Consider the following 115343-nt stretch of genomic DNA (forward strand, 5'->3'; position numbering starts at 1 on the left):
TTCAACTTTTGGTAAAATGAGGTTCAGGCGCATTCCAGGTGTGCCTCTCTGTTCGTCGGATGTGGGGTGGCTTGCTAACTACCCCACATCCATTTAACCACCTTTTTACCAGCTTTGGAACGATCACGAATGGGTTTCGCTTGCATGGTATAATCCTTGAAATTTGTATTTCTCAAGGAAATCCGTATGCCTAAAGTCCAGATGAGTTGTCCACGCTGCCACCAACCTCTCATTGCTGAAGTGGAGCAGGTTTTTGACCTCGGGGTAGACCCGCAGGCAAAACAGCGACTCCTTTCCGGCCAGGTAAACATTGCCAACTGCCAGAATTGTGGTTATCAGGGACCACTTGCAACCCCCATCGTTTACCACGACCCCGGCAAAGAGCTTCTGCTCACTTATTTTCCTCCTGAACTGGGGCTTTCGGTCAACGAGCAGGAACGGGTCATTGGCCCTTACCTGACCCAAATTACCAACCGTCTCCCTCCTGAGAAACGAAAGGCTTACCTGCTTCGGCCACAATCCATGTTCACTTACCAGACGATGATCGACCGTATCTTGGAAGCAGACGGTATCACCCGTGAAATGATCGAAGCCTCCCAGAAGCGCCTCAACCTGATCCAAAGGCTGCTCATGACCACCCCCTCCTCTCGCAGTGAAATCATTCACCAGGAAGAGGAGTTGATGGATGAATCTTTCTTTCAGATGCTCAACCGGCTGATTGAGGCTTCACTGGCCGGTGGTGACCAGCAAACCGCACAGGCTCTTGCCCAACTCCAGCAGGAAATCCTTCCACAAACGGCAGTCGGTCAGCGGCTGATGAACGAGTCTGCCGAGATGCAAAATGCCATGCGGATGCTCCAGGAAGCCAGCCAGAAAGGCCTCACCCGTGAGGGCCTCCTGGATATCTTCCTGCAGCAAAAAAGTGAACCTGCCCTGGCCACTCTGGTGAGCCTGACACGCTCTGGCCTCGATTACGAATTCTTCGCCATCCTTTCTAAACGCCTCGAAAGTGCCAGTGGAGAAGAAAAACAAAAACTTGCCGACCTGCGCCAGAAATTACTCGACCTCACCGCCGAGATTGATCGCCGAATGAAGGAACGCCTGGAGACCTCCCGGTTGCTCCTCTCAGAACTGCTGGACGCTCCGAATATCGACGAAGCTTTCCAGCAGCATATCGGTGAAATAGATGAGTTTTTTACTGAGGTACTCCAGCAGGAACTTCAGGACGCCCGTCAAAAAGGCGACCTCAACCGCAGTGCTCGCATTCAAAGAATTGTAGAACTCATTCAGCAGGCTTCAGCTCCCCCGGCTGAATTCGCCTTCATCGAGGAACTGCTGAGTGCCCAGAGTGAGGCTGATCGCCGTCGCCTCATGGAAACCAATCAGGAAAAAATTACCCCTGATTTTCTCCAGATGCTTAACGGGCTGGTTGCCCAGCTAGAGGCAGAAAACCAGAACGAAATGGCCACCCAGCTGCAAAGTATCTACCGGCAGGCGCTTCGGTATTCCATGGAAATGAATCTTAACCAGTAAGTCAAAAGCCGATTACGGCGTATTTTCTAACCGGAGGCCGTGGCCGCGAACCGTGACAATATAGGCATGATCAGGGTCGGCATCAGCCAGACGATCGCGTAAGCGCCGAACCAGAGCATCGAAAGCCTGCTCGGTCACCCCCGCGGCCTCCTTTTCTCCCCAAACTTCCTCAATCAATTCCTGACGCGAAACCACCTGCCCCCTTCGCCGCTCCAGCGCCTGTAATAGCCGAAACTGCTGTGCAGAGAGCGGGGGATGGATTTCTTTTCCGTGAACCCATACCCGCCGGGAGCGGACATCCAGCCTCAAACCTTCAGAGGGCTTTTCCCCGGGGAGAAAGCCACTTTCCAGAGGCATGGTGGCATCAGAATTGAGAAACGCGAAGTGCTGGATCATGGCGATCAGAATCACGTCACCATCCTGCAGGACCACCGGATCCGAGACGCGTTCACCATTCCAGTACGTCCCGTTCTTGCTCCCCAGGTCTTCCAGCAAGACCCCCTGCCCGGTTTTTTGTAACCGCGCATGATACCGAGACACCTGGCGGTCGTTGATGATCAGGTCACAGGCCGGGTCGCGTCCAATGGTCAATGTTTCTTCCACCAGCCAACGTTGTCCCTCCAGCGGGCCTTTTTGCGCCACGAGGATCGGTAATTCCCCCCCACCAGATTGATTCATGTTTCCCTCCGAATTTTCTTGCAGCGGGCTATCTCGATGATTCCCGGATTGGGGGTGGCGATTCTGATTCCATAGCACCATACGGTATAATATAGCAGAGAATCGGACTTTTGTTAACCTTGGGATATGTGGCTGCAATGCCATCAGCGGTAAATCGCCGACTTCCAACCGCTCCATCGCCAGGGAGATCACAAGGACAGGAATTGGATTGAGCCGGGAGTAGAACCCGGCCATGGGAGACGTATGCCATTACCCATTAAAACCGGCGAGGTACTCCGCGGGCGCTACAAGATTCGCCGCGTCATCGGTCAGGGAGGCATGGGGTGCATCTACCTGGCAGATGATTTACGCCTCGAAGGTCGTAATTGCGCATTGAAAGAAGTGGAATACGATCGCAGTTTACCCGCCGATCTTTTACGGGAGGCACGCGATCAATTTCTGCGCGAGGCCACAGTTCTGGCCCGCTTAGATCACCCAAACCTGCCCAAAGTATCCGACTTCTTCTCCATCAGCAGCCGCGACTACCTGGTCATGGATTATGTGCCCGGAAAGGACCTCCGTACCCTGATTCTCGAAAATCGCCAGGCGGGCACTTTCCTGGATGAGGAGGAGGTGCTTTTCTGGGCCAGTCAGCTCTGCGACGCCCTCGAATATCTCCATGGACAAAACCCGCCCATCCTCCACCGCGATATCAAGCCCAGCAACCTTAAGCTCACCCCAAGCGGTTTGATTAAACTGGTAGACTTTGGGCTGGTAAAATTGGCCGCCCCCGGCGAAGTGACCATTACCGTTTTACAGGGACAGGGAACCGCTTTGTATACCCCCCTGGAGCAATACGGGGGCGACAGCGGCCACACCGATGTTCGTTCCGATATCTATGCCTTTGGCGCCACACTCTACCACCTGCTGACCAATCACCCACCCGTTGACGCCCGTGAAAGATTCCTCAACCCTGCCAGCCTGATCTCTCCCAGGCAGGTCAACCCCTCACTGTCTCCCCGAATTGAACGGGCGATCCTCTGGGCCATGGCTCTCCACCCCGATGAACGCCCGGCCGACATCCGCCAGTTCCGTTCAGCCCTGCTGGGAGATGTTGAACCCATCTCCCGCCCGGTGCCACGTATTGTCCGATCCAGTACCCGATTCTGGAAACGTCAACCAGAACAGGCCCTTCTCATTGCCTCTGCCGGACTGCTCTTCTTGAGTTTCCTGGCCACACTAGCCCGATAAGCCCCTTCAACGGGCCGGGTGAGCACTCCGCTCAGCCAGCCACTGCCAGAACCACCCTACCGCTCCTCCCAGCAAGGCTCCACAAAGCGTAAACAAAACGGCCATCGATTGCGTTCCCTGAGAGAAAACCCTCTCACTGCCGGGTAAATGAAGCGCCAGATAGTTGTAAGCCAGCAGGCTGCCGATCAACACGCACAGACTCCAACGAATACCCCAGCGAATTCCTCCCAGGAGCGTTCCCAGCCAGTAACCCAGAGCAGCCCCCCCGAGAGAAATGGCCATCGCTACCACCCAATCACCCAGGGTTGGGTGAGGGGGCAGTGGGGGCATGGGAGTAGGAGTCGCCGTTGGCACAGGAGTTTCGGTAGGAGTGGGGGTGACGGTTTCTGTGGGAACAGCGGTAGGCACAATGGCCGTAATGGCGGCTGCCTCTGCGCCCGATATATTGATCTGCAATTTGTCTGATCGCAACGCCGGATCACTGTTAACACTGATCTCAAGCAAACCGCTCCGCTCAATCCGATAGCTTGCCCGGGCCACCCCCCCGACTGTGACTGTGTCTACGGTTTGCGCCAACCCCGATTCCCCCCCCGTGGCGAAAAGAAAACGAACCGGGGTGCCATCAGGAACCGGATGCCGGTTATGGTCAAAAATGACCCCGGTTTTCAAGGATATGGTATCTCCTACTTTGAAGGTCGGCACAGGTGTTGGCTCTGATGTTTCTTCGGGAGAAGGTGGAGGAGCTTCAGGCAGATCAACCATTAACGGAATCACCTGATCAGGATTGGGGCTGGTTGCCCGAATCAAATCATACCCAACCCCTGGAATGGACACCGGAGATGCTCCCCCTGGGGTAATTTCCTGGAAGAGAATCTGAGCCGCCACCAGGATAAAAGCCGGAGCCTTGGAATACAGCGCATAATACGCCGTAATTTTAGAAAGATCCGTCGCGTCCAGATAATACGGCGCGTTGAATGCAAAAACAATGACCCGTTTGTTTCTTAACAAATCGGAACGTTCAGAAAGCAACTTTTTCAGCGCCTGAGATTCAGGACGATCTGGTGAATGGTCAAGCGCACCGACCACAATCCAATCTGCCAGTTTCAGGTCATTTTCAATCGGCGAAGCCTCTTCCAGCTGATTCAAATAACGCCAGAGATCCGTAAACGAGTACGAAGTCAGATAATTTCTTGAAACCTGCCCCCCCGAAAGAGGCCCATACAACCTCACCACCGCCGATTGTAAAGCATCTACAGCAATCATCGGGCGGTCAGTACAGGCAGCGCACTGCCGGGCAACCACACTATCTGTGATGAAAACGATCCTTTCATTAAGCTGGGGAGGGCGCGGAAGAACATTCGGGAGTTCCTCACTGTCAGGGCTGATCAGGGTCACTGCCTGGCTGGCCACTTCGTACGTCAGCTGTTGCGATTGTCCAATCGAAGACAGTGCGCCGTCCGATGGCACCACCTGCTGGAAATCGAACTCGGGATACAACTTATATTTCAGCGTGAGGATACGCTCCACCGAAGCATCTACCCGCTGGGCAAAGGAAGGATCTTCCCGGTACTTTTGGGCAAAGAATTCCAGGGTGCGTTTGAGCGTGGTGGTCATGTCTTCGTCACCGCTGGAGATAAAATCGTCCACGTAAAGCAAATCATTCCCCGCCAGAAAAGCATCGCGAGCCACCAGACGTGCATCAAAACGGTTGCCGGTTGGGTCAAAGAACTTGCGGATGGCCGGGCTACCCAGGTTATCACTCACCAACACCCCGCCCCGTTGACGCCACGGCACAAGCTCCGTAAGTGAAAGAATTTCATTGAGCGCTGATCGATCAAAACTCACCGGCAGTGTGGATTGACGAATGTTTCGTTGCAAACCCTGATACCGAATGTGCGAGAGGAGCAGCCCATCCGCGATGGCCAGTGGATCATTCTGGACATTGGTCACCGCAAAAAAGGGCGCGAGATCGATCAGCTTCAACTGCTCAAAGGTCTTTCGAATGGTGGCAATCTCAGCCTCCGGGGGACGGTCAGACCCACCCTGGCCAGGGAAATGCTTGGCGATGACAGCCATGTGGTTTTGTGATCCCTCGTGCAAACCGGCCAGGTACGCCTTTCCCATTTCACTGACCCAGTATGGGTCTCCGCCAAAAGTTCGCACCCCAAGATTTTCTCCCCCGGCAATATACATCACATCCAGCACATCCAGAGAAGGCCCCAGGTAAAAGTTGAAACCGAGCGCCGATAGTTCGCTCCCCATCACACTTCCTACCCGGCGAGCAAGATCCTTATTCCAGGTAGCCCCGATGGACATCAGGTCCGGCAGAGGAGTGAGGCCGCTTAAAATTTGATCGTTCGGGTAAAGATCACCTTCCTGAGAAATTCCAATAAACAATGGAATGTATACCGGAGCTGTTGGGTCAGCATCCGGGGCATCCCGGCTGGTTTCGTACTTCACCTGCTGGAGGGTCGAAATTAACTGATGCGTACCCTGAAGAATATCTTCCTGATCGGAAAAATTGTTGTTCTTGCGCAGCAAAACAACCCCACCGACGTGATAGCGGCTGATTAATTCATAAACCGGAGTGGTCTCGCCAACTTTCGAACCCGTAAATGTGATCAGGAACAGCTGCCCCACCCGTTCTTCCGGGGTCATATTCGCAAGTAAAGCCTGAGCTTTTTGCTGGGGGTTGGCACTGGCAGGCAGAACCGAACCCTGGCTGGCATGCATCGGGATCATACCCAGCATCAACAGCATGGTTAACACAGTATAAATTCGTATCAGGCGACTTCGCTTCATGAAACCAGCCAACCAGGCCCTCAACAGGGATAACCCATTCTACCATGCCTCCCTTTCCCACCAACAGGGAGTTTCCCCCTCTGCCTGACGATGAAAAGATCAGGCAGTTGCAAGTGCCTGCCGGGCTGTGGGTGGATCATCCGTGATCAGTCCATCCACACCGTCTTTGACCAGACGGAGCATATCTTCCAGTTCGTTCACTGTCCACACATTCACCCTTCGGTTATAGGTGTGCTGGCGAGCCACGTACCTGGCGGTAGTATCGGTAAAGTACGGATGAACAAACCAGGGAGAGACCTGGCGCATCCACCCGGCACGCGCCCACCACCCGGCTCGCCCGGGCAACGCCAGGATCGCCGTGGGTACTTGCGGAAGCAGGCGCCGTGCCCGAATTAAATTCAACGGATGGAAAGAGGAAAAAAGAACGCGTTCTTCTAAATTGTATTTTTTTACCAGAGCGGCCACTTTCTCTACCAGAGCGTCTCCCGGAGAAGTGTAGTTGGTCAATTCCACATTGATCAACACGTGCTCCCCCACTGCCTCAAAAACCTCGGCCAGTGTCGGGATGGACTCTCCCTTAAATTGAGTTGAGAAAAAGCTCCCGGCATCGAGAGACTTCAACTGCCCGAGCGAGAGCTGGCGCACCTCACCCCGAAAGCCGGTCGTTCGATCAGTGGTGGGGTCATGAATCACCACCACTTCACCATCAGCACTCAGTTTGGCATCCAGTTCTACAGCATCAGCGCCCTGCTCAGCAGCCAGGCGAAATGCCGCCAGTGTGTTTTCCGGAGCATATCGAGAAGCGCCTCGATGGGCAATCACCAGTGGACGTTGTGATAACAGGAATCCGTTCATAGATCCACAAAGAAGGAACGCGCTGCCCGGTCGATTAACTCGCGGCTCATGGCCGGTTCGACATTCAAATACTGGGCAATATCCAGAATCTGATCACATAAATCACGGGGATGAGATGCGCGTAATTTACGATCTGGCTTGATATACCATTCCTGCAACAGGTAAGCCAACCCCTGGTCACTGTAGGTTACCCCTTTGGCCGCCGCCACCCGCCGGAAAATTTCCCGATACTCCTCATAGGTTGGATCCACAATCTCAATCTTGTGGCGTAAACGGCGAAGAAAGGCTTCATCCACCAGGTCTTTCGGCGGCAGATTGGTAGAAAAGACCACCAGCACGTCAAAAGGAATCTCAATCTTCCGCCCTGTGTGCAGGGTCAGGTAGTCGATACGATTTTCGAGAGGCACAATCCAACGGTTGAGCAAATCTCGAGGGCGAACCATTTGGCGGCCAAAATCGTCGATGAGCAAAATTCCGCCATTCGCCTTCACCTGGAATGGCGCTTCATAATATTTCAAGGTGTCATCAAAGACCAGGTCAAGCCCTGCCAGGGTTAACTCGCCGCCAGTTACAATAAACGGGCGGCGGATGCGCACCCAACGCGTATCCCGACGTGACCCTGCTCGCAGAGAACTGGTTCCCCCGTGTGTACCTTCATCCTCTTCTGCCAGGGTGTGGTTCACAGAGTCATATAATTTAATCACCTGCCCATCCACATAAATGGCATAGGGAATGAAAATGGACTGGGTTTGAATCATACTGCCGATCGCCCGCGCCACACTGGTCTTCCCGTTGCCGGGCGGGCCATAGAGGAAAATCGAGGTGCCAGAATTAACCGCCGGGCCAAGGTTTTGAAAAGTGGTCTCCGAAAGCACCAGGTTCGAGAGCACCTGACGCATCATCCGATTCGTGACTGTCATGCGCGTCCGGGCCTGTTTACGGATGGAATCGACATAAACATTCAAAGGCACCGGGGCGGGCCCGGCATACTGACTGCGTTCCAGGGCTTCACGTGCCCGGGCGATCCCTGCCCCGGTAATCGCGTACAGGTAAGCCCCCTCCCCAAGCCCCATCTGTGAGGAGCGAACTTCAATCAATTTCTCACGTTTCAGAGCTTCAAGAATCTGGTCAACTACCCCGGAAAACGGTAAAGCCACTTCCTCGGCAATTTTGTAGCCAGTCAGATAGCCCTGAAAGTACATTACCTTTAAAACCAGGTCCTGCAACCACAACGGTGAAAGCCCCGTATCCTCCAGGTTCATTAATGGCGGCGGTGTAAAAGGAACAGACGCGGATGGAGCGGGTGCAATCGCACCTGTAGCAGGTTTTCCGGTTGTACGAGCCGGAGCATTGGTCATGACTCACCTCCATCTCTGGTCATGAAATAAACAATAAAGGACAGCCACTTTGGTCGCAAAATATTGGATTAGATCGTTTCACAAATTGGATAGCCCAGAAAGAATTATAGCACGCAGCGACCCTTGGCCAACGGATACAGGCATTTCAAATCTGCAAAGTGGCATTTCTTTCTCGATTTAGGAAAAATTTTTAGGGCAACTACCCTCCGAAAAAAGTTTATCCTGTATAATTCCCCCCATGGAACTCACCGTGATCATCCCTGTATACAACGAAATTAAAACCATCGCCGAGATCATCCGAAGGGTTGAGGCAACCGGAGTCGTACGGGAGATCGTCATCGTGGATGATGGCTCCACAGACGGTACCCGGGAATTCCTCGCCACCCTGCATGACCGCCCCCACATTCGAGTCATCTATCACGAACGCAACCAGGGGAAGGGTGCGGCTGTCCGAACGGGTATTCAGGCGGCAAAGGGAGAATGGCTCATCATTCAAGACGCCGATCTGGAATACGACCCGCGCGATTTTCCAGCCCTCATGCAACCGGCGGAAGAGGGAATTGCCGACGTGGTCTTCGGATCCCGTTTCCTCGGCGCCGGGCGCCGCCCCATCCTCTTCTGGAATATGGTAGCCAACAAGATCCTCACCTTTTTAACCAATGTGTTGTACAACAATATCCTGACGGATATGGAAACCGGCTACAAGCTCTTCCGTCGCGACATTGCCCTCAACATGCCTCTGCATGCACGCGGCTTTGAGTTTGAGCCTGAGTTCACTGCAAAATTACTCAAGCGGCATGTCAGAATCTACGAAGTACCCATCCGATTTAACCCCCGGGAATACTCGGAAGGGAAAAAAATAAAGATGAAAGACGCCTTCATTGCCGTCTGGGCACTTTTAAAATATCGCTTCGTTGACTGACCAAAATTTGTCAAAAAAGGGGGGATCCCCCCTTTTTTGATTAGCCTTCCGCAGGGCGCAGATCGCGAATATGCAATTGGAGGGAAGTGCGCCCATTATATTCGTTCCGCTGGTATTGATATAGGATATCCACCCGTTCAGGCATCTGTTCAGCCCAGAAACCCATCCCAAATCCAATAGCATCATAAGTGATCCAGCCATCGGTAAGCGTCATTTTCAAATGACTCTGGTCACTCCCGATGCGTCTTGCTGAAGCCACCTTCAATCCCCGGGTAACAAAAGCCACACCAGGGTTCCCCTGACCGGTGGGTTCCAGCTGATCCAGCAGTGGTAACAAATCAGGACGCAAATCGCGTAAAGGAATTTCTACATCGAATCGTAAAACAGGGACGAGTTCCTGACCGGCCAATCTTTCCCGGGCAACCTCCGTCAGGCGCTCTCTGAGGGCGGGAATATTTTCATTGCGCACAGTAAAACCTGCTGCCAGAGAGTGCCCCCCGTGCCGTACCAATAAATCGCGGCAGGCATCCAGCGCCTGCGTGATATGAAACTCCGGAATGGATCGGCAGGAAGCGCGCGTGACTTCTGCTTCCACCTGCCCAACCACTGCAGGGCGATAGAAAGCCTCCACCAGTTTGGAAGCCGTCAGGCCAACCACCCCGGCGTTGAAGTCTGGAGAGAAAGCAAAAAGAAGCGTGTCTTGCTCTTCGGTTTCTGCTATGCGCACCGCCTCTTCCTGCATACGGCGTGTCAATTCCTGCCGTTCACGATTCTGTCGGTCGAGTTTCTGTGCCAGGCGGCCAGCTTCTTCCACCTCCCGTGTCATCAAGAGGCGAAGCGCATCCAGAGCCGATTCCAAACGGCCAGACGCATTCAACCGCGGTCCAAGTTTAAAGCCCACATCGCCAACGTTAAGCTGGCTTAAGTTAATCCCCGCTACTCCCGCCAGAGAAACAATTCCCTGCCGGGCTCGTTGCCTCAATTGCTCCATTCCGCGGTGTACCAGCACGCGGTTCTCGCCCCTCAGCGGCACAATATCTGCAATGGTTCCAAGGGCTACCAGTTCCAGCCAGTCATCTGCCCGGTGATCAGCATGTGGGCGCGCTTCAAACAATCCCTGGGCAATCTTGTAAGCCAACCCCACACCCGAAAGATCATCTTCCGGGTAGGGATCATCCTCTCGCTTGGGGCAAATTACTGCCAGGGCTTCGGGAAGTTCCCTGGCCGGGTGGTGATGGTCACTGATGATCAGGTCCATCCCCAGAGTGTGAGCAAATTCTGCCTCTCGTGGTGAGCGGATTCCACAATCCACGGTCACCACCACGCTCACTCCTTCTACCGCCAGCTTTGCCAGTGCATCCTGGTTCAAGCCATACCCTTCATCGAAGCGATTGGGGATATACGGGCGTGCATCTGCCCCAAAACAACGGAGCACCTCAACCAGGAGAGCTGTGGCTGTCACCCCATCCACATCATAATCGCCGTAAACTGCAATGGCCTCTTTTCTGTCAATCGCCCTGAGCAGGCGTTCCACGGCCTGTTGGAGATCCCGAAGCTGGAATGGATCACCCAATTCACCTGAAACCATCAGATACCGGCTGGCAGAACCCGCATCCAGAATCCCGCGGTTATAGAGAATCTGTTGAACAACCGGCGGATACATCGCCAGGGCCTCTTTCACCTCATCCGGCACCGCCGAATATCCCTTCCACCGCTTCTGTTGGGCAGGCAGGATCATCGATACACCCTCGGAACACGTGCTCCCAGCCCGCAAACCACTTCGTAACCAATCGTCCCCCATTGCCGGGCAATTTCTTCTGCGCTGATCATTTCCTCCCCTTCACGGCCGATTAAAATGACTTCATCCCCGATTCTGGCGTCTTGCACCTCGTCAAGCTGTACCAGGCATTGATCCATGCATACTGCTCCGACTACCGGAACTCGTTTCCCGCGCACCAGAACCTGGTTTCCCGCCACCCGCCTGAAACCATCCGCATAACCCACGGTTACCACGCCAATACGTTCTTCGCGGGTGGTGAAATACTGGTAGTTATAGCTCAAACCGTGTCCAGGCGGAAACATTTTGACCGATGCCAGGCGGGCCTTCCAGCACAGGGCAGGACGAAAACCCGACGGCAGGGGAGCAGTGGGAGAGGGTTGTAACCCGTATACGGCAATACCCGGGCGCACCAGATTATAACGCGCCTGCGGAAACAGGATGGTGGCCGCAGAATTCGCTGCATGCACCAGTGGTGGGCGTAACCCGGCCGCGTTGAGCCCCTGCAAAAGCTCGTCAAACACTGCCAGCTGTTTCAATGTGGTGGGTTTTTGAGGTTCGTCAGCTTCTGCAAAATGGGTAAAGACCCCTTCTACTTGAACATGAGGTAAACCTTTTAACCAGTGGATGAATTCCACACCGTCTTTCGGCGAATGCCCTAACCGGCCCATGCCTGTATCGAACTTGGCATGAACATATAAAGGGCTCCCTGCATTCTTCGCCCCAGCAGCATAAGCCTCAGCGACCATACGATCGTATACCGCCAGCCGCACTCCCTGATTTGCCGCTTCGCACGCCCTTTCCGGTTCGGTATACCCTAAAACAACAGGAGTGGCTGGAATCCCCGCCTGCACAAGGGTCAAAGCCTCATCGATCCTTGCCACCCCCAGCCAGGTAGCTCCTCCTTCAACCGCCGCACGACTGGCCTCAACCAGTCCGTGCCCATACGCATTGGCCTTGACTACCGCCATCACCTGAACACCGGTGATCTGAAGCAACCGCCTCACATTTTGCCGGATGGCCTCAAGGTCCACTTCTATCCAGTTGGTTTGTCCATTGGAAGGCATGGGCAAAATTATACTTTGATTTAGCCAGTGGGCGGTTACAAAAAAGCAGTTATAATTCCAGCCAATGCCTGCATTTAACTTTGATTTACTTACCACCAGTGGAAAGGCCCGCGCTGGCGTCTTCCATACCCCTCATGGTGACCTACCGACACCCATTTTCGCCCCGGTAGGCACCCAGGCTACGGTCAAAGCCCTCACTCCGGCTCAACTCGAAGAAGTGGGAGCGGTGCTGGTTCTTTCCAATACCTATCACCTCTACTTACGCCCCGGAGCCGAACTGGTTGAGGCCATGGGGGGGCTCCACCAGTTCATGCAATGGCCACATCCCATCCTGACCGATTCCGGGGGGTTTCAGGTCTTCTCGCTGGCACAAATGCGCCAGATTGATGAAGACGGCGTCACTTTTAAAAGCCATATCGACGGCTCCATGCATCGCTTTACCCCTGAAGTTTCGATTCAAGTGCAGGAAAAACTCGGCGCCGACATCATCATGGCTTTTGACGAATGTGCCCCACCTTATGATCGGGCTTACAACGAACAGGCGGTTGCCCGCACCCATGCCTGGGCAGAACGTTGTCTACGGGCTAAAACCCGCAGTGATCAGGCACTCTTTGGTATTGTACAGGGTGGGGTGTTTCCAGACCTCCGAGAACACTCGGCGGAGTACCTTTCCAGCCTGGGTTTTCCTGGCTATGCCATCGGCGGACTTTCAGTTGGAGAAACCAAAGCTGAAATGCACGCCATGCTCGAGCTTGTCAATGACATTCTTCCGGCAGATAAACCACGTTACCTCATGGGAGTTGGCTCACCCGAAGATCTGATCCACGCCATTGCCCGCGGGGTAGATATTTTCGATTGTGTCTTACCCACCCGCCTGGCCCGTCATGCCGCTGCTATAACCTTCCGGGGAAGGCTGAACCTCATCAATGCTGTCTTCGCGCGCGATCCTGCTCCCATCGATGAGCAATGCACCTGCTACACCTGCCGCCACTTTTCTCGCGCCTACCTGAGGCACTTATTTGTGGCCAGAGAAATGCTCGCCTCCACCCTGCTTTCGATTCATAACATTCACTCCCTGCTCGAGCTGGTGCGGCAGGCACGCCAGGCCATCCTCGAACAACGTTATGCCGACTTCGCCGATCAATTCCTCGCCAGCTACCAACCTCGAGTCACCCGGAATCCATCTCCACAACTACGGAAACAACCATGAGCCTTCTACAAGCCATCCTGCTCGGTATCATTCAGGGCCTGACGGAATTTCTGCCCATCTCCAGCTCGGCACACCTGGTGATTGCTCCATTTCTTTTGAACTGGCAACTCGACCCGCAGATCACCTTCACCTTTGATGTTCTGGTACAGAATGGCACTCTGGTGGCAGTGGTAATTTACTTCTGGAAAGATCTCTGGGCCATCCTCCGCGCCTTTGTTCTGGGATTGATTCACAGGCAGCCTTTTACCGACCCTGACTCGCGGCTGGGCTGGTTCATTCTGCTGGCAAGCCTTCCAGCAGGCATTCTGGGAATATCCATAAAACCGCTGGTTGAGGCCGCTTTCAATTCAATTCTGGCAACGGGTTTGTTCCTGGGCGTTACGGCCGTCCTCTTGCTCGTGGCCGAGTGGCTGGGCAGGCGGAATCGCCCGCTGGAATCCATCCGCTGGCTCGATGCACTGGTGATGGGCTTCTTCCAGGCACTGGCCATCTTTCCCGGGATTTCTCGCTCCGGAGCTACCATCAGCGGCGGGATGCTGTGCAATCTCAATCGCCGGGCTGCAGCGCGGTTTTCTTTTCTCATGTCCGTTCCCATCATGCTCGCGGCTGGCGGACTGGAAACGCTCGACGCTCTGAAGGTTCCCGGTAGTACCCACTTTCTCTTGCCCATTCTTGCCGGTTTCATTGCAGCAGCTATTACAGGATATCTGGCCATTCACTGGCTGCTGGGATATCTCCAAAAACACCCTTTGAGATGGTTTGCCATCTATTGCCTGGTAGCGGGCGGGCTAACCATCGCAGTATACTTCCTGCGTGGATAAATTCCTTCCTTTACGATTGAGGGTGCTTCATTTTGTCCTTCGAGAAGTTCCTGCTCTTCTTGGGGCCCTCGGAATAGCCGCCTGTGGGTCGCTCCCGACTCCGCTTCCCCCTCCGCCCACCGAATGGATTCGGCTACAGATCAGCCCGACGCTGGCCAATCAAACAGAGCTCTTCTCCACCTGCACTCCCCCGGGCTTTGGGCTGGCAGTACAACAGGCCGGGGGTGTTTCCTTCACCGCAGGGCAAACCGATCTCATCTTACAATGGGGCGCTCCTGAACCTGTCTCCGGCTTCGCCAGCATCCTCGGCACAGATTCCCTCACAGTGGTTGTTCACCCGGATAACCCCGCGACCAGTCTCTCCCTGGACGCCCTGTTGACCACTTACGCCGGGAAGCTCCCTGCCTGGGATTGGGATTACCTCGGCCAAAACCCTGCCCCCCTGACGGCCTATGCCTATTCACCAACCCTGGACATCCAGCGAATCTTTAACTCAGCCTGGCCAACAGCACCCTCCTCCCTTAACCGCGAGGTAGTGCTGGTGCCAGGCCCTGCCGAAATGCGCACCACCATTGCCACGGATCGAAGCGCCCTGGGGTTCCTCCCCAGCACCTGGGTTGATTCTTCCGTAAAGCCCATCCGCATTGATCCCACCCCACCTTCCTGGCAAAAGCAACCCATTCTTGCCATCAGCGCATTGGAACCCCAGGATGCCTCACGTGCATTTCTCCTCTGTGTGCAGCAAGGGATGGAACCCTGACATGGGCGTCGTAGTGGTCCTCCGGGGCGAAGAACACCTTCTTCCAGCCCCCATCACCCTCGGGGAGGCGTTGCATCTGCTTAACCTTCCCCCGGAGCTTTATCTGGCTGTGCGAAATGGAGAAATGATCGGCGAAGACACGCTCCTGGAACACGGCGACCGCGTGCAACTGGTGAGTGTCATCTCTGGCGGTTAGTTACCGCAGCAGGCGAGCATTGATCTCCCGGACGTCTTCGGTGTAGCGCTGTAATTCACTTGCAAGCGTGGCTGGATCAGCATAATGCAAACGTCGCGCCAGAAAGGCAAATTCCTCACTGTTAACCGGGGGTACCGTAACATCCCGCGCATTTCCTCTCACTACCCGCAATGAATCAATTAACCAGCGTAAAAAGGTATGCGCTTTACGCAACCGCCTGTAATCCTCCTGCGAAAGGATGCCCGCTCTGGCAAGGCGTGCCATGGCCTCTCGCGTGTTCGTGTGACGCACTTCAGGCAAGCGCGCTCCGTAGGTAATTTGCAATCCCTGCACCAGATATTCCACATCCACCAGGCCCCCCAGACTGTACTTAAGGTTAAACAACCCGCCCTGCACCAGGTGACGCAACTGGCGTTCGCGCATGGCGCGCATAGCAGTGACATCGAATGGTTCGCCGGTGTATATAAACTCATCCCGCAACTTTTCAATCTGGTGACCCAATGCTTCATTACCCGCCACTGCCCGTAATTTAACCAATGCTTGGCGTTCATAAGCCCAGGCTGGCCCCTGCGGAGCGAAATATCGCTTAAAGGAGTCTAATGAAACCGCCAGGGAGCCTGCTTTACCATAGGGACGAAGCTGCAAATCGACTTCAAAGATCCCCTCCCGCCGGGCACGCATGGCTCCCACAAAAGCCACCACAAGGTTTTCATAAAACTCAGCCGTGCTGATCTTTTTCGGCCCGTCGGTTTCGCCATTTTCCTCATAAATGAACATCAATTCCACGTCTGAGGCAAAACCCATCTCCTGCCCGCCAAACTTGCCCAGTGCCACCACGCTCATCTCACAGATTCCACCATCTGCACGATGGGGTGTCCCATAAACCAGGCGGAGATCTTCGTGACAGAGGTGATACGTGACATTGGTCACCACTTCTGCCAGGTCAGTCAGTTCCGCAGCGAAGTCCCAGAATTCACGTGTATGCCCCAGGATATGCCGCATATCGATGCGGAACATCTCACGGTCACGCCAGGCGGTTAATAAATCTATCCAGGGAGCATTTTCACTGGGAGTTTGTGGCCCGGCATGAACATGCCTCAGCGCACGGGCCAACTCGGCTTCCAGTTGCTTTCTGGATTTGGCCGTCTGCAGGGCATCCATATCGGTAACCACAGGGAAGAGATTGGTGTACTGCATGCGCAGGAAATCGTCCCAGAGGAAATCGCTCACTCCCAGCACACGCGCCAGCGCATGGAGCACCTCCGGTCGCTGCAAGGAAATAAGCTCATCGGGCCAATCTGGCTGGCGGAAGAGCGTCTCGGTGAAATCTCGGAAATGTACCAGTGCCGATTCGGGATTAGGAGAATAGGGTAAAAGGTGGGTGAAGTGCTTAATGAGCACCACCGCTGCCCGAAGCTCCCGCTGTTTGTCCGGGCGTTCAATTTTCTGGCCGTTTCGATCGGTGACAAACAAGACGTCCTTCACCCGGTTGCCTACCGTCTCGATGGTCATGCGGTGAATATAAATGCCGCTTACTGCCAGAGCGTTGGTCAACTCATACAGAAAACCCACCGTATCCTGTCCGTCGATACGTAGAACGGTGTGGGTGTCGTTGGCCTCATTATCAATTTCGATTTCAACCGGGTACAGAGTCGGCACAACACCTGCAACCGCCCCACGCTTCTCGCGCTGACGCAACGTGGTAGCTACCCTGCGGGTAAGCTCACCCTGCATCTCACTGCGTCGGCCACTTCGCACCATGCGCTGGCACAGGGTCAAATCGGCGGCATATTGAGTCCATGTTTCAGGCTGCAGGGTCACCCCTTCCACCGGCTCTACCGTAAATACATCCACAATTTTTTGCCGGTTCACCTGCTCAGCCTGCCCGGGAAGCGGCTCATAGGTAAACACCTCACCTTCCAGAATGTTCAGACCATGTACCACCATCAACCCGGAAATGACCGATAGCTCACCCGGGAAGTCATACGCCACTACTGTTACCCGCCAGGTTGCTCCCTGAGCTGGCTGGGCATGGATCACCACAGGTGTATCCTCGTTGAGCCGTGCCGCCAGGCTGGCATGAACAGCAATCTCCTCAGTCGAATACAACTCAGAATAGGAAGGCGACATTCGGTCGATGTGGCGGTGAAGCTGGAACGGATCGTTGCCTTTTGAATCGGGGTTTTGCGAACCATCAGGCATCTGGGTCATTTCCACACCTCCCACGTAGCGCAAATAAATTGCCCGGATGGCATTGATATGCTGGGTATACCGTTCCAGGAATTTCTCACCGGGTTTTTCACCAGAAAAACGAAGCCTGCGCGCCAGGGCAATGAGAGCCGATGAATCCTCAGGCAGGCTATGAGTTTGCCGGTAATCCATCATCTGCAAGTAGTGTTCAATCGTACGGAGAAAAAGATACCCTTCCGTAAGAATACGATATTCTTCTACCCGGATCAATTCAGCCGCTGCCAGGCGCACCAGAGCATCCAGCGTGTTGGCCGAAAGGATTTCAGGATGAGTCACGCCATAAGCGAGCTGTAAAAATTGAACGGTGAATTCTATATCTCGAATAGAACCTTCACCCAGCTTCACCTCACCCCAGATCCGCCCGCTCTGCCGAAGCTGGATTTCGGTGCGATGTTTCATGTTAAAAACGGCTTGTTGCAACTCAGGAAGGGTGCTCCCAAAAAGATGGGGGCGCACAGATTCCAGGAGAGACCTTCCCAGCTCATGATTGCCCGCGATCACACGCGCCTTGAGTAAGGCCTGCTTCTCCCATAGTCTCGCATTCTGAGTGAGGTAGGTGAGAAACCCCTTTACAGATGATACCAGCGGTCCAACCCGTCCCCAAGGACGCAGACGCATGTCTACCCGGTAGAGAAAGCCTTCTCCTGTAGCCCGCGCCAGGGCATCGATCAGCCGTTCCCCTATCCGTTGCCCAAGTTCAATATTCTCATCCCTTGAAATGAACAGCAGATCAATGTCTGAGCTGTAATTTAATTCCCGGCCGCCGAGCTTACCCATACCCAGCACAGTTAGCTGGTGAGGATCACCGCCTGCCTGCACTGCCGCAAGCTTGAGGCACATACGAATCATCGCATCGGCCAAATTTGAAAGCTGCCGCGTCACTGCGGGTAGATCATATAAATCCAGGAGATCACATGTACCAATGCGCAACATTTCCCAGCTCTGAAAACGCCGCAGGGCATCCAGCTGGTCGTTAAAGTTTTCTACCCCGCCAAGGGCAAGCTGGGCTTCATTGTAGAGCTGTTCCACGCTTTTGGGCCGCGACAACTGGCGATACGCCACCAGCCGCTCGAAAGCATCCGGGTTGCGAAGGAGAATTTCTGTGAGGAACTGACTGCCAGCAAAGAGGACAACCAGGATTTCTACCGCCCGTGGATTGCCTGCCAGTACCCACAGTACGGGCAGAGGGTCAGTAAAGCGGCCCAGAAACCGCTCAAAGCTCACCAGCACACGTTCCGGGTCTGCCGCTTCAGACAAAGCCGCCAGAAAATGCGGAAGGAACTGTTTAAAGGCGGCCACCCTTTCAGGTTCTCCGGCCAACATGCGGGTAAAAGTCCCCCGCAACCGATCCAGGCCAGTGAAGCCTGCCGCCGAGAGATATTCATCGCTGAGGATGGTCTCCGATAAAGAATCTGCTCTGATGTCTGCACTCATCCTGATAAATACTTTCCATTACCCATCGGGGTAATCTCCTGGGGACATTATAGAGAATCCAGCCTGAAGATGTCAATTCAACAGGTAAAAAATGACCCGCGTTTTGCTCCGTGTGGGTACTAGATTCCGCGATACCCTCTCCATACAATGACGGAGACCTGATCAATGAATCCTTTCGTATTGGAGAGAACCTTTCATGCCCACCACTTTGAGTTTACTTCTTCCTCTGGCTGGCATTCTGGCTGGTGCACGGGGCGCCGCTCTCCTCAGCCGACGCCTGGGCTTCCCGGCCGTGTTTGGTGAATTAATCCTTGGCTTCCTGGTCGGCCCGGCATTGCTCAACCTCCTCCAACCCTCCGAGCTCATTCATTTTCTTGCCGATATCGGCGTTATCCTGCTCATGTTTCTGGCCGGTCTGGAAACAGACCTTCACACGGTGCGTTCTGTGGGCAGAGCTGCGGCCCTCGCTGCACTTGGAGGAGTGATTCTTCCCCTTGCGGGAGGCTTTGCCCTGGGAATCGGTTCAGGCATACCCGCCAGGAATGCTCTCTTCCTCGGTGCAGTATTGACTGCCACCAGTGTCAGCGTTTCAGTGCAAACACTCCGCGATCTTGGAAAATTGAACTCCCCCCAGGGTGCAGCTATCCTCAGCGCGGCGATCATCGACGATCTTCTCGGAGTGATTGTTTTTGCCATTGTAATGAGCCTGGAAAGCGGCAGTCCTCTGTTAACCACCCTCCTTCGTATGAGCCTCTTTCTCCCTGCCGCCTGGATTGCAGGAAACTGGCTGCTTCCCAGACTCCTCCAATGGGAAAAACGCTCTGGCCACCGGGAAGCTTCTCTGGGAATAGTGGTGGCTCTGGTACTTCTTTACGCCTGGGCTGCTGAAGCGCTGGGGAGTGTCGCCACAATCACCGGGGCTTACATCCTGGGGACAATTGTTGGCCGTCACATCGATGAAAGCCATCCGATTCATCAGGGAATTTCCGCTCTCAGTTTTGGCTTCTTTGTCCCGGTCTTCTTTGTCAATATCGGATTACAGGCCCGTTTGGATGGATTCCTGGCTTCGCCAGTGCTCACCCTTGGGCTCACAGGTATCGCCACGATCAGCAAGATCATCGGCAGCGGGCTGGGCGCCCGGCTGGGTGGAATGTCTGCCGGACAGGCGCTTCAGGTAGGTTGTGGAATGGTATCTCGAGGTGAGGTAGCCCTGGTCATTGCAGGGGCAGGGATGGCAGGGGGCCTCCTCGACTCCACCATTTTCTCCATCCTTATCCTCGTCACACTGACCACCACCCTGATCACCCCGCCACTACTGCGCCTTGCTGCCAACCTTTCCTCGTTGCGTTCCCTGCGCTTCCCGTCGCTGCCTGTGGCCAACTGGCGCGACTACTGCGTAGATGAACAACCACCATCTTTCATTCCATCTCTGGAGGAGACATCATGATCCGTACACTTCGTAAAGCTCTTGTGTTATCCACTTTTCTTATCGCAGCCATCGCTGCACCGGTACTGGCCGGTGGTCCCGACCCAACCGGCACAACCACCGCTGAAGCCAACCCCTCAGCCCCACTAAACTTTGCCTGGACGTTAATCGCGGGTTTCCTGGTATTTTTCATGCAGGCGGGGTTTGCCATGGTTGAGGTAGGGTTCAGCCGTAAGAAAAACGCTGTTGCCGTACTCACGAAAAATTACATGGATGCATTGATCGGTGGCCTGGCCTTCTGGGCTTTCGGGTTTGCCTTCATGTTTGGTGGGTCAGCCCTCGCACCGGGCCTTGAGCAGGGCAATTCCCTGATCGGCCTTTCAGGGTTCCTGCTGGCAGGTAACGCTTACGATGTTACTACTATGGAACTCTGGTTCTTCCAGATGGTCTTCGCCGCCACCGCCGCGACCATTGTCTCCGGTGCAGTTGCCGAACGCACCAAAGTCACGGCCTATCTTGCCTACAGTTTCCTCATCTCAGCCATTGTTTACCCCATTTACGGTCACTGGGTGTGGGGCGGCGGCTGGCTGGCCAATCTTCCTTTTGGCGCGGGTGCGCGTGACTTTGCCGGTTCAGGAGTTGTGCACGCTGTGGGTGGCTTCGTTGCCCTGGCAGGAGCAGCGATGGTTGGCCCGCGCCTTGGAAAATACAAACCGGATGGTACCCCCAATACGATCCCCGGCCACAACCTGACATTCGCTGCACTGGGAACCTTCATCCTGTTCTTTGGCTGGTTTGGCTTCAACCCGGGGTCAACGCTCGCCGCTACCGATCTGCGCATCTCGGTCATTGCCGTTAACACTTTTCTGGCCGGTGCGGCGGCTTCTGTGGCAGGTGTGTATTACAGCCTGCTTAAAAATGGGCTGATCGACCTGCCCCTCACCCTCAATGCCGGCCTGGCCGGGCTGGTGGGCATCACCGCCGGGTGTGCTTACGTGCCTTCCTGGGCGGCAGTGATCATAGGTATAGTATCTGCGCTGGTTATGATCTGGGCTCTGGGCTTCGTCGAACGCACCCTCAAGGTAGATGACGTGGTGGGGGCGGTTTCAGTGCACGGGTTTGGTGGTCTGTGGGGATTGCTTGCGGTAGGAATTTTTGCCGACGGAACCTACGGAGGTGTCAGCGGCCTGATCGTCGGAGAGACCGGACAGATCATTGCCCAGTTGATCAACATTGTCACAGTCGTGGTTTGGAGTCTGGGTATGGGCTTCCTGGTCTTCTGGGTACTGAAGAAAACCATGGGCATTCGCGCCTCGCGCACGGAAGAAATTAAAGGCCTGGACCTGACGGAACATGGGATGGAAGCCTACCCGGCCTCTGCGGAGCAGGCCGAAGCCGCCTGAAGATCGTAAACCGGTGCATCTTCTCTCTAATCTTTGTCCAAAACCAAACTACAGGAGGTTCAACATGTCTGTAACTCTGGAAGTCATTCTTGGAATTGCTGCCTTCGTTCTCTTTTTCATCCTCTGGGTGATCGTCCCCACCCGGATTCACAAAAAACACCCGGAGGAAGAAGAATTGTAAACTCCATACATGGGGGAAACAGACACATTTCAACCGGGGCTGATTTTTCGATCAGCCCCGGCCATAATCAGGAAGGGCTAAAAAAGTACCCGAATGGGTCATATCTCGCCAGTACACTTTCTGTATAATCTTGGCAACTTACCCTGAGACACGTAAAAACCCTGTCATCTTCAGTCAGAAAAGCATTTTGCCAGAACCGGAGGAACTTTACTCATGGCAACAACAGTCGCTGATATTATGAAAATGAAAAAAGATATTCAGATGGTCGACCTGCGGTTTACCGACATGCCCGGTACTTGGCAGCATTTCACCATCACCGCCCGCGAACTGACCGAGAGCCTTTTTGAAGAAGGAATTGGCTTTGACGGCTCTTCCATCCGTGGCTTCAAAGAAATTCACGAATCCGATATGCTTCTGATGCTCGACCCATCCACCGCCTTCATCGACCCGGTGCTTGAGGTGCCTACCCTCGCCATCACCTGCGACATTTACGACCCGGTCACCCGCCAGCCCTACAGCCGAGACCCGCGGTACGTGGCCCGCAAGGCCGAAGCCTACCTCAAACAAACTGGAATTGCCACCACCAGCTTCTGGGGTCCTGAACCGGAGTTCTTCCTGTTCAATGATGTGCGATACGGCGGCGGCACCAATTCTTCGTTTTATTTTATTGACTCCAACGAAGGCTGGTGGAAGAGCGGTGAAGATCTGCGCCCTAACCTGGGAGCCCAGATTCAGCCCAAACGCGGGTACTTCCCGGTTCCTCCTGCCGATACCCTGCAGGACGTCCGCAGTCGTATCGTCCTGGCCCTCGAAAAAGTGGGGGTAGAAGTCGAAGTTCACCACCACGAAGTAGCCACCGCCGGGCAGGCCGAAATTGACATGCGCTTCAACACCCTGGTGCGAATGGCCGATAACGTCATGGTGTACAAATACATCGTCAAGAATGTAGCCCGCCAGAATGGTCTGACCGCCACCTTTATGCCCAAACCCATTTTCGGGGACAACGGCTCCGGAATGCATGTGCATCAATCACTCTGGAATGACTCAGTCAATCTCTTTTATGATCCAGCCGGGTATGCGTCGCTGTCAGATATGGCGAAATATTATATCGGTGGCTTACTCAAACATGCCCCGGCCCTTCTGGCTATCGTTGCCCCCACCACCAACTCCTACCGCAGGCTCGTTCCGGGGTATGAAGCCCCTGTGAACCTGGCATACTCTCAACGCAATCGCTCGGCCATCTGCCGTATTCCGGTTTACTCCAAGAGCCCCAAGGCCAAACGCGTTGAGTTCCGCGCTCCCGACCCTTCGGCCAACCCTTACCTCACTTTTGCCGCTCTGCTCATGGCTGGCCTGGATGGCATCCAGAACCGAATCGACCCCGGTGAACCTGCCGATAAAGACCTCTACGAGCTCCCTCCAGACGAAGCCAAACAGATCAAGCAGGTTCCTGGTTCTCTTTCCGATGTACTCAAAGCGTTGGAGCAAGATCATGAATTTCTCCTCAAAGGTGATGTCTTCACCACGGATCTGCTCGAAGCTTATATTGCCTATAAGTACGATAACGAGGTCGATCCAATTCGAATGCGTCCGCATCCTTATGAGTTCACCCTGTATTACGATGTGTAGGCGGTGCCATCGTTACAGTCATTATCGGTGAACGGGAGGCCGGGTTTTCACCCCGGCCTCCTCTGTTGAAAACAATTTCATCGATGATCATCCGGTAACACTGTACACTGTTTATGTTATGATCGTTTTATGAGCATAGAGAAAAAACGCCTTTACGTAGTTGCCACCCCTATCGGCAATCCCCGTGACATTACCCTGCGTGCCCTGGATGTACTTCAGCAAGTGGATGCCGTTATTTGCGAAGAGCAGCGGCAGGGAAGTACTCTTTTAAAAAAACTGGGAATCACCACCCCCATCATCCTGCTCAACGAACACAACGAAGCCGAACAGGCCAGTCTGATCGCTCAACGCATTCATCGCGGTGAGGCCATGGCGCTCATTTCTGACTGCGGCACTCCCGTCTTTGCCGACCCTGGCGCCACGCTCATTGCCCGCCTGGTAGAAATGGGAGTTCCAGTGACTCCGGTGCCCGGACCCTCATCACTTATGGCCGCCCTCTCGATCCTGGATGTCTCCCTCGACCGTTTTCTTTACGCCGGATTCCTCCCGCGTGAGAAAAACGAACGCCGAAACGCGCTGAAATATTTACGCGGGTTGCGTATTCCCCTCGTGATTATGGACGCCCCCTACCGGCTGGTGCAGGTGCTGGATGATGTCGAGCAGGTTTTTGGCGGAAGCCGGCGCATCTCCCTTTGCCTCGATCTCACCCTGCCCACGGAGAAAGTTCTCCGCGGCCCGCTCCACGAAGTGCGCACCCAGGTTGGAGAACGAAAAAGCGAATTTGTGCTGATCATCCACTGAACGTGAAACCGGAGAAGACCAACCATGTCCAGAACCGCTCGCTTTACATTCTTCGGTCTGATCTATTTCGCCGAAGGCGCTATTCTCAGCTACTTTACCGCCCTTAACGCCATTTATCTGCTCTCTTTCAAGGTCAGTCTGAGTCAGATCGGCCTGATGGGTTCCATCGCATTAATCCCCTTTGTCCTGAAAATCTTTCTCGGGGTGCTCAGCGACCGGGTTAATCTCTTCCGATCAGGCCACCGAAAACCATACATCATTCTGGGCCTACTCCTTCAGGCCTTCTGCCTGTTGATCGTACCACTCATCGACCCCGGAAAACAATTTGGCTGGTTTGCCCTTCTCGGATTCGTGCTTATGTCGGGACAGGCACTTTACGATACCTGCACCGACGGGTATGCTCTGGATACCACACCTCCCGAAGAAGAAGGCACCATCCAGGGAATCATGGTTGGCGGACGCGCTCTGGGAGTAGTGCTCATATCTGCTACGATTGGGTTAATTGCCCAGCATGCTTCATGGCCGGCGGCTTTTTACACACTGGCAGCGCTCACTTTGCTCCCCCTCCCTCTGGCGCTCGGCATTCGTGAAATTCAACGCACCCCTGATCGTCGTTTCGATTGGAAGGCCTTCTCGGCTTTTGGCCGCCGGGAAGTAATTGCCCTCGCGGGCCTCGGAGCCTTATACTCTTTGATTATTAATGCAACCAATCAGCTGGTTAACCCATTCATGCAGGACGAATTTGGGATCGGCATTTCCACGGCGGGCTTTCTCACCACCGTCTGGGGGATCGGTGTCGTATTCGGGGGAGTAATCGGGGGGCGGCTGGCCGACCGATTGGGCCAACGTCGGGCGGTGCTTATGGCCCTCCTGCTGGCTCTCCTTGCAATCTTCGGCCTTACCCTGGTTTTCCACCCCTGGGCAGCCTGGCCGATGATCGCCCTGTTCGGGCTGGCGTTTGGTTTTTATGAAACTGTCTTTTTCGCCATTTCCATGCGCGTCACTGATCCCCGCATTGCGGCCTCCATGTTCGCTATTCTTATGGCTGTTGCCAACCTTGGAACCGGCATCGGGTTAGGGATCAGTGGTGCCATGGCCGAGGCTCTGGGTTTCCGCACCGCCTTTGTCATCTTCGCCGCCTTAAACCTGGCCGTTCTGCCCCTTCTGCCTATCGTTTTTTCGCGAAACGTCTCTCAAAAAGCACTCACCTGATTAACCTCATCCTACAAAAATGAAAAGAGATCATCATGAAACCTAAAACTTCTTCCTCACGTCCCCTGGGGATTGCCTTACTCATCATTGGGTTAATCGCCTGTGCGGGTATCTCTGCTTTCGGACTTCTCATTCAACTGGTGCCCTACGGACGCAATCACACCAACCCGCCTGTCCTCTCAGAACCCAACTGGGATAGCCCCCAGACTCGCGAACTGGCGCGCCGGGCCTGTTTTGACTGCCACAGCAACCAGACAGTATGGCCATGGTACAGTAATATTGCCCCCATGAGCTGGCTGGTTCAGAAAGATGTGGATGAAGGCCGCGAGAAACTGAATTTTTCAGAGTGGGGAAAAGGCGGAGGTGAGCGGGAACGAGAAACAGACGAAATTGGAGAGGTTATCCGGGAAGGAAGGATGCCCCCCTCCAGTTACCTGCTCTTGCACCCCGACGCGCGGCTTTCACAGGCCGAAAAGGACGCTCTCATCCAGGGGTTGGAATCTTCTCTCCGATGACTCTTCCTTGATGAAGCTGAAGCTCATTGAGCTGGCAAATTGAAGTAGTTATACACCGCTTCTGAAAGCTTACTCACCATCAGGTTCGCCGGATCCCAGAGTAACTGCCTGGGATCGTGCATGTAAATACAAATAACGTAGTTTCCACCCGGCGAATACACAATCCCGGCATCAGAGATGGTGTGCATCAGGTTGTCCGACTCAATAATCCACCCGTGTTTATGAGCTATCTGAACTGATTCGGGTAAACCGGCCTCAATCAACACCCCATTTCGATTCTTCGAGAGAAAAGCGATCATTTGCCGACATTCATCCTGGCTCATCTGACCAGGGAAAACCGCCGCAAAAGTTCCCCCACCATTCTGAGCACAATAATAGATATCCTCCAACAGCATTCCCATATCGGCAGGGGTCGTCTGATTATACACATCTGGATCGGTGTTGACATCGGTACGCTGATTGGCGGGTGTCTGAAAACGTTTTAAGAGCGGGGCACCGGGGTAAAAATATCCTCCTAAAAAGGTATTTTCCAACCCCAAGGTCTGCATATCCTCCGTCACCTGCAACGGGCCAAGGTTTCGGTCGAGTACGGTCTCCATTAACTTATCAGCCGGGCCATTCTCTGAATATTCGATCATCAGAGCAATGAGATCGCTTATTTCTTGAGGAAGTGGCTCAGGCTGACGCAAAAACACAGAAGTCATGATTGGAATTTTCATCGTGCTGGCCGCCGTGAAGGCAATTCCTGGCGGAACCAGCTGCCCCTGATCATAAGCAAAATGAATCTCTTGCCCGGTCTGCAGGTCATTAATATACATTTCGATGGTTCCAGTATAGCTGGCACCCTCAACGATCTGTTCCAGAAGCAATTTAAGATTCTCGATCGACGGGCGCGGGGGTTTCACCCTGCTGAACGAGAGGTTGACCTGCCGGGCTGAGGGAGAACGCAGTGCATCGCTAATTAATACCACCGCCCGGTCAATATCCAGCACAGTGCCCGCCTGCCCGGGCTGGAAAGTGGTACTTCCCGGTATGGGTAATGAGGGCGAGGGGGGCTGGTCGTAGCGAGCCGCTATTTCATCCTTTAAGAAAGCACGCAAGCGCTCCTCTGAAAAAGTGGCTATCAAAGGCACAGGCTGCGGAACAGGCAGGCGATTCCAGAGATAATCCCAGAAACCAATCCAGAACGGCTGACTGACACGCTCCAGATCAGCAGCGGCAATCATCGACTCAAGATCGAGTTTAAACCCCACTGCCGACGGTTTAATCTGGATCACGGCATCACGGTAGCGTAATTCCACCGGAACGCCGGTATAAGCCTGAAGAAGACGCTCCGCCGCTTGCTGAGAATTTAACCCCCCTACCGGGATTCCGGCAATCACCATTCCCGGTGGAAAATTGGCCCGAATGCGACTGTAACGTACCAGTTGAATGGCGGTCAGAGCCACAGCTAAAAATACAAATAAAATGGAAACCCATCTTAATGGAAATACCGGACTACGGTTTCGCATGGCAGGAATTCTACCAGAGTTTTAGGCAGTGAGGAGAACCTGCCTTTTTCAGCACATGTTGAAAGAAGAGGTGTTCGCCGTCGATCCAGGATCGATCCACAAGCCCCCCCCTCAGCTTTCTTTCAGGAAACGAAACAACGCCTCTACGTACCAATCATTGACTGGGTTACCCGGCCAATGAAACCCTGTCATTTTCGCTTCTCCCTTGCCATCTTGCCTGAAAGCACATTTTCAAGTATAGTGTCAGGTATTACAGCATCCGCACTGAAGGAGCAGCAGTTTACGCCATGTCTGTGGAATCCCCTACCCCCTCCTGGCTGGATCGCCCCCTTTTCAAGGAAAATTCGGGTTTAAAAATTGAAACCATTCTGATCACGCTCATCATTCTCCTGGCAGTGATCAGCCGCTTTGCCATGCTGGGAGAGCGTGTCATGAGCCATGACGAGGTGAATCACGTCTGGCCCTCGTATGATTTCTTCAAGGGGAAAGGCTATGCGCACAACCCCGTTACTCACGGGCCTTTTCAGTTCCACATCATCGCCCTCAGTTATTTCCTCTTCGGAGATAGCGACTTCACCTCGCGCGTGCCCGCTGCACTCTTCAGCACTGCTGCGGTCGTTTTCGTCCTCTTTGCCTACCGCCGTTACCTCGGTCGTGCAGGTGCCCTGATCGCCGGGTTTCTTTTCCTGATCTCTCCTTATCTGCTTTTCTACGGACGTTACGCCCGCAATGAGGGGTTTATCGAGCTTTACCTGGTGGTGATGCTATTCGCCGTGCTGCGGCACTTAGAAAAGGGAGATCATCTCTCCCTGTACCTCCTGACGGGTACCATTGTCATGCACTTCATCACCAAAGAAACCTCCTATATCTACGTCGCTCAACTGTTAATTTTCCTGACCCTGCTCTTCCTTAAAGAAGTTCAGCGCGCCGAGCGCTTGCACCCCGCGCGTTACACCCGGTTTGTCTTACTGGTGGGAGTAGCCATCTTGCTTATTCTTGCCGCTGTAGGTTTGGGCGCAGCAAATGCCAGACCGGCCAATCAGGCCACACCTGCCGGGAATATCGCTCCCGGGGCTGAAACAACAGCCACAACTTCCTCCTCCAACCTTTTTGGAAAGATCAATCTGGCCATCGAATTGGTCCTTGTGCTTGGCGCACTGGGAGCAGCCGGTGTGGGGTTTTTCTTCCTCATCAAAGAGCTTGGCTGGAAGCAGTTACGCGCTTTGCGCTCTTTTAACATGCTCGTACTCACCGGAACTCTCGTCTTGCCTCAGTTAGCCGCCTTCCCGGTCAAAATGCTTGGATATGATCCCCTGGATTATTCTTCATCGGCTGGCTTACTGCGCACCGGTTCTGTACTTTTCCTTTTCCTTCTCCTTTCAGCAGTCATTGGCTGGTTATGGAACCCGCGTCTATGGTTTAAGCACGCGGCTCTCTTTTATGCCGTGTACATCTTCTTCTACACCTCGATGTTCACCAACGGGAGCGGTTTCTTCAGTGGAATCATCGGCTCACTGGGATACTGGTTAAACCAGCAGGGTGAGCACCGGGGTGGGCAGCCCTGGTATTACTTTGCGTTTTTACAGATCCCGATCTACGAATATTTAGCCCTCCTTGGAGCCTTCCTGGCCCTTTATCTTGGCCTCCGGCATGACCGGTTTTCACACCTGCCCGGGCAAGACCTCAGCGCCCCTCAACCCGGTGATTCAGAAGAAGCCATCAAAGACCAGGCCCAGGCCGCCCCCCCAGAAGAGCCACCCTTCTCCCTGGAAGAATTCTACAATACGCCTCAGCGTCTCCCTGTGCTGGGGTTATTCCTCTTCTGGTCTGTCACCAGCCTGATTGCCTTCAGCCTGGCTGGCGAGAAAATGCCCTGGCTCACCGTGCACATTGCCCTTGGGCTGCTGCTTGCGGCGGCATGGGGGCTTGGGTATCTGGTCGAAACCACTGCATGGAAAAAGATTCTCAACCGTGAGGGAATCCTGGCGCTGGCCCTCCTGCCGGTCTTTTTTACCAGCGTCAGTGCCACGGCAGGCATTCTCCTCGGAAGTAACCCACCCTTCGCTGGTAATACCCTCGAACAGTTACAGGTTACGGGCCTGTTCTTCTTTTCAGTCCTGGCAAGCATCGGGAGCGGAATCGGAATTTTATACCTTATGCGTGGCTGGCAGACCGGTCAAATCATCCGGTTGGCCACCCTTACCGTGTTTGCCATGCTCGCCATCCTCACCGCTCGCACAGCTTACCTTGCCTCTTTTGTGAATTATGACCACCCCACGGAATTTCTCGTTTACGCTCATGCCGCCCGTGGCCCCAAAGACATCCTTGCCCAGATCGAAGAAATTTCACGGCGCACCACACGCGGAAAAGACATTGTGGTGGCTTACTCCGGTGATGCTCAGTACCCTTACCTCTGGTATTTGCGTGATTATCCGAACATTCGCTGGTTTGGAGACAAACCCACCCGCGACCTCCGTGATGCCCCCATTATTCTGGCCGGCGAGGATGTATTCACCAAAATGGACGCCGTGGTGGCTGACCAGTACGTCATGTTCGAGTACATGCGCCTCTGGTGGCCCATGCAGGATTACTGGAATCTCAATTGGAAACGCATCAGCTACGCCTTGAGTGACCCCAATTACCGCCAGGCCCTCTGGGAAATCTGGCTTAACCGCGATTACACCCGCTACGCGAAACTCACCAACAACCCCAACCTCACCCTGGAAAACTGGCAACCCAGTGCACGCATTCGCATGTACATTCGCAAAGATATTGTGGCCCAGATGTGGGATTACGGAGCTCAGCCCGTGGTGGTCAGTGAAACCCAGAGCGATCCCTATGCCGGGAAGATGATGGAATTGCTGGCCGATTTCACCTTTGGGCAACCGGGCAGCGCTCTGGGTGAACTTCAGGCACCGCGCGGGTTGGCCCTTGCCCCCGATGGCAGCCTCTACGTGGCCGATTCACGGAATCATCGCATCCAGCATTTCGCACCTGATGGCTCTTTCATCCAGGCCTGGGGGAGTTTTGCCGATATAGCCGCTGGTGAGGCGCCCGGGGGTACCTTCTATGAGCCCTGGGACGTGGCCGTAGCCGCGGATGGAAGCGTGTTTGTTTCCGATACCTGGAACCACCGCATTCAAAAATTTACTGCCGATGGCCGCTTCTTGCAAATGTGGGGGTATTTTGGCCAGGGTGAAACCCCCGAAGCCTTCTGGGGACCCCGCGGGTTGGCCATTGATGCTCGCGGTCGCCTCTATGTGGCCGATACGGGCAATAAGCGCATTGTCATCTTTGAACCCGATGGCACGTATGTAGCCCAATTTGGAACCGCAGGGCTGGAGGCGGGTCAATTCGACGAGCCTACCGGGATTGCCATTGCCCCCGATGGCCTGATTTATGTCGCCGATACCTGGAATCAGCGAGTGCAGGTGTTCTCATCTGATGCTGAAGGGAAAACCTTCACTCCGGTGCGTCAGTGGGATATTCGCGGCTGGTACGGACAATCGCTGGATAATAAACCCTATCTGAAAGTTTCTCCCACGAGCGGAAATGTGCTGGTGGCTGACCCCGAAGGTAATCGCATTCTGGAATTCACCCCGGATGGCACTTTCGTTCGCGGCTGGGAGGCTTACCAGAGCCAGGGAGATTCCGTCGGGCTGGCGGCAGGGCTGGCTGTGGACGCCAAAGGCGGTGTTTGGGTCAGCGACGCGGCAAATCACCGCATCCTGCACTTCACTTTACCCTGATTGTAACCACGGGGCTTTCCACAAAAAATTGAGCCGGTCTTCGTTAATGAAGACCGGCTCAATCACGCGCTATATTTCGTAAATTTCTGCCGGACCGGCACAAATGCCTGCCAGGCTTCCTCCGGTGTGCGCTCCCAGAATGGGCCCCACCACTGCCGTCGGCAACCAGACACACTCAAACAGTTTTGAAACCATATCCCGCAACATGGCTACCGCATCGGGATTTTTACCGTGCAAGAGTTGCACCCGCAGGCGGCTTCCTTCAGGGTAGAATTTTAACAGTGCGCTGGCCATCGCTTGCAGGGCTTTCTTTGGAGTGCGCTCTTGCCCCAGCATATAATACTTTCCTTCATCCTTGCTGACCCCAATCACCGGACGAATGTGAAGCAACGACGCCAGCAGTCCCTTAAGATGACTGATCCGTCCACCGTGAATCAGATACTTTAACGTATCCAGAGTGAACATCCCCTCCGTGGCGGCTCGAATGCGCTCTAACCGTTCTAAAACCTGCTGGAGCGGCCACCCAACCTGAAGTGCCCGCGCGGCGAATTCCACCTGCCAGGCCTGCGGGCAGGAGAGCGTTTTACTATCCCAGAAGGTCACTCTGGCTTCCGGGGTCATCTCAGCACCAGAACGGGCCGAATCCAGCGTTCCGCTCAACCCAGAAGATATATGGATAGAAAGAATCTCTGGATCGGTTTGCGCGAGCCTCCGATAAAGCGCGGCAAAGTCACCCGCCGATGCCTGGGATGTGGTAGGGTAAGCTTCTGTTTTCTCGAGCAATTCATAAAAGGCCGCGGGGGTAAGGTCTTCACCACTCGAATAGGTACGCCCATCCAGGCTCAAGCGCATCGGAACAAATTGGACATTCAATCCTTCCAGTTGCTCCGCGGAGAAATCCGCCCCGCGATCGGTCACAACCCACATCGTCATCCCTCCCAGGTAAAAAAATTATCTTGCTCCACGTCTTCCGAACTGCCGCTCGAGCACATCCACCGGCAAATGGATCATCGTCGGGCGGCCATGCGGACAAGTACGTGGCGACTGACAACGCTCAAGGTCGCGCAATAATGCCCGTTGTTCCTCAACAGAAAGAATTTGCCCGGCCTTAACCGCACTGCGTTTACAAATACGTGCCACCAGGCGTGCTTCTACTTCCGATTGCAACGGAGATTCATCTTCTTCAAAGTCCTCCACCACCACTCTCACCACTGAAGCCGGATCAGCGCCAGCAAAGATTGCTGGAATGGCCCGGATACGAAAAGTATTCGGGCCAAAAACTTCTACTTCAAAGCCCAGCTTTCCCATCACCTTCAATTGCCCCTCCAGCAACACTGCCTGAGCAGGAGGCAGGGTGAGTAAAACCGGCTCGAGTAACGCCTGAGATGCAGGAGATTTTCCTCCCAGCTCCAAAAATCGCTCGAAGAGCACACGTTCATGCGCCGCATGTTGGTCAATTAAATACAGGCCATCCGGGCCTTCTGCCACCAGATAGGATGCTCCCACCTGCCCTACCAGGCGCAGGAGTGGAATGGCTCCGGCTGGAAAACGAGATTGCTCCATAACCTCCGGAGAGTTCTCATCTTCGCGCACAGCACCTTCCCCGCCAGGCTCTCCCACCGTACCAGGCTCATCCGCCTGAGCGGCCATTTCCCAGGCCGGGTCAATCAGGCGATTCTCTGATGGAGCAGTGGAGTTGTCAACCGTACCGACCTTCCTCCACCCACCCTGCCAGACGGGGGGCGAAACCAGAGAAGGAGCAGGAGAATAGGCCAGTAGTGCTCGGCGCGCCGCCCGCGAAACAGCGCTAAAAACCTCATCCTGATCTCTGAAGCGCACCTCAGCCTTTGCCGGATGCACGTTTACATCGACCGCATCAGGTGGCAGGTTGATAAAGAGCGCCGCAATTGGAAAACGCCCCACCATCAAGAGCGTGTGATAAGCCTGTAAAAGAGCCGCTGAAAGGGAAGCATCCTGCACCCAGCGCCCGTTGACAAAGAAAGTCAACTCCCGCCGGTTCGAACGGGTCAACGCTACCGGGCTGATAAAGCCAGTCACACTGAGACGCCCGTCCTGATAATCCACTTCGAGCATTTGCCGGGCCACGTCAACCCCGTACAGGCTGGCCAGAACCTCACGGCGGTCACCCTTTCCACTTGTCTGAAGGGTGGGGCGCCCCTCATGAAACAGGTGGAATCGCACGTGCGGATATGCCAGGGCATAGCGAGTCACCAGGCCATCGATCTGCTGCCGTTCGGTAAGGTCACGCTTAAGGAATTTCAGACGTGCCGGTACATTATAGAAAAGATCCTCCACGCGCACCAGCGTTCCTGGTGGGCCGCCTGCCGCTTCCAGGGGAGCCAGCTTTCCCCCTTCCACCTGGATACGCCCTCCCACCGCAGAATCGGTAGTGCGTGAAGTAAGCGTGAGGCGCGACACCGACGCAATGGAGGCCAGCGCTTCACCCCGAAACCCCAGGGTGGTGATGTGAAAGAGATCGGCTGCACTTTGTAACTTACTGGTAGCATGGCGAGCCACCGCCAGTGAGAGTTCCTCAGGTGAAATGCCACACCCATCGTCAGTTACTTCGATAAGCCGACGCCCCGCCTCCACAATCCGGATTTCCACCTGCCTTGCCCCGGCATCCAGCGCATTTTCCATCAATTCTTTGACCACCGAAGCGGGCCGCTCGATGACCTCACCGGCGGCAATTTGCGAAGCTACAGCATCATCCAGAATATGAATGGGCATTTCAGCCAAAAATTATACCCCATCTGGCATCCTCCCTTGCGATATAATCACAACGTATGTCTATTTCTACCATTTTCTTTGATCTGGATGATACCCTTTACCCGCCATCCAGCGGGGTTTGGGAGGCGATTGGAGAGCGCATTAACCTGTATATGTGCCAGCGGGTTGGCATCTCTCCTGACGAGGTCACCGCATTGCGTGAGCATCTTTATCATACTTATGGCACAACTCTTCGTGGTCTCACCCTTACCCGCGGCATCGACCCGCGAGATTACCTGGCTTTTGTCCACGATATCCCCTTGCAGGACTATCTTACCCCCGACCCTTCATTGCCTTCCTTGCTGAAAAGCATTACACTTCGTAAAGTAATATTTACCAACGCTGATCGCGCCCACGCTCACCGGGTGCTTTCTATTCTCGGAGTAGAGGATTGTTTCGATCAAATCATTGATGTACTCGATGTGGCACCTTACTGCAAACCCATGACGGAAGCTTTCTTACGTGCCATGGAACTGGCCGGTGTGAACAGTCCCGCTGAAGCCATTTTCATCGATGATGCTACCCACAATCTTCGCGCGGCGCGGGCACTGGGTTTTTACACCATTCGTATGGGCAATGCCTCCGCTGATGGTTGTTGCCACGCTGTTATCCAATCCCTCCATGATCTCCCGGCATTGCTCGTTTCACTCCAATCACCAAAATCGGAGGAACCATGAACCCTGGTTCTCTCTCCCTCCTGGCCTGGTGTGGAATCGGATTCATTATCCTGGTAGTGGTTTCCATTAACGTATGGCTCCTCTCTCTTCTCCGCCACCGGGGAACCGCACCATCCGAATCCATCTGGAAGCGCACCACAGAAGCGTTGCGCAATCCCTTTGCCAGAGAGGATCAGGCCTTAAATGAGTTATCCAGAAGGGTTGCTTCTTTACGGAATTCTTCGCCAGAGGACCGACCGCCCACATCCTGACCGGGGATCTGGAAAACTCTCAACAGGCCTCATCTCAGATTAAGTAAATCGTGATAAGCTTGATTTAAGACGAAAATGATTGCTTTAGGATAGGAGACCGTAATTGTATGAACAAAAGTGTCCGGATATTTCTGGGGGTGATGATTGTTTTATTGTTACTCGCGGGCGCTTTTTCTGGAGGGTTGGTGGTAGGGTGGTTGCTGCCTGACCGGGCTCAGGCGGCCTTCCCGCTCATCGGCACGAACTCCACAGGCGCACAATCCGATACCGCCACCGACCCTGGCAGCAGCGCCGGTACCCCCACCCAGTACAAGGAATTATTTAAACCCTTCTGGGAAGCCTGGCAGATCGTCAAAGACCAGTACGTCGACCAGCCAGTCGATGAGCAAAAAATGATGCAAGGCGCCATTCGAGGGATGCTGGAATCTCTGGGAGATCCTCACACATCCTATATGGACCCCGACGAATACCGCCAGGCCAACCTGCCCATGAATGGCGAGTATGAGGGGATCGGGGCCTGGGTCGATACCACTGGAGATTACGTCAAAATTGTCAGCCCTATGCCTGGCTCTCCTGCTGAGAAGGCCGGATTGAAGGCCAATGACATCATCATCAAGGTGGATGGCGAGGACATGACCGGCATCGACGGAAATCTGGTGTTACGCCGTATTCTTGGCCCGGCTGGTACCAGTGTGACCCTCACCATCCAACGTGAAGGGCTGGATGCACCTTTCGATGTGACCATTACACGCGCCAAAATTATCATTCCTTCGGTTGAAGGAAAAATGCTGGACGGGAACATCGCCTACATTCAACTCTTCACCTTTGGTGAAAAGACTACCGGAGAATTAAAGACCAAACTTCGTGAGCTGATGGCCCAGAACCCCAAAGGGCTGATCCTTGACCTGCGCAACAACGGCGGGGGCTACCTCAATACTGCCATTGAGGTCGTCTCGCAATTTATCGACAAGGGTGTGGTGATGTATGAAGAATACGGGAACGGTCAGCGAAAAACCTTCCAGGCACTACCGGGCGGGCTGGCCACGAAAATTCCCCTCGTCGTCCTCGTCAACGAGGGCACTGCTTCAGCATCCGAAATTACCGCCGGTGCCATTCAGGACTACGGACGTGGAATCCTGGTAGGGGTAACCACGTACGGGAAAGGTTCCGTGCAGAACTGGATCCCTCTGGAAAACAATCAGGGGGCCGTCAGGGTAACCATCGCACGCTGGCTGACCCCCAAAGAGCGCCAGATCTCCAAAATCGGGTTGAAACCCGATGTTGAGGTACCGCTCACTGAAGAGGATATCAAAAACGGGAAAGACCCTCAGCTCGATAAAGCCATCGAGATTATCAACCAGGGCGGGGTAAACCCCTGACACTCGATGGGCTGGCATTTTACCAGCCCATTTTTTATTTTATAATCATCTCGTGCGGAAATTCATCATCGCCCTCATCCTGCTTCTGGGGGTCCTGTTTCTCATCACACGCTTCACCGAGATGCAGGATGTGGTTGCAATCTTTCAACGCGGCAATTTTTATCTGGTCTCTCTGGCATTGGTCTTCCAGCTTCTCTGGCTTTTCAATTTAGGGCTCACCTATCAATCCATCTTCTCTCTTCTCCATGAGAAAGTAGGGGCAATGTATATGGCGCGGGTGGCTACGGCCTCCATGTTTATCGGGGTTGTTGCTCCTTCCGGAGGGTTGAGCGGTGGTGCCTATTTGCTGGCCAATGCCCGGAGCCAGGGGCGCTCTATCGGGCGTGCCGCGGTTGCGGGCGTACTATTTGTCCTTCTGGAATACACTGCAACCCTTTTAACCCTCATCTTTGGCCTGGCAGAACTGGCCCGGCGTAATAAACTCCACTGGTCCGAAATCACAGCCTCGCTTATTTTGCTCCTGGGTGCTCTGGGACTGGCTCTGCTCCTCTATCTGGGAATGAAATCCGCGTCCTTGCTTGCTCGCCTGCTTGCCTGGGGAGCGCGCATGATCAATCGCCTGTTCCATCCATTTCTTCACCATAATTACCTCTCCGAAGCACGGGCGCATTCGTTTGCCTTTGAGGCCGCAGAGGGCATTGCTGCTCTGCGCTCCAATCCCCGCCAGGTGCTGCGCCCGGTCTTTCACGCCATCCTGAACAAAGGGATTCTCATTGGCATCCTGGCCCTCGTCTTTATGGCGTTTAAAATAGAAGTCCCTTTTACTACGGTACTGGCTTGTTTCAGCATTGCCTACCTTTTCTTAATCGTATCACCCACCCCCGCCGGGATCGGTGTGGTCGAAGGAGTGATGACAGTAGCCTTTGGTTCTCTTCAGGTGCCATTAGAAGCTTCTGCAGTGGTAACCATGGCCTATCGCGGGTTGACTTTCTGGGTGCCCGTTCTCCTCGGCCTCTTCGCCTTTCGCAGTCTGCATCTGGAGACCAGTGCACCTCTTGAGGGAAAATGATTCCATTACAGGGGAGAAATTCATCAATATTGCTTGTCCTCGCTCCACAATTATGCTAGACTTTTCACAAGGGACTCTCAAGGTGGTGTTCCAAGGGGACGAAAATGGCAGAGAAAATTTTGATCGTTGATGACGACGTACAAACCCTGCGTCTGGTGGGGCTCATGCTCGAAAGACAGGGATACAAAATTCTAGCCGCCAGCAACGGAGCACAGGCCATCGGAATGGCACGGACAGAGCAACCCGACCTGATCCTTCTGGATATCATGATGCCCGATGTCGATGGCCTTTCGGTGGCCCGAACTCTACGTAAAGAACCAGAAACGGCCAATATCCCCATCCTCATGTTCACTGCTCGTGCCCAGGTAGAGGACAAGATCGCCGGTTATGAAGCCGGTGCGGATGATTACCTCACCAAACCTATTCATCCGGCTGAACTTACTGCTCACCTGCGTGCCATCCTTTCCAGGAGTAAATCTCGCGAGGGGGTTCCGCTGGAACGCGGTTACACAGTTGGAGTCATGGCCGCCAAAGGGGGCCTGGGGGTTTCTACCCTGGTGCTTAACCTTGCCATTAATTACTTCCAGAACACCCGACAGGAAGTCATCGCGGCAGAAATGCGCCCCGGGCAGGGTAGTTGGAGCACAGAACTCGGCTTACCCAATCACGAAGGGCTCAATAACCTGTTAAGGCTTCATCCCAATGATATCAACACCACCACCATCGAAAACGAACTGGTGCGTGTCCCTTATGGGGTGCGGTTACTCCTCGCCTCGCCCTATACCCGAGATGCTTCATTGATCAAAAACGCCGCCAATTTTGAGGCAATTGTCGATCATCTTTCCCTCATGGCCCGGCTTATCCTTCTGGATATCGGTTTAAATACCCATCTCGCCTGCGATGAAATCCTCAACCAGTGTAAAGAGGTCATCGTGGTGACCGAGCCATTCCCTGGAACCATCAACCGCACCCGTCTCCTGCTCGAGGATCTGAAACAGCATGGTTTCGGGGGGAACAAACTCATCACTCTGGTTCTGGTCAATCGCATCCGGGCAGATGTGCAACTTTCAGTTACCCAGGTGCAAGAGGCTCTGGGGGTTCCTGTTGCCCAGGTCATCCCACCTGCGCCAGAGGTATCCTTCCAGGCCGCGACCCGCAACCTGCCCATGATCCAGGTGCAAATCGGCGGGATGCTCAGCCTGCAATTTAGTCGTCTGGCTGAAGCCGTTGCTGAACGTGTAGCGGCATGATCTCTCCCGAAATCCAGCAACGCATCGATTACGCCCGGCAAATCATCCGCCAGGCGCGGCATCTGGTGGTATTTACCGGCGCGGGCATCTCGACCCCCTCTGGAATCCCCGATTTCCGCTCTAAAGGGAGCGGTTTATGGGAACAATACGATCCCATGGAAGTGGCCTCACTGACCACCTTTCGCAATTACCCGGAACGTTTCTGGGAATGGAAGCGCCCCCTCATGTTAAAAATTTGGGATGCTCACCCCAACCCGGCCCACCAGGCACTGGCCCGGTTAGAAACTCAAGGCAAAGTGCGCGCCGTAATCACCCAGAACATTGACGGACTTCACCAGCGAGCCGGATCTCAAAACGTGCTCGAGCTCCACGGGAGCATAGAGACGATGAACTGCCCGGGCTGTGCCAGAAGATATCCCTCCTTACAATTTCGTCCGCTCCTGGAGCAAGGTCAAGACCTTCCCCGTTGCCCGGTATGTCAGCGAATCTTGAAACCCGATGTTGTTCTTTTTGAAGAAATGCTCCCTCATGATACCTGGCAAGCCGCAGAGGAACACTGTGCCCGGGCTGACGCCATCCTGGTGGCAGGCTCTTCTCTTGAAGTCTGGCCGGCGGCGCAACTCCCCGAAATGGCGGTATCTCACGGGGCAACCCTGATCCTGGTCAATCTCTCCCCCACCCACCTTGATACCCGCGCCGAAGTTCTTTTACCCCTGGATGTTTCAGAAGCCATCCCTCAGCTGGCCCAGCTGTGACCCGCGAACTAAAACGTGACGTTCATTCTATTGACAAATGGCTTAAACCTGCGTATCATCAGGCAATATTAATCTTATTATCATTGTTCACGTTTCCATCGCTACACGCTTCAGGCAATTAAAATAATTTTCTTTCGTGAGCCCACGGGTCTCAGGGCCAGCGATAGCCCAATCTACCCGTTTTCTACGACGATCAGTTTCCCGTGAAAGGAGGTGACGCCGGATAGCAGAGAATATCTTCCCTGTTATCACACCTGGAGAACGTTCCCATCGCAGAGAAGTCACTTTAATCGATTTACGTTCAATCAATCCAAAGGAGGAATCTCTATTATGAAGACGCGTGTCGCTATTTTTGTGCTCTTGATCGTCGCCCTGCTGGTGACGGCCTGCCAGCCAGGAGCAGCAGGTGGCGGAACGATTAAAATCGCCATTCTGGCTCCCCTGAGCGGTCCAGTGCCTACCTTCGGCGTTTCTACCCGCGATGGTGCTCTGCTCGCCATCGAAGAAGCCAATGCCAAAGGTGGCGTTCTCGGGAAAAAGATCGAGGCCATCGTCGCCGATAGCCAGTGCACCCCCGACCCGGCGGTCAACGCTATGAACAAGGTCATCGAGCAGGATAAGGTGCACTATGTCGTGGGTGAGGTTTGCTCCAAGGCTTCCATCCCCATTTCGGAAATCGCCGAGAAAAACAAGGTCGTGATGATCAGCCCCACCTCGACCAACCCCACAGTTACCCTCAATGCCGATGGCTCAACCAAGAAATACGTCTTCCGCGCCTGCTTCATTGACCCCTTCCAGGGAACCGTGATGGCCAAATTTGCCCTCTCCAAAGGTTACAAGACGGCCTTCATCCTCTTCGATCAGGGCAATGACTACGTTCGCGGCCTCGCCGAGTTCTTTGAGAAAGCCTTTACCGAAAATGGTGGTCAGATTGTAGGCAAAGAAACCTACACCGCTCAGGACACCGACTTCTCCGCCATTTTGACCAAGGTTGCCGAATCCAAGGCTGAAGTGCTCTTTGTCCCCGATTACTATAACATCGTCAACCTGGTCGGTGCTCAGGCGAAAGAAAAGGGCGTTACCGCTGTGATGATGGGTGGTGATGGCTGGGATTCTGCTGACCTCGACAAGAATGCAGCCAATGGCGGCTTCTTCTCCAATCACTATTCACCAGAAGATACCCGCCCCATCGTGCAACAGTGGGTAGCCAATTACCAGAAGAAATACAATTCCGTGCCCGATGCGCTGGCGACCCTTGGGTATGACGCCACCAATCTGCTCATCGCCGCCATCGAAAAAGCTGGCGTGGATGATCCCACCAAAGTCGCAGAGGCCATGGAAAAACTGGAATACGAGGCTGTCTCAGGCAAAGTAACCTTCGACGCTCAACACAACCCCATCAAGAGCGCCGTTGTGCTCGCAGTCAAAGATGGCAAAGTATCATTTGCCGCTTCCGTTGCTCCATAATCGACTGGAACCTTATCAAGAGAGGCGGGGTAATCCCGCCTCTCTGCCTGAGGTTTCATCCGGGCTGGGCAACGAGAGCCCGGTTCTCTCTGGGAGTTTTCCTGGCTCCCACTGGCCTCGCTCGAACAGCTTTATGGTTTTTCTCTTACCGTGAAGCAGGCTTGAGAAAAACCATAAAGCCGTTCCTCCACCAATGATCTTTCCCGGGGTTTTGTATGAATTCATCAAAAGCGGTTCCTTCAACCCCTTCTTTTCTCGATTTTCTCGTCCGTCGTAAAATTCTGGGTCTTCTTTTGCTGATTCTGATCCTTCTTCTGGTTCTCTGGAAGCTGGGATCAGAACTGGTGACCAACCCCACCCTTTTCTTGCAACAGGTCATTAATGGCCTGCAACTGGGATTTGTGTACGCCCTGATTGCGCTGGGATACACCATGGTGTATGGCATCGTTCGGCTGATCAACTTCGCTCATGGCGATGTCTTCATGGTGGGGGCATTTATGAGCTATTACGCCATTGCTCGCGTCCAGCTCCACACCTGGCCAGCCAAAGTTTTCCCCAATCTGTCGCCCGGACTTTCGATAGGAATTGGCTCGATTACCGTGATCCTTCTCTCCATGGCCATTTGTGCCCTGGTTGCTATTACAATTGAACGGGTAGCCTACAAACCCCTGCGCAATGCCCCTCGCATTTCAGCACTCATCACCGCCATTGGTGTTTCTTTCTTCCTGGAATATTTTGGGGCTTTAAATTTTGTGTTTTCTCCCAATTTCATCACCTATAAACGGCCATTCGATGTAACCACCTGGATGGTCAGCGCCCAGGGAGTTCAGGCATTACAGAAAGGGCAAGCCATCCCGGAAAAAACCGTCATTTTCTCCAACATCTCCATCATCATCGTTGTGGTTTCCATTCTCCTGCTGGTTGTTCTCCAGTACATCGTGGGTAAAACCAAAATCGGCAAGGCCATGCGCGCCGTGGCTTATGATAAACAGACCGCGCGGCTCATGGGCATCAACGTAGATAGCGTAATCTCGGTCACGTTTGCCATCGGGGCGGCTCTGGCAGGGGCGGCAGGCATGCTCTACGCCATTGCCTTTCCCCAGGTATTCTTCTGGATGGGCATCATTCCCGGCCTGAAGGCATTTGTAGCTGCTGTGCTGGGTGGGATTGGAAGCATCCCCGGGGCACTGGTCGGCGCTTTGATCATGGGGCAGGCAGAGGTGCTCAGTGCGGCGTATATCTCAACTCCCATGCGAGACGCCATCGCTTTCACCATTCTGATCATCGTGTTACTGGTCAGGCCAACCGGGATTTTTGGCGAAGCACAACGGGAGAAAGCGTAACCTATGTTCAAGAAAATTGACCGCAGCTCTTTGCTCTTCCTCGGCGGTGCGCTGGCTTTCTTCATAGTCGTGCAGGCGCTGATCAGCCTGAATGTCCTCACCGCCTTCTGGAATACTATTTTGCGCATCGGTGGTGTCATGGCCATTGTAAGCATTGGCCTCAACCTGATCTATGGCTTTAACGGGCAATTCTCATTGGGCCAGTGGGGTTTCTACGCGATCGGGGCCTATTCCGCTGCCGACATCACTTATCGCTGGACCAATAATGCCAGCACCGATGGTTTGATCGTCCTGCTCCTGATTGTGCTCCTGGTCGGCACGTCCATTCTTCTGCTATATCGCCTGCTGAGCCGCATCCGTGGTTTGGATGCACTCTCAGCCTTCACGGTCTATCTTCTGGCCGCCATTGGCCTTTCTGTGGCTTCGGTTCAATTGGGCCGTGTGATTGCCCCGCCGGTAAATGGGCTCCTTCAGGCCCTGCCGCCGGATGTTGCTACCACCATCGTTTTCATTCTGGCCGTGCTCATCGGCGGGTTACTGGCTGCAGAAGTTAGCTTCCTCTTCGGGTTACCCGTGCTCACACTGGGTTCCGATTACTTCGGCATCGCCACCCTCGGCTTTACTATCATCGTCAAGGTACTGCTGGACAACTCGGACACCCTGCTTGGATTCACAGAAATGAAGGGCGCTCGTGGAATGATTGGCATTCCCAAGGTCACCAGCTGGTTCTGGGTTATGTTCTTCCTGGTGCTTGTCCTGGTCATCACCCGCAACCTGATCCACTCCAGTACCGGGCGCGCCATCATCTCGGTGCGAGAGGATGAAATCGCCGCCAAAGCCATGGGGATCGATGTGGGCTACTTCAAAACCCTCACCTTTGTCCTCGGCTCATTATTCGCCGGTCTGGCTGGTGGGTTGTATGCCCATGTCAATGGCTTTTTACACCCCGACACCTTCAACTTCATCAAATCCTTCGACCCGATGATCATTGTGGTCTTTGGGGGATTGGGGAGCATCACCGGCACGGTGTTTGCCTCATTTGCCTGGGCGCTCGTCCTGGAAGGCTTCTTACGGCTCTTACTCCCTTCAGGTTTTGAGACCTGGAGATTTGTGGTCTACCCGTTGCTTCTGCTCATCATGATGTTGCTCAAACCCAACGGCCTGTTCGGTAATTTCGAGATGCCCTACCTGCGGCAGATCCTTCCCCCCTTACGTAAAAAGACCTCCCAACCCCAATCCGAGGGCATTACCGTCAAGGAGGCCAATGTATGAGCGATTTTCAGTTTACACCTTCTCCCGATGGACGGGAAGAAATTTTGAGGATCGAAGGCCTCACTAAATTATTCGGGGGGTTGCGCGCGGTCAATAACTTTTCCCTCCAGCTCCACCGCGGCGATTTGAATGGCCTGATCGGGCCGAACGGCGCAGGGAAAACCACCGTTTTTAACATGATCACCGGCGTCTATACCCCCACCACCGGAAGTATCCAATTTCGGGGGCAAGAAATTACCGGCCTGGAGCCCTTTCAGATCAACCAGATGGGCATCGCACGTACATTCCAGAATATTCGCCTGTTCCCCAACCTCACGGTGCTGGATAATGTACGCATTGCGTACCATCCTCACGCCGGTTATAACCTGCTCGATGGCATCTTCCGAAATGAACGTTTTCAGGTTAAAGAGAAGGAATTAACCGAGAGGGCCCAGGAATTTCTCTCGGTGTTTGGCCTGGAAGACCGTCAGGGTGAGATTGCCAAAAATCTGCCCTACGGCGAGCAACGCCGCCTTGAAATCGCCCGGGCTCTGGCAGCCGAACCAAAGCTGCTTCTTCTAGACGAACCCGCCGCCGGGATGAATCCGGCCGAAACCGTCGCCCTGATGGATCTGATCCACTTCATCCGGGAACGGTTTAACCTCACCATTTTGCTGATCGAACATCAAATGCGCGTGGTGATGGGAATTTGCGAATACATCACCGTGATGGATTTTGGAGAAGTGATCGCCCGTGGAACACCTGCCGAAATTCAGGCCAATCCGCGGGTGGTTGAAGCCTATCTTGGCCCGGGTGCAGCTGCACTATCCGAAAAATTCCGACGGAAGAAAACCGTATGATGCTCGAAGTCAAAGACCTCAATGTATATTATGGAGCCATCCACGCCTTGCGTGGGATAAACTTCCACCTGGAAAAAGGGGAAATTGTCACCCTCATTGGCGCGAACGGAGCCGGAAAGTCAACCACGCTCAATACCATATCCGGTCTGTTGCGCGCTCGCTCCGGTCAGATCCTTTTCCAGGGTGAAGACATTACCTATACCGAGGCGCAGGATATCGTCCGCAAGGGGATTATCCAGGTGCCAGAGGGCCGAAAAATTTTTGCAACGCTCTCCGTCATCGAAAACCTGGAGATGGGCGCCTACCTGCAAACCGACCAGGCTCAAATTCAATCAGACCTGGAAGCCGTGCTCAAGCGCTTCCCTCGCCTGCGCGAACGCCGGAAGCAGTTCGGTGGCACACTTTCTGGCGGCGAACAGCAAATGCTTGCCATCGCCCGCGGGTTGATGTCACGTCCCAGCCTGTTACTGCTCGATGAGCCTTCCATGGGCCTCTCCCCCATTCTGGTCGAGCAGATCTTTGAGATCATCCGCGACATCAATGAGCAGGGCACCAGCATTCTCCTGGTAGAACAAAATGCCCAGATGGCGCTTTCAATTGCAGACCGCGGTTATGTCCTTGAAACTGGACGGGTTGTACTTGAAGGCCCAGCTCAGGAACTGCTTCATAACCCGATGGTTATTGAAGCCTATCTCGGTGGGCACGGATAGGAGGTTCAGCATGACTACGATGCAACGCCTTTTCCTGTTCTTCCTTTTACCTGCAATCGCGATGCTGTCTTACCCCCCCACAGTGTTATTCTCCGGTGCGGGTGTGCTGGTCATTGCCATCGGCCTGTTCGTTGGGCTGGGCTTCCTTATGTCCCGTGGTCGTCTACTCGCTCTGACCTTCAGCATCTTCTTACAGGGCCTCAACGTAATCATCCGGGTGATGATGTTCTGGAGCAATGGCTTTTCCAATCAGGGCATACCCAATTATCCCTTTATCATCACCAGTTTGCTTGGCCTGTTCCTTTCCCTCTGGTTGCTCATGCGGCTTGATCAACAAGATATCCGAAACCGAATGTACCGCTAACTCGCAACGAAAAAGAAACTGCCCGGCAAAGTTCGGGCAGTTTCTTTTTCCAGAACCAGATCCTGAGATCATTCTATCGAATTTACCCCTGATCGTCTCCATTGCTCTGAAGCACCTCACGCACCTGTGAGGTGGGTTGAGCCGGGCCAACAATCCCCTGATCTTCCATCGCATCAATCAATCGCGCCGCGCGCGTGTATCCGATGCGTAATTTCCGCTGCAGCATCGAGATCGAAGCCCTGCCTTCCTCACGGACAATCCGGATCGCCTCTTCCAGTAAGGGATCACCGCTTTTCGAACCGAGCTCTTCATCAAACAACGGCGCCTGGGTCAACGGGGTACTGAGCGGAAGATCCATTCTGACCGGTTCGGCGGTGCCATCGGCTGCCGGAGCCTGGCGTGCTAACCTCAGGTTATAATCTTGAATTTTCCAGAAGTCCACCAGCCGTTGAATTTCGGTATCGGCTACATGCACCCCCTGCAAACGTACCGGTGCAGGAGCATCAGGTGCCTGAAAGAGCATATCACCTCGCCCAAGCAATCTTTCAGCGCCAGGTTGATCAAGGATCACCCGGCTATCAATGCCTGAAGCCACTGCAAAAGCAATCCGCGCCGGGAAGTTGGCTTTAATCAACCCGGTAACCACATCTACCGAGGGACGTTGTGTGGCCAGGACGAGATGAATGCCGGTTGCCCGGGCCAGCTGTGCAAGACGGGTGAGGCTTCGTTCCGTCTCATCGGGTGCGAGCATCATTAAATCAGCCAGTTCGTCCACAAGCACCACGAGGTAGGGTAAACCCGGCGTATTCTTGCGATTATATTCGGCAATATTCCGCACCCCCACCTGAGAAAAGCGATGGTACCGGGCATCCATTTCGCGTTGCACCCATTGAAGAGCCCCCACCACACGCTCTGCGTCCACTACCACCGGCGCCAGTAAATGCGGAATGCCATTGTAACCGGTAAGCTCCACTCGTTTAGGATCCACCAGGATCAACCGCAATTCATTGGGTGAATTCTGGATCAACAGACACGTCAAAAGCGCATTAACACATACCGACTTACCCGACCCCGTGGTTCCGGCGATCAAGAGATGAGGCATTGCTGTGAGATCATATGCCACTGGTTTCCCGGCCACATCTTTTCCAATGGCAATCCGCAAAGGAGAGTTGATTTTCTTAAAAGCCTCACTCTCCATCACCTCACGGAGCTTCACCCGGCTCACCTCAACATTGGGCACCTCAATTCCCACGTAACTGCGTCCAGGTACCGGCGCCTGAATGCGAATTCGTGGCGCAGCCAGTGCAAGAGCCAGATCATCTGCCAGGGATACGATCTTGCTCACTCGCACGCGCATTCGCCCTGAGCGGGATTCAACAAAATCGGGTTCAACTCCATATTGAGTGACGGTAGGGCCATGGTGAATTTCAACCACATGGGCTGGAGCACCAAAGGAGGCCAGGGTTTCTTCGATCAACCTGGCTCGTTCCTGCTCTGCGGTAGACTTGATCACTTCGGGGCTGGGTGGATCCAGGATTTCATCCAGGGGAGGAAGCGCCCAGGCCGGCCCGCGGGGTGGTTCTGGCTCTTGACTCTGCGAGGGAGCAGGTTTGGAAGGTTCAGCCCCACTTCGGCCTCCTGCCATCGGTGTCTCTCGTGTTTTCACCCGGGGTGTCGGTGAGGAAGAGGTCTCCTTTGTGCCTGTTTCCTTTAATGGTTGCAGGGGAATGAAATCAGGCGGAAGCTCGCTGGAGCCAGCCTCAACTTCCGGCTCGTCGGGAATCACCCTGCGGACAGAACGTGGCTGCGGCACCTGAGAGCCTGAGGGTTTTGATCGGGTCAGAGAAGCCACTGCTCTTGAAACAGCGGAGGCCAGATCATTGATGGAAATATCCAGAACAAAGGCAATCCCTAACACCAGCCAGGTTATCACCACCACCCATGCCCCGCCATTCCCCAGACCAGAAACCAGCATTCTTTCAAAAAATGCTCCAATATACCCCCCTCCATTCCCGGCAGCCGCCATCTCCCATCCACCGCCAAATGCCAGGTGTAAAATGGTTAAAAAGTTGGTATAAAGCAGGAAAAACCCTGCCAACCGCTCAGCTGACGGCGCCGGAATCCGCTCGATTTTGCGGAGCACCAACCAGATACCGCTTAACAACGCCGCCACCGGAAGGATGAAGGCCCCATGCCCCCCCACCTGGCGCATCACTGTCACCCACCAGCGAGTGAGCACCCCGTGCTCTTTAGACAAAAGGCTTAAGAGCGAAAGGAACCCTGCGAACGCCAGAAGAATCCCCAGCAGGTCTAATTTTCGCTCTGCAGATAATTGACTCCACCAGCCAGGCCGCGTGGGCGAAAAGGTCTGTCCCCCGCCCCGGCGGTGGGCGCTAGAGCGGGTATTTTTCGAACTCTGCCTTTTACTGGTGGTTCGCTCCCCTGCAGACCGGTGTTGAGATTTCCCTTTCGGCAAAGGGGTGGAATGTTTCGTTTTTGGCAAAGAGAACCTCCGCTTCAATTATAAGCGAGAGTAAGCCAGCTCCGGCTTAAAAAAGACAGGGGCTACGTCTTTCTCCGTATACCCTGCCATTATTATTGAACTCCCCATGCTCATCCGGGGCAAATATCAGTGGGGCTCCAAATCACCACCAGATACGGAAGGATGTCGAGGTAACCACATGGTCAGCGTTATTCACATCGACATTGATTTCAACCTTAACCAGATCCCCCGGTTTGAATGATCCAACCTCGAACGTGGCTCTGGTAAGCCCTTTATCATCCGTCTCCGGCAGGCGTAGATTGATGACCTGACGATCAGGCAGAATCACGGATAATCTGACCAGCGCACCTGATACCGGATGAAATCCCTGATCACGCACAATAACATTGATGGTTTGCTGGCTGGCAGGAGCAATAAAGGGGCGGGCCGGAAAAGCATAGACCACCAACCGAAACGCTGTCGGGGCAATCTGATCATTAACCTGGCCGCGGCGGACGCGATCAAAATCAAGTTGTCCCACATTGGTCAGCACAACCCGGGCACCCGCCGGGTTTTCAGGCCACCATTCCATGCGCGAGCGTTCAAAATACTGCACCAGGCGACCATTGGCCAGCTTTTCCAAGCCAGAAATGGGTTCGCCAAAGTACAGGGCTCCATTGTGTTCCTCGTAGAACTTGAGGAACTCATAGCATACCGCAAACCCTTTACTCCCCATAAGCCGGCACGCTCCCGGCGTGAAGGGTAAGTTAACTCCTTCGCCGCGCCGGGTTTCATCATACAACCACACTCCCAGCGGTGCCAGACGTACCCGTTTTCCTTCCGGTTCATTGGGGTACAACTCCATACGCGCCCGCTGAAAATATTGCACTTTCACGCCGGGCAGCACCGGGTGGTTCTCAACGCCAGAAATTGCATCGCCAAAGAGAATCAGAGGGTCATCTGCCTGTTGGTAGAAATCGAGAAACTCCCCCGACACCACCTGCCCTGTACGTTCAAAAATGAGCCCCCCTTCCCCTGTCGACTGCGGTAGAGGCCGGGCAGAGATACCTGCCAGCATTCCAACTAAAGCAAGAAAGGATCCAATGCGCAATCGAAAGCTCATGGTTCTATTATGGTACAGGATCGACTCTTCGACAAGTCCTTCAGATACACGAAACCCTTAAAATTCGGCTTTTTTATTAAGATTTAACCTATTGCAATGAAATTGTAATTATGTTATAGTAACAATGTCTCTCCAGCCGGTAGCCCCCCTCTACTGGCCGGGGAGATACCTTTTTACGGGAGCGTTTTATTGTTCACCCGCCGCCGATTCTGCTCCTGCTGTCTTTCCCATTCACTTACTGCACTGCGAAGCAAAGCTTTAATCTCCCCTTCAGGTACTGCACCAACCCCTTCATAAAGATCATTGCCGATCCGAACAATAACCCCGTGCCGGGTATCCTCTGCTATATAGATCTTCTGATTTTCATACGGGGTGCCAACGAGCATGGATTGGAAGATAGCATCGATCTGCTCCACAATGCTTTTAGGAGTTTCCACCTTCGCCGTTGGCTGTAATACATCAGCCAGTGCATTGGTCATCCCGGCTACCACGCTCGGAGGGCGAACCGGCTCAGCAGGTGGCTCTTTTGGAACCACCGGCACCGCCCCGGTGACCGTCTCGCGGAGAGAATACGTCCATCCCATCCACTGTGCAGTGCGGCGCAAGGCGCTCTCCACCTCTGCCCGATCTTCCAGCGTTAAATCTTCCACCCGGGAAAAGGTCTTGCCCCTCACCTCGATGAGCAAATCATTGCTTTCTGGCTTCTGAGAAAGACGTAAGAGTGAGGAAGGTGCCTCGGCTGGCTTTTCCACAGGAATTGCCCGGGCAAGTTCATCCGCGGGCCGATCTTCTGAAGTTCGTTTTTCATCCCGGCTGTGTTGGAGCGAGGAAATCAGCCAGCCAAAAACATAGCCAATGGTGATACACACCAGGGCAATAATCAACAACAACGAAGTGGAAGGAGCAGCACTTGCGGGCATTTCTACATCCCCTCTGGTAAAAGATACGCATGGGATGATCCGATTATAGCATATCGTTCCCGGAGATAACCAAAAAATTACCCATCCGATCTACAATTTTGTTAATTCATTCTTCCCATGGAGGTTGGCAAACCGGACAAAAATACGTTCCCCTCTGTCCAACCACCATGCGTTGAATGGCACTGCCACAAACAGAGCACGGCATCCCGGCACGTTGATACACCCGGAAATGGTGCTGAAATTCTCCCCCGCGGTATACCCAGTCGATGCTCGCCCCATTCCGGCGAATTCCCTCCATCAACACCGAGCGGATTGCTCTCCACAGATGTACCACCTGCTCCGCAGACAGCTTCCAGGCCGGTGCCAGAGGATGGATTCCGGCCAGGTGCAGAGCCTCATCTGTATAAATATTCCCGAGTCCGGCAAGGAAGGTCTGATCGAGCAAAAGAGGTTTAATCCTGCGCCGGGTCATCCCGAGTCGCTGTGCAAGCTCATCCGCCGTAAACTTCTCATCCAGTGGTTCAGGGCCAAGGCCAGCCAGGAACTTTTGCCAGTCCTCCACCAGCCAGACCCGCCCGAACTTCCGCGGATCATTAAATACCAGGCTCAACCCACCCGAAAGAAAAAAGCGAATGCGATCGTGAGGAAGTTTTCTTTCTCCCGTAGTTTCTACACGTAAATCACCGCTCATCCTGAGGTGAATGAGAAGCGCCTGCGTGTCCAGGGGAAGAACCACAAACTTTCCACGCCTGGTGACAGTTTCGATCCTCTGCCCGACAACCTGGCGGGTTAATACTTCAACCGAAGGCTCAGCCACGCTCCTTGGCCAGCTTACATCTACCCCCTCAATCCGATGCCCCGGCACAGCCTCTCCACCCCGCCCACCTTCACGTAGCGCACGAACGATGGTTTCAACTTCAGGTAGTTCTGGCATACTGATATACCAGAAACCGCCTCTCGGCGGTCTGGAAGGCTCCTTATTCGTTGAACATTTCACCAACACTGCGCCCCTGATTGGCACGCAGAATCACTTCTCCCAGCAAAGGTGCCACCGAGAGGATCTTCAAGCGATCGCCGAAAGGCGCGCGCTTCTCCTGCGAAAGAGGCACCGTATCGGTGGTGATGAATTCAGCCACCGGTAATGCCGAAAGCCTTGCAACAGCATTTGCGGAAAAGACCGGGTGAACAAAAATCATATAGATATTACGTGCGCCGTAATCCTTGAGCAAATTTACTGCCTGCACCATGGTACCGCCGGTGTCGATTTCGTCATCGACAAGCACGCAATCCCGATCCTTCACGTCGCCAATGATCGTCAGAGCTTCGGCTTTGGCGTCGTTGGCCACCCGCCGTTTTTCGATGAAAGCCATCGGAGCATTAATTCCGGCGGCAAAGTTTCGCCCCTTCTTGGCAAAACCAAGGTCTGCGGTCACTACCACGGGTGAATGCATGCGGTGTTTAATCGAGTTCAGGTAATCCAGTAAAATATGGAACGCGGTCAGCACATCACCCGGAATGGTGAAAAAGCCCTGAATCTGCCCGGCATGCAGATCGAGAGTGATATACCGGTCAGCACCGGCCACTTCGATCATGTCCGCGATCAGCCGGGCCGTGATGGGCACACGCGGCTGATCTTTTTTATCTGAACGTGCATAACACAGGTAAGGGATCACAGCAGTAATCCGTGCGGCCGAGTCCAGGCGCAGGGTTTGCAACATGATCAACAGTTCCATCAGGTTGCGGTGCACCGGCGCAGAAGTTGTCTGAATGACATAACAATCCTGGCCCCGCACACTGCTATGGAGTTTGACAAACAAATTTTCATTGGGAAAAGAGACTACATCGCGCCCGCACAGCGTAACTCCAAGGTATTCTGCCACCTTGGTAGCCAGCTCCGGCGAGGCCGTCCCCGCGTACAGCTTAATATCACCGTACATTTTCTCATGACGCAAATGGTGCATTCGAACCACTCCGCTTCTTAACCCAGAGATTGATCGCCATCCTGCCATTCTTCTCGCAGGACAGACATTATTAACATATCGTAAAAGCGCCCTTCCCGATACACCGCCTGCCGTAAGCGACCTTCGTGAATAAATCCCGCCCGCTCATAGGCGCGAATGCCACGCAGGTTGTCTTCGTGCACACGCAGGAAAATTCGATGAAGGTTAAGAGTCTGGAATCCATGGCGCAGGAGAAGTTTGACAGCTTCTGTGCCATACCCCTTACCCCACTCTTCTTTCTCACCGATAAAGAGCCCCAGCTCTGCTGAACGTTCAATCCATTGAATATCCATCAGAGATATATTGCCAATCGGCTTCCATCCATCCCCTTGCCTGATCTCAATAACCATCACATGCTCTGCCGCCGGGTCTTTCAACATGCGTTCAAACCATTCCTCTTCCTCTGCTTTTGAAAGGGGATAGATCAAGGATAAATGGCGGCGCACGTCAGGATCATTCAACCAGGTCACAAACCGGGGAATATCTTCGCGTTCAGCAGCACGAAATCGCAGACGATGAGAATAAATCATACCTTCGACTTATCCCTGTTCCTCTTTGGGCAATTCCACGCGAATATGCAATTCTGCAAGCTGCTTATCGGTAGCCGGAGAAGGAGCATCGGCCATCAGGTCACGGGCTGCCTGATTCTTCGGGAAAGCAATTACTTCACGAATATTCGGCTCGTCGGCCAGTAACATCACCAGACGATCGATGCCGGGGGCGATTCCACCATGAGGCGGCGCTCCATACTCAAAAGCTTCCAGCATGTGCCCAAATTTTTGTTGAATATCCGCTTCCTTCAGACCAAGGAGCTGGAAGATTTTAAATTGAATATCACGCCGGTGGATACGAATGGATCCCGAAGCCATCTCATACCCGTTGCAAACCATGTCGTAGGCGTCCGAAAGAATTGAGCCCGGATCGGTATCAAACTTTGAGAGGTCCTCAAGGCGTGGCATGGTGAAAGGATGATGGGCAGCATCCCACTTCTGTTCTTCTTCATTCCATTCAAACATTGGAAAATCCACAATCCACGCAAAGGCCATCGTATTCCGATCAGCAAGTTGCAGACGGTCGCGGAACAGCAACCGTAACGCGCTCAGGGTTTTATTCGCCACCGTTTTTTGATCGGCCACGAAGAGGATTAAATCCCCTTCGCCTGCGCCCGTCCGTTCGCGGAGAGCGGCCGTTTCTTCAGATGTGATAAATTTCTGGGCCGTTCCTTTAACCCCTTCAGCGGTAAGCGCCAGAGTGGCCAGGCCTTTTGCGCCCTGCTCTCTGGCAAAAGAAGTCAGGTCGTCCACTTCTTTCCGGGTGTATTCAGCGCACCCCGGCACCACAATGCACTTAATCACTCCGCCAGTTTTGAGGGTGTTCTGAAACACCATGAAACCACTGCTGGCAAAAATATCCGAAACATCGTACAGTTCCATCCCGAAGCGTAGATCGGGCTTATCGGTACCGAAACGTTCCAGCGCCTCGGTATACGAGAGCTTCGGCCAGGGGCTGGCAAGCAGTTTTTTATGCGGCGCCACCACCGGGAGCATGGCGGTAAATAACCCTTCCACCATGTTCAGCACATCATCCCGGTGGACAAAGGACATTTCCAGGTCGAGCTGAGTGAACTCTGGCTGGCGGTCTCCGCGCAGGTCTTCATCTCGAAAACAGCGGGCAATCTGGAAGTAGCGATCGACCCCGGCTACCATCAATAATTGTTTTAACTGTTGAGGTGATTGAGGCAGCGCGTAAAAACACCCCGGGTGCACCCTTGACGGCACCAGATAATCTCGTGCCCCTTCAGGTGTGGTTTTAAATAGGATCGGTGTTTCTACCTCAATAAAACCCTGCTGGTCAAGGTAATCTCGAATGAATTTAACCACCCGATGGCGCAGAATCAAATTGCGTTGCATGCGCTCGCGCCGCAGGTCGAGATACCGGTATTTAAGGCGAACATTTTCATCCACATCTTCATCTTTGTTCACCACAAAGGGCAATGGCTTGGCCGGGTTGAGGGCTTCGCATTCGAGCACCTCAACCTCCACCTCGCCGGTTGGCAGGTTGGGGTTCTCTGCCCCCTCCGGACGACGGCGAACCATCCCCGTAACCTGAAGCACCCACTCTACACGTGCCTCTCGAATCATCGCGGCGCCTGGCACCTCGGGGTTGCCCACAATTTGCACCACCCCTGAACGATCTCGCAGATCGATAAAAGTCACACCACCATGATCACGCTGCCGATGAACCCACCCGGCCAGGGTCACCTTCTGGCCAATGTGAGAAGGTCGCAGTTCGCCGCAATACATCGTTCGATACATAAAAGCTTCCTTATAAAGTGATGTTTATGAGGTCAATGGGTAATTTTAACACACCCTGCACTCTTCAGACCGGGCAGTTATTCTGAAATCATGGAATCTCTCTCAAGAAGCTTTTTGACTGCCTGCCAGGGCGAAATCTGCCGCCGGGTTAGCTGAGAGAGGGTCTGCTGATAGGCCTCTTCTCCAACTTGATCGCGCCAGCGGGCCAGTAAGGCCGCCTGCAACAGAGACTCAAATTCCCCCCACAAGCGGGCTTCCTCCCGCTTTGCCCAGCTGCCGGTTTTAACCAGGAAATCTTTATGAGCTTCAATAGCCTGGATGATCTCAGGTATTCCTTCACCGGTTGAAGCAACCGCCCGCACCAGAGATGGCCGCCAGAGGCCCTCTCGTTCTTCCGGGAAGGTCAGATCGAGCATCAGCCGCAAATTACGAAATGTATTCTCTGCCCCTGGAAGATCGGCCTTATTGACAACCAGAATATCGGCGATCTCTAAAATACCCGCCTTAATCGCCTGAATATCATCTCCCAGACCCGGGGCATCTACTACGATCACCGTATGCGCCAGGCGGGCCACTTCAACTTCAGATTGCCCGGCCCCGACCGTTTCTATCAATACCTTCTCAAAGCCTGCGGCATCCAGCACCTGAGCCATCGCCGCTGTAGTTCGCGCCAGCCCCCCCACAGCCCCACGGGACGCCATGGAGCGGATGAACACTCCAGGATCGCCAGTCACATCCTTCATCCGTAAACGATCACCCAGGAGGGCCCCCCCACTGAACGGGCTGGTTGGGTCTACTGCCAGCACGGCCACACGGGGTGGTTCCCGATGATCCAACTTTCGATAAGCCATCGCCAGCCGGTTGGCCAGAGAAGATTTTCCCGTGCCCGGCGCGCCAGTAATTCCCACAAGGTGAGCCCGTCCGGTGAATGGGAACAATCGCTCCAGGGCTTCCCGGCCGACAGGAGTATCATTCTCAACATGGGTGAGCAGGCGCGCAAGAGCCAGCCGCTCACCGGCCAGCACCCGCTCCACAAGGTCTGAATCAGTGGACTTCCTCACCCAGAACCGCCTGTCTGATAGCTTCGGCAACCTCGCGCGTGGAAGTACCCGGGCCGTATACTTCGGTCACTCCCGCTGCCTTTAACACAGGCACATCTTCTTCCGGAATAATTCCCCCCACAAACACTTTGACGTGTTCCTGTCCGTTGGCGCGTAGCAGTTCAATGATCCTGGGAACCAACGCTAAATGCGCCCCGGAAAGGATCGAAAGGCCAACCACATCCACATCTTCTTGCAGAGCCGCTTCGGCGATCATTTCCGGGCTCTGGCGCAGGCCGGTGTAGATCACCTCCATACCCGCATCGCGTAATGCCTGAGCGATAATCTTTGCCCCGCGATCATGGCCATCCAGTCCCGGTTTTGCAATGAGAACACGTATCTTTCTTTCCTCCATGCTTCACTCCTGATCAGGTTAACTGGATTATACCCGCTGGAGACACCCCCATATCAGGAAGAAAATCCATATTTTTCCGATCGACCTTCCACACAATCTTGAGAATCTGACCTTTTTCGAGTACACTTGTTCTTGCAATTATTTGCAACTGCAGGTTTTCTATGCGACTCGAACAGCTCACCGAACGGCTCAAAAAACTGGGATACCGCCTCACCCCTCAACGACTGGTAGTCCTTCAGGTGCTCGAAGACACCCCCCATCACCTCAACGCCGCAGAAGTTTATCAGCTCGTCAGCCAGCGTCTCCCGGGTGTCAATGAAGCTACCATCTACCGAACACTGGATTTTCTTGTGGGGCACGGGCTCGCCCTGGCCGCTCACATCGGCAGCGGGAGGATCGTCTACGAGTCAACCGCCCACGAGCACCATCATCTTATTTGCCGTCGGTGCGGCCAGACAACAGAAATTGATCACAGTGAACTCGCCCCGCTTTTTGAACATTTTGAGCAGACCACCGGTTATCACATCGATTCAAGTCATGTGACCTTCTTTGGTTTATGCCCGCACTGTCTCGCCGACAGGCAGGGATCATCATTTATTTCATAAGGAGGAACCTATGCTCTACTCACCTGCACCCATGCACATTCCCGATGGATTTCTCTCCATCCCCGTGGCCATCATCCTCTGGATCCTTTCCATCGCTCTTATTGCAATTGCTTTCCGAAGGGTCAGTTCAGATCTCGGTGAACGGGAAGTGCCTGTAATGGGGGTTCTGGCGGCGGCCATTTTTGCCGGACAAATGCTTAACTTCAGTGTCACAGGGGGCACTTCAGGGCACCTGCTGGGTGCGGCCCTGGCTACCATTCTCCTCGGCCCATGGGCTTCTATTCTTGTGCTCACCTGTGTGGTTGGCATCCAGGCTCTCATCTTCCAGGATGGCGGGCTGGTTGTGCTTGGCGCCAATATTTTCAATATGGCCATCGTAGGAAGTTTCGTCGCCTATGCAGTAGTCCGCCTCTTCCAGCGGCTTTCCGGCGGTCGCCGCTGGGGAATCATCGGGGGGAGCTTTGCCGCCGGGTGGGCTTCCATTTTTATCGCGGCACTTGCCTGTGCACTGGAACTGGCTCTATCAGGAACTTCTCCGGCCAATATTGCAGTCCCCGCTATGGGAGGTATCCATGCATTAATCGGCATTGGCGAAGGGTTGATCACCCTGGGTGCGGTAACCCTGGTGCTGGCTGCCCGACCTGACCTGTTGAAATCGGGGCAGGAGCACGCTCGCGCCACCGTGTGGGTCTGGGTTACCGGCGGGTTGATCACGCTCGTCCTTGCTGTTCTTTCTCCACTTGCCTCCAGCCATCCCGATGGCCTGGAATGGGTCGCTGAACAGGCGGGCTTCCTGGAAAAGGCACGAGAACCCGGCCTATCCATCATTCCCGATTACACCTTTCCCGGCATTTCCAATGAGGCGGTAGCTACCATTCTCGCCGGGATTGTTGGGAGCCTCCTTGTGCTCGCCGTAGCCCTGCTGGTAGCCTATTCTCGCCGACGGAAATCGACCTGATGGAATCACTCTTTAGAAAATCCGCCGCACCAGAGCAGGAATGAGACCCCATGCATGCGAACTTCCTTGATCCCTATCAGGAGGGCACCAGTCCTGTTCACAGGCTGGATGCACGCATCAAACTCATCCTGGTGATTGCCTTCATCCTCACCTCTGCCCTCACTCCTGCCGGAGCCTGGCCGATTTTCACTCTCCTTTTATCTCTCGTTCTTTCGGCAGAGCTGCTCAGCGACCTGGGAATTGTTTTTTTTATGAAACGTGCCCTGCTGGCATTGCCCTTCGTCCTGGCAGCTCTGCCACTTCTGGTGACGGTGGATGGGGTTGTGCTCCTGGCTTTACCTCTTGGGCTTTCAATCACTCAGCAGGGATTAGAACGTTTTATAAGCATTTCGCTGCGGTCGTGGATTTCCGTCCAGGCCGCCGTTCTGCTTGCTTCCACCACAACCTTCCCCGAAATCCTCCATGCCATGCGTGCTCTGGGTCTACCCAGGTTAATGGTGGCAATCATCGGGTTGATGTGGCGATACCTTTTCGTGATGGTTGATGAGGTGCTGCGGATGTTACGCGCTCGCACAGCACGCAGTGGCGAAAGTGAATTCTCCGGGCATCGTGCAGGGGGCACCATTTTCTGGCGCTCACAGGTGGCCGGAGGTATGGCCGGCAGTCTCTTTTTGCGATCTCTGGAACGCTCCGATCGCATTTACCACGCCATGCTCGCCCGCGGTTATGATGGCGAAATCCGCAGCCTGCCCCAGCCCGGCCTGCGGCCTGTGGACTGGCTGGTATTGTTCATCGTTCTTCTCCTTCTTTTATCTCTGCTGGTTTTAAGCCGTATCCTCTGGGGGTAAATCGCTATGAGCTGCGTCGTAGAAATTCGGGATCTCTCTTTCACCTATCCCGACGGGCACAAAGCCCTGGATCATATCACGCTGGATCTGGCCCATGGCGAGAAAGTTGCCCTGGTCGGGCCAAACGGAGCAGGCAAATCCACCCTTCTCCTTCATTTAAATGGTATTTTACCCCGTCAAACGGGTGAAATTCGGGTAAGCGGGCTGGATGTTTCGGGCAAAAACCTGGGGCGCGTCCGCGCACTGGTAGGGCTGGTCTTCCAATCTCCCGACGACCAGCTCTTCTCACCCACCGTTTTCGACGATGTTGCTTATGGCCCCATCTATCAGGGGTTACCCGCAGAAGAAGTGCGCCAGCGCGTTCAAGAAGCCCTCGAGCGGGTGAAAATGAGCGAATATAGCTCAAGAGTCTCTCATCATCTCAGCGTAGGTGAGAAAAAGCGCATCGCCATCGCCACTGTCCTTTCTATGAAGCCTGCCGTGCTGGTGCTGGATGAACCCACCGCCGGGCTCGATCCGCGCGCTCGCCGTACTCTCATTGAACTGTTACGAGAGCTACCCATAACCATGATCGTGGCTTCTCACGATCTCCCTATGGTAAGGGAACTACTCCCCCGCACGGTCGTCATGGATCAGGGGCGCATTGTTGCTGACGGCCCCACAGCAACCATCCTCTCAGATCCTGACCTGCTCGCCCGCCATGGTCTGGAACAATAATTACTTCCTTCCAGAATCGTAAAGTAACGCAACTCTCCATCCACTGCCATTAATTTATGGTATGATTTTCCCGCACTTGCCAACCGGCTGTGCACTGCCTTTTTAAGCATAGTTGGAGTGAACGTTATGGACGAAAAAATCACCATCATCGAAGGCCCACCACCAGTTTTTGAGTCGGTTATGGATGGCTGGGCGCTGGGTTTGAATGAGAGTCCTCGCCTTTACAACCTGATGCTCACCCGTGTGCGAACTTTCAACGGGCATGCACTGGTTGAGCGTTGTAATCGAGCCTGGCGGTCAAAAGGGGTCATTTATCTGCATTACCGCAACCCCCTGGGAATGGAAGAACGTGCCCCCATTCTCGCCGCCCGCAACGTAGAAACTGAGGAAGGCCATGTACTCCTCCTGTGGTGCCGCCGCCGTCCAGAAGATATCGATGAAGAACTCGATTTCGGTGATGAAAACGACCAGGAAGAAGACGAATCATGACGCTTGACATTGCTGCCATTCGTTCCCATTTTCCGGCACTTCAACAGCCGGCAATCTTTTTAGACAACCCCGGCGGAACACAAATTGCCCGCCAGAGTCTTGAACGGATACATACCTATCTGACCAGGACCAATGCCAATCACGGGGGTGAGTTCGCAACCAGCCGGGCCTCAGATGCCACCATCGATGCCGCCCGTGCCGCCATGGCCGATTTTCTCAACGCTTCACGTCCTGAGGAAATCGTTTTTGGCCCCAACATGACATCGCTCACCTTTAACCTCAGTCGAGCCCTGGCACGAACCTTCCAACCGGGAGACCTTCTGGTAGTCACTCATCTCGACCACGATGCAAATATTTCTCCCTGGTTGAGCGTTGTAATCGAGCCTGGCGGTCAAAAGGGGTCATTTATCTGCATTACCGCAACCCCCTGGGAATGGAAGAACGTGCCCCCATTCTCGCCGCCCGCAACGTAGAAACTGAGGAAGGCCATGTACTCCTCCTGTGGTGCCGCCGCCGTCCAGAAGATATCGATGAAGAACTCGATTTCGGTGATGAAAACGACCAGGAAGAAGACGAATCATGACGCTTGACATTGCTGCCATTCGTTCCCATTTTCCGGCACTTCAACAGCCGGCAATCTTTTTAGACAACCCCGGCGGAACACAAATTGCCCGCCAGAGTCTTGAACGGATACATACCTATCTGACCAGGACCAATGCCAATCACGGGGGTGAGTTCGCAACCAGCCGGGCCTCAGATGCCACCATCGATGCCGCCCGTGCCGCCATGGCCGATTTTCTCAACGCTTCACGTCCTGAGGAAATCGTTTTTGGCCCCAACATGACATCGCTCACCTTTAACCTCAGTCGAGCCCTGGCACGAACCTTCCAACCGGGAGACCTTCTGGTAGTCACTCATCTCGACCACGATGCAAATATTTCTCCCTGGTTACATGTGGCTGAAGATCGTGGGTGTCGGGTACGTTGGGTCGATTTTAACCCCCATACGGGCATGCTAGACCTGGATGACTTCCGCTCCGCATTGGAAGAAAGGCCCAAACTGGTAGCCTTTGGATATGCCTCCAATGCGCTGGGGACGATTAACCCGGTCTATGAGATGACCTCTCTGGCTAAAAGAGCCGGGGCTCTGGTATACATCGATGCGGTGCAATACGCCGCCCACGGGCCCATCGATGTGCAGAAAATCGGGTGTGACTTTTTAGTCTGTTCGGCTTACAAATTCTTCGGGCCACATGTGGGTGTGCTCTACGGGCGGTATGACCTGCTGGACCGCCTGTCAGCCTACCGGGTGCGTCCGGCACCGGCTGACCCACCGGGTAAATTTGAAACAGGCACCGGTAACTTTGAGGGGTATGCCGGGGTGCTTGGCGCTTTAGAATATTTTGAATGGCTTGGCAAGAATTTTGGCCATGACTTTCTCGAACTCTATTCGGGTGAATACACAGGCAGAAGGCTGGTCTTCAAACAGGCCATGGCGGCGGTGCGGGCCTATGAAGCTGAACTCTCGCGCGCCATTCTAGAGGGGCTCCACTCTATCCCGGGCGTTCATATCTACGGCCCTGCCACCCCAGACCTGATTGATCATCGTGTGCCTACCATTTCTTTCACCATGGAGGGGCATTCACCGCAGGAGATTGCCCGCAGGCTTGACCAAGAGGGAATTTACGTCTGGAATGGGAACTTCTACGCTCTTGCCGTCACCACCCGCCTTGGACTGGAAGACAAAGGCGGCCTGCTGCGAGTTGGCGCCACCCATTACAATTCTCTGGATGAAATAGCCCGCCTCATCACCGCTCTCGAGCGAATGGCTTCAAAATAACCTTGAAGGGTCGCCTCAACAGCGACCCTGTCTTTTTAAATGGCAAACGCCAGAGTGAGGGGGGCACCCTGACGTTTACCGGGATTATTTTACCCCAACTTTCTGAAAACATCAAGCGGAAACATTACAATTTCATAATTAAATACTAATTTTAATCGCACATCACCCACACCCTTCCGGGTGCTCTCAACCTGGATAAAAAAAATGCCCCAGGAGGGATTCGAATACCACACCCTTCCGGGTGCTCTCAACCTGGATAAAAAAAATGCCCCGGGAGGGATTCGAATACCACACCCTTCCGGGTACTCTCAACCTGGATAAAAAAAATGTCCCAGGCGGGATTCGAATACCACACCCTTCCGGGTGCTCTCAACCTGAATAAAAAAATGCCCCAGGAGGGATTCGAACTCTCAACCTAGGCGTTAGGAGTGCCTTGCTCTGTCCTGTTGAGCTACTGGGGCGTCTTCCCAATTATACTATAATACTCCCAAGACTGAATCGCCTGAGGGAGCCCCTTTCTATGGATGAAAAACAACATAAACGAGCTATCTGGGCCTGGACGTTCTACGACTGGGCCAATTCGGCCTTTGCCACGACCATCATGGCCGCCGTTTTACCCGTGTATTATGCCTCAGTAGCCGGCGCTACCCTGCCAGGTAACCTGGCCACGGTTTACTGGGCCTACACAACATCCATCAGTCTGCTCATCGCGGCGGTGCTTAGCCCCATCCTGGGCGCAGTTGCCGACTTCACCGGGGGTAAAAAGCGTTTTCTTACCATCTTTATGCTCCTCGGGGTAGCTGGAACAGCCCTGTTATACTTCGTCCGCACCGGTGACTGGCTCATGGCTTCCATTTTCTTCATTCTTGGAGATGTCGGTTTTGCCGGTTCCCTCGTGTTCTACGACGCTCTCCTTCCTCATGTGGCACGACCCGACGAAATTGATCAGGTCTCTTCGCGTGGATATGCCATCGGGTACCTGGGCGGAGGACTGCTTCTGGCCATCAATCTGGCAATGATCATGCTGGCGCCCCCCGAATTAACCGGCCTCATGACCCGGCTTTCGTTTCTCAGTGTTGCCCTCTGGTGGTTTGTATTTTCCATTCCCCTCCTGCGCATCGTTCAGGAACCCCCACGCCGCATTCAGGCCGGTGAACTGGGGGTTAATCCGGTGCGGGTATCATTTCAGCGACTGGCGCACACCTTTCGCGAAATCACCCACTTTCGCGATCTGTTCCTTTTCCTGGTCGCCTTCTGGTTCTACAACGACGGCATTGGTACCATTATTAAAATGGCCACCATTTACGGCGCCGAGATTGGAATTGGCCAGACCACCCTCATTGGAACGCTCCTCATGGTGCAATTCGTGGGCATTCCTTTTGCGTTTCTTTTCGGCTGGCTGGCCAAACGGATTGGGACGAAAACCTCCATCTACATCAGCCTGCTGGTTTACACGGGTATTTCCATTGCAGGCTTTTTTATGTCGCAAGAATGGCATTTTTGGGCGCTGGGGTTCGCTGTGGCTACCGTACAGGGGGGCAGTCAGGCACTCAGTCGCTCGTTGTTTGGCCGCATGGTGCCCCGCAGTAAGTCTGCCGAATTTTTTGGTTTCTTCTCGGTGAGTGAAAAATTCGCTGGCATTGCTGGCCCATTTGTCTTTGGTGTAGTTGGGCAGATTGTCGGCCACAGCCGGTTGAGTATTATTTCGCTGATCATCTTCTTTGTTATCGGGGCGGCTCTGCTCACCCGTGTCAATGAACAGGAAGGCATCCGGGCCGCAGAAGCTGAAGAGACCAGCTTAATTGCCGCCTCGATGCCAACTCAATAACCCGGAGGAGGATCATGATGCCCCAAGACCCCATTCGTGTGGCCATTGTCGGAACCAGCAAGCGTTCCAGTTATTTATACGCTCCCCTGCTTCGCGCTTTACCCCGCGAAGTAAAACTTGTCTCCATCTGGGGGCGCAGTGAAGCGAGCGCCCGGGCCCTGGGAGAACAACTCAACCTGGGCGGAGGACTGCTTCTGGCCATCAATCTGGCAATGATCATGCTGGCGCCCCCCGAATTAACCGGCCTCATGACCCGGCTTTCGTTTCTCAGTGTTGCCCTCTGGTGGTTTGTATTTTCCATTCCCCTCCTGCGCATCGTTCAGGAACCCCCACGCCGCATTCAGGCCGGTGAACTGGGGGTTAATCCGGTGCGGGTATCATTTCAGCGACTGGCGCACACCTTTCGCGAAATCACCCACTTTCGCGATCTGTTCCTTTTCCTGGTCGCCTTCTGGTTCTACAACGACGGCATTGGTACCATTATTAAAATGGCCACCATTTACGGCGCCGAGATTGGAATTGGCCAGACCACCCTCATTGGAACGCTCCTCATGGTGCAATTCGTGGGCATTCCTTTTGCGTTTCTTTTCGGCTGGCTGGCCAAACGGATTGGGACGAAAACCTCCATCTACATCAGCCTGCTGGTTTACACGGGTATTTCCATTGCAGGCTTTTTTATGTCGCAAGAATGGCATTTTTGGGCGCTGGGGTTCGCTGTGGCTACCGTACAGGGGGGCAGTCAGGCACTCAGTCGCTCGTTGTTTGGCCGCATGGTGCCCCGCAGTAAGTCTGCCGAATTTTTTGGTTTCTTCTCGGTGAGTGAAAAATTCGCTGGCATTGCTGGCCCATTTGTCTTTGGTGTAGTTGGGCAGATTGTCGGCCACAGCCGGTTGAGTATTATTTCGCTGATCATCTTCTTTGTTATCGGGGCGGCTCTGCTCACCCGTGTCAATGAACAGGAAGGCATCCGGGCCGCAGAAGCTGAAGAGACCAGCTTAATTGCCGCCTCGATGCCAACTCAATAACCCGGAGGAGGATCATGATGCCCCAAGACCCCATTCGTGTGGCCATTGTCGGAACCAGCAAGCGTTCCAGTTATTTATACGCTCCCCTGCTTCGCGCTTTACCCCGCGAAGTAAAACTTGTCTCCATCTGGGGGCGCAGTGAAGCGAGCGCCCGGGCCCTGGGAGAACAACTCAACCTGCCATGGTACACCGACCTCGACCGGTTAATGCGAGAAACCGCCCCTCAGATTGGGGTTGTCAGTGTGGCTTATGCCGCTAACGGCGAGGTGGGGCTCATGGCGGTGGAGGCTGGCCTGAACGTCCTACTGGAGACCCCCATTGCTCACCGGCTACGAGAGGCAGATGCCATCATAACCGCCGCCGCCCGGCGTGGCTTGAAGATCGAGGTTGCCGAACAGTTTCACCGCCGCCCACTGGAGCAAATTAAACTGAAACTGATCGAAAGTGGAATCTTCGGGCGGGTTTACGCCTCATTCAACGACTTTGCCGGCCACGGCTATCATGGAGTCAGTGTGATGCGTTCCTATATTGGCTTCGGGGTTCGTCCCCTGCAGGTGACCGGCTCAGTGCACGATTACGAACTGGCCTCTCACTGGTCTCGCCTGGCCGGAATACATGGCCCGCGCCGCGAAACTCAGGAACATGCCCTGATAGAATTCGAAGGTGGACAAACCGGCGTGTTCCACTGGACCAGCGTGGGTTATGACTCTCCCCTGCGCTGGTGGAGAAGCAGCCGCTTCCTTGCGGAGAAGGGGATGGGTATTACCACCGGCGTGGGCCTGGACGTTGAAGAGCACCTCTCTCTCCTCTCACCTGACGGAGAAGCCCCCCTCTTTATTACCCTGGAGCGCCGCTGGGAACGCGTGGATGGTGGAGCTCTGGTGGCCATGGTAGCTCACACTGGTGATTCATCCCTTCCTACCCTCACCTGGGAAAACCCTTTCCGTCCTGTCCCTCAAGGGCACGGCCAGCAGTGGCACGACGATGAAATTGGCGTAGCCGGTTGTTTACTGAGCCTGATCAACGCCGTGAGGAACGGTGGAGAACCCACCTATGGGCCATTCCAGGCACGCCTTGACCAGGAAATTACACTGGCCATGAGGCTTTCAGCCAGGCAAGGCGGGAGACCCGTTCCGCTCCCTCTCGATCCTGATCTGCCGATCGATTAAGAAAAATACCCCCCTCACGTTCAGACGAGAGAGTACAGTCTCTCGTCTGAACGTATTTCTATCTAAGAATCATATAAGACTCACCAGTTTCTATTGAATCGCCATCCCTATTTGTTATAATAAATTAGATAATATTCTTTTTTATTATCGGTGAGTTCTTACGAAAGGAGACACTGGTGATCAAAGGCTTCTCTCTGGGGCGCATCTGGAAAGTCCCCATTCAATTACACTCCAGCTGGTTTGTCATCATTGCACTGGTTACCTGGGGCCTGGCAACAGGTTACTTCCCTGCCGCCTACCCAACGCTGAACACCCTCGCAATCTGGTTGCTTGGCGGATTGACGGCCCTTCTTTTCGCCGCATCTGTGCTCTTGCATGAACTGGGGCACGTCGCTGTGGCTCTTCGCGAGAAAATTCCCGTGAAAGGGGTGACGCTTTTCATGTTTGGTGGAATGGCTCAGATGGAGCGCGAACCCCAGACTCCTGGCAGCGAATTCCGCATCGCCATTGCCGGCCCTCTGGTCAGTTTCTCGCTTGCTGGCTTTTTCGGCCTGCTCTGGGCCCTCGACCAGGCCATTCCATGGCTCGCAGCTCCCAGCGAATACCTCATGCGCATCAACCTGATCCTTGCAATCTTTAACCTGGTTCCCGGTTTCCCACTGGATGGAGGCCGGGTGCTCAGAGCAGTGATCTGGCAGATCACCCGCAGCCGATTCAAAGCCACTCGCATTGCATCACTGACAGGCCAGTTGTTCGCCATGGGATTCATCGGATTTGGCATCCTTACCGCCATAACAGGAAACATCTTCAACGGCCTCTGGATGGCCATGGTCGGCTGGCTCCTGAAAAACGCAGCTACCACCGTGTACCAGCAGGCAGGTATTGAGCAATCCCTTTCAGGGGTGACCGTCTCTCAGGTCATGGACAACCAGATGGTCGAGATTAACGGCCTGACCTCCATTCAGCAATTGGTCAATGAACACATTCTTCCAGATCGTCAACAGCAATTCCTTGTCCGTGATGGAGACAAAGTCGATGGGCTGGTTATGCTTGAAAACATTGTATCCATTCCACAACGACAGTGGCCCTATCTCACAGTCAGACAGGTGATGGCCTCCATCGATCATCTGGATGGTGTTGACCCGACCACTGAGCTCCTGACAGCCATCCATAAAATGGAGACCGAAAACCGCTCGGTTCTTCCCGTTCTCCAGAATCACCATCTGGTAGGAATCTTACGAAAAGATCAGATTATCCGATTTCTTAACCTTGGGCTGGACACGGGAATGAGAAACAGTTTTCAGGGTTAATCCTGCAGTACCGGGAGAAGAAGTTAATAAAAACTTCAACAAACCAAAGGTTGACAAATCAGATGGCCGCTGGTAAGATAGGCACCATGCAGTTCAACATTTCCCTGCGCCATCATCATACCAGCCTCCCCCCAGCCTGACCGGAGGTCGGTAGTCTTTTCGTACATCCAGAAACAGAACTATCCCCCGGTCACCGGGGGATTTTTTTATTCTCAATAACTCAGGAGTCATGGATGAGTAACCTTTCAACCTTTCCACCCCTTCGTCTCTCACTCCCTTCCAAAGGGCGGCTGGCCGAAGACGCTGTAGAGTTTCTCAATGCCTGTGGTTTACGCATTTACAAGCCTAACCCGCGGCAGTATGAGGCTACCATTCCGGCACTCCCCGGCCTGAATGTACTCTTTCAACGCCCGGCGGATATTGTCGTCAGTGTGCGTGATGGCAGCGTGGACTTTGGAATCACTGGAATCGATGTCATCGCCGAACGCCGCGGAGAAAACGGCCACCTGATGATTCTGCATGAGGCCCTCGGTTTTGGGGCTTGCTCTTTAAGACTGGCGGTACCCGAAAGCTGGAGTGAAGTAAACGACCTCGCCGCATTACGGGCCCACACAGTGATGCTGGGGCGGCCCCTCCGGGTAGCTACCAAATATCCTCTCCTAACCGGCAATTTCCTCAACCGCGCTAACATTGAGCATATCCTGATCTCAGCTGAAGGGACGCTGGAAACTGCACCGGCCATCGGTTATGCCGATATTATTTCTGACCTGGTATCTTCCGGCCAAACCCTGCGAGATAATCGCCTGAAACCCCTCCAGGATGGGCTGATTCAAGATTCGCAGGCCGCCCTCATTGCCAACCGGCAGAGCCTTAAAAACAACCCTGCGGCCCTGCAAATGGCCCGCCAGCTCCTTGAATACTTTGAAGCCCACCTGCGTGCAAGCGAAGAACTGGCCATTTTTGCCAACATCCGAGGCGCTTCTCCAGAAGCCATTGCCGAACTTATCTTTACCCAGCCCACCATTGCTGGCCTGCAAGGCCCAACCATTTCGCGTGTAGTGGTACGCTCCGGCGATCCAAACTGGTATGCGGTCAATATTATTGTGCCGCGTGCCCGTCTTTTTCAGGCCGTGAATGAATTGCGGGCAATTGGTGGAAGCGGCGTAGTGGTAATGCCCGTCAGTTACATCTTTGAAGAGGAACCCCCGCGTTACAGCGCCATGCTCCGTATGCTGGAAGAAAGGTAGACCCCATGTTAAAACGCTACGATCCTGAGACAGCCCGGCAGACCATCCTCAAGCGCACCCCACTGGATGATATGGAGGTGCCCGTTGCTGTGATTGAGAGCCTTCAGAAGCTTTTTGGTGAACCTCTGACACCCGATCAGGCCGTACAGCGCATCCTTCGAGATGTGCGAACACGCGGCGATACCGCCCTGCGAGAGTGGACGACCCGTCTTGACGGACAAACCCCGCAGAGTTTCCGCATCTCCCCCGACGAGACCAGAACTGCTCTGAAAAAAATTACCCCGGCTCAGCGTGAGGCTCTGGAACTGGCAGCTGACCGCATTCGGCGTTTTCATCAGGCACAGCCGGTCACCAGCTGGATGACCAACCAGCTGGGAGGAACGCTTGGCCAGTTCATCCGTCCAATTCGCCGGGTGGGAGTGTACGTTCCCGGAGGGAGCGCCCCCCTGCCCTCTTCGGTGTTAATGTCCGTCGTGCCAGCACAGGTAGCCGGAGTACAAGAGATCGTCGTGGTTGCTCCTCCTCAACGTGGAACCGGCCAGATAGCCCCCATCATCCTGGCCGCCTGTGCTCTGGTGGGGGTCGAGGAGGTTTATGCCCTGGGTGGCGCGCAGGCCATTGCCGCTCTGGCGTTCGGCACCGAAAGTATTCCCCGGGTGGATAAAATTTTTGGCCCCGGCAATCTTTTTGTGACTCTGGCGAAGAAACAAGTTTATGGAGTGGTGGGCATCGATGGCCTGGCCGGCCCCACTGAGACCCTGGTGATCGCCGACGAAACTGCCAACCCTGAATGGGTTGCAGCCGACTTGCTGGCCCAGGCCGAACATGACGTGCTCGCTTCGGCAATCCTTTTGACCCCCTCTGCAACGCTGGCCGAACAGACCGCTTTGGCGGTTGCCCGCCAGCTGGAACAACGGTCGCGCGCCGAAGTTATTTCCCAATCGCTGGCCAACCGCAGCGGCGCCGTAGTTACCAGAGACCTGGATGAAGCCGTTATGTTGGCCAATGAATACGCCCCTGAGCATCTTTGCCTGGCTGTTCGTGATCCATGGCGTCTGGCGGAACGCATCCATGCCGCGGGGGGAGTCTTCCTGGGGGAACACTCCTTCGAAGTGCTTGGCGATTACGTGGCCGGCCCAAGCCATGTAATGCCTACCGGCGGTTCAGCGCGGTTCGCCTCACCACTGAATGTGTTGGATTTCATCCACATCGTCAGCCTTATTGCCCTGGACGAAACCACCACCCGGCAAATCGCCCCAAAAGCGGCGGAGATCGCCCACGCGGAGGGATTAGACGCCCATGCCTTTTCTGCGGAGGTGCGCCTGTGAAACCCGCCCAACGGTTCGAGACTTTTCCTCCCTATACCCCTATTGAACCTTTCGAGGTACTGTCGGAGCGACTGGGAATCCCCCCCGATCGCATTGTTAAACTCGATGCGAACGAAAACCCTTACGGCCCTTCACCCAAAGCCCGTGCGGCTCTGGCGAACCTCGCCTATGCGCATATTTACCCCGACCCCGAAAGCCGCGCCCTGAGGAACGCTCTTTCTGCCTTCACCCATGTACCGGTAGATTACCTGATGGCCGGTTCCGGTGCCGATGAGTTAATCGACCTTGTCCTTCGTGTAATTCTTGACCCCGGCGATTGTGTCCTTCATTGCCCGCCCACTTTTGGAATGTATTCTTTTGACACCCTGCTTAATGGCGGTCAGGTGATCGATGTGCCGCGTCGGGCCGATTTTTCTCTGGATCTACCACGCATCCAACAGGTAATCGCCGACCGCGCGCCCCGGGTAATCTTCCTTACCGCTCCCAACAACCCCGACGGACGCTTTCCAACCTGTGAAGAAGTGAACACCGTCCTTGATAGCCCCAGCCTGGTCGTTATAGATGAAGCCTATATTGAGTTCACTCATGGAGATGGACGCCTCGGCCAGGGTCGCAGCCTCATCCGCCAGGTAGTAGAGCGTGAAAATCTGATCGTCCTTCGCACCTTCAGCAAATGGGCAGGGCTGGCCGGGCTTCGTGTCGGTTATGGGGCTTTTCCCCGCTGGCTCATGCCCATCCTCTGGAAAGCCAAACAACCCTACAACGTGAATGTCGCCGCCAGTGAGGCTGCGATTGCCTCCTTACAGGACCTGGACATACTGGCCGAAAATGTGGAGAGAATTAAAACCGAGCGTACACGCCTCTTTCAGAAACTCTCCGAAATTTCGTACCTGCGCCCTTTTCCCTCTGAAGCCAATTTTATCCTCTGCCGGGTAGAAGGCCTCGACGCCGCCGGGCTGAAGAGAATCCTCGCCGCGCAGGGGATTCTGGTACGCCATTATGCCACTCCCCTGCTCCAGAATTTCATTCGCATTTCGGTCGGCCGGCCACAGGATACCGACATCCTTCTGGAAACCTTGCGAAAGATTGAGGAAACCCTATGAAAGTTGCTGTGATCCTTTATGATGGATTTTCCAGTCTGGAATTTTCTACCCTCTACGAGCCCCTTGCCCGGGCCGCATGGAATGCTCCCGGTCTCCTTCAATGCGACCTTTGCTCTCCTTACAGCGAAGTCTTTGACGCTTATGGATTGCACTACTATCCCACCCGTATGACTTCCTCCCTGCAAGGGTATGATCTTCTCTGTGTTCCCGGCGGTCCGGGGGCTTCGAAGCAGGTTGAAAATCCTTCCTTCCTCTCCTGGCTCGCCACTGCCCGAGACACCCCGCAAATCCTCCTCATTGGGCATGGAGCCCTTTTACTGGCAGCTGCGGGTCTATTAAAGGGGCACGAAATTGCTTCACCGCCAGAAGTAGAAGCCAGGCTCTCCAGCCTGGGAGTTCATCCCTCGCCTCAACCGTTGGTTTTGGACGGCCCGGTGCTCAGCGCCAGTGATATCCGAGCAGCACTCGACCTGGCGCAGGCGGTAGCACGCAGTTTAATTCAGGGTATGCCCCTGCGCAGTATATCAGGGGCATCAGACGCTACCTTGCCTCAGCCTCGGCTGGTCACCACCGAGCGAAAAACCGCCGAGACAAACATTACCGTCCGGCTTAACCTGGACGGATGCGGAAAACACCAGATTCAAACCGGTCTCCCGTTCCTTGACCACATGTTAACCCAGGTAGCCGTGCATGGTCTATTTGACCTGCAGGTGGATGCACAGGGCGACCTGCAAATTGACGCTCATCATACCCTGGAAGACGTCGCTCTCACCCTGGGGTTGGCCTTCCAACAGGCGCTTGGAGATCGCGCTGGAATTGTACGAATGGCTTCCGCAGAAGTTCCCATGGACGACAGCCTGGCCCGGGTCACCGTAGATTTCTCTGGAAGACCGTACTGCGTTTTTCAGGGGAATTGGACACTTCCATCCGTTGGCGGGATACCCAATACTCTTTTTGTCCATTTTTTCGAAAGCCTTGCACAGAACGCCCGCTGCAATTTGCACGCCATCATCCAGTACGGGAACGACGACCACCACAAAGCCGAAGCCCTCTTTAAAGCTCTCGGCAGAGCCTTCTGCACTGCCACCCGGCTTGATCCGCGTCGGGGGAGCTTCATTCCCTCCAGTAAGGGGGTCTTATGAACCGGATAGACGCCATCCTGATCGATGCTGGAACCGGCAATCTGCATTCGGTTCACCATGCCCTGCAAGCCCTGGGGTATCGGATTCACGTCACTTCCGATCCCCATGACCTCCAGCAAGGGGGTAGAGTTATTTTACCGGGTGTGGGTGCTTTCGGCGCTTTTATGCAGGGATTGAAAGAGCACGCTCTGGACGAGGTTGTGCGTGAAGTTTTCCAGCGTGGCGACCCACTCTTTGGAATTTGCGTGGGTATGCAGGCTTTCTTCGAATCCAGCGCAGAGTCGGGCGATCACCCCGGCCTTGGTTTACTACCCGGGCGGGTGGTACGTTTTCCTGCTTTCAATGGGCTAAAAATTCCTCACACAGGATGGAATCAACTTCACTTCACCCACCCTTCCCCTCTATTTACTGACCTGGAGTCCGGTGTGTACGTTTACTTCAATCATTCCTATTTCTGTGATGCCACCCCCCCTGATGTGATCGCCCTGACGGATTATGGATTGGATTACTGCAGTGCCGTTCAACATGGCAACCTCTTTGGGGTACAATTTCACCCCGAAAAGAGCCAGAAAGTTGGCCGCAGGGTTCTGGAGAATTTCTTTAAAATATGAGCGAATTTATTGTGTTTCCAGCCATCGATTTACGCGGTGGTAAGGTGGTGCGCCTCCAGGAAGGCGACCCTGAACGCCTTACAGCTTATTCCGACGATCCGGCCGCAGTTGCTGAACGATGGCTTACGGCCGGTGCACGCTGGCTTCACGTAGTCAACCTTGATGGCGCTTTCGATCAGCCCGATTCGGCCAATCGTGAGGCATTGCGCGCTATCCTCCAGGTAGGAAAACGGTATCATGCCCGGGTTCAATTCGGCGGCGGTCTTCGCCATCTCCAGGCCGTTGAGCAGGTGCTCGAGCTGGGGGTAAGCCGGGTGGTTCTGGGGACCCTTGCCATCAAAGACCCCGCGACGCTTACCGAGGCCTTGAAACGCTGGGGCGAAGACCGCATCGCTGCCAGCCTGGATGCCCGCGATGGGCTTGTGCGGGTGCACGGCTGGCAACAGACCACGGGTGTCTCTGCTCTGCAGGCCGCACTCATCCTGCGCCAGGCGGGGTTACACTGGCTTGTATTTACAGATATTGCCCGTGATGGCCTGCAAACCGGCCTTAACCTGCAGGCCACCTGCCAGATAGCCCGTGAAAGCGGGCTCGCAGTGGTTGCCTCCGGGGGAATCAGCAGTGCCGGTGAAGTTCAGGCTGTGCGGCAGGCCAACCTGGCGGGAGTCATCATCGGGCGGGCCCTTTATGAAGGCGCCATTCGCCTGGAGGAGGTGGTATAAAAATGCTGGCAAAACGGATTATCCCCTGTATGGATATCGCCAATGGACGCATTGTTAAAGGAGTGCGTTTCACCAACCTTCGCGATGCGGGAGACCCCGTAGAACAGGCCCGGGCTTACGACGAAGCCGGAGCCGACGAACTGGCCTTTCTGGATATCTCTGCTACCCATGAGGGGCGTGAAACCGTGGTGGACACCGTGCGTCGGGTTGCCGAACAGGTTTTCCTGCCCCTCACGGTGGGCGGAGGAATTCGGAGTGTGGAGGATATGCGCCGCCTTCTGCTGGCCGGTGCCGATAAAGTGAGCATCAATTCTGCCGCGGTGCGTAACCCGAACCTGCTTAGAGAAGGAGCAGACCGATTTGGCAGTCAGTGTATTCTCCTCGCTATCGACGCGCGCCGTGTTTCCCATGCCCAGAAGGCACTCCGCTGGGAGGTGATCATCAACGGGGGACGGTTGCCCACCGGCCTGGATGCCGTCGAATGGGCCACGCGTGGCGTGGCTCTTGGCGCCGGTGAAATTCTTCTGACCAGCATGGATGCCGATGGCACTCTCTCTGGCTTCGATTTGGAATTAACCCGGGCCATCGCTGATGCCGTACCGGTGCCGGTGATCGCTTCGGGAGGTGCAGGAGCTCCGGAACACTTTGCCGCTGTGCTTACCGAGGGCCACGCTGACGCCGCTCTTGCGGCTTCGCTTTTCCATGATGGCAAATTACGTATTCCAGACCTCAAGGACTACCTTTTTGCCCGGGGTATTCCGGTGCGAAAGACTTAGAAAGGTTCTGTTCCCATGGAAACCGAAATCCACTTTGATGAACGCGGCCTTATCCCAGCCATCGTTCAGGATACCTCTACCGGAGAGGTGCTCATGCTTGCTTATATGAATCGTGAAGCACTGGAACGCACTCTGGCCACCGGCGAGACCCACTTCTGGTCGCGCAGTCGGAAGGAACTCTGGCATAAGGGGGCCACCTCTGGAAACGTGCAGTACGTCACTTCAATCATGCTGGATTGTGACCAGGATACGTTACTGATCAAAGTCCACCCTGCCGGGCCTGCCTGCCATACCGGTGCCATCAGTTGTTTTTTCACCCCCCTACCCCTCAAAGAAAAGAACAGCCCCCATGACTCTTGAAGAACTCTACCAGATCATCTGTGAACGCCGTGACCATCCAGTTGAGAATTCCTACACCAACCACCTTTTCAAGGCGGGAGAAGATGAGATTCTCAAAAAAATTGGAGAAGAAGCAGTAGAGGTCATCCTCGCGGCCAAAGCCCAGGGAGACGAACGGCTGATCGAAGAAGTGGCCGATCTTGCCTATCATACCCTCGTTTTACTGGCCTTCCGTGGCCTTTCACCTGCAGATATCTCAGCAGAATTAGGCCGGCGACATAAAAATAAAAAATGAACAACAGCCTCACCTGACGCTGTTGTTCTTCTTCCGAAAAGGTTCACCCCGCCATGCCGTGTGCTGCGGAGTTTTGAACCTGCTCTCGCAGGTGGGTGCCTACCCGGTAGCTTTGCCTTGGCCGAGACCTAACGCATTGCATCCGTGAGATTGACACCCTTTTTTTAAGTGTTGGCTCAAAACCGGTGATGCGGCATCACGAGCACAGCAGGGCTAACGCAAAGATACCACAAAAAATCGCGGTTGTGAAGGTAAAAATGAATCGCCTCAACCGCAAATCAGATTGCACGCTTTATTCGGACTTTATCTCTCCACGCAGACGTGCCAGTTGTTCTTCAAGTTCCTGACGACGTTCCTCAGCCGCCAGTTCAATTTCCCGGCGCACCTGATCGGTGTACCCCTGAATATCGGCACGCAGCTGACGCCCCGAAGACGGTGCCAGCAAAAGGCCAATGGCCGTTCCCACAATTGCCCCGGCCATCCAACCAAGCATCCCACTTAAAACCTTGTTCATCTTGCCTCCTTTTATTTCCTGCGCCGAAACTACTTTTATTGTACCAGACGAAGACGACTCAAGAGCCAGGGGGTTCCGGCAGAAACCCATCCCCCTACCAGAGTATATCGAAGAAAACGCAATCCATAACTCAATCCATCAGCACCCCTGGGAAACACCAGCCCAAGCCCGTACCAGAAAATAACCACCCCCACTAACCCCAGGAGATACCCGAGCACCCGCCGCTCCCAGCTACGATGCGGGCGAAAGCCACCCATTCGCCGGAATACCCAGCCTGCGCCACAGGTGAAGCCCAGAAAAGTGCCGCCCAGGGTAAAAATACCGTCCAGAGAACGTGGGGCGGGTATTTCTGCCCCTGCCTGCACCGCCTGACCCGCCCAGGAGAGAGGCACCTGCCAGTCCTTCAGTCCCTCATTAACACCCAAAATTAATCCCATTAAGAAAACTGTTCCGGCTACGCAAACCCCCATCAGCCTCCAAAAGCTCAATCTGGAAATCCAGGTGCTCACCAGAGGGTCTACCTTTTGAAACACCCAAAGCAATACTCCCCCTACCAGCCACCCGACCAGCACATCTGAGAAGTAGTGCACTCCCAGCACCAGCCTGGAGAAACCGATTAGCCCGATGAGGATAATGGATAGAATGTAGATACTCTTCTTATTTGCCACTCCACTCAGCCAGCCCCAAACAGCAACAGCATTCTGAGCATGGCCTGAGGGTATTCCAAAAGAGGGTTCACTGGCAAATGCGCGCACCTGTGGATCAACCCAGTAGGGACGCGGCGCATGGAACACCAGCTTAAGCATGGCGTTCAATCCATTCGAGAGGGTCAAAATCAGGGCCACCCGCACTCCAAGACCTGCATCCAGGCACCAGTAAAGCGCTGGCATGATTAAAAAGAAAAAATCCTCCGAACCCAGAAACGTCAGCCCACGGGCCAGGACTACCAGCCATGTCCCCAGAGATTGCAGCCAGAGATTAATCACTACTTCAAGCGAATGAAGAGCATCCATCATAAAGAGTAATCCTCCTTCAATGGGTTGAGCGGTTTGGCTGCTATTCATGCCAGCCAACAGGCTTTTCGGGCCTGCACTCGTTGACGACTCATGCGTTTTTATTGTACACTCAAAACATGAGCACCAAACCAACGCGCTGGTGGGACCTGCCCGCGGTGATCTTTTTAATCATCGCATTATCTTCTTCTTCCCTCCGTTTACAAACTACGAACTGGACTGAACACCTCGGGCTCACCCAGTGGATGATCTGGATCGGGGTTGCTCTGGGCCTCGCACTGGGGCAAAGCCGCTTCAAAGCCGGCCTGAGTTTTTTCTTTGGATTGATCTACACTCTTTGTATTGTCCCCTGGTCTCTTCTGACCCTGATTAAATCGGAATTATGGTTGGAACGGCTTCAGAGCCTGGTGGGAAGGCTTTCCATCGCCATCGGACAGCTTGCCTCCAATCAGCCTGTGAAAGATTCGATCCTGGTGCTGACGTTTTTCTGTTTACTTTACTGGCTGGCCGCCTTTACTGCGGGCTATCAGCTTACCCGTCATGCCCGCCCCTGGGGTGGGCTGATTGCCGCCGGCATTGTGGTGTTGATCGTGGATTACTCCTTTGAAATGTTCTCCGCGCCTGACGGTGGTACAGCGCTGAGCCTGATCTTTCTCCTTTTCAGCATCATTCTTGTCGGCCGCATTTTTTATTTACGCTCGCGTTCCGACTGGAGCCGACACGGGCAAATGATTGAAAGTGAAGTGGGATTTGATATCAGTCGGGGAGCCGCCGTAACCGCCCTGGCGTTGGTTTTACTCGCCTGGTATTCTCCCCGCATCGTCCGCGCTGTCACACCGGGCACCGCCGAACAACGCCGCCTCGCCGCCCAGTTCCAGGCATTTCGAGAGAGGGTATCCAATGCTGTATCCTCATTGAGAAGCCAGGCTCCGGTAGTAGTCGAGTCGCTCTCTGAATCACTCGCCCTCGGGAGAGGAACCAACCTGAGCGATTCGATCGTTTTCACCGTCAAGCCTGAAGGGGGGCGCCTTATCGGAGGGCGGTTTTACTGGGCCGGCCGCATCTATGATACCTATCATGATGCTCAATGGACTTCTACCGGCACGCGGTCGCTCCTTTTCGGTCCCAACAGTGAACCCATACCCTACAACTGGCAGGGACGGCGTGAAGTAACCGTAGAAGTGAGCAATCGCATCTCCCTTCTGGGAACCCTGTACTTTCCTTCGATACCGCTTTCGGTCACCCGCCCGGTCAGTTTAGAAGCCTTCCCCTCCCCACCGGGTGAGCCCGATATTACCGCCCTGATCAGTGATCCCCCCCTGCCCGCCGGAGAAAGTTACCGGGTTCAGGCGGCTATCAGCACTCCAACTATCGAAATGCTCCGTGCCTCAGCCGATCAACCTTATCCCGACTGGGTCATCAAACGCTACACCCAGCTCCCCTCCGATTTCTCTCCCCGGGTGACAAACCTGGCCGCCGAAATTACCCAGGGGAAAGAAACTCCCTACGACCGCACAGTGGCCATTACCGATTGGCTGCGTTTAAATATCCGCTACCAGCCCACCATGCCAGAAATTCCTCCCAACACCGACACCATGGAATGGCTTTTATTTGATGTACGTCAGGGATTCTGCAATTATTACGCCACTGCCGAAGTGCTCATGCTGCGGTCTCTGGGCATCCCTGCCCGTATGGTTGTGGGATACGCCCAGGGAACGTGGGATTCAGACGCGGGAGAATATCGTGTCCAGGGAAAAGATTTCCATGCCTGGCCTGAGGTTTATTTCCCGGGGATTGGCTGGGTACCTTTTGAACCTACTGCCGCCCAGCCCTCTCTGACTTACCCCAACACCAGTACTACCAGCGCTTCTTCGGGCCCTGGTTTAGAAATCCCTACCCCGTTCATTCCTCCCAGTCCGGGTTCGATAGCTAACCTGGAAGAGATTCAGGCCATCGCCGAAGCTCAGGCCCGGCAACGCACAACCACTACTGTACTTTCCATCACCGCAGGTATCATTTCCCTGGGTTTACTCGGGTTTGCTTTTTACCGCTGGAAAAAATACAGCCTCAGAGACCTGCCCATCCCAACCTGGTTTGAAAAAACCATGTCCCAGCGCGGATTACGCCCCCCACGCTGGCTCATCCGCTGGTCTATCCGCGCCCGGCGCACACCCATGGAACGATTATTTGCCCGTGTCCCTGAATTACTGCGTGCCTGGGGAGAAGAGCCTGCGCTCGATCAGACTCCCGCCGAACAGGTGAAACGACTTTCAGAAATCGTCCCCGAGATCGCTCCCTACGCACAGGCCTTGCTTAGAGAATATCAGCTGGCCATGTACAGCCCACATAAAGCCGATTTAATCCGGGCGCGCCGGGCTGCAATCGAACTTCGCCAGAAAGGATTCCAGCTCTGGTTCCAGCACTTACTCCACGCTAATTGAGAGATATTCTGTGGCATCCCTTACCAACCTCACCACCTCTACCCTGGTATCCGTTGACCAGCAGCTCAATTCTCTGATCGAACTGTTTCATGAGGTCGAGAATTATCTGAAAACCTATCGGCCTGCCTTCATCCCGGACCATGTTTACCAGGCGGTCGAAGGTACCGCTGCAAGCCTGCCTTCACTGCGGAAACAGATCTCTGCGTTAGAAGCCGAGTGGCGTAATCTGCGCTCCCTGGCACAGATCGGCTCAGTGGTCAACTCATCTCTGGACCTTGACCGCGTGCTCCAGGTGGTCATGGACACCATCATTCAAATCACCGGCGCCGAGCGGGGATTCCTCATGCTGAAGAACAACGAAACCGGTGAAATGGATGTCCGCGTTGCCCGGAACTGGTCTCACGAGTCGCTAGAACCAGGCGAACTCAACATCAGTCAGACAGTCATTCGCCGGGTGCTCAACAGTGGGCAACCCGTCATGACCACCGATGCCCAGGAAGACCCGCGCTTTGCCGGACAGGAAAGTGTTGTCCTGCATAATTTGCGCTCCATCCTCTGCGTCCCTCTGCACGTTAAACAGGAGTTGACGGGGGTCATCTATGTCGATAATCGGGTGCGGGCTGGCATTTTTACCCGCCGTCATCTGGAACTGCTCATCGGGTTCTCCAATCAGGCGGGCGTAGCCATCGCCAATGCTCATCTATACAACTCGATCCGCTCCACCCTCGAAGAGGTCACCGAGTTAAAAAAGTTGATGGATAATGTTTTTTCTTCCATCCCGAGTGGCGTCATTTCAACCACCCCAGACGGGCGAATTCGTCTGTGTAACCGGGCCGCAACCCAGATTTTGGGCATTCCCGCTGACCACCTGGTGAATCTCCCTCTGAGCGACGTCCTCCCGGAATTGCAGGATACCGCGGCGAGTGTTACTGTCGGCGGGTATACCGTGGTCGGTTTTGAGTTTACCCGTGAGAGATCCAGCCTGTTGAAACAGCATTTGCGCGCAAGCCTCTCTCCCATTCAGGATGAGAACGGGCATGCCCATGGGCTGGTCATTGTCATGGAAGACCTGACCGAACAACGCCGGCTCGAGGCGCGCCAGAGTCTCTTCTCCCGCATGGTTGCCCCGGCTGTCATTGACCAGATCGAATTACATGCCATGCACACCGGGGGAGAGCGGCGTGAAATCACCATCCTGTTCGCTGACCTCCGCGGATTTACCAGTTATAGCGAACTGGTACAGCCCGAAGAACTGGTGAGTGTTCTCAATCGTTACCTTTCTGCCGCAGCCGATGCCATCCTTCAGGAAGGTGGGACGATTGACAAATTCCTGGGTGACGCCGTAATGGCCTGGTTTAATGCTCCCCTCCCTCAAGTGGATCATACCTTGCGTGCAGTGCGAGCCGCTCTGTCCATTCGCGACTCGGTGCAACAGCTCAATGCTGAATCATCTCACGGAGAATATCTCTCCTTTGGAGTGGGTATTCACGTCGGTGAAGCCGTGCTCGGGTTAATTGGAACGGAAAAACGATTGGACTACACAGCCATCGGCGATAGTGTCAACACCGCACGTCGAATTCAAGAGAATGCCATCGGAGGGCAAATTCTTATCAGCAAGGCGGCCTACGAGCGGGTTGCTCACCGCGTTAAGGCCGGTCAGGTCTTCCCCCTGCGGGCGTATGGGAAGCGTGAGCCGGTGGTTGTGGTTGAAGTAGCTGGCCTGCGTTAACGATTTCTTCTCTTTATTTCACCCTGATATCAATAAAGATAGGATCGCCAAAGGGTTGACCGTCAGGGTTATAGGCCTGCCAGGCCGAGCGGTATGAACCCGCCTCTGCCGGAGCCTGAAAGACGATGCGTATCGTCACCTGAGCGCCACTGCGTGCCGGGTAAAGCGCCTGCTCCTGAGCCGCCCCCATCGCTGGCCCGGCAATCAACCGGAGGCGGTAACGTTCGTCCCAGTTACAATTCCCACTGTTTTTCACTTCCCAGCGCTTATCCATGGTAGAGTTTGGCTCCACCTCCGATCCATCGGGAATGGTGGCATCAGCCAGAAAAGTGAGGTTGTCTATACATACCGGAGTAGACAACGCCTGAGAAAGAGCAGCCGCTTCTACCGCCGGAGTAGCAGTTGCAGCAACAGGAGGAGCCGGGCGATAAGTTTGCGGTGTGGCAGTCACCGGGGGCGGGCGCAACACAGGCCGACATCCTGCCAGAACAAGGAGCAGGAAGGCAACCCCCCACCATACCCGTGGAAGTTTTAGCCTCGCATTAAATTTCTTCGGCGTCATCACCATCACCAGCAATGGGTAATGGCAGTTCACCACTCAACGCGCGTTGACGTACTGCCAGTTCAATCTCATTGCAGATATCCCGGTTCTGGCGCAGGAATTCTTTGGCATTTTCGCGACCCTGACCCAGGCGAATGTCACCATAGGAGAAAAATGCACCTCGTTTAGTGACAATCTCCAGACCGGTCGCCAGATCAATGATATCTCCCTCCTTGGAAATTCCTTCATTGTACATAATATCGAATTCAGCGGTACGGAACGGAGCCGCGACTTTATTCTTCACCACCCGCACCCGTACCCGGTTTCCGATAATCTCTGGCCCCACTTTAATGGATTGAATTCGCCGCGTGTCCAGCCGAACTGAGGCATAAAACTTGAGCGCCATACCGCCCGGGGTCGTCTCAGGGTTTCCAAACATAACCCCTATTTTTTGACGTAACTGGTTGGTGAAGATCACCGCCGTTTTGGTCTGATTGATTGCCCCGGAAAGTTTCCGCAATGCCTGAGACATCAGGCGGGCCTGCATGCCCATACTGGCATCTCCCATATCCCCTTCAATTTCAGCCCGCGGCACCAGTGCTGCCACCGAGTCGATCACCACCACATCAATGGCGCCAGAACGAACCAGCGTTTCGGCAATTTCCAGTGCTTGTTCGCCAGTATCAGGTTGAGAGATCAGCAAATCATCCACATTCACACCACACCGTGCTGCATAGGCCGGATCGAGGGCATGTTCCATGTCAATATAAGCCGCCATGCCACCCAGACGCTGGGCTTCAGCCACAATATGCTGACAGATCGTTGTCTTCCCGGACGACTCAGGCCCGTAAATCTCCGTGATGCGGCCACGGGGTACGCCACCAATTCCCAGAGCTATATCCAGCGAAAGTGAACCGGTGGGAATCGAGGCCACTTGCATATGAACGGCCTCACCCATTCGCATAATGGCCCCTTCGCCATAACGCTTGGTTATATCGCTGAGGGCTTTATCCAGAACTGCCCGGCGGGCTTCATCCATCGGGTCCTGGCTCGGTAAAGGTTGAGAAGGAGGTTGAGATTTTCGGGCCATGCAGGTCTCCTGTTGATCTTTCCATCATTATATACGAAAGCAAACTTCTTCACAGTTCGATTTATTCCTGTTTCTATTATAGTACATTTGTTCAACAGGTCAAGGAACTTCCCGGGGTAGAGAAATTCCCGCGTCTTTCACCCATCTTCCAGAACGAATAGAAAACCCCCTTCCTGAACGTCAGGAAGGGGGAGCACAGGGGGAGATGAAGAATGCTTTTATTGAGATCGAGATCCCAGCGTGACTGGTAGCTCAATCTGTTTCCCGTTTCGTAACACGGTAATAGTCACCTCGTCACCCGGGTTATGCTGGCTCAGGGCATTCTGGAGGTCCGTAATGGTATTCAACGTCACATCATCCATTTTCTGGAGAACATCCCCACCCACAAGAATGATCTGTCCATTTACCAGCGCAGGGCGGCTTCCTCCAAGGATACCAGCCTCACCTGCCGGACCATTTGGATCAACTCGCTGAACCAGTAAACCACGCGTGGTGGATTTTAAGCCCACACTGCGGGCAATCGAGGCATCCAGTTCGATTACTGAGACCCCCAGATAAGCCTCACTAGCCTGCGAAGAAGACTGTGATTGCCGGGTCTCCTGACTCGGGCGTGCGGCCAGAACAACCTCCAGGGTTTGTTCCTTACCATCCCGCAAAATGGTCAGGGTTACTTTCTGTCCAACAACGGTGTCTGTCGCCAGGTACGAGATCAGGTCTTCGATCTTCCGGACAGGTTGCCCATCAATAGCAGTGATTACGTCTCCACCCTTCGGCAACTGTTGCCCGTCCACCTCTACCGTTTGATCGCTCCCCTTAAGGCCCGCCTTTTCTGCCGGGCTTCCCGGCGTAACCTCACCGATAAGAACGCCGCGTTGATTCTCGTCAAGGTTCGAGGCTTTGGCGAGGGTTGGGGTAAGGCTCACCCCGCTGATTCCCAGCCAGGAATGCTCATATTTCCCGTCTTTAATCAATACCGGAACAACCTTGCTCACGACCTGAGAGGGGATCACAAACCCGATACCCGCATTTGCCCGAACCGGAGATTCAATGGCCGAGGTCACTCCGATCACCTCTCCACGATCATTCACCAGTACCCCGCCGGAATTTCCCGGGTTGATGGGGGCATCTGTCTGAATAATATTCGGGATAGAGTAAGTGCCACCGCTAGCACTGGCACTGCCGGCAGGGAGAGTTCTGCCCAGAGCACTGATGATGCCCACGGTCATGGTGTTCTGCAAACCAAAGGGGTTACCAATCGCGATGGCTAATTGTCCTACCTTTACCTGAGTTGAGTCGCCCATTTGCACCGGCTGTAACTGGTCAGCCGGTACATCTACCTTAAGGACAGCCAGATCACTATCCGGATCAGCCCCAACGAGAGTAGCATTCACTATCGTACCGTCACTAAAGGTTACCTCGATTTTGTCTGCCCCGTCTACCACATGGTTGTTGGTGACAATGTGACCTTCTTTATCCCAGACAAACCCCGACCCCACTCCTTCCTGATATTGAGGGGTATTGTCCTGGGGAGAACCAAAGGGAAAACCCGGCAACGTAGAGGAAGACACCTGACTGACTACCCGGATATACACCACCGATGGATTAACCCGGTTAAAAATCTCGGAAAGCACCCCCTCATAGGCCGACAGGACTGCCTGCCCGCTGGTAGATATTGCCGATTGCGGGATTGCCGGCTGGGTAGGGCTACTGGTGGGCACCGGCTCCTGGGTCGATGACACACTCGGTGATGTTCCCGTCAGGCTTCCTGAAGAAAGCAGAGGAAGAGTACTGCAGGCCGGTAATACTGCCAGCGCCAAAATTACCAGAAACGAAGTGATAAATACCATTTTACGGTTTTTCATACAAGCAACCTCCTTCAAACCAGAAAGAATCTATTAACCGAGGCTCTTCCCAGTGCCACCCACAGGAAGATAATCAACCCGAGGCTGGCCAGGAAAAGCAGGAAAAGATAAATCCAGTCTTCTCCAACCTCAGCCCAGATTCGCTTGAATCGCTGGGGCTTCAGAGAGAGCCCCGGCCGCGATCGGATTGCGGCCCACCATCTTTCCAGAGAAGATCGGGACATCGTTTTCCTCATCGATTTGCATCATAAAAGAGATTTGCCAGGAAGTCTTTAAGAAAACCGAAAGGCAACCTTATGAAAACCTTAAGAATAAGCTCCATGAGAAATGCCCTTATGAGGGTTCAAATCAAAAAAGAAAAAACTCCCTTCACTTCACTGTGAAGGGAGTCGGCCTATCGCTCAACCTGTTAGAAGGTTACTTCTTGTCAGATGCCACTGGCAAAAAAAGGGCAAACTGACTCCCGTTTGCATCACTCTCTTCCAGGATCAACCTTCCCCCGTGAGCCGAGATCAGATCTCTGGCAATGCTCAGCCCCAGTCCCATTCCCTCGGCAAACCTTTTTCCATGATGCCCGCGATAAAAGGGGGTAAAGATTTTCTCCCGCTCCTCTTCAGCGATTCCAGGCCCTTCATCCTTAACTCGAATCCACGCTTCGTTACGGTCAAATCCCGCTGAAACCTCCACGGCCTTACCAACCGGTGTGAACTTGAGTGCATTACTGAGCAGGTTGCCCACCGCCTGTCCCAGCCTGATGGGATCGGCCTTCACCTCCGGAAGATCGGTTGCTAAAGCAACGCGAAACTGGATATTTTTTTCCCTTGCCACAGCCTGCCAGGGTGCAAGCATTTCGGGCAACCATTCCTGAAGAGAAAGGGGCTGCAGCGCCAGTTCCAAACTTCCCATAACCTGATCGTATAACTGAGTTAAATCTGCCAGCAGGCGTTGCAGGCGCACCAGCTCATCATCCATCCCGCGAAGCAATTCGTTCGCTAATGAGGGGTCCTGCGCGGCTCCTTTCAACATGGCCTGAACGGCTGATCTGAGCGCTCCCAGTGGACGCCCAAGTTCATGAACCAGATTCGCAAGTAAATGCCGGCGGGCTTCTTCCATGCTCCGAAGACGATCAACCAGGGCGTTCACGGCTTCTTCCAGGCTCCGTAATTCAACAATCCTCGATTTCTGCAAAGCCATCGAACGATCGCCCTGAACCAGTTTATTGACCACCTCAGTGACCTTTTGAAGAGGTCTGGCAATGCTCACCGCCAGAGAAAGGCCCAGCGCCCCACCCATGACCAGTCCCACCAGAAGGACGGCCACAATTAATAGGCGAAGCTGTACAAATTGCTCGATCAGGCTGGTAAAACTATACGTGATCCGGACAATACCAATTACCTGGCCAAAGCGGTTATCAAGAACCGGTTCCCAGATATCCAGCGCTTCTCCCTGTAATTGCCGATTATAGAAAATCCTCCAGTAAACCTTTCCTTCCTGAGCAACATCCAGCGCAGGGTTGACAATGAATTTGGTCAGGTTTTCCAGGTCATTGGGATCGCTGGAGGCCATTAACCGTCCGCTGGCAGATATAAACATCACCCGGGCCGGAAGCCTGGGGCTGACTCTTGCAAGGATAGTCTGGGCATAAATCGGGTCTGTCCAGATCTGGTATTGATCCTGGGTAATTTCAGCGACCAGTGCAGCGCTTCCCTGGTAGGCACGCAAAAACCCCGGTAAAAGAACCTGGGTTTCGAGGGCGTAAATGAGGCCAATTCCAATTAATGGGACGATTACCAGAAGTGGTATCAAATGGCTTAGAACAAGCCGTGTGCGCAAGGTGTTGATTTTCATTTTTTTACACCAGTTTATAGCCGACTCCCCTCACGGTCAGAATGTGCCTGGGCCGGTTGGGATCTTCCTCAAGCTTTTCTCTCAGCCAGCGAATATGCACATAGAGGGCCTGTGGCTCACCTTCGAATTCTGCACCCCATACTCTGGCAATCAATTCGTCGGCTGAAACCACTTTCCCGGCATTGAGAGCCAGCGCATAAAGGAGATCAAATTCCTTTGGTGAGAGATCAATTTCCTTACCGCTTATGGAAACAGTATGTGCCCCCGGATCAATCCGGATATCGCCAATTTCAAGAGTTGAAGCAGGAGAAGTATCAACAGAGGGAGGATTTGCTCTGCGTAAGGTTGCCTTAATTCGGGCGAGAAGCACATCAAAATCAAAAGGTTTGGTGACGTAGTCGTCAGCTCCAAGTTCCAATCCAAGAATTTCGTCAAGTTCTCGCCTTCTGGCCGTCACAAAAATTACTGGAGCTTTCGTTTGTTCTCGAAAGTGCTTCAATGCATCCAGTCCGTCCATCCCTGGCATATTGATATCCAGAAGAATCAGGTCAGGTGGTTGCTGTTGTGCAATTAAGAGGCCATCCTCGGCTGTAGCTGCAGTGAAAACATCGAATCCAGCTTTTTCGAGATTAAATCCCAGGCTTCGACGTAACAGCACGTCATCATCAATGATGAGAATACGTTTGGACATAAACTGGCTGAATTCTATAGAACATGATCTTGCATAAATAGAACAAGTGTACTATAATCTCCATAGAGAGTATTTTTTCTATGGCCTATTTCAATTCTAACCCAGGATTTCTTAATATTGCGGCTTTTTATTCCGAAACTTACGCCCTTGGGCCTGGAGCCAGAGCTGCAGTCTGGGTTCAGGGTTGTATTTTTCATTGCCCGGGCTGCATTGCCCCCGATTGGATTCCACAAAAAAAAGCCATATTAATTAAACCCGAAGATCTGGCAAACAAGGTTACCGAAAATCCACGAATTTCAGGGGTTACCCTCTCTGGCGGTGAACCCATGCTACAGGCTGCTCTCCTTTATGAATTTCTAATTCATTGTAAGTCGAAGCGCGATCTGGATGTAATTCTATTTACAGGTTTCCAGTATGAAGTTTTACTCCAAAAAGATGAACAGACGGGAATTCCTCAACTTCTAAGTCTGACCGATGTATTAATTGACGGTCCATACGTTCAGGCTAAAAATGATGGGGTCGGGTTACGAGGTTCATCCAATCAACGGATTTTATATTTAACGAATCGCCTAAAAAACCAGATATTAGAAACCTTTCCAAGGCAAATTGAATATCAATTTACCGGAAGTGAAACCCTTATTGTAGGAATACCACCGCTTCAATGGCCGAATATTGATCTATTACAGCATGGTTCCATGCGCCAGGAAAGGATTGGATGAATATGTCCGGGCATAAACGTGCTACTGTTACGATCAGTCAGGAAGAATATCGCCGGTTATACGAAGCTGAACAGCGGAATTACTTTGACCTGCTAGCCATCCCTGATGACATCGCCAGTCAATCTCGACTAGAGCAGGAGTCACAGATAACCCGGGTTTATGATGAGCTTGTATCACGACAGAAAAAATACGAGCAATTCTTAAAATTAATGGATGAGCGTATCCAGGAAGTCGAATTAACTACCGCACAACAGTTGCTGGATACACAGGCCGATGTTTTTTCCCATTTCATAAACGAATCCGAAGGCTGGTTTCTAGAGACCCATAAAAAAATTGAACAATACCAGCAGGAATTTTCACAAAGGATCGAAAGCGAACATGCCAGATTCAAGCATGAATTTCTCAAACATCAGAAAGCCCTTCAAAAAATAGAAGATTTTAAACATTCTACTCAACAATTGGCTCTGGATTGGATCAACAACACCCAGGATTTGATTCATTTTATCGACCGGGAATACCCACCCGAAATTGTTGACCTTACCATCGAGACTTCCATGCTACAGCAAGCCATTGAGAACTTTCAAAAGGGCCTGTTTGAATCCTGTATTGCTCTGTGCCAGTCAACCTTTTATCAATTATCCAGACAGCGAGTGCAGGCGGAAAAGAAGATCAACCTTCTGCAGACATTAACTCTGACTGTGGAACAATCCTTTAACCTGCTAATTGAAAGAATAAATTCCAATCGATATGTTCAAGCAATTGATCAGGAAGGAAATTTCCTTGAGACTACGATTGACGTGGACTTTTGGAGCAGTGGGAAACTTTCCGAATTATTGAATGAAGTTCAAAACGTCTACACCGAAATTCAACATCATCCTTACTCACTTTCAGAAAACAACCTGGCTGAAATCCTCGAAAAACGAACTCCAGAATGGAGTAGTCTTCTGGTGGAAATTGTTCATGAAGCCAGAAGAACAGCGTTAAATGCACAGATTCGTTATAGTTTGGCGCATTTGATTCTTGAATCCGCATTAACTCAGGGGTATAGACCTGTCGCAGGAGAATATGAAGAGAAGGATTATCGTAAAGCGTATATCGCCAGAGCCATCGGAATAGATGGAAGTGAAATCAGAATAAAGATCGACCCTTTAGAAAACCTGTCATTCTCAATGTCATTGGAGAATAACCCGGGTTCTCATATCTCCGAAGCGGAAATGAAACAGCGAATGATGGAATTAATCCACAGTGTCAGCCAATCTGGCTTCGACCTTGGGAAAATCGAGGCTGTTCAATTAAGGACGGAACCAACAGAAGAAGAGTTCGCCAAACCTATCCGAGTCAGACAGTCTGTGAGCCGGTAAAGGGTGTCCTATGGAAAGAATTCGAACTGCCCTCAACCAATTATCCACGAACCGTTTTCTGGTTTGCTTTGGAAATGGAATAGAAGACTCCTTTCTCTCACCCCAGGGAAATGAACTTTCCATTTACCAGGCAATGGGGAAAGTTTTAAAACAACAGGGATACCAAAGAATACTTTTCTCTTCACTGGAAAATCCAATTGAATTTTATGATGAAGAATCTCGCCAGTTATCTTCCGAGTTTCTATGGGCTCTTGACCCTGAAAGGAGAGAATCCTCCATTCGGTCCACCCTTGAGCCCGGGCCTTTTGGATCGCAACTCATAACGCCGGTGTTGCCCCGAGTGGAGATAAAGGGATTTGCATTGGGTGACACTCATGCCCTGAGGTGGATTGAGCAAATTCTTCTTGATGAAAGCACTTACAGGACCTGTGTCATTTTTAAACAATTTGAAAGTTATTCACGTCATTTCACCGATCAACGTACACTGGTTAGCGTAATTTCTAATTTGTATAAATGCCCAACCAGTAATCCTCATCGCGTAATCTTTTTATTTTCATCATCATCCCTGGAATTACTCCGTGAATCAGCTCGAGTGTTTCCTGTCCCTGAAATTCGATCCATCATTCTTGATCCACAAAACAACAAAACAGGTTCTCCCATTTGCGAAATTAAATATCCCGGTATAGATGAATTGGGAATCCTCCTGCAAAAGAGAAGTCATTTTTTGCAACAACATTTATCCCCAAATAGCAGTAAACGTATAGCCCGGATTCTTTATGCAGAGAATCAACCTTTAAAAACCTGGGTACACCGCCTAAATTCCATTCAAATTCTTGAAATGGATGAATTGAGAAAACATGGTTGGCTTTCCTCTACCCGATCTGTAGATCACTCCGCATGGAATTCTCTCATGGGTCTTGTGGGGCTTGAACCCATTAAAACAAGAATAAAAGAATGGCTTGATTGGGTTGAAATCCATGAGCGCTATTCGATTGAGGGAAAGCCCACTTTCCACATGATATTTATGGGTAATCCAGGAACTGGGAAAACCACCGTGGCAAGGTTAATTGGTGAAATATTTCAGGATTTTGGCATCCTGAAAAAGGGGCACCTCGTTGAAGTGAAAGCCGCCGATCTGGTAGCCGATTATGTCGGGGGCACTGCAATCAAAACAAATCAGGTTATTGAACAGGCCTTGTATGGTGTTCTTTTTATCGATGAAGCTTACGCCCTCGCTGAAAAAGAACGTGGTGGTTTTGGAGCTGAAGCCCTGGAAACCCTCCTCACACGCATGGAAAACGATCGTGAAAATATGGTCGTCATCCTCGCCGGATATAAAGATCCTATCGAGCACCTCCTCCGCTCTAATCCGGGATTATCCAGACGTTTTCCCAGTGAAAATCGGTTTATTTTTCCAGATTTTTCAACCGATCAGCTGTTAAACATTCTTTTAAAAATGCTGGAAACGAAAGGGATTCGCGTTGAACCTGATATGATCCCTATCCTGTCTTCCATTATCCAGGAAATGAGTTCGCTTAAAGGGGGTAATTTTGGGAACGCCGGTGAAATGCGGAATTTTTCCGATAGCCTGGAAAGATTATGTTTTTCACGATACAGTAAAAACAACCTGCACCCACCCTTTATTCTCCACCCCGATGACATAAGTGAAGAATACCGATCCTATATCCAACCAATCACCCCGGAATTATCCGGAATTTTAGGGGAACTCGATTCCCTTATTGGGCTTGAACCAGTAAAGCGATGGTTACGCAAACAGGTTGCCCGGGTGCTCTTTGAACGTTATCGCGAAAGCCAGGTACCTCATAAAGGAACTAAACAATTACTCAAGCATATGGTTTTCACTGGCAATCCTGGCACTGGAAAAACCACGGTTGCGAGAATGATCGGCAAAATTTACCAGGCTCTCGGTTTATTGAGAAAGGGTCACCTAGTGGAGGTATCCTTACCAGACCTGGTAGCTGGTTATGTCGGCCAAACCCCGGCAAAGGTGATGGATCAAGTACATCGTGCTCTGGATGGGGTTTTATTTATTGATGAAGCTTATTCACTAACCCGCATGGCAGGGCATGAAAATGCATCCTTTGGACAGGAGGTGGTTGACACACTTGTAAAGGTCATGGAAGACTATAAGGGGCAAATTTTAATTATTCTCGCAGGATATCCCGAAGAGATGGCGCACTTCCTTCGTACCAACCCGGGATTAAGCTCACGCTTCACCACCCCTATTCTTTTTCCCGACTTTGACCGAGAAAGTATGAAAAAACTTCTACAACATCTGGCTCATCAAGATCAATTAAGATTGTCCGAGGAAGTTCTAGAAATAGCGGTTGACCATCTGGTTACCACACAGTCCATGAATCCCTCAACATTCGGTAATGCACGTCAGGTTATTGCGTTATACGAACAAATGAAGGACAACCTCGCTGAAAGGGTCATGGCAACCGACCACTCAAATGATGGATTAATCTTATCAAACCAGGATCTTTCCTTTCTTCCGGAAGATCTTTACGGAAGTGAGATGACCGTTGTGGTACAGGCTATCCCCAGAAATACTCGCAACACTGTTCCGATGCAATCCTGGGTTCTACCCAAAAAGCCCAACTCCCCTTAGGCTTTCTCCCGCATCATCTGCTCGAGAGCCGCCTTCATGATCCTTGCCGTGTTTTCATACCAGTCCCGGCGATTTGCATCTCCTGCACGGTCGGATTGGGTTCGTAAATCCTGGAAGGTTTCCGTTGCATCCACCCAGCTGCGGATTGCCCGATCTTTTTCACCCGGTACGGACCACAACGCCACCCCTATCATCCACCGCACCACCGCCCATGGATGGCTCCAGGGGGTGAATGCTGCCGCCCCCCTTGACCAGTATTCCACTGCCCAGCGAGGATTTCCCATTTGGTGAGCCGCCAGCCCAATGACTACCCAGACTTCCGCAGTCTCTGCTGGATCCAATCGATTGGTGCTGATTCCTGCCAGTAAATTACCAATTTCATACGCCTGTGCATACTTTTTCTGGACTATTTCCTCGGTAATCTGTTTGGCAAATTGTTTCGCCGGGTCACTCAAACGGCTTGGTTCAAAAAGATTCAGCCAGTAATAAGCCTCTTCTGCGGTACAGGCCATATCCAGGCGCATCTTATCAATCTGTTTGTAATACCACCGCACCATATCCGAGGCCGAGACCCTTCCCTTTTCAACCGCACACCTTTGAAAAATCTCCCTGGCATGGAACCAGTTGGCGTAAGCCTGATTGTTATTCATCAACTTCCATTCAACAATTCCAAGCATCCATTTTGCCACCGCCGCACGGTGGCTAATGGGCCGATATCGCCGTACTGCTTCCACCAAATCCTGGCGAGCGGCGGCATAATCTCCCTTTTCATACTCATAACGGGCAATGGTCACCAGTACCTCTAGCCCTTCCAGCACATCTCTGCTGGAATGGCTGTTTGCACGCAACTGCCTTACCAGTGCTTCTTTATGACTCTCTGGAACATGCACATCCTGTAACTGATAAAGCGACAAGAGGTTAACATTGCTCAAGTGACTGCGGTCATCTACATTTAACCAGCTGAATGCTTCGCCGATGGTAATCATCCTTCCCTTCCCTGATGCATTCCTATTTTTCAACCCCTTTGCCCAATTCCTTCTTGCTGGATTCAGCCAGGGTCTCAAGAAGCTGTGAAGTGTGGCTCAACAACACGGTTCGCACACTCTCTACCGCATTGACCCCGTTCATGTCCGCATTTTCAAGGGCATTGGCAATTGCCATGATTAACTCGGCCTGTGCCTCTGCCCGGCCTAATTCCTGATACACCAGCCGTTTGGCCTCACCATAAGCCTTGACCACCTGAGCATTCCCCAACCAGTCAGCCGCCCAGGTTGCCGTGCGCTGCTCATCCACAAGGTCTGAATCAATGGCAAAATGCCCCACATCCACATAAATTAACTCGGCCCCCAGGTTACGGAGCGCGGTACGGGTAGGCCCATGAAACAAACTGTATCTCAACTCACGCCGCGGATCCTGGCCCGCCTCGCGGGGAGCCGTAAGGGCATCGATATCATGAGCGTTGATATAGTCGGTGATTCCCCCCACAATGGCGCGAGAAACGGCTGTCTTCCAAGCTTCCAGCCCTTTTTCATCGACCGCCAGATTATAAGCCATGTTCCAGAGGGCTTTCTCATCGAATGGATATGGATTCTGGAGGGTTCGACGTTTGGGCTTTCCTCCTTCCAGTTCAGGAAAAAGCCGGTACCGATAATGAATATCTCGTACCGTTACTCGAATGCCGTCACGGGTAAGGGCCTTGACGTCATCCCGGCTGCCCTGTTGCTCTTCCAGGCTGGCGATCTGCCCGATGGTTTCAAAGGGAGCCAAAAAATAGGTTTCCCGCAGGGTGATATTAGAAGGTTGACGCAGTTTTCGAAATAAAACGGCATTTCCCGGGTGGATGTGAACATATCCCGGCCCACCAATTACATCCAGAAGGTTGATTTCTCCCTTGGGAATCTTCTTCGCCCCACCATCGATCAGCAGGGTCGGATAATTCAATCCGGTCATCGAAGAAAGGATATATTTCAATCCTAAACGCAACTGAGGGAGGGCATAAATATCCCGGATGTAAGCCCCTGCCCATAAAAACACCCCCACCGTGGCCGCCAGAGGTGCAAGATAATACCGCATACTTGCCGGGCTGAACAACACCGCCAGGATCGTCCCCAGCGGGTCCTTCATCAGGCTTTCTGACGCAAGATACAGATCCCAGCTTTCAAACCGAAATGTTCCCCAAAATACCATGGACAGAGCTAAAAAGCCTGCCCCTAAAATCCTGAGCCAGCCATAAACTTGCTGCCGTGAGGCGATATCTGTCTGGGTAGCACGCAAATGACTCAAGCTCCACCTCCCTGGGGTAAATCAGGTGGCTGAGGGGGTGGCGGCGGATTAATCTCCCCCATGGAAAGCAACTGATGCGCATGTTTCATTAAGTCCAGCGTATTGCCCGGTAAAAGCTGCCTTGTTTGCGGATCAGAAGCGACACGATCGAAGGCCTGCATTAATCGCACCGCCAGCACCTCTTGATGGCTGGTGGTTTGATAAATTTGCTTCAAATGCGCTACCAGGTCTTGTTGAGCCAGTGCCCGCGCGCGAGCACGTATCCGAGAGGCCTCTAATTCCCGGGCCGCACTGATGATTTCGGCATCACGCTGCCAGGGGGCACGCCAGCTTTCCAGCCGGTGGCGGTAAACAGCCTCAGAGACCGGGGTAATATCCCCAAACCCGCTGGCGATCACCTTAATCCCACGGTCACGTAAAATTTTAGAGTTCATCAGCGGGCGCACCTCAGAAACAATGAGGTCAGCCTCCCGATAAACCCTGCGGACGCTAAATGGCTCACCCGAGGCCAGAAAGACCAGTCGAAAAGAAAGCAGCCCATTGTTTCGCATCGTCTGTCGCAGGCGTGCTTTATACCGGTTTAAAGGGAGCGGAAGGATACTCCCGGGCTGGTAGAGATCATCATAACTTACCTGAGAGATGATCTCCCGGAAGATACTTGCCGCGAGACGGGTTGGGAGCTCCGTCCATGGCCTGGGATTTTCATCTTCTCCCCTGGCTTCTGCATACGCAGCGGCAAATACACGCTCTCGATTGAACACCGGTAATGCCGAAGGCTCAGGCAACGGCGTGTACGGTTTCACAGCATGGGTATATTCAAGAACGTGAAAGAAATGGTGAATTTCCTGACGATCCAGACGATCCAATTCGTCACTCATCGAGATAAGCCGCAAATGCCCATCGGGTAACTTCTCAAACAGTAGCACCCTCAAATTTTCAGGACGATGCTCACCATCATAAGAGACCTGCACCACATCCGGTTCCTGCCCAATGGTAAAGATCGACCAGACATTTGCAGAAACTTCAATCCCGTTACGGGTATAGCCGGTAACGTCTTTTATCACCCTGAATTGCCTGCGTAAATCGACGGCCGTTTTAATGCGCTCCCGCGGACGTAAAAACACAATTCCCGGCCCCATCACCCGGGGTGATTCCGCCCGGTCGGCCAGACCAAGCGACCACATCAACCGATGCATGAGGCTGTCAAACCCAGAACCAATACCCGGGGGCGGCAGCCGCTCTTCGAGGACGATAGCCGAATTGAAGTCCACCACGGCTACCCCCGGGCCGTCCCGATTATCTTCCTTCGTTGAAAGCACGCGGCCATCTTTAACAAAAACCGCCTGCCCGTGCTGTCCAAGAATGAACACGAGAAACTGAAATGCTGCCCGCAGTCGTTCACGCGCAGTTGACACCGGTAAAAGTGCCTGTTGTGAGATAAGGATTACCCAGAAGCCAAAAAACACCAGGAATTCCAGAAGCTGATACCCCAGCTTTCCTGTGGATTCCAGCCTGGCTTCTGTAAGTCCGCCGGGAGATCCCAGAAAAATCGCAAAAAAATCTGAAAGTTCGCGCCAGAATAAAACGATAAAGAGCAGAGCAAGAACGATGATCGTTCCGCTGATGATCAAACGCCTGCGCTTGTTAGATGCCTCTTCGATGTACATAGGCTGGAATCAGGAAAAATGTTCGATGAACATGAATCAGTATATCCTTTTTTTAAAAGGAATGTCAAGTCGTGCCAGTTCCAAAAAATTTACTTCGAGAACACAAAAATCAACAGGGAAAGGAATGCCCCGCCACCACTTGCCAGCGCCAGGTTCACGTCGCCGTTCAAATAAAGCTGGATTCCCCCGAGAAAAAACGCGGCAAACAAAATTCCCCACGATAACCGCCGAATAGATTTTTCTACTCGCCGAATATCCTCTTTCAGTTCAGGGGTCTGCACCGTCAACTTTCCCTGTTCTATTCGGTTCAACAATGCATCACTGCGGCGCGGCAAACCGATCAAAATCCGAAGTGTATCGGTCACCTCAGTTGTCAAAAACCTTAACCCGTTTCCGCGATCATTTTCTACCAGTTTTTGGGTATAGGGGGTGATCTGCTCCCAGATGTTGAAATCCGGGTCCAGTCCACTGCAAATGCCCGAAAGAATACTCACACATCGACCCAGAAGGATAAAATTCTCCGGCACCTGGAAGGGCATCTCATACAGCACATCCCTGAATTCTCTGGCAAAATCCAGAATTTCTTCCCGGGCCATTCCTGTCAGTTCCGGGGCAGTGCGTCCCCAAAACCGTGAGAACGCCTCAGCGCTGGCTTTTTCAATCAATTCCAGGTCAGCACCCGGAAGCAAAATATGAAGCTGTTGATAGGCACGTACCAGCCTGCCGGCATCCTGAGTGCCAATAGCAATCAAGGCCTCCCGTAAACCAGAAAGCGTGGTCTCGGTTAAATGGCCCACCATTCCGAAATCCACAAAAATTAATTTCCAGGGTTCTCCAGTCTCCTGAGATGGCGGTGAGACGAACAAATTCCCCGGATGGGGGTCGGCATGGAAAAAGCGATCCTCAAAAATTTGCTTGAGGTAAGTGGCAAACAAGCGCTCGGCCACTTCTTTACGGTTCAGGCCAGCGGTTTCAATGGCCGCGTAATCGGTGATTTTAATTGCGCGCACATCCTCCAGCGTGAGAACGCGCCGTGTAGTGTGTGACCAGATCACCCGTGGGACACATACTCCCGCATCTCCGGCAAAGTTCTCAGCAAATGTCTCGGCGTGTTTTCCCTCAAGCAGGTAATCCATTTCTTCGTAAAGCGAGTGGCTGAACTCTTCCAACAGAGCCGGAACATGCGCTCGCTTGCGCACAGGTTCGTACCATTGAATCCAGCGGCCCACCACCCGTAGAGCAGCAAGGTCTACGGCAACAATCTGATCAATGCCCGGGCGCTGCACTTTCACCACCACCCCGGTACAGGGAACACCCTCCTCTGCCCTCAATCGAGCATGATGTACCTGGCCGATGGAGGCTGCTGCCAGTGGTTCAGGATTGAACCATTCAAAACGGCTCTCCAACGCCTCCCCAAATTCTTCTTCGATCACCCGGCGAATATCCTCAAAGCGTTCGGGGCGCACTTCATCCTGTAAGTTGACCAGTTCATCGGTTATTTCGCGGGGTAGCACATCCAGACGGGCAGAGAGGAATTGCCCCACTTTAATCATGACTCCTCCCATCTGAATAGCCATCGCCCGAAACGAAGCCGCAATGCTCCTTAACCGCCGGGTACGGTTACGAACGGCCATCCAACGCAACCCCATGGCCGGCAGAAAAATATCCCAGAGGAGCACCTGAAGCAGCACTCTTCCAAAAAACCATAAGATCCGAAGATAGCGCGAACGAAGCATAAAGTTATTATAAATCTCCCTGGATGGTCAGCTATAATCAGTCTGTGAATCCTGCTCCAGCCATTGAGCTTCTGGTCATCGGTGGTGGGCCAGCCGGTTTTTTCGCCGCCCTCACCCTTGCGGAAGCACGGCCCCGTTCCTCAATCGTGATCCTTGAGAAAGCCTCCACGGTTTTAGGTAAAGTGCGCATTTCAGGTGGGGGGCGTTGTAACGTCACTCACGCCTGCTTCGACCCGGCGATTCTCACCCGGTTCTACCCCCGGGGTGGGAGGGAATTGCGCGGGGTCTTTGCCCGCTTTCAACCCGCCGATACCATACGCTGGTTCGAATCTCATGGGGTTTTATTGAAAACTGAGGAAGATGGACGAGTGTTCCCGGTGAGCAACTCCTCTGAGACCATCATCTCCTGCTTAACCGGAGAAGCCGCCAGGCAGGGAATAGAGGTCCATACGCACACCCGGGTAAAGAGCCTTGAACGAACACCAGAGGGTACCTTTGTGGCAACCTGCCACGATGGAACGCTCTGGCATACCCGAAGAGTCATCCTTGCTACCGGCGGAGAAGGCGGCTTCCATCTGGCTGCCGGGCTGGGCCACACCATTCAGCCCCCTGTACCTTCCCTCTTTACCTTCAAAATCCATGACCCCCGCTTTGAGGGGCTTCAGGGAATCAGCATTCCAGCTGTGCGTCTTTGGCTGCCAACAGCTAACATCCACAGTGAGGGTGCGTTATTAATCACTCATTGGGGGCTCTCCGGGCCGGCAGTGCTACGACTCTCCGCATGGGGAGCGCGCGTTCTTCATCAACACAACTACCAGCTGGCATTAACCATCCACTGGCTACCCGGATTATCAGAAGACGGGGTAATGGCCCACCTTAAAAACCAGCGTAGTCATCATGGGCGTAAACGTGTCACGGCATGGTGTCCTTTTGAAGCAATAGCCCAGCGCTTGTGGCAAAAGCTGGTGCTTTCCGCAGAGATTCCCGAAACCACAACCTGGTCCACCCTCACCCGGCAACAAATAGTCCGTCTGGCCCAGGAATTAACCGCCGGCAGGTATGAAATTGCCGGAAAAGCGCCTTTCAAAGATGAATTTGTCACCTGTGGGGGCGTAACCCTTGACGAAGTGGATTTTCGAACTCTGGAAAGCCGCCTGGTTCCGGGCCTCTTCCTGGCAGGCGAAGTCCTCGATATCGATGGCCTGACCGGTGGATTCAACCTGCAAAACGCATGGAGCACGGGCTGGGTTGCGGGAAGGGCAATCGCCGGGAAAACGTAGGTAGATCGTCAAGCAAAATCGCCCGGTGCTTGTTACGATACAGACAACGGGCGACTTCACTTCTTCTTCTCCTCCGATGTAAGGACCGGTCAGGCGTAACCGGTCCTTACCAGTTAAACCACCTTATTCACCACCCCCGATGGGGGGAAAAATATCTATCTTATCGCCAGGGGCAATTTGGGCGTCCAGGCCTTCAGGAAGGAAGACGGCATCCCGGCCATTGACGAAAACGCGAACGTGGGAGACAATGGAGCCATCCCCATCCAGAATCTTTCCTTGAAGCGATGGATAAGACTCTGTCAGCCGAGTCAAAAGTCCCCGAAGTGTTAAATCGGGTTGCCACGCCAGCTCCAGCTTCTTCTGACCTACCAGCGAGCGTAAAGTTGCATACAGGTTAATCTCCATGATAGAAACCATTGTAATCAGGCAACTCAGGCCAGTCAATGATCTGGCTTCATCCCAATTCCTCATCGGGACAGAAGCTGGTATTCACTCCCGTGAAAGGATTCATCCCTGTTTTCCATTGTTCTCAAGGAGCTTTCTATGAATCCCCCCAATGATCAAGAGATCATTACCGACTATCTGCATCATGGGCCCATGACCGATCCGCGATCTTTCGCCCAACTCTACCATCCCCTCCCCAACGATGTTCCCGCTTTAGTAAAAACAGTTCAGGGTCTGATGGTGCATATCTTTTGGGCCGGGGCTTATCAGCTCCAACTCACCCCTGAGCGTGAAACGGAGGTCACCCTGCGGCCTGTGTGGCGTAAATTGGCCCGCATACTGGAGCTTGACCCTTCTCCCCTCACCCAGCCCCGCGAGAAAGAACAAAAGCTGGTGGGGAATTGCCGCGATTTCACCGTGCTCACAGTATCTATCTTGCGCGCCCGGGGGTTCCCGGCCCGCTCACGCTGCGGCTTCGGCACTTATTTTTTACCGAATCATTATGAAGATCACTGGGTGCTGGAATACTGGAACGAACCTCAGAAACGCTGGGTGATGGTCGATGCTCAGCTCGATGAGCTCCAGCAGGAGAAACTCAAACTGGCGATTGATCCTCTCGACATGCCTGCCGGAGTCTTCGTCACCGGTGGAGAAGCCTGGTTAATGGCCAGGGAGGGGAAAGCTGACCCGGACCATTTTGGCATCTTTGATTACCACGGCATGGATTTTATTAAAGGCAATCTTCTCCGTGATTTACTTGCCCTCAACCGGTTTGAAGTGCTACCCTGGGACATCTGGGGGATTTTAGAGAAACCGGTCGCCGAAATGAGTGCGCAAGAACTTGCCCAGCTGGATGAATGCGCCAGGATATGCCAGCGGGCTGATGTTCCTGCCGCGCGCGCATTCTACGAGACCCATCCGGCTTATCATGCTCCACTGGAGTGGGCAGATTAAGGAAGCGGGCTATTTACTCCCCTTCCAGAAGCCATCCATCACTTCTACGGTATCTTGCAGGCGTTCAAAATGGGGCATTCCCAGGCTGGGTACCAGCCTCACGGCCTGCCAGGCAGGGTTTTTAATTAACAAATCGGGCAATGCCCCAAAATTGGAATAGGGATCGCGATCATAAATCACCAGCGTGGGGGTGCGTAGCCGTTCATAAATGGCCACACGCACCTGAGGGGTGAACAACTTTCCGCTGAGGAAATAGAGCGGTGCGTGCTCGGCCCCCGGCTGGTGGGCACTTGCATAGGCATATTCCACAAAACCAGGGGGAATGGGCCCATAGAAGCTTTTACTCAGAAAAAATTCGATGCTTGATCGGGTAGCGATCAAATCAAAGATCGGCCGGGACCATAACGGAAAGGAAAGGATCAAGTGAAAGATATTACTGAGCCCATACATTCGGCTGAATGCACTGCTTGCACTTCCGCTCATTCGGCTTAATCCGGTAGGCGAGAGGAAAATAAGCGAATTGACCAGATCAGGACGGGTATATGCTACTCGCGCGGCGAACTCACAACCGAGAGACAGGGCAACGATATCAACCGCTTCTCCCAACCCTGACTCGATGAATTCCTGAAGGGCAAAAGTGTACAATTCTGGGGAATAGATGCGTTCAGAACGGTCCGAAAAACCAAATCCGGGTAGATCAAGAGCATAAACCGGACGTTTGCCACGATAATATGCAAATAACGGCCCCATTTCGTAAGCGCTGGCGGCGGCATTGATGCTGTGCACCAGCACCAGCGGTCGCCCGGTTCCAGAACGGTCTGCATAGACATTTAACCGCCCGGCTGATCGGCTCTGAAAACTCTCACGTTCAGCGGGGATTGCATCACCAACAGGCATGGCGTGATTAATTCCGTAGTGGCTGTAAACAATCCAGCCCCCGGCCATGGCAAGGAGCAAACTTCCCGCCGGGAAACCCGAACGCCGCCCCCCATGTGTCTGAATCATCTCTTTCGATTTTCTGGTCATGGCAACCTCCGCTTCATCAAGTCCTTTGAATTATAAAGGGAAACGGAGGACTGTGGAAAAAATCACCCTTTGGTCTGGCTCATTTTAATCGCCTCAGGAAAGGTGCCCGTAACCAGGTCATCAGAGAAGATCCCAGTACAATTACGCCAAAGATCGTAACCGCCAGTGGAGCGCCAACCCGCGCTGCAAGATTCCCGATCAGTAACCCACCAAGGGGTTGTCCCCCGAATAAAATCAACACAAACAGGCCCATCACCCGGCCGCGTAATTCGTCAGGGGCCTCCGTTTGCAGGAGCGCATTGGTAACATTCCCCCAGATCAGCATCCCCAGACCCATCATAGCCATCAAAGCCAGAGAAACCGGCAACCAGTGCAATTGGGCAAACACCAGCGTAGCCACTGGCAGGATGAGCATGGCCATAGAGAGTAAGCGTCCTCGAATACCCTTCCTTCCGGTAGAGGCAACCAGCAACGCCGCCACCAGCGACCCAACTCCGCGAGCCGAAAGGAGCAAACCATTGGTGCGAACATCTCCCCCAAGCACATCCACTGCCCAGGCCGGGATAATGGTAGTCAGGCTGAACCCGAAAATGGCGAAAACCGCCAGGTTGATCAGCAAAGTGCGAATAGTCTCCTGGCTCAATGCATATTGAATGCCTTCTCGTAATTCCATGAGCGCCGAAGCCGCCCTTTGGCGCACGGGAGGCGCCGGCAAATGCATCCGCCACAGGGCAAAAAGCATGGCTACAAACGAAAGGCCGTTGGCAGCAAAACACCACCCCGGACCGAGCGCCGCGTATGCCAGACCACCTACCGCCGGTCCAAGGATCGTTGCCAGGTGAAAAATAGTGGCATTGAGAGCAATGGCGTTGGTTAAATCCTCGCGCCCAACCAGTTCCATGATAAAACCATTCCGGGAAGGCCCATCAAAAGCATTGGCCACCCCGGATAACACCGCCATCACCAGAATATGCCAGGGTTGTACCACCCCTGCAAAAACAAGCCCTGAGATAATAAAAGAAAGGCTCATCAAAAGGGTGTTGGTGAGGAACAACATCGTCCGGCGGGGAACTCGATCTGCAACCACCCCACCATACAGAGAAAAGAGCCAGATGGGAATTCCCCAGGCAAAACTCACGTAACCGAGATAGGCGGTAGACTGGGTAAGATCATAGATCAGATACCCCTGGGCAGTGTTTTGCATCCACCCACCGATCGAAGAGATAAACTGCCCCACCGACCAGATACGATAATTGGGATGCCGCATGGCGGCAAAGGTATCCAGTGCGCGCAGGCGTAACCCTGCCCGTGCATCAGAAAGCGCTTTTACATCCATGTCTTCTGCAACGATTTATCGATTTTTATCACCCATAACCGGGTTGAATTTGCTTCCAATCAATCCCCCAGCGTTCCAGAATTTCGACTGCCACATGCCCGTTCCTCGCTCGCGCCGATGCCCAGGCAATGGTCTCCGGTTCACGCGCATGGGGAGTGCACAACCATCGGGGATCAGGTTGAATCCCCACCCGTTCCAGGTCAAGCCGGTCGGCATCCAGACACACCTGCACCGTCACATTTCCGTCACAGGCTCCCCCGGTATGCCGGCTCATCGCCTGTTCCAGGAATACGAACCCTTCTTCATCCAGATCGATCCATGGGTTACGGAATGCACTGGCAAACTGGACTGCTCTGGCCCCATGGTATTCATCCAAGCCATCATCCAGACGGCGTGAATCGTGCAGCAGAGCAAAATACTCAACCACATCCAGGCGTGCACCACATTCCGCCGCAAGGCGCATTCCGTTTTCCATGACCCGCGCCCAGTGAAACACACCATGAATTCCCCCGATGGGAAGGGAAAATTGATCAAGCACAATTTTCACAAAACGAGGATCAACACCCATATTCCTGCCTTTCATTATACATGATCCCCTGTAACAAGACCGCCCCGGCAGGAAGAAAACTCCTCACCTCTGGCAGAAAAGCGTGTTACACTTGCCTCGAATCAACCTGGAAGACCCATCATGAATCCAATTGGTGCCAGACTCCTGTTTCTCATCTCATTCCTCGGATTGCTCTTCGGGCTGGTATCGGTTGCTCAGGCTTCCTGGCAGGGCGCCCATTTTTTGCAGGAAGTCACAGAGGAACCTTACCCTGGCCTTACAGAGGAGCCAACCCTCGATTCGGGATACGCCCCGCCTACCGGGGAATTCTCCCCTACTGTGGAAGAGAACACGCCCTCACCCGACACATCCGTGCAAACTCCTTCTCCAACCTCTTCGCCTGCGTTCCAGACTCTCACCCCTACACCCAACCTTGCAAGGAACTGGCTCCTCACCGAAGATGCCGAAATGCGCAACGCCCGGGTCACTCCTCCAGCCAATGCCCTCGTCCTACCGAACATCACCATGACCGCTTCCCCCACCCCCTCTCCTTCACCCGCAGCTTCCGGGGGTTTTATCTTCAACCAGCGCTGGTTTACCGCCGGTCTAATCATCCCCCTCGTATTATTCGGATTGGGATGGTTAGGCTACCGATGGGCTCACTCACCCGAATTTTCCGAAAAATAATCGCCAAAAGATTACAAATTTACTCCGATTAAGGTATAATAAAGTACGGTCCGGCTGACCGATCCTATCTGTATCTAAGGAGAGAGACTTATGACCGAGAGTGGATGTGCCTGTGGTGGAACCTGCGGCTGCGGGGGTAATCATGCCAGCACCGAACAGGTGTACCTGAGCAAAGAAGAATACATCACCCGCCTGGAGCAATACCTTGCTGACCTTAAAGCCGAAATCGCGGCCGTCGAAGAAGAGCTTTCTCAGCTTCGCCAGCCTGCCTGAAGGGAATTTGTTGGTGATTCATCGTTCACCCTGAACGAAACATTAATCTCCCCCTCTTCTCAAACCGGAAGAGGGGTTTTATTTTCAGGATGCGCCGCGGTTCTGCAAAGTTATCGATTTTGTTAAGAGAAGCCCTGCCCGTTTATGCTTTAATAATGGTGTTTCCAGGTAGAAATCGTTCTTTCATCACTGCCGGGCGTGAGCGGGCACGCCGGTTCTCAGGGTCGGACTTGCATGCGCATCATTCACCGCCTGCTGATCATGTTGGGAGTGCTGGGGCTACTCTTTCTGGCTGCCTTTTACATCCAGGACAAAAATCAACATACCCAGATCGCCCTTTTTTACCAGGATCAAAAAGAAAAACTCTCCCGTCTTTTCAGTCAAGTCATTTCACTCGAAAGCAGTGCCCTGGAAGGGTCGGTTTTTAATTTAACCTACTGGGATGAATTGATCGATTTCACCCGGGGTAAGAACCCTTCCTTTGCCACCCAGGTGCTAGACCATGCCATTGGCACTGGCGGGATCGATTTTTTATGGGTTTTCGATCAAAACACCCAAAAAGTTTATTTCAACAGCCTTTATGGGCCTTCTCCTTATGTCAACCTCCCGTTCGAACCTGAAGATCTCCCCGATCTTTTCGCAAACTCGCCTTTCATTCACTTCCATTTTATGCTGCCCGGAGGATTACTCGTAGAGGTCCGCGGGGCCACCCTTCATCCCAGCAACGATTCAGCCCACCAAACCCCTGCTCAGGGGTATGTTTTTGCCGGTCAATTATGGGGTGATTCACGTCTGGCCCATTTATCCGAGCTCACCGGCAGTAAGGTAGAGGTTATCGACCGCACACAACTTCCGCCACAAAGCAATGACCCTTTCGATCCCATCGTGGTAGCCGAACCGCTCCCGTCACTTTCGGGTGAACCGATTGGATTTGTCCAGGGCACTTTCCAAAACCAGTTTGCTGCCGGCTACCGGCAGGTTCGCCAACGTGATCTTACCTTTTACATTTTGTTCGCCGGCCTGTTTCTCGGTTTACTTGTGGGGGGATTAACGCTGTGGGTCACTTCACCGCTACGCCTCCTCTCAGCCAGCCTGGAGCGCAATTCACGAGAACCTCTCAAGCCTCTGTTGAACAACCGCACTGAATTTGGATACATCGCCCGGCAGATTGACCTCTCGTTCGACCAGCAAGAACTGATGGCCATCGCTCTCCGGCGCCACGAGGCAACCGAGAAAGCCTTGCGGGAATCAGAAGAGCGTTATCGTATCGTCACTGAATTGATATCGGATGCCGCTTTTGCCCTGCATATCACTCCAGATGGGAAAATTCACCTGGACTGGGGGATAGAGGGCCTCTCCCGCCTCACCGGCTATCAGGGTGAAGCCTTTTCAGAGCTCGATTCGATCCGCTCCCTGATCCTGCCTGAAGATCTTCCTCAGCTGGACGCCCGACTGGATCAACTCCGCGCAGGCCAGCCTCTTGCTATTGAACTCCGCATTCTCCATGCCGACGGGCAAATTCGCTGGGTCAGGCTCCATCTCTATCCTGTACTTGCCCCGTCGAGTAAAACTCTGGAGCACATCTTTGGCGCCGCTCAGGATATTACCGCCAGAAAGAATGCCCAGGCAGCCTACCGCGAACTGGTTGAAAACTCACCCCTGGGGCTGGCTATTTTCCAGGAGGGGGTGATCCGGTTTTCCAACACTGCCCTTCAGCAGTTTTCTGGTTATTCTGCAGAAGAAATCCTTTCCTTCACCCCCTCTCAGGTCATGCAACTCATTCACCCCGGCGACCGGGTAGGGATCGAAGAAGCGATCCAGCGCGCATTTCAATCTACCAAACCTCGTCACGCCATGGAGTTACGTATCCGCGCCCGCGATGGCGGCTGGCACTGGTTCGAGGTTATGGCCGCACCCATTGATTATCAGGGCAAACCTGCCCTGCAAATTGCCTTCAATGACATTTCGGGCCGGAAGAAAGCTGAACATGCGCTCATGCAACAGCAGGAATATGCCTCCGCCATCCTGAACACGGTCGACACACTGGTCATGGTGTGCGACCGGCACGGGTTCATTCTCCACATCAACCCTGCCGGGTTACGTATCCTGCACCTCAATGAGCCAGAGGTTCTCGGAAAGTCCCTCTGGGAGGTTTTCAGCATTCCCATCGATTCGCCGCTGGCCGAGAAGCATTTCAGGGAGTTAATCGAAACCCGGAGCCCCGTACGCAACCTTGATCTGTGGTTGCGCCATCCCGATGGGAGAGTATGGCTCTCCTGGTCACAAAGTTACCTGCTCGATGATGATGGCGACGTGATGGCTGTGGTGGGAACAGCCAATGACATCAACGAACGTAAACTACGTGAACGGCAGCGTGAAGCCATCACCGCCATTGCCTCGGCGGTACGCGCCAGCTCTACCCGCCGTGATGTTGCCAACCTCACTCTCAAAGCTGTGAATGACTTCATGCAGGTAGAAAGTATCGCCGTGGGCTTCCCCGATCCTCAGGCCCAGTACATTTACCTGGAATATGTGGCTGGCTCTTTACAGGATCGCCTGTTGAATCAAAAGCTCCCCATGGAAAACAGTATCTCCGGGGAGGTTTTTCGCACAGGCAAACCTTACCTTACCAACAATCTTAAGGCCGAGCGTGATTTCTACACGAAAGACCTGCTCGGCGCACTCAATGCCGCGGCCTGGGTTCCAATGATGGCCGACGGAAATGTGCTCGGGATCATTCTGGTCAGCAGCAGCCATCCTATCGATGTCGATGAATTCAACGCCCTTCTGCCCATTGCCGATATGGCCGCAAGTGCCATTCACCGCGCCATGCTGGCTGAACAAATGCAACAACGCCTGCAACACCTCACGGCTCTGCGAACCATCAACGTCTCGATCAGTTCCAGTTTTGACCTGCGCGTTACCCTCAACGTGCTGGTTAATCAGATTCATACTCAGCTGGGGGTCGATGCGGTTTGTGTCCTGCTCCTGGAGCCCAACACCCGTCTTTTACGCTATGTGGCCGGAACAGGGTTCAGGTCAAGGGCAGTGGAAGAATTGAGATTCTGGCTCGGAGAAGGGCAGGCCGGGCGGGTGGCCCTGGAACGGCGTGGACAGCAAATTTATGACCCCTCGGGGATTCAATCCTATTTCATTAATCGTGAATGGCTGGCGTTGGAAGATTTTGTAGCCTATCACGCGGTTCCTCTCGTAGTCAAAGGAGAAATTAAAGGCGTTCTGGAAACTTTCCATCGGCCACCCTTTACTCACCAGAGTGACTTCATGCAGTTACTCGAAGCACTTGCTCTCGAAACCGCCATTGCCATCGACAAAGCCGAACTGCTCGAAATGCTCCAGCGCTCCAACCAGGACCTGATCATCGCATACGATAAAACCATCGAGGGTTGGGCACATGCTCTCGAATTGCGCGATCAGGATACCGAAGGCCATACCCGCCGGGTAGCTGAATGGACCACCCGCCTGGCGCAGGCCTGCGGAATTACCGGCGCGCAGCTCATGCACATTCGCCGGGGCGCCTTCCTTCACGATCTGGGAAAAATCGGTGTTCCGGATGAAATCCTCCGGAAGGACGGCTCACTTTCTCCTGAAGAATGGGAAATCATGCGCCAGCATCCGCGGCTGGCTTACGAAATGCTCTCGTCGATTGAATTCCTTCGCCCGGCGCTGGAAATTCCTTACTGTCATCATGAACACTGGGATGGGAGCGGTTACCCGCGCGGACTGGCAGGAGATGAAATTCCTCTATCGGCCCGCATTTTCTCGGTAATTGACGTATGGGATGCCCTGCGTCACGACCGGCCCTACCGCAAGGCCTGGACAGAAGCTGAAACGGTGGCTTACTTAAAAGAGCAGGCGGGGAAAGTCCTCGATCCTGAGATCGTACGTATCTTTCTGGAGCTACGCGCGCTAATTACCCGCCCGGCCCCGGAAGGTTAAAGCGGAAGCACCACCTTTTCGAAAGCAATCAGACACAGAGACCCCAGCAGGCAAACCATCATGAAAAGCAACAGGGTGATGATAAACCGCTGAGCCGGGGTCATTCCCAGAAAGTGCTGCCGGCGTTGCCGGTGTGTGACCACCCCCGAAAGTTCACCCTCCAGGGTTGAAGATTCGGGGGTTTCCTCGAACGAAGAAGAAGCTTCATTGCGAAGATCATCCAGCATAATGTCACCTCACGTTGTTTCAAGTCACTGGCCGCAGGTTGATATCTCCGGCGGCCAGCTTGATTTCCTCTCCACCGGCCAGCTGTAAACGTAAATTCCCTTCCCCGTCCACCCCAAGTAGCCGCCCCCGCAGAGAAGACTGGCCCGGGGGTTGTACTACCACTTCTTCCTCAAGGAATGCCAGACGTTCCTGCCAGGCCTTCATGAAGTGGTCTGACCCCAACTCGTGCCGCCACCGCCTGAAGGCCAGCAAAATTGCTTCCAGCACCGCCATCCGATCCACCGGGTGGCCAGTGATCTCCTCCACACTGGTCGCCGGATAGATCAACCACTCATCGGGTGGCACTGCAGAGGGTGCAACATTCACGCCAATCCCAACCACCAGCGCCGTGAGCCGCTCCCCCGTCCAGGACGCCTCCACCAGTATCCCACAAACCTTTCTTCGATTCAACAAGACATCATTCGGCCATTTCACCTGAGGTTGCAGACCCAGGTCTTCCAGCGCACTGGCCACACTCAGCGCACCCAGCGGAGAAAAAAGCTCCAGGCGTTCCTCTTCCCGGGATCGCGGGCGAAGAACCAGGCTGAATGCCAGCGCCGACCCCTTCCGGGTGATCCAGGAGCGCCCCATGCGCCCCCGTCCACGTGTCTGATAGTCTGCCACGACCAGCGTCTCATCTGGAGCTCCCGCTTCCGCCAGACGTAGCGCTTCATCGTTGGTAGAAGTGGTCTCCTCTAAAAATACTGCCGGTGGCAATCCAAGCTTCTGGGTTAAAGCCTGAATAAGGAGAGCATTCATACAATGGATTGTACACGAAATTCCCTCCGTGTTAGAATGCTTCTATGAGCAAGACATTCCCTCCTGGCCCTACCTCGCAAGAATTGTTGCGTCGCATTCCGTCGATTCAATCGGATACCCTCACTTTTTTAACCGATATCTCACAACGCTTTGGCAGGGTGGTCGGTTTCCATATCGCGGGGTTGCCCATCATCGTCATTAACCATCCCGAGGGAATTAAACACGTTCTCCTGGACGAACATCGCCGGTATAGCAAGGATACTCTCCAATACAGAGCTCTTTCCACCGTCACCGGTCGGGGGCTTCTCACCAATGATGGTGAGTCCTGGTTACAGCAGCGTCGCCTTGCCCAGCCAGCGTTCTCCCGGCAAAGGTTGGCTCACCTTGATGATATCGTCATACCGGCTACCGAAGCCATGCTCGAGGGCTGGGAGCCTCTCGCACAATCTGGCCAGCCTGTAGATATCGATGCAGCCATGATGCACCTTACCCTTCAAATTGTTGGCAAGGCGCTCTTTTCCATCGACCTCAGCCGCGACGCGGTGAACCTCACCCGGGCCACACTCACCGCGCTGGATACAATCATCTACCGGGCCCGTAATGTGTTTACGCCACCCGCTTTCATTCCCACCCTCCGTAACCTGAAATTCCGCCGCGCTCTGAAGACCCTTAATCATGCAGTGGCAGAGATGGTCTCCAGCCGTCGAAATGCTGGCCAGCCGGGAGATGACCTTCTCGGAATGTTTTTACGGGCGCGCGATGAAGACACCGGTGCCTCCATGTCTGACCAGCAGGTACGTGACGAAATTATGACCATGTTAATTGCCGGACACGAAACTGTGGCCAGCGCCCTCACCTGGACATGGTATCTTCTCTCCCGCCATCCTGAAGAAAGCATCCGGGCGCGGGATGAGATTAACCGGGTTCTTGGAAAGCGGCCGCCAACTGTGAGCGATCTCGAACACCTGCCCGGTGTGGGAAGGATCTTTTCTGAAGCATTGCGGCTCTATCCCCCGGCCTGGGTCATTTCACGAAAAGCCCTCGAAGAAGATGAAGTACTCGGTTTTAACATTCCCAGGAATGCCCTGGTGGTGATCAGCCCGTATGTGGTTCATCGCCAGGCAGAATTCTGGCCCGAACCGGAGCAATTTCACCCCGAGCGCTTTCTCTCAGGCCCACCCCACCGCTTTGCCTACCTTCCCTTTGGAGCCGGACCCCGCCTTTGCATCGGTTATCAGTTTGCCACTCTCGAAGCTCAGCTTATCATTACGCGGGTTCTTCAACAATACACCCTGGAATGGGCCCATCCGCAGGCTGTTCGTATGGATGCTCTGGTAACGCTTCGTCCACACGGAGGCTTGCCCATGCACCTGCGTAAAATCTGATCTCAACAGGCAACCTCGCCCGGCTATTTTCTTGATCAATTGTTGACCTGCCGCCTGCAAGCGAGCGGTTATCATCACGAATAGAATGAATAAGGAGTGTCTCCATGAACGTTCAATCCCTGACCCAAATTCTGGTTGGGATCACCTGGGTCGCTGTGGTGATCGCCTTTGTCGTTGTAGTCATGCGTGCCTCACGCAATCAACCCACCCATGGCAGTGGCCGCATCATCGGTGGGCTGATCCTCCTGGCCCTGGTGTTTACAACCATGAGTTCAGGCCTGGTATTTATTAATCCCGAAGAACGCGGGGTTGTGATTTCAGCCATTGCACCGAAAGGGTATCGCGAACAGGCCCTCGAACCCGGTCTGAAGTTCATTGTCCCCTTTGCTGAAACGGTGGTACGGTATCCCATCTCCCGCCAAACATACACCATGTCCATTGCCACATCCGAGGGAGCCATCAAAGGGGATGACTCCATCGCCGCACGCACCGCTGATGGTCAGGAAATTCTCGTTGATGCCTCAGTGATCTATCAGATCGACCCGGCAAAGGTCGTTCAGGTGCATATTCAATGGCAGGACCGTTATATGAATGACCTGGTTCGTCCCCAGGCCCGCGGTATCATCCGCGATGTGGTTTCCCAATTTGGGGTGGAAGAGGTGGTTTCGAGCAAACGGGATGAGATGGTGAATGAACTGAATACCCGCATGGCCAAGAAACTGGAAGAAAACGGCTTCATCCTGGTAGACTTTGTCCTCCGGAATATCACCTTTTCTCCTGAATACGCCGCCTCGGTGGAACAAAAGCAAATCGCCGAACAACAGGCACAGCAGGCGCGTTTCGTAGTGGAAACAAAAAGACAGGAAGCCGAACAGGCTCGTCAGATTGCTCAGGGACAGGCCGATGCTGTGGTCATCAAGGCCAAGGCCGATGCCGAGGCACGCATCATCCAGGCTGAAGCTGAGGCCAAATCTCTGGCACTCATCTCCAACGCATTGAAAGAAAACCCCGACCTGTTAAATTACCAGTACATCAACAAGCTTTCTCCCAACCTGCAAGTCATGCTCCTGCCGGCCAACAGCCCGTTCCTGTTGCCTTTCCCCGGTCAGATCACCACCCCCACCCCCATTCCTACCCCTGTAACCCAGCCTCAGCCCTGATACCCACTTTCACCCGGCTCTGTCAGCCTGCGGAAGGCACTCCTCCGCAGGCTATTTTTTCTTCGAGGAAAGAACGAAAGGTATAATAAAGAGCAAACATCCTCAGGAAGGAAGGACGATGGAGCAGCAAAACCAGGCACCCGCGCCCAACGGGAAGCAAATCCGCCTGACCAGCCTCTCAAGCTGTGCGGGTTGAGCATCGAAACTCAACGCGGAAACGCTGGCGCACGTGTTGCGCCCCGTTCAATCGATTTTCGCCCCTGATAATTACCCCGATCTTCTGATCGGGCTGGGCGAACCCGACGATGCCGCTCTCTGGCGCATCGCCGACGATCGTGCGCTGGTACTGACCGTTGACTTTTTCACTCCTGTAGTGGATGATCCCTACGATTATGGAGCTATCGCGGCCGCCAACAGCCTTTCGGACGTATACGCCATGGGCGGGAACCCTTTCCTGGCGCTCAATATCGCCGCACTGCCACCCAACCTGCCGGTTGAATTCCTGGGAGACATTCTCCGTGGAGGGGCTGAAAAAGCCCGTGAAGCTGGGGTCGTCATCGCGGGAGGGCATACGGTGCAGGATAAAGAGCCCAAGTACGGCCTGGTGGTAGTGGGTATGGTCAATCCGCAAAAAGCCCTCACAAAAGGCGGCGCCCGTCCCGGTGACCAGCTGGTGCTGACAAAACCTCTGGGTTTTGGAGTGACTACCACCGCCCTGAAACGCGATATTGCCACTCCCCACGATGTAACCGAAGTAGTCGAATGGATGAAACGCCTTAATCGTTACGCCGCCCATCTGGCCACACAATTGGGCCTGCGCGGAGGTACCGATATCACCGGATACAGCCTGCTTGGCCATGGCATTGAAATGGCCGAAGCTTCTGGGGTGGGGCTGCGCCTGGATTTTCATCGAATCCCCTTTGTTTCTTGCGCCCGGAAATACGCCGAATTGTGGACCTTCCCGGGCGGGGCAAGTGATAATCGTCTGTTCTATGCTTCGCACGTCACCTTCGATGCTTCCATTGACGAAGCCGATCAAATGCTTCTGTTCGATCCTCAAACCAGTGGTGGGCTGCTCCTGGCGGTTCCCCCGCACACATTATCTCTCTTCCTGGAAGAGGCCGCTCGCAAGGGGCAGGCGGTCTGGCCAGTGGGTGAAGTAACCGACCGATCCGGGATCGAAGTCCGTCCTTGAATCAAAGCTTCCTCATCAGGGTGTTCCTATGCAGGCCTATCATGAATCATTTGCTCGAGTTTACAATCTGCGGTGGGGCGGGTGGGCCAAATCCATCGCTCCTCACCTGGAAAAGTTTTTTTCTGCTTTCTCCGGCATTTCTGAACAACCCACCCTCCTGGATTTGTGTTGTGGAACCGGCCAGCTGGCACTTCACTTCCTCCAGCGGGGATTCCGCGTCACCGGGATTGATCTTTCGGCGGCGATGTTGCGCTATGCCCGGGAAAACTGCAACGAGTTTCTCGAATCAGGACTCGCACAGTTCATTCACGCAGATGCCACGGCTTTCACCCTGGAAGAACCAGTTCGGTTTGCCATATCCACCTATGATGCCTTAAACCACCTGGCTGACCTGGAGGCACTCAAAAAATGTCTGCAATGTGTGCACCAGGCTTTGATGGATGAAGGAGTGTTCATTTTTGACCTGAATACCCGGCTTGGGCTTCGCCGTTGGGCTACCCTTCGCATTGAAGAAGACCCCAAACTTACCCTGATGCAAAGCGGTCTGTGGGATGAAGCCGGAGGGAAAGCCTGGGTGCGCATCTGGGGGTTTCTTCGCTCTGAAGACGGGCGTTATGATCGGTTTGAAGAGACGGTTTTCAATACCGCCTTTCATCTTGCCGACGTAAGCAGGGTTTTAAGAGAAACCGGCTGGCATCGCTGGCATTTTTCCAGATTGGATGATCTGACCACCCCGCTGGAGGATCCAGAGCAGGAAGCGCGGGTGTTTGTTGTTGCCTATAAGGATTAATCTTCCATTCTTTTCTCCAGGATGAACCCCTGAACCTCTGCATGAAAAGAGAACCCATGATCACCAATTCCTTTGAAAACAATTCTCGCCGTGCACCCATTATCAGCCGGTATGGTATGGTAGCAGCCTCACAACCCCTGGCCGTAGCCGCCGGGTTACGCCTGCTTACACAGGGGGGAAACGCCGCCGACGCAGCAGTAGCAGTTGCCGCAGCGCTGAACGTCACCGAACCTGGCAGTACCGGACTGGGTGGTGACGCCTTCTGTCTTTACTTTGAGGCCTCCACTCAAAAAGTCTACGCCCTCAATGGGTCAGGCCGGGCACCTGCCGCCCTGACTCTTGAACGCTTACGTAAAGAGGGCCTGGGTGAAAGTCTCCCTCCCTATCATCCTTATACGATCACCGTCCCGGGCGCCTGTGCTGCCTGGTGTGATCTTCTGGATCGCTTTGGAAAATTACCCAGAAGCCAGGTACTGGCTCCGGCTATTGAACTGGCACACGAAGGTTTTCCTGTAGCTCCGCAGACCGCCTTCCTCTGGCAAAATGCCGCCGCTCGTGGCCAGCTTGCCAGTGCAGTCAACGGGAAGGAGCTAACCATCGACGGGCGTGGTCCTCAGCCCGGTGAAATTTTCCGTAACCCCGGGCTGGCCAGAGCCCTCACCCTGATCGCCTTTGAAGGAAAAGAGGCCTTTTATCGCGGAGCCATTGCTGAAAGTATCGTTGAGATCATCCGCGAGGCTGGTGGATGTCTGTCGCTGGATGACCTCGCCGCCCACGAGAGCACCTGGGATGAACCCATTTCTATCACCTACCGTGGATTGCGCTTCTGGGAATGCCCCCCCAACGGGCAGGGGCTGGCGGCCCTTCTGGCGCTTAACCTTCTGGAAGGATTCGATCTGACTGAACAGGAGCCCCTCTCTGCCGGGCGTCTTCACCTCCTCATCGAGGCGATGCGGCTGGCCTTCGCAGATGCACGACGATATATCGCCGACCCCCGAGTCTCAGCTGTGCCTGTTCAGGAACTCCTTTCCAAGGAGTATGCAGCTGAACGACGAAAACTTATCGACCCTGCCCGGGCGAATCCGGCCATCCGCTACGGGGTTCCGCTTGCACACAGTGACACGGTCTACCTGAGCGTGGTAGACGGCCAGGGCAATGCCTGTTCCTTCATCAACAGCAATTACATGGGATTCGGCACCGGCATAGTACCCCGCGGCTGGGGCTTTAGTTTGCAAAATCGCGGGCATAACTTCAGCCTGGTAGAAGGACATCCCAATCAGCTTGAACCCCGTAAGCGTCCCTATCACACCATCATCCCCGCGATGATCACCCGGGAGGCTGACGGTAGTCTTTTTGCCAGTTATGGTGTGATGGGCGGGTTCATGCAACCTCAGGGGCACATGCAGGTAGCCATCGCCCTTACCGATGATCAACTCGACCCTCAATCGGCTCTCGACCGGCCACGTTTTTGCATTGAGCCAGACGAGAACGCCAGTCTGGTCTCTTTGGAAGAGGGCATTCCCCTGAGAGTCATGGCATCGCTGGCCGATATGGGGCACCGGATTCGCCCGGTGAGCGGGGCGGGGCGTTTGCTCTTTGGTCGCGGGCAGGTGATTTATCGGGATCCCGACAGCGGAGTGCTCTGGGGCGGGAGTGATCCGCGCTCGGATGGCTGCGCCATGACTGCGATATAATGGGATAGCTCAAGTGGAAAGGTCTCCCCTTCCCTGCAGCTCCGGCCAGTGGATGCCGTAATATCTCTGTTCTGTATGATCCAATTATCCGATCATCTCCGTCAAATTCTCGAAACCCTGCCCCCGCGGCCAGGCTGTTACCTGTACAAAGATGAACAGGGGGAGATCATTTATGTCGGAAAAGCCATCAACCTGCGTAACCGGGTGCGCTCTTATTTTCACGACGGCCCTCAGGATCATAAAACCCGCCAGCTTGTCAAACGCATTGCTCATATAGACTGGATCGTTGTAGATTCTGAGCTTGAGGCCCTCATCCTCGAGATGAATCTCATCAAAAAGCACCGCCCGCGCTTCAATATTCGCCTCAAGGATGATAAGCGTTACCCGTACATCAAAGTCCACTGGGCCGATGCTTTTCCCAAAGTTACCGTCACGCGCATGATGGTGCGCGATGGCTCCCGATATTTTGGCCCCTACACCAGCGTATGGGCTGTTCACCAGACCCTGGATGTACTTCGGCGCATTTTCCCTTACCTCACCTGCGATCGAGAAATCACCGGAAAGGACCCCCGCCCCTGCCTGTACTACGATATTAAACTCTGTTCTGGCCCCTGCATCGGTGCCATTCAACAGGAAGAATACCGCCGGATGATCGATGATCTGTGCAACTTCCTGCAGGGACGAACTGAACCCATCGTAAACCGCCTGCGGGCTGAAATGGAACAGGCCGCCGAAGCCCTGAACTTTGAAAAAGCGGCTGCCTTACGAGACCAGATCAATGCCATCGAGCGCGTGGTAGAACGGCAACGCATTATCTCAAGCGAGAAGATGGACTCAGATGTCATTGCCATGGCGCGCGCCAACGGCGAAGCGTGTGTGCAGATTTTCTTCATCCGGGGCGGGAAATTAATCGGACGAGAATACTTCATCCTTGAAGGTACGCACGAGGAAGCCGACTCCGAAATTGTCAGTGAGTTCATCAAGCAATTCTATTCTGAAGCCGCCAATGTGCCCCCTGAGGTGCTCCTGCCCCAAGAAATTGAAGAGGCACGGATCATCGAACAGTGGCTTAAATCTCAAACCGGTGGACAGAAAGTAGAACTGGTCGTGCCCCGCGAGGGAAGCGAACAGGATTTAATTCAGATGGCCACTGAAAACGCCCTGGAGACCCTTGCCGCACTCAAAGCCCAATGGGAAGCCGACACCAACAAACAACAACAGGCCCTGACCGAACTCCAGCAGGCCCTGAACCTGCCTGAACCACCCAATAAGATCGAATGCTTCGACATTTCCAACACCCAGGGCACCGCTATGGTGGCCAGTATGGTGG

98 protein-coding genes, 1 tRNA gene, 1 other RNA gene and 2 pseudogenes (1 of these 102 cut by a window edge) are annotated in these 115343 nt (G+C 53.7%); 63 read left to right on the top strand and 39 right to left on the bottom strand.

Annotated features, from left to right (window positions below):
* Positions 1 to 186 precede the first annotated feature (186 nt).
* On the top strand, positions 187 to 1533 hold the full coding sequence (locus ATHL_RS10025; protein WP_062193023.1) for a CpXC domain-containing protein: 1347 nt from the start codon (positions 187 to 189) through the stop codon (positions 1531 to 1533).
* Positions 1534 to 1545: 12 nt separating this feature from the next.
* On the opposite strand, the gene ATHL_RS10030 is transcribed toward ATHL_RS10025, so the two are convergent.
* On the bottom strand, positions 1546 to 2211 hold the full coding sequence (locus ATHL_RS10030) for an FHA domain-containing protein (protein ID WP_062193025.1): 666 nt from the start codon (positions 2209 to 2211) through the stop codon (positions 1546 to 1548).
* Positions 2212 to 2454: 243 nt separating this feature from the next.
* Here ATHL_RS10030 and ATHL_RS10035 point away from each other — a divergent pair, with 243 nt between their 5' ends.
* Positions 2455 to 3441: a serine/threonine protein kinase gene (locus tag ATHL_RS10035; RefSeq protein ID WP_062193028.1), complete on the top strand. Its 987-nt coding sequence runs from the start codon at positions 2455 to 2457 to the stop codon at positions 3439 to 3441.
* A 6-nt stretch (positions 3442 to 3447) separates the two neighbouring features.
* On the opposite strand, the gene ATHL_RS10040 is transcribed toward ATHL_RS10035, so the two are convergent.
* From ATHL_RS10040 to ATHL_RS10050, 3 genes are all read right to left on the bottom strand, one after another.
* A complete protein-coding gene (locus ATHL_RS10040) occupies positions 3448 to 6243 on the bottom strand; it encodes a glycoside hydrolase family 3 N-terminal domain-containing protein (protein ID WP_062193031.1) in 2796 nt (931 codons plus the stop codon).
* Positions 6244 to 6342: 99 nt separating this feature from the next.
* On the bottom strand, positions 6343 to 7098 hold the full coding sequence (locus ATHL_RS10045) for a glycerophosphodiester phosphodiesterase (RefSeq protein WP_062193033.1): 756 nt from the start codon (positions 7096 to 7098) through the stop codon (positions 6343 to 6345).
* Entirely contained in the window at positions 7095 to 8456 is a 1362-nt protein-coding gene (locus ATHL_RS10050) for an AAA family ATPase (RefSeq protein WP_062193036.1), read from the bottom strand. Before ATHL_RS10050 ends, ATHL_RS10045 begins: the two co-directional genes overlap by 4 nt.
* A 238-nt stretch (positions 8457 to 8694) precedes the next feature.
* Between ATHL_RS10050 and ATHL_RS10055 the strand changes: the two genes are divergently transcribed.
* Positions 8695 to 9378, top strand: coding sequence for a glycosyltransferase family 2 protein (locus ATHL_RS10055; protein WP_062193038.1), 684 nt, complete (start codon positions 8695 to 8697; stop codon positions 9376 to 9378).
* 40 nt (positions 9379 to 9418) lie between these two features.
* Here ATHL_RS10055 and recJ read toward each other — a convergent pair whose 3' ends face one another.
* A complete protein-coding gene (gene recJ / locus ATHL_RS10060; RefSeq protein WP_062193041.1) occupies positions 9419 to 11116 on the bottom strand; it encodes a single-stranded-DNA-specific exonuclease RecJ in 1698 nt (565 codons plus the stop codon).
* The gene (alr, locus tag ATHL_RS10065) at positions 11113 to 12222 is read right to left on the bottom strand and encodes an alanine racemase (RefSeq protein ID WP_062193044.1); all 1110 of its coding nucleotides are present in this window, start codon (positions 12220 to 12222) and stop codon (positions 11113 to 11115) included. The genes recJ and alr overlap by 4 nt, the downstream gene beginning before the upstream one ends.
* 64 nt (positions 12223 to 12286) lie before the next feature.
* Here alr and tgt point away from each other — a divergent pair, with 64 nt between their 5' ends.
* From tgt to ATHL_RS10085, 4 genes are read left to right on the top strand one after another with little or no spacing between them, the layout of a single operon-like run.
* On the top strand, positions 12287 to 13432 hold the full coding sequence (tgt, locus tag ATHL_RS10070; protein ID WP_062193046.1) for a tRNA guanosine(34) transglycosylase Tgt: 1146 nt from the start codon (positions 12287 to 12289) through the stop codon (positions 13430 to 13432).
* The gene (gene uppP / locus ATHL_RS10075; RefSeq protein ID WP_062193050.1) at positions 13429 to 14253 is read left to right on the top strand and encodes an undecaprenyl-diphosphatase UppP; all 825 of its coding nucleotides are present in this window, start codon (positions 13429 to 13431) and stop codon (positions 14251 to 14253) included. Before tgt ends, uppP begins: the two co-directional genes overlap by 4 nt.
* A complete protein-coding gene (locus tag ATHL_RS10080; RefSeq protein WP_162787666.1) occupies positions 14246 to 15013 on the top strand; it encodes a type 2 periplasmic-binding domain-containing protein in 768 nt (255 codons plus the stop codon). Before uppP ends, ATHL_RS10080 begins: the two co-directional genes overlap by 8 nt.
* Before the next feature lies 1 nt (position 15014).
* The gene (locus ATHL_RS10085; RefSeq protein ID WP_062193055.1) at positions 15015 to 15209 is read left to right on the top strand and encodes a MoaD/ThiS family protein; all 195 of its coding nucleotides are present in this window, start codon (positions 15015 to 15017) and stop codon (positions 15207 to 15209) included.
* On the opposite strand, the gene ATHL_RS10090 is transcribed toward ATHL_RS10085, so the two are convergent.
* Positions 15210 to 18893 carry a [protein-PII] uridylyltransferase family protein gene (locus ATHL_RS10090; protein ID WP_114679491.1) on the bottom strand — a complete coding sequence of 1228 codons (3684 nt, stop codon included), beginning with the start codon at positions 18891 to 18893 and terminating at the stop codon, positions 15210 to 15212.
* A gap of 196 nt (positions 18894 to 19089) precedes the next feature.
* Here ATHL_RS10090 and ATHL_RS10095 point away from each other — a divergent pair, with 196 nt between their 5' ends.
* The 6 genes from ATHL_RS10095 to ATHL_RS10120 all read left to right on the top strand — a co-directional run bounded on the left by ATHL_RS10095 (position 19090) and on the right by ATHL_RS10120 (position 26060).
* Positions 19090 to 20340, top strand: coding sequence for a cation:proton antiporter (locus ATHL_RS10095; protein ID WP_062193059.1), 1251 nt, complete (start codon positions 19090 to 19092; stop codon positions 20338 to 20340).
* Positions 20337 to 21722, top strand: a complete 1386-nt coding sequence (locus tag ATHL_RS10100; protein ID WP_062193064.1) for an ammonium transporter — start codon at positions 20337 to 20339, stop codon at positions 21720 to 21722. The genes ATHL_RS10095 and ATHL_RS10100 overlap by 4 nt, the downstream gene beginning before the upstream one ends.
* A 394-nt stretch (positions 21723 to 22116) precedes the next feature.
* A complete protein-coding gene (gene glnA / locus ATHL_RS10105) occupies positions 22117 to 23532 on the top strand; it encodes a type I glutamate--ammonia ligase (protein WP_062193067.1) in 1416 nt (471 codons plus the stop codon).
* A gap of 129 nt (positions 23533 to 23661) precedes the next feature.
* Positions 23662 to 24333 carry a 16S rRNA (cytidine(1402)-2'-O)-methyltransferase gene (rsmI, locus tag ATHL_RS10110; RefSeq protein WP_062193070.1) on the top strand — a complete coding sequence of 224 codons (672 nt, stop codon included), beginning with the start codon at positions 23662 to 23664 and terminating at the stop codon, positions 24331 to 24333.
* Positions 24334 to 24357: 24 nt separating this feature from the next.
* Positions 24358 to 25545 (top strand): MFS transporter, encoded by a 1188-nt coding sequence (locus ATHL_RS10115; RefSeq protein WP_062193073.1) that lies wholly within the window; start codon positions 24358 to 24360, stop codon positions 25543 to 25545.
* 35 nt (positions 25546 to 25580) lie between these two features.
* On the top strand, positions 25581 to 26060 hold the full coding sequence (locus tag ATHL_RS10120) for a heme-binding domain-containing protein (RefSeq protein ID WP_084001346.1): 480 nt from the start codon (positions 25581 to 25583) through the stop codon (positions 26058 to 26060).
* Between the two features lie 23 nt (positions 26061 to 26083).
* Here the strand turns inward: ATHL_RS10120 and ATHL_RS10125 are convergent, their stop codons facing one another.
* Positions 26084 to 27571, bottom strand: a complete 1488-nt coding sequence (locus ATHL_RS10125) for a serine hydrolase (protein WP_062193075.1) — start codon at positions 27569 to 27571, stop codon at positions 26084 to 26086.
* A 287-nt stretch (positions 27572 to 27858) separates the two neighbouring features.
* Between ATHL_RS10125 and ATHL_RS10130 the strand changes: the two genes are divergently transcribed.
* Positions 27859 to 31320 (top strand): glycosyltransferase family 39 protein, encoded by a 3462-nt coding sequence (locus ATHL_RS10130; protein ID WP_062193087.1) that lies wholly within the window; start codon positions 27859 to 27861, stop codon positions 31318 to 31320.
* 69 nt (positions 31321 to 31389) lie between these two features.
* On the opposite strand, the gene ATHL_RS10135 is transcribed toward ATHL_RS10130, so the two are convergent.
* A complete protein-coding gene (locus ATHL_RS10135) occupies positions 31390 to 32253 on the bottom strand; it encodes a DegV family protein (RefSeq protein WP_084001347.1) in 864 nt (287 codons plus the stop codon).
* Positions 32254 to 32271: 18 nt separating this feature from the next.
* On the bottom strand, positions 32272 to 34071 hold the full coding sequence (gene mutL, locus ATHL_RS10140) for a DNA mismatch repair endonuclease MutL (RefSeq protein ID WP_062193092.1): 1800 nt from the start codon (positions 34069 to 34071) through the stop codon (positions 32272 to 32274).
* A 56-nt stretch (positions 34072 to 34127) separates the two neighbouring features.
* Here mutL and ATHL_RS10145 point away from each other — a divergent pair, with 56 nt between their 5' ends.
* From ATHL_RS10145 to ATHL_RS10200, 12 genes are all read left to right on the top strand, one after another.
* A complete protein-coding gene (locus tag ATHL_RS10145; protein WP_062193095.1) occupies positions 34128 to 34787 on the top strand; it encodes a pyrimidine 5'-nucleotidase in 660 nt (219 codons plus the stop codon).
* Complete coding sequence (locus ATHL_RS10150; protein WP_062193098.1) at positions 34784 to 35038, top strand: hypothetical protein; 255 nt, start codon at positions 34784 to 34786, stop codon at positions 35036 to 35038. Before ATHL_RS10145 ends, ATHL_RS10150 begins: the two co-directional genes overlap by 4 nt.
* A 107-nt stretch (positions 35039 to 35145) precedes the next feature.
* Entirely contained in the window at positions 35146 to 36417 is a 1272-nt protein-coding gene (locus ATHL_RS10155) for a S41 family peptidase (protein WP_062193100.1), read from the top strand.
* A gap of 52 nt (positions 36418 to 36469) precedes the next feature.
* The gene (locus ATHL_RS10160; protein WP_062193103.1) at positions 36470 to 37486 is read left to right on the top strand and encodes a lysylphosphatidylglycerol synthase transmembrane domain-containing protein; all 1017 of its coding nucleotides are present in this window, start codon (positions 36470 to 36472) and stop codon (positions 37484 to 37486) included.
* A gap of 104 nt (positions 37487 to 37590) precedes the next feature.
* Positions 37591 to 38736, top strand: coding sequence for a CpaE/TadZ family protein (locus tag ATHL_RS10165; RefSeq protein ID WP_084001349.1), 1146 nt, complete (start codon positions 37591 to 37593; stop codon positions 38734 to 38736).
* Entirely contained in the window at positions 38733 to 39491 is a 759-nt protein-coding gene (locus ATHL_RS10170) for an SIR2 family NAD-dependent protein deacylase (protein ID WP_062193106.1), read from the top strand. Before ATHL_RS10165 ends, ATHL_RS10170 begins: the two co-directional genes overlap by 4 nt.
* A 330-nt stretch (positions 39492 to 39821) precedes the next feature.
* Positions 39822 to 40958, top strand: a complete 1137-nt coding sequence (locus ATHL_RS10175; protein ID WP_062193107.1) for an ABC transporter substrate-binding protein — start codon at positions 39822 to 39824, stop codon at positions 40956 to 40958.
* A 215-nt stretch (positions 40959 to 41173) separates the two neighbouring features.
* On the top strand, positions 41174 to 42301 hold the full coding sequence (locus ATHL_RS10180) for a branched-chain amino acid ABC transporter permease (protein ID WP_084001350.1): 1128 nt from the start codon (positions 41174 to 41176) through the stop codon (positions 42299 to 42301).
* Positions 42302 to 42304: 3 nt separating this feature from the next.
* A complete protein-coding gene (locus ATHL_RS10185) occupies positions 42305 to 43573 on the top strand; it encodes a branched-chain amino acid ABC transporter permease (RefSeq protein ID WP_062193110.1) in 1269 nt (422 codons plus the stop codon).
* Positions 43570 to 44412, top strand: coding sequence for an ABC transporter ATP-binding protein (locus ATHL_RS10190; protein ID WP_062193112.1), 843 nt, complete (start codon positions 43570 to 43572; stop codon positions 44410 to 44412). Before ATHL_RS10185 ends, ATHL_RS10190 begins: the two co-directional genes overlap by 4 nt.
* Positions 44409 to 45122 (top strand): ABC transporter ATP-binding protein, encoded by a 714-nt coding sequence (locus tag ATHL_RS10195; protein WP_062193115.1) that lies wholly within the window; start codon positions 44409 to 44411, stop codon positions 45120 to 45122. Before ATHL_RS10190 ends, ATHL_RS10195 begins: the two co-directional genes overlap by 4 nt.
* A gap of 10 nt (positions 45123 to 45132) precedes the next feature.
* Complete coding sequence (locus ATHL_RS10200) at positions 45133 to 45486, top strand: hypothetical protein (protein WP_062193118.1); 354 nt, start codon at positions 45133 to 45135, stop codon at positions 45484 to 45486.
* Between the two features lie 82 nt (positions 45487 to 45568).
* Here ATHL_RS10200 and ATHL_RS10205 read toward each other — a convergent pair whose 3' ends face one another.
* The 9 genes from ATHL_RS10205 to ATHL_RS10245 form a co-directional block, all read right to left on the bottom strand.
* Positions 45569 to 47989, bottom strand: a complete 2421-nt coding sequence (locus ATHL_RS10205) for an FtsK/SpoIIIE family DNA translocase (protein WP_062193121.1) — start codon at positions 47987 to 47989, stop codon at positions 45569 to 45571.
* A gap of 142 nt (positions 47990 to 48131) precedes the next feature.
* Positions 48132 to 49091, bottom strand: coding sequence for a hypothetical protein (locus tag ATHL_RS10210; RefSeq protein ID WP_062193124.1), 960 nt, complete (start codon positions 49089 to 49091; stop codon positions 48132 to 48134).
* Between the two features lie 173 nt (positions 49092 to 49264).
* Positions 49265 to 50011, bottom strand: coding sequence for a hypothetical protein (locus tag ATHL_RS10215; protein ID WP_062193127.1), 747 nt, complete (start codon positions 50009 to 50011; stop codon positions 49265 to 49267).
* A 106-nt stretch (positions 50012 to 50117) separates the two neighbouring features.
* Positions 50118 to 50945, bottom strand: a complete 828-nt coding sequence (gene mutM / locus ATHL_RS10220) for a bifunctional DNA-formamidopyrimidine glycosylase/DNA-(apurinic or apyrimidinic site) lyase (protein ID WP_062193131.1) — start codon at positions 50943 to 50945, stop codon at positions 50118 to 50120.
* Between the two features lie 43 nt (positions 50946 to 50988).
* On the bottom strand, positions 50989 to 51972 hold the full coding sequence (locus tag ATHL_RS10225; protein ID WP_236822364.1) for a ribose-phosphate diphosphokinase: 984 nt from the start codon (positions 51970 to 51972) through the stop codon (positions 50989 to 50991).
* 17 nt (positions 51973 to 51989) lie between these two features.
* Complete coding sequence (locus ATHL_RS10230; RefSeq protein ID WP_062193134.1) at positions 51990 to 52541, bottom strand: GNAT family N-acetyltransferase; 552 nt, start codon at positions 52539 to 52541, stop codon at positions 51990 to 51992.
* A 9-nt stretch (positions 52542 to 52550) separates the two neighbouring features.
* Positions 52551 to 54326, bottom strand: coding sequence for an aspartate--tRNA ligase (gene aspS, locus ATHL_RS10235; protein ID WP_062193137.1), 1776 nt, complete (start codon positions 54324 to 54326; stop codon positions 52551 to 52553).
* Positions 54327 to 54403: 77 nt separating this feature from the next.
* Complete coding sequence (meaB, locus tag ATHL_RS10240) at positions 54404 to 55387, bottom strand: methylmalonyl Co-A mutase-associated GTPase MeaB (RefSeq protein WP_062193139.1); 984 nt, start codon at positions 55385 to 55387, stop codon at positions 54404 to 54406.
* Positions 55371 to 55781 carry a cobalamin B12-binding domain-containing protein gene (locus tag ATHL_RS10245; RefSeq protein ID WP_062193142.1) on the bottom strand — a complete coding sequence of 137 codons (411 nt, stop codon included), beginning with the start codon at positions 55779 to 55781 and terminating at the stop codon, positions 55371 to 55373. The genes meaB and ATHL_RS10245 overlap by 17 nt, the downstream gene beginning before the upstream one ends.
* 161 nt (positions 55782 to 55942) lie before the next feature.
* Between ATHL_RS10245 and ATHL_RS10250 the strand changes: the two genes are divergently transcribed.
* The 8 genes from ATHL_RS10250 (at position 55943) to ATHL_RS10280 (ending at position 61237) form a co-directional block, all read left to right on the top strand.
* Positions 55943 to 56386 carry a Fur family transcriptional regulator gene (locus ATHL_RS10250; RefSeq protein ID WP_062193145.1) on the top strand — a complete coding sequence of 148 codons (444 nt, stop codon included), beginning with the start codon at positions 55943 to 55945 and terminating at the stop codon, positions 56384 to 56386.
* Between the two features lie 10 nt (positions 56387 to 56396).
* A complete protein-coding gene (locus ATHL_RS10255; protein WP_062193148.1) occupies positions 56397 to 57344 on the top strand; it encodes an energy-coupling factor ABC transporter permease in 948 nt (315 codons plus the stop codon).
* A 50-nt stretch (positions 57345 to 57394) separates the two neighbouring features.
* Entirely contained in the window at positions 57395 to 58192 is a 798-nt protein-coding gene (gene cbiQ / locus ATHL_RS10260) for a cobalt ECF transporter T component CbiQ (RefSeq protein WP_062193151.1), read from the top strand.
* Positions 58193 to 58198: 6 nt separating this feature from the next.
* Positions 58199 to 58909 (top strand): energy-coupling factor ABC transporter ATP-binding protein, encoded by a 711-nt coding sequence (locus ATHL_RS10265; RefSeq protein WP_062193153.1) that lies wholly within the window; start codon positions 58199 to 58201, stop codon positions 58907 to 58909.
* Positions 58910 to 59035: 126 nt separating this feature from the next.
* On the top strand, positions 59036 to 59398 hold the full coding sequence (locus tag ATHL_RS10270; protein WP_062193156.1) for a hypothetical protein: 363 nt from the start codon (positions 59036 to 59038) through the stop codon (positions 59396 to 59398).
* Entirely contained in the window at positions 59395 to 59871 is a 477-nt protein-coding gene (locus tag ATHL_RS10275) for an aminotransferase class V-fold PLP-dependent enzyme (protein WP_062193159.1), read from the top strand. Before ATHL_RS10270 ends, ATHL_RS10275 begins: the two co-directional genes overlap by 4 nt.
* Entirely contained in the window at positions 59832 to 59981 is a 150-nt protein-coding gene (locus tag ATHL_RS18885) for a hypothetical protein (protein ID WP_162787667.1), read from the top strand. The genes ATHL_RS10275 and ATHL_RS18885 overlap by 40 nt, the downstream gene beginning before the upstream one ends.
* Positions 59978 to 61237, top strand: coding sequence for a cysteine desulfurase-like protein (locus tag ATHL_RS10280; RefSeq protein WP_062193161.1), 1260 nt, complete (start codon positions 59978 to 59980; stop codon positions 61235 to 61237). The genes ATHL_RS18885 and ATHL_RS10280 overlap by 4 nt, the downstream gene beginning before the upstream one ends.
* Positions 61238 to 61624: 387 nt before the next feature.
* Here ATHL_RS10280 and ATHL_RS10285 read toward each other — a convergent pair.
* A tRNA-Arg gene (locus ATHL_RS10285) sits at positions 61625 to 61698 on the bottom strand.
* Positions 61699 to 61757: 59 nt separating this feature from the next.
* On the opposite strand from ATHL_RS10285, the gene ATHL_RS10290 reads away from it, so the two are divergent.
* From ATHL_RS10290 to hisIE, 13 genes and pseudogenes are all read left to right on the top strand, one after another.
* Entirely contained in the window at positions 61758 to 63065 is a 1308-nt protein-coding gene (locus ATHL_RS10290) for an MFS transporter (protein ID WP_062193164.1), read from the top strand.
* Between the two features lie 14 nt (positions 63066 to 63079).
* Entirely contained in the window at positions 63080 to 64090 is a 1011-nt protein-coding gene (locus ATHL_RS10295; protein ID WP_236822365.1) for an MFS transporter, read from the top strand.
* A 14-nt stretch (positions 64091 to 64104) separates the two neighbouring features.
* Complete coding sequence (locus tag ATHL_RS10300; protein WP_201797959.1) at positions 64105 to 65259, top strand: Gfo/Idh/MocA family protein; 1155 nt, start codon at positions 64105 to 64107, stop codon at positions 65257 to 65259.
* Positions 65260 to 65435: 176 nt separating this feature from the next.
* A complete protein-coding gene (locus ATHL_RS10305; RefSeq protein ID WP_062193175.1) occupies positions 65436 to 66569 on the top strand; it encodes a site-2 protease family protein in 1134 nt (377 codons plus the stop codon).
* A gap of 233 nt (positions 66570 to 66802) precedes the next feature.
* Complete coding sequence (gene hisG, locus ATHL_RS10310; protein ID WP_062193177.1) at positions 66803 to 67816, top strand: ATP phosphoribosyltransferase; 1014 nt, start codon at positions 66803 to 66805, stop codon at positions 67814 to 67816.
* Positions 67817 to 67821: 5 nt separating this feature from the next.
* Positions 67822 to 69144 (top strand): histidinol dehydrogenase, encoded by a 1323-nt coding sequence (gene hisD / locus ATHL_RS19145; RefSeq protein ID WP_062193180.1) that lies wholly within the window; start codon positions 67822 to 67824, stop codon positions 69142 to 69144.
* On the top strand, positions 69141 to 70247 hold the full coding sequence (gene hisC / locus ATHL_RS10325) for a histidinol-phosphate transaminase (RefSeq protein WP_062193182.1): 1107 nt from the start codon (positions 69141 to 69143) through the stop codon (positions 70245 to 70247). Before hisD ends, hisC begins: the two co-directional genes overlap by 4 nt.
* A pseudogene (locus tag ATHL_RS19710) lies at positions 70244 to 70675 on the top strand (DJ-1/PfpI family protein); the annotation flags it as partial. The gene hisC and the pseudogene ATHL_RS19710, both read left to right, overlap by 4 nt.
* Before the next feature lie 78 nt (positions 70676 to 70753).
* Positions 70754 to 71389 (top strand): imidazoleglycerol-phosphate dehydratase HisB, encoded by a 636-nt coding sequence (hisB, locus tag ATHL_RS19715; protein WP_062193301.1) that lies wholly within the window; start codon positions 70754 to 70756, stop codon positions 71387 to 71389.
* A complete protein-coding gene (hisH, locus tag ATHL_RS10335; RefSeq protein ID WP_062193185.1) occupies positions 71386 to 72000 on the top strand; it encodes an imidazole glycerol phosphate synthase subunit HisH in 615 nt (204 codons plus the stop codon). Before hisB ends, hisH begins: the two co-directional genes overlap by 4 nt.
* On the top strand, positions 71997 to 72722 hold the full coding sequence (gene hisA / locus ATHL_RS10340) for a 1-(5-phosphoribosyl)-5-[(5-phosphoribosylamino)methylideneamino]imidazole-4-carboxamide isomerase (RefSeq protein ID WP_062193188.1): 726 nt from the start codon (positions 71997 to 71999) through the stop codon (positions 72720 to 72722). Before hisH ends, hisA begins: the two co-directional genes overlap by 4 nt.
* A 2-nt stretch (positions 72723 to 72724) precedes the next feature.
* The gene (gene hisF, locus ATHL_RS10345; RefSeq protein WP_062193191.1) at positions 72725 to 73498 is read left to right on the top strand and encodes an imidazole glycerol phosphate synthase subunit HisF; all 774 of its coding nucleotides are present in this window, start codon (positions 72725 to 72727) and stop codon (positions 73496 to 73498) included.
* A gap of 15 nt (positions 73499 to 73513) precedes the next feature.
* Positions 73514 to 74132 (top strand): annotated as a pseudogene (gene hisIE / locus ATHL_RS19720) (bifunctional phosphoribosyl-AMP cyclohydrolase/phosphoribosyl-ATP diphosphatase HisIE).
* A 41-nt stretch (positions 74133 to 74173) separates the two neighbouring features.
* Here hisIE and ssrS read toward each other — a convergent pair.
* From ssrS to ATHL_RS10370, 3 genes are all read right to left on the bottom strand, one after another.
* A non-coding RNA gene (gene ssrS / locus ATHL_RS10360) (6S RNA) lies at positions 74174 to 74349 on the bottom strand.
* Between the two features lie 75 nt (positions 74350 to 74424).
* Positions 74425 to 74646 (bottom strand): YtxH domain-containing protein, encoded by a 222-nt coding sequence (locus tag ATHL_RS10365; RefSeq protein ID WP_062193199.1) that lies wholly within the window; start codon positions 74644 to 74646, stop codon positions 74425 to 74427.
* A 35-nt stretch (positions 74647 to 74681) separates the two neighbouring features.
* Entirely contained in the window at positions 74682 to 75662 is a 981-nt protein-coding gene (locus ATHL_RS10370; RefSeq protein WP_062193202.1) for a phosphatase PAP2 family protein, read from the bottom strand.
* A 116-nt stretch (positions 75663 to 75778) separates the two neighbouring features.
* On the opposite strand from ATHL_RS10370, the gene ATHL_RS10375 reads away from it, so the two are divergent.
* Both ATHL_RS10375 and ATHL_RS10380 read left to right on the top strand, forming a co-directional pair.
* Entirely contained in the window at positions 75779 to 78100 is a 2322-nt protein-coding gene (locus ATHL_RS10375; RefSeq protein ID WP_062193204.1) for a transglutaminase TgpA family protein, read from the top strand.
* 10 nt (positions 78101 to 78110) lie between these two features.
* On the top strand, positions 78111 to 79829 hold the full coding sequence (locus ATHL_RS10380; protein WP_062193206.1) for an adenylate/guanylate cyclase domain-containing protein: 1719 nt from the start codon (positions 78111 to 78113) through the stop codon (positions 79827 to 79829).
* 13 nt (positions 79830 to 79842) lie between these two features.
* On the opposite strand, the gene ATHL_RS10385 is transcribed toward ATHL_RS10380, so the two are convergent.
* The 6 genes from ATHL_RS10385 to ATHL_RS10410 all read right to left on the bottom strand — a co-directional run bounded on the left by ATHL_RS10385 (position 79843) and on the right by ATHL_RS10410 (position 85861).
* Positions 79843 to 80391 (bottom strand): NBR1-Ig-like domain-containing protein, encoded by a 549-nt coding sequence (locus tag ATHL_RS10385; RefSeq protein ID WP_162787668.1) that lies wholly within the window; start codon positions 80389 to 80391, stop codon positions 79843 to 79845.
* A complete protein-coding gene (recA, locus tag ATHL_RS10390; protein WP_062193304.1) occupies positions 80372 to 81409 on the bottom strand; it encodes a recombinase RecA in 1038 nt (345 codons plus the stop codon). The genes ATHL_RS10385 and recA overlap by 20 nt, the downstream gene beginning before the upstream one ends.
* A gap of 269 nt (positions 81410 to 81678) precedes the next feature.
* Complete coding sequence (locus tag ATHL_RS10395; RefSeq protein ID WP_062193213.1) at positions 81679 to 83322, bottom strand: trypsin-like peptidase domain-containing protein; 1644 nt, start codon at positions 83320 to 83322, stop codon at positions 81679 to 81681.
* Between the two features lie 14 nt (positions 83323 to 83336).
* Complete coding sequence (locus tag ATHL_RS10400) at positions 83337 to 83546, bottom strand: hypothetical protein (RefSeq protein WP_062193215.1); 210 nt, start codon at positions 83544 to 83546, stop codon at positions 83337 to 83339.
* Positions 83547 to 83739: 193 nt separating this feature from the next.
* The gene (locus ATHL_RS10405) at positions 83740 to 85170 is read right to left on the bottom strand and encodes a HAMP domain-containing sensor histidine kinase (protein ID WP_062193217.1); all 1431 of its coding nucleotides are present in this window, start codon (positions 85168 to 85170) and stop codon (positions 83740 to 83742) included.
* Between the two features lie 4 nt (positions 85171 to 85174).
* The gene (locus ATHL_RS10410; RefSeq protein WP_062193220.1) at positions 85175 to 85861 is read right to left on the bottom strand and encodes a response regulator transcription factor; all 687 of its coding nucleotides are present in this window, start codon (positions 85859 to 85861) and stop codon (positions 85175 to 85177) included.
* Between the two features lie 80 nt (positions 85862 to 85941).
* Here ATHL_RS10410 and ATHL_RS10415 point away from each other — a divergent pair, with 80 nt between their 5' ends.
* From ATHL_RS10415 to ATHL_RS10425, 3 genes are read left to right on the top strand one after another with little or no spacing between them, the layout of a single operon-like run.
* Positions 85942 to 86580 carry a 4Fe-4S single cluster domain-containing protein gene (locus ATHL_RS10415; protein ID WP_062193222.1) on the top strand — a complete coding sequence of 213 codons (639 nt, stop codon included), beginning with the start codon at positions 85942 to 85944 and terminating at the stop codon, positions 86578 to 86580.
* Between the two features lie 2 nt (positions 86581 to 86582).
* Entirely contained in the window at positions 86583 to 87941 is a 1359-nt protein-coding gene (locus tag ATHL_RS10420; RefSeq protein ID WP_162787669.1) for a hypothetical protein, read from the top strand.
* 10 nt (positions 87942 to 87951) lie between these two features.
* Complete coding sequence (locus ATHL_RS10425) at positions 87952 to 90573, top strand: AAA family ATPase (protein WP_062193227.1); 2622 nt, start codon at positions 87952 to 87954, stop codon at positions 90571 to 90573.
* Here the strand turns inward: ATHL_RS10425 and ATHL_RS10430 are convergent.
* The 4 genes from ATHL_RS10430 to ATHL_RS10445 form a co-directional block, all read right to left on the bottom strand.
* Complete coding sequence (locus ATHL_RS10430) at positions 90570 to 91559, bottom strand: hypothetical protein (RefSeq protein ID WP_062193230.1); 990 nt, start codon at positions 91557 to 91559, stop codon at positions 90570 to 90572. The genes ATHL_RS10425 and ATHL_RS10430 overlap by 4 nt on opposite strands.
* 22 nt (positions 91560 to 91581) lie before the next feature.
* Positions 91582 to 92856: a hypothetical protein gene (locus ATHL_RS10435; protein ID WP_062193232.1), complete on the bottom strand. Its 1275-nt coding sequence runs from the start codon at positions 92854 to 92856 to the stop codon at positions 91582 to 91584.
* The gene (locus tag ATHL_RS10440; protein ID WP_062193235.1) at positions 92853 to 94523 is read right to left on the bottom strand and encodes a hypothetical protein; all 1671 of its coding nucleotides are present in this window, start codon (positions 94521 to 94523) and stop codon (positions 92853 to 92855) included. The genes ATHL_RS10435 and ATHL_RS10440 overlap by 4 nt, the downstream gene beginning before the upstream one ends.
* Before the next feature lie 89 nt (positions 94524 to 94612).
* Positions 94613 to 96259 carry an ABC1 kinase family protein gene (locus ATHL_RS10445; RefSeq protein WP_062193247.1) on the bottom strand — a complete coding sequence of 549 codons (1647 nt, stop codon included), beginning with the start codon at positions 96257 to 96259 and terminating at the stop codon, positions 94613 to 94615.
* Positions 96260 to 96303: 44 nt separating this feature from the next.
* On the opposite strand from ATHL_RS10445, the gene ATHL_RS10450 reads away from it, so the two are divergent.
* Complete coding sequence (locus tag ATHL_RS10450) at positions 96304 to 97539, top strand: BaiN/RdsA family NAD(P)/FAD-dependent oxidoreductase (protein ID WP_201797960.1); 1236 nt, start codon at positions 96304 to 96306, stop codon at positions 97537 to 97539.
* Between the two features lie 123 nt (positions 97540 to 97662).
* Here the strand turns inward: ATHL_RS10450 and ATHL_RS10455 are convergent, their stop codons facing one another.
* A complete protein-coding gene (locus tag ATHL_RS10455; RefSeq protein ID WP_162787670.1) occupies positions 97663 to 97944 on the bottom strand; it encodes a ubiquitin-like small modifier protein 1 in 282 nt (93 codons plus the stop codon).
* Positions 97945 to 98082: 138 nt separating this feature from the next.
* On the opposite strand from ATHL_RS10455, the gene ATHL_RS10460 reads away from it, so the two are divergent.
* A complete protein-coding gene (locus ATHL_RS10460; protein WP_062193254.1) occupies positions 98083 to 98937 on the top strand; it encodes a transglutaminase-like domain-containing protein in 855 nt (284 codons plus the stop codon).
* Between the two features lie 9 nt (positions 98938 to 98946).
* Here the strand turns inward: ATHL_RS10460 and ATHL_RS10465 are convergent, their stop codons facing one another.
* From ATHL_RS10465 to ATHL_RS10475, 3 genes are all read right to left on the bottom strand, one after another.
* On the bottom strand, positions 98947 to 99963 hold the full coding sequence (locus ATHL_RS10465; protein WP_236822366.1) for an alpha/beta hydrolase: 1017 nt from the start codon (positions 99961 to 99963) through the stop codon (positions 98947 to 98949).
* A 79-nt stretch (positions 99964 to 100042) separates the two neighbouring features.
* The gene (locus ATHL_RS10470; RefSeq protein WP_062193256.1) at positions 100043 to 101299 is read right to left on the bottom strand and encodes an MFS transporter; all 1257 of its coding nucleotides are present in this window, start codon (positions 101297 to 101299) and stop codon (positions 100043 to 100045) included.
* Between the two features lie 28 nt (positions 101300 to 101327).
* On the bottom strand, positions 101328 to 101867 hold the full coding sequence (locus tag ATHL_RS10475; protein ID WP_062193259.1) for an HD domain-containing protein: 540 nt from the start codon (positions 101865 to 101867) through the stop codon (positions 101328 to 101330).
* A gap of 120 nt (positions 101868 to 101987) precedes the next feature.
* Between ATHL_RS10475 and ATHL_RS10480 the strand changes: the two genes are divergently transcribed.
* The 3 genes from ATHL_RS10480 (at position 101988) to ATHL_RS10490 (ending at position 106763) form a co-directional block, all read left to right on the top strand.
* On the top strand, positions 101988 to 102533 hold the full coding sequence (locus ATHL_RS10480) for a hypothetical protein (RefSeq protein WP_062193260.1): 546 nt from the start codon (positions 101988 to 101990) through the stop codon (positions 102531 to 102533).
* A gap of 90 nt (positions 102534 to 102623) precedes the next feature.
* Positions 102624 to 102806: a DUF5320 domain-containing protein gene (locus ATHL_RS10485; RefSeq protein WP_062193263.1), complete on the top strand. Its 183-nt coding sequence runs from the start codon at positions 102624 to 102626 to the stop codon at positions 102804 to 102806.
* A gap of 234 nt (positions 102807 to 103040) precedes the next feature.
* Entirely contained in the window at positions 103041 to 106763 is a 3723-nt protein-coding gene (locus tag ATHL_RS10490) for a PAS domain S-box protein (protein ID WP_062193265.1), read from the top strand.
* On the opposite strand, the gene ATHL_RS10495 is transcribed toward ATHL_RS10490, so the two are convergent.
* Complete coding sequence (locus tag ATHL_RS10495) at positions 106760 to 106990, bottom strand: hypothetical protein (RefSeq protein ID WP_062193266.1); 231 nt, start codon at positions 106988 to 106990, stop codon at positions 106760 to 106762. The genes ATHL_RS10490 and ATHL_RS10495 overlap by 4 nt on opposite strands.
* Before the next feature lie 19 nt (positions 106991 to 107009).
* Complete coding sequence (locus ATHL_RS10500; protein ID WP_062193268.1) at positions 107010 to 107789, bottom strand: biotin--[acetyl-CoA-carboxylase] ligase; 780 nt, start codon at positions 107787 to 107789, stop codon at positions 107010 to 107012.
* Between the two features lie 44 nt (positions 107790 to 107833).
* On the opposite strand from ATHL_RS10500, the gene ATHL_RS10505 reads away from it, so the two are divergent.
* From ATHL_RS10505 to uvrC, 6 genes are all read left to right on the top strand, one after another.
* A complete protein-coding gene (locus ATHL_RS10505) occupies positions 107834 to 109174 on the top strand; it encodes a cytochrome P450 (protein WP_062193270.1) in 1341 nt (446 codons plus the stop codon).
* Positions 109175 to 109278: 104 nt separating this feature from the next.
* Complete coding sequence (locus ATHL_RS10510; protein ID WP_062193273.1) at positions 109279 to 110334, top strand: prohibitin family protein; 1056 nt, start codon at positions 109279 to 109281, stop codon at positions 110332 to 110334.
* Between the two features lie 118 nt (positions 110335 to 110452).
* Complete coding sequence (gene selD, locus ATHL_RS10515; protein ID WP_084001359.1) at positions 110453 to 111529, top strand: selenide, water dikinase SelD; 1077 nt, start codon at positions 110453 to 110455, stop codon at positions 111527 to 111529.
* A gap of 28 nt (positions 111530 to 111557) precedes the next feature.
* Positions 111558 to 112319, top strand: coding sequence for a class I SAM-dependent DNA methyltransferase (locus ATHL_RS10520; protein ID WP_062193278.1), 762 nt, complete (start codon positions 111558 to 111560; stop codon positions 112317 to 112319).
* A gap of 41 nt (positions 112320 to 112360) precedes the next feature.
* Positions 112361 to 114013 carry a gamma-glutamyltransferase family protein gene (locus tag ATHL_RS10525; RefSeq protein WP_062193280.1) on the top strand — a complete coding sequence of 551 codons (1653 nt, stop codon included), beginning with the start codon at positions 112361 to 112363 and terminating at the stop codon, positions 114011 to 114013.
* A gap of 75 nt (positions 114014 to 114088) precedes the next feature.
* On the top strand, positions 114089 to 115343 hold the 5' portion of the coding sequence (uvrC, locus tag ATHL_RS10530) for an excinuclease ABC subunit UvrC (protein WP_084001360.1). The gene runs 608 nt beyond the window's last position; only the first 1255 of its 1863 coding nucleotides appear in the window; the start codon lies at positions 114089 to 114091; its stop codon lies beyond the right edge, outside the window.

The organism is Anaerolinea thermolimosa (genome assembly GCF_001050195.2).
Lineage (GTDB): Bacteria > Chloroflexota > Anaerolineae > Anaerolineales > Anaerolineaceae > Anaerolinea > Anaerolinea thermolimosa.

What these genes read in the sequence shown, in the direction of transcription:
- ATHL_RS10115 (WP_062193073.1), top strand. Translation starts at nt 24,358, where the DNA reads ATGTCCAGAACCGCTCGCTTTACATTCTTCGGTCTGATCTATTTCGCC.
- recJ (WP_062193041.1), bottom strand. Translation starts at nt 11,116, where the DNA reads ATGATCCTGCCTGCCCAACAGAAGCGGTGGAAGGGATATTCGGCGGTG.
- ATHL_RS10180 (WP_084001350.1), top strand. Translation starts at nt 41,174, where the DNA reads ATGAATTCATCAAAAGCGGTTCCTTCAACCCCTTCTTTTCTCGATTTT.
- ATHL_RS10365 (WP_062193199.1), bottom strand. Translation starts at nt 74,646, where the DNA reads ATGAACAAGGTTTTAAGTGGGATGCTTGGTTGGATGGCCGGGGCAATT.
- hisG (WP_062193177.1), top strand. Translation starts at nt 66,803, where the DNA reads ATGAGTAACCTTTCAACCTTTCCACCCCTTCGTCTCTCACTCCCTTCC.
- ATHL_RS10470 (WP_062193256.1), bottom strand. Translation starts at nt 101,299, where the DNA reads ATGGATGTAAAAGCGCTTTCTGATGCACGGGCAGGGTTACGCCTGCGC.
- ATHL_RS10255 (WP_062193148.1), top strand. Translation starts at nt 56,397, where the DNA reads ATGCTCTACTCACCTGCACCCATGCACATTCCCGATGGATTTCTCTCC.
- ATHL_RS10030 (WP_062193025.1), bottom strand. Translation starts at nt 2,211, where the DNA reads ATGAATCAATCTGGTGGGGGGGAATTACCGATCCTCGTGGCGCAAAAA.
- ATHL_RS10290 (WP_062193164.1), top strand. Translation starts at nt 61,758, where the DNA reads ATGGATGAAAAACAACATAAACGAGCTATCTGGGCCTGGACGTTCTAC.
- hisB (WP_062193301.1), top strand. Translation starts at nt 70,754, where the DNA reads ATGCCCCTGCGCAGTATATCAGGGGCATCAGACGCTACCTTGCCTCAG.
- hisF (WP_062193191.1), top strand. Translation starts at nt 72,725, where the DNA reads ATGCTGGCAAAACGGATTATCCCCTGTATGGATATCGCCAATGGACGC.
- ATHL_RS10170 (WP_062193106.1), top strand. Translation starts at nt 38,733, where the DNA reads ATGATCTCTCCCGAAATCCAGCAACGCATCGATTACGCCCGGCAAATC.
- ATHL_RS10480 (WP_062193260.1), top strand. Translation starts at nt 101,988, where the DNA reads ATGAATCCAATTGGTGCCAGACTCCTGTTTCTCATCTCATTCCTCGGA.
- ATHL_RS10230 (WP_062193134.1), bottom strand. Translation starts at nt 52,541, where the DNA reads ATGATTTATTCTCATCGTCTGCGATTTCGTGCTGCTGAACGCGAAGAT.
- ATHL_RS10055 (WP_062193038.1), top strand. Translation starts at nt 8,695, where the DNA reads ATGGAACTCACCGTGATCATCCCTGTATACAACGAAATTAAAACCATC.
- ATHL_RS10025 (WP_062193023.1), top strand. Translation starts at nt 187, where the DNA reads ATGCCTAAAGTCCAGATGAGTTGTCCACGCTGCCACCAACCTCTCATT.
- ATHL_RS10525 (WP_062193280.1), top strand. Translation starts at nt 112,361, where the DNA reads ATGAAAAGAGAACCCATGATCACCAATTCCTTTGAAAACAATTCTCGC.
- ATHL_RS10185 (WP_062193110.1), top strand. Translation starts at nt 42,305, where the DNA reads ATGTTCAAGAAAATTGACCGCAGCTCTTTGCTCTTCCTCGGCGGTGCG.
- ATHL_RS10095 (WP_062193059.1), top strand. Translation starts at nt 19,090, where the DNA reads ATGCCCACCACTTTGAGTTTACTTCTTCCTCTGGCTGGCATTCTGGCT.
- ATHL_RS10275 (WP_062193159.1), top strand. Translation starts at nt 59,395, where the DNA reads ATGACGCTTGACATTGCTGCCATTCGTTCCCATTTTCCGGCACTTCAA.
- ATHL_RS10210 (WP_062193124.1), bottom strand. Translation starts at nt 49,091, where the DNA reads ATGAGCTTTCGATTGCGCATTGGATCCTTTCTTGCTTTAGTTGGAATG.
- ATHL_RS10520 (WP_062193278.1), top strand. Translation starts at nt 111,558, where the DNA reads ATGCAGGCCTATCATGAATCATTTGCTCGAGTTTACAATCTGCGGTGG.
- ATHL_RS10425 (WP_062193227.1), top strand. Translation starts at nt 87,952, where the DNA reads ATGGAAAGAATTCGAACTGCCCTCAACCAATTATCCACGAACCGTTTT.
- ATHL_RS10135 (WP_084001347.1), bottom strand. Translation starts at nt 32,253, where the DNA reads ATGACGATGTGGGTTGTGACCGATCGCGGGGCGGATTTCTCCGCGGAG.
- ATHL_RS10495 (WP_062193266.1), bottom strand. Translation starts at nt 106,990, where the DNA reads ATGCTGGATGATCTTCGCAATGAAGCTTCTTCTTCGTTCGAGGAAACC.
- ATHL_RS10085 (WP_062193055.1), top strand. Translation starts at nt 15,015, where the DNA reads ATGGGCGTCGTAGTGGTCCTCCGGGGCGAAGAACACCTTCTTCCAGCC.
- ATHL_RS10040 (WP_062193031.1), bottom strand. Translation starts at nt 6,243, where the DNA reads ATGAAGCGAAGTCGCCTGATACGAATTTATACTGTGTTAACCATGCTG.
- recA (WP_062193304.1), bottom strand. Translation starts at nt 81,409, where the DNA reads ATGGATGAAGCCCGCCGGGCAGTTCTGGATAAAGCCCTCAGCGATATA.
- hisA (WP_062193188.1), top strand. Translation starts at nt 71,997, where the DNA reads ATGAGCGAATTTATTGTGTTTCCAGCCATCGATTTACGCGGTGGTAAG.
- ATHL_RS10375 (WP_062193204.1), top strand. Translation starts at nt 75,779, where the DNA reads ATGAGCACCAAACCAACGCGCTGGTGGGACCTGCCCGCGGTGATCTTT.
- ATHL_RS10215 (WP_062193127.1), bottom strand. Translation starts at nt 50,011, where the DNA reads ATGCCCGCAAGTGCTGCTCCTTCCACTTCGTTGTTGTTGATTATTGCC.
- ATHL_RS10245 (WP_062193142.1), bottom strand. Translation starts at nt 55,781, where the DNA reads ATGGAGGAAAGAAAGATACGTGTTCTCATTGCAAAACCGGGACTGGAT.
- ATHL_RS10370 (WP_062193202.1), bottom strand. Translation starts at nt 75,662, where the DNA reads ATGATGGATGCTCTTCATTCGCTTGAAGTAGTGATTAATCTCTGGCTG.
- ATHL_RS10465 (WP_236822366.1), bottom strand. Translation starts at nt 99,963, where the DNA reads ATGACCAGAAAATCGAAAGAGATGATTCAGACACATGGGGGGCGGCGT.
- hisD (WP_062193180.1), top strand. Translation starts at nt 67,822, where the DNA reads ATGTTAAAACGCTACGATCCTGAGACAGCCCGGCAGACCATCCTCAAG.
- ATHL_RS10405 (WP_062193217.1), bottom strand. Translation starts at nt 85,170, where the DNA reads ATGAAAATCAACACCTTGCGCACACGGCTTGTTCTAAGCCATTTGATA.
- ATHL_RS10090 (WP_114679491.1), bottom strand. Translation starts at nt 18,893, where the DNA reads ATGAGTGCAGACATCAGAGCAGATTCTTTATCGGAGACCATCCTCAGC.
- ATHL_RS10490 (WP_062193265.1), top strand. Translation starts at nt 103,041, where the DNA reads ATGCGCATCATTCACCGCCTGCTGATCATGTTGGGAGTGCTGGGGCTA.
- ATHL_RS10460 (WP_062193254.1), top strand. Translation starts at nt 98,083, where the DNA reads ATGAATCCCCCCAATGATCAAGAGATCATTACCGACTATCTGCATCAT.
- ATHL_RS10430 (WP_062193230.1), bottom strand. Translation starts at nt 91,559, where the DNA reads ATGATTACCATCGGCGAAGCATTCAGCTGGTTAAATGTAGATGACCGC.
- ATHL_RS10035 (WP_062193028.1), top strand. Translation starts at nt 2,455, where the DNA reads ATGCCATTACCCATTAAAACCGGCGAGGTACTCCGCGGGCGCTACAAG.
- aspS (WP_062193137.1), bottom strand. Translation starts at nt 54,326, where the DNA reads ATGTATCGAACGATGTATTGCGGCGAACTGCGACCTTCTCACATTGGC.
- ATHL_RS10280 (WP_062193161.1), top strand. Translation starts at nt 59,978, where the DNA reads ATGACGCTTGACATTGCTGCCATTCGTTCCCATTTTCCGGCACTTCAA.
- ATHL_RS10385 (WP_162787668.1), bottom strand. Translation starts at nt 80,391, where the DNA reads ATGACGCCGAAGAAATTTAATGCGAGGCTAAAACTTCCACGGGTATGG.
- ATHL_RS10200 (WP_062193118.1), top strand. Translation starts at nt 45,133, where the DNA reads ATGACTACGATGCAACGCCTTTTCCTGTTCTTCCTTTTACCTGCAATC.
- ATHL_RS10485 (WP_062193263.1), top strand. Translation starts at nt 102,624, where the DNA reads ATGACCGAGAGTGGATGTGCCTGTGGTGGAACCTGCGGCTGCGGGGGT.
- ATHL_RS10445 (WP_062193247.1), bottom strand. Translation starts at nt 96,259, where the DNA reads ATGCTTCGTTCGCGCTATCTTCGGATCTTATGGTTTTTTGGAAGAGTG.
- ATHL_RS10295 (WP_236822365.1), top strand. Translation starts at nt 63,080, where the DNA reads ATGATGCCCCAAGACCCCATTCGTGTGGCCATTGTCGGAACCAGCAAG.
- ATHL_RS10420 (WP_162787669.1), top strand. Translation starts at nt 86,583, where the DNA reads ATGTCCGGGCATAAACGTGCTACTGTTACGATCAGTCAGGAAGAATAT.
- cbiQ (WP_062193151.1), top strand. Translation starts at nt 57,395, where the DNA reads ATGCATGCGAACTTCCTTGATCCCTATCAGGAGGGCACCAGTCCTGTT.
- rsmI (WP_062193070.1), top strand. Translation starts at nt 23,662, where the DNA reads ATGAGCATAGAGAAAAAACGCCTTTACGTAGTTGCCACCCCTATCGGC.
- tgt (WP_062193046.1), top strand. Translation starts at nt 12,287, where the DNA reads ATGCCTGCATTTAACTTTGATTTACTTACCACCAGTGGAAAGGCCCGC.
- uppP (WP_062193050.1), top strand. Translation starts at nt 13,429, where the DNA reads ATGAGCCTTCTACAAGCCATCCTGCTCGGTATCATTCAGGGCCTGACG.
- mutM (WP_062193131.1), bottom strand. Translation starts at nt 50,945, where the DNA reads ATGCCAGAACTACCTGAAGTTGAAACCATCGTTCGTGCGCTACGTGAA.
- ATHL_RS10415 (WP_062193222.1), top strand. Translation starts at nt 85,942, where the DNA reads ATGGCCTATTTCAATTCTAACCCAGGATTTCTTAATATTGCGGCTTTT.
- ATHL_RS10045 (WP_062193033.1), bottom strand. Translation starts at nt 7,098, where the DNA reads ATGAACGGATTCCTGTTATCACAACGTCCACTGGTGATTGCCCATCGA.
- ATHL_RS10510 (WP_062193273.1), top strand. Translation starts at nt 109,279, where the DNA reads ATGAACGTTCAATCCCTGACCCAAATTCTGGTTGGGATCACCTGGGTC.
- hisH (WP_062193185.1), top strand. Translation starts at nt 71,386, where the DNA reads ATGAACCGGATAGACGCCATCCTGATCGATGCTGGAACCGGCAATCTG.
- ATHL_RS10500 (WP_062193268.1), bottom strand. Translation starts at nt 107,789, where the DNA reads ATGAATGCTCTCCTTATTCAGGCTTTAACCCAGAAGCTTGGATTGCCA.
- ATHL_RS10195 (WP_062193115.1), top strand. Translation starts at nt 44,409, where the DNA reads ATGATGCTCGAAGTCAAAGACCTCAATGTATATTATGGAGCCATCCAC.
- ATHL_RS10130 (WP_062193087.1), top strand. Translation starts at nt 27,859, where the DNA reads ATGTCTGTGGAATCCCCTACCCCCTCCTGGCTGGATCGCCCCCTTTTC.
- ATHL_RS10440 (WP_062193235.1), bottom strand. Translation starts at nt 94,523, where the DNA reads ATGTACATCGAAGAGGCATCTAACAAGCGCAGGCGTTTGATCATCAGC.
- ATHL_RS10190 (WP_062193112.1), top strand. Translation starts at nt 43,570, where the DNA reads ATGAGCGATTTTCAGTTTACACCTTCTCCCGATGGACGGGAAGAAATT.
- ATHL_RS10250 (WP_062193145.1), top strand. Translation starts at nt 55,943, where the DNA reads ATGCGACTCGAACAGCTCACCGAACGGCTCAAAAAACTGGGATACCGC.
- ATHL_RS10270 (WP_062193156.1), top strand. Translation starts at nt 59,036, where the DNA reads ATGGACGAAAAAATCACCATCATCGAAGGCCCACCACCAGTTTTTGAG.
- ATHL_RS10410 (WP_062193220.1), bottom strand. Translation starts at nt 85,861, where the DNA reads ATGTCCAAACGTATTCTCATCATTGATGATGACGTGCTGTTACGTCGA.
- ATHL_RS10145 (WP_062193095.1), top strand. Translation starts at nt 34,128, where the DNA reads ATGTCTATTTCTACCATTTTCTTTGATCTGGATGATACCCTTTACCCG.
- ATHL_RS10120 (WP_084001346.1), top strand. Translation starts at nt 25,581, where the DNA reads ATGAAACCTAAAACTTCTTCCTCACGTCCCCTGGGGATTGCCTTACTC.
- ATHL_RS18885 (WP_162787667.1), top strand. Translation starts at nt 59,832, where the DNA reads ATGGAAGAACGTGCCCCCATTCTCGCCGCCCGCAACGTAGAAACTGAG.
- ATHL_RS10150 (WP_062193098.1), top strand. Translation starts at nt 34,784, where the DNA reads ATGAACCCTGGTTCTCTCTCCCTCCTGGCCTGGTGTGGAATCGGATTC.
- ATHL_RS10050 (WP_062193036.1), bottom strand. Translation starts at nt 8,456, where the DNA reads ATGACCAATGCTCCGGCTCGTACAACCGGAAAACCTGCTACAGGTGCG.
- ATHL_RS10300 (WP_201797959.1), top strand. Translation starts at nt 64,105, where the DNA reads ATGATGCCCCAAGACCCCATTCGTGTGGCCATTGTCGGAACCAGCAAG.
- ATHL_RS10455 (WP_162787670.1), bottom strand. Translation starts at nt 97,944, where the DNA reads ATGGAGATTAACCTGTATGCAACTTTACGCTCGCTGGTAGGTCAGAAG.
- ATHL_RS10100 (WP_062193064.1), top strand. Translation starts at nt 20,337, where the DNA reads ATGATCCGTACACTTCGTAAAGCTCTTGTGTTATCCACTTTTCTTATC.
- mutL (WP_062193092.1), bottom strand. Translation starts at nt 34,071, where the DNA reads ATGCCCATTCATATTCTGGATGATGCTGTAGCTTCGCAAATTGCCGCC.
- ATHL_RS10125 (WP_062193075.1), bottom strand. Translation starts at nt 27,571, where the DNA reads ATGCGAAACCGTAGTCCGGTATTTCCATTAAGATGGGTTTCCATTTTA.
- glnA (WP_062193067.1), top strand. Translation starts at nt 22,117, where the DNA reads ATGGCAACAACAGTCGCTGATATTATGAAAATGAAAAAAGATATTCAG.
- ATHL_RS10265 (WP_062193153.1), top strand. Translation starts at nt 58,199, where the DNA reads ATGAGCTGCGTCGTAGAAATTCGGGATCTCTCTTTCACCTATCCCGAC.
- ATHL_RS10475 (WP_062193259.1), bottom strand. Translation starts at nt 101,867, where the DNA reads ATGGGTGTTGATCCTCGTTTTGTGAAAATTGTGCTTGATCAATTTTCC.
- ATHL_RS10155 (WP_062193100.1), top strand. Translation starts at nt 35,146, where the DNA reads ATGAACAAAAGTGTCCGGATATTTCTGGGGGTGATGATTGTTTTATTG.
- ATHL_RS10395 (WP_062193213.1), bottom strand. Translation starts at nt 83,322, where the DNA reads ATGAAAAACCGTAAAATGGTATTTATCACTTCGTTTCTGGTAATTTTG.
- ATHL_RS10225 (WP_236822364.1), bottom strand. Translation starts at nt 51,972, where the DNA reads ATGCACCATTTGCGTCATGAGAAAATGTACGGTGATATTAAGCTGTAC.
- ATHL_RS10165 (WP_084001349.1), top strand. Translation starts at nt 37,591, where the DNA reads ATGGCAGAGAAAATTTTGATCGTTGATGACGACGTACAAACCCTGCGT.
- ATHL_RS10400 (WP_062193215.1), bottom strand. Translation starts at nt 83,546, where the DNA reads ATGTCCCGATCTTCTCTGGAAAGATGGTGGGCCGCAATCCGATCGCGG.
- alr (WP_062193044.1), bottom strand. Translation starts at nt 12,222, where the DNA reads ATGCCTTCCAATGGACAAACCAACTGGATAGAAGTGGACCTTGAGGCC.
- ATHL_RS10175 (WP_062193107.1), top strand. Translation starts at nt 39,822, where the DNA reads ATGAAGACGCGTGTCGCTATTTTTGTGCTCTTGATCGTCGCCCTGCTG.
- ATHL_RS10505 (WP_062193270.1), top strand. Translation starts at nt 107,834, where the DNA reads ATGAGCAAGACATTCCCTCCTGGCCCTACCTCGCAAGAATTGTTGCGT.